Here is a 114260-nt window from a genome sequence, read left to right as displayed (position 1 = left end):
GACGAGTTCAAACCGCTGTACGGGACGAGCCTGGTCACCGGCTGGGCGGCCCTGCACGGCTATCCGGTCGGCATCCTCGCCAACGCCCGGGGCGTGCTGTTCAGCGAGGAGTCGCAGAAGGCCGCCCAGTTCATCCAGCTCGCCGACCAGCGTGACATCCCGCTGCTGTTCCTGCACAACACCACCGGCTACATGGTGGGCCGCGAGTACGAGCAGGGCGGCATCATCAAGCACGGCGCCATGATGATCAACGCCGTCTCCAACTCCCGTGTCCCGCACCTGTCCGTGCTCATGGGGGCGTCCTACGGCGCCGGGCACTACGGCATGTGCGGGCGGGCCTACGACCCGCGCTTCCTGTTCGCCTGGCCCAGCGCCAAGTCGGCGGTCATGGGACCGCAGCAGCTCGCGGGCGTCCTGTCGATCGTGGCGCGGCAGTCGGCGGCGGCCAAGGGGCAGCCCTACGACGACGAGGCGGACGCGGCGCTGCGCGCGATGGTCGAGCAGCAGATCGAGTCCGAGTCGCTGCCGATGTTCCTGTCCGGGCGGCTGTACGACGACGGGGTCATCGACCCGCGCGACACCCGCACCGTTCTCGGCCTGTGCCTGTCGGCCGTCCACACCGCCCCCTACGAGGGCGCGCGCGGTGGCTTCGGCGTCTTCCGGATGTGAGGGACCCCGTGATTTCGAACCTGCTCGTCGCCAACCGGGGCGAGATCGCCTGCCGTGTCTTCCGCACCTGCCGTGAGCTGGGCATCGGCACGGTCGCCGTGCACTCGGACGCCGACGCGGGCGCCCTCCACGCGCGCGTGGCCGACGCCGCCGTACGCCTGCCGGGGGACACACCGGCCGAGACGTACCTGCGCGGCGACCTGATCGTGAAGGCCGCCGTCGCGGCGGGAGCGGACGCCGTGCACCCCGGCTACGGCTTCCTGTCGGAGAACGCCGGCTTCGCCCGTGCCGTCCTGGACGCGGGCCTGGTGTGGATCGGCCCGCCGCCCGGGGCGATCGAGGCGATGGCGTCCAAGACCCGCGCCAAGGAACTCATGGGCATCGCGCCCCTGGGGGACGTCACCGAGGCCGACCTGCCCGTCCTGGTGAAGGCGGCGGCGGGCGGCGGCGGGCGCGGGATGCGGATCGTACGGCGCCTGGAGGACCTGGACGCCGAACTGGCCGCCGCGTGCGCGGAGGCGGCGGGCGCGTTCGGTGACGGGGAGGTGTTCGTCGAGCCGTACCTGGAGAACGGCCGCCACGTCGAGGTGCAGGTCCTCGCCGACTCTCACGGCACCGTGTGGGCGCTCGGCACCCGGGACTGCTCGCTCCAGCGGCGCCACCAGAAGGTCGTCGAGGAGGCCCCCGCGCCCGGACTCCCGGCCGAGCTGGAGCGCGAGCTGTACGAGCTGGCCGTGCGCGCGGCGCGGGCCGTGGACTACGTCGGCGCCGGAACCGTCGAGTTCCTGGTGGCCGGCGGCCGGGCGCACTTCCTGGAGATGAACACCCGCCTCCAGGTCGAACACCCGGTGACCGAGGCCGTGTTCGGCATCGATCTCGTCGCGGAACAGATCCGGGTCGCCGAGGGCCACGCGCTGCCCAGCGATCCTCCACGCGCGCGTGGGCACGCGGTCGAGGCCCGCCTCTACGCCGAGGACCCGGCCCGCGAGTGGGCCCCGCAGACCGGCACCCTGCACCGCCTGGCCGTCCCGGACGGTGTCCGCCTGGACACCGGTTACACCGACGGCGACACCATCGGCGTCCACTACGACCCGATGCTCGCCAAGGTCGTCGCCCACGCCCCCACGCGCGCGGAGGCCGTCCGCAAGCTGGCCGGCGCGCTGGAACGGGCCGCCGTCCACGGCCCGGTCACCAACCGGGACCTGCTGGTCCGCTCGCTGCGGCACGAGGAGTTCGCGCGCGCCCGTATGGACACCGGCTTCTACGACCGCCACCTCGCCGCGCTGACCGAGCCCGCCCGCGATCCGTACGCGCCGCTGGCCGCCGCGCTCGCCGACGCCTGCGGCCGCTCCCGGTTCGGCGGCTGGCGCAACGTTCCCTCGCAGCCGCACGTCAAGCGGTACCTGATGGCGGGCGAGGAGCACGAAGCGCGCTACCGGCACACCCGCGCGGGGCTCGCCGCCGACGAGGACGGGGTGCGGGTCGTGCACGTGGACGCGTGCCGGGTCGTCCTGGAGGTGGACGGAGTGCGGCGCGGGTTCGAGGTCGCCCGCCACGGCGACCAGGTGCACGTCGGCGGCACCGTGCTGACCGCCCTGCCCCGCTTCCCCGACCCGGCCGCCGAGCGAGCCCCCGGGTCCCTGCTCGCGCCCATGCCCGGCACCGTCGTCCGCCTCGCCGACGGCCTTTCCGAGGGAGCCGCCGTACAGGCCGGTCAGCCCCTGCTGTGGCTGGAGGCGATGAAGATGGAACACAAGATCACCGCGCCCGTCACCGGGGCGCTCACGGCCCTGCACGCCGTGCCCGGCCGCCGGGTGGAGGTCGGCGCCCTGCTCGCCGTCGTCGAGGAAACCGTCGTACAGGCACCCCAGGAGGATCAGTGAGCGTCATGCTGGAAACCGACGAGCACAAGGCCCTGCGCGCCGCGGTCGCCGCCCTCGGCAAGCGCTACGGCCGCCCCTACATCACCCGCACCGTCGCCGAGGGCCGCCACCCCACCGAACTGTGGTCGGAGGCCGGCAAGCTCGGCTACCTCGGCGTCAACCTGCCGCAGGCGTACGGCGGCGGGGGCGGCGGCGTCGCCGAACTGTCCATCGTGCTGGAGGAACTGGGCGCGGCCGGGGCGCCCCTGCTGATGCTCGTCGTCTCGCCCGCCATCTGCGGCACCGTCATCGCCCGCTTCGGCACCGAGGAGCAGAAGCGGACCTGGCTGCCGGGGCTCGCCGACGGCACCCGCACGATGGCCTTCGGCATCACCGAACCCGACGCCGGTTCCAACTCCCACCGCATCACCACCACCGCCCGCCGCGACGGCGGGGGAGGCTGGCTGCTCACCGGCCGCAAGGTGTTCATCTCCGGCGTCGACATCGCGGACGCGGTCCTGATCGTCGGCCGCACCGAAGACGCCCGCACCGGACGCCTCAAGCCCTGCCTGTTCATCGTCCCGCCGGACGCCGAGGGCTTTCGGCGCCACCTCATCGACATGGAACTCAACGCGGCCGAGAAGCAGTTCGAGCTGGTCCTGGACGACGTACGGCTGCCCGCCGACGCGCTCGTCGGCGACGAGGACGCCGGCCTGCTGCAACTGTTCGCCGGACTCAACCCCGAACGCATCATGACGGCCGCCTTCGCGATCGGCATGGGCCGCTACGCGCTGGAGCGGGCCCTGGAGTACGCGCGCGAACGCTCCGTGTGGAAGACGCCCATCGGCGCCCACCAGGCCATCGCCCACCCGCTCGCCCAGGCCCACATCGACCTCGAACTCGCCCGCCTCATGATGCAGAAGGCCGCCCACCTCTACGACGCCGGCGACGACGTCGGCGCGGGGGAGGCCGCCAACATGGCCAAGTACGCGGCCGGGGAGGCCTGTGTGCGGGCCGTCGACCAGGCCGTGCACACCCTCGGCGGCAACGGCCTCACCCGCGAGTTCGGACTCGCCTCCCTGATCACGGCCGCCCGCGTGGCGCGTATCGCCCCGGTGAGCCGGGAGATGATTCTCAACTACGTCTCCCACCAGAGCCTGGGCCTGCCCAAGTCGTACTGAGCCGCACCGAGCCGCTACGACCCCGCGCCCGCGGGGCGAGGAGGAACCGTGTTCCGCAGCGAGTACGCAGACGTTCCCCCCGTGGAAGTGCCCATCCACGACGCCGTGCTGGGGCACGCCGCCGACTTCGGCGACACGCCCGCCCTGATCGACGGCACGGACGGCACCACCCTCACGTACGCGCAGGTGGACCGGCTCCACCGGCGGCTCGCCGCCGCGCTCGCCGAGGCCGGCGTGCGCAAGGGTGACGTCCTCGCCCTGCACAGCCCGAACACCATCGCCTTCCCGCTCGCCTTCTACGCCGCCACGCGCGCGGGTGCCACGGTCACCACCGTGCACCCGCTCGCCACACCCGAGGAGTTCGCCAGGCAACTGCGGGATTCGGCGGCCCGCTGGGTCGTCACCGTCTCACCCCTGCTCGGCACGGCGCGCCGGGCCGCCGAACTCGCGGGCGGTGTCCGGGAGATCCTGGTCTGCGACAGCGCGCCGGGACACCGTTCGCTGCTCGACATGACGGCCTCCACCGCACCCGAACCGGCCGTCGCCGTCGACCCCGTGGCGGACGTCGCCGTCCTGCCGTACTCCTCGGGCACCACCGGCACCCCCAAGGGCGTCATGCTCACCCACCGGCAGATCGCCACCAACCTCACCCAGCTCGAACCGGCGATCTCCGTCGGCCCCGGCGACCGCATCCTCGCCGTCCTGCCGTTCTTCCACATCTACGGGCTCACCGCCCTGATGAACGCGCCGCTGCGCAACGGTGCCACCGTCGTCGTCCTGCCCCGCTTCGAGCTGGACACCTTCCTCGCCGCCGTCCAGGACCACCGCATCGGCATCCTGTACGTCGCCCCGCCGATCGTGCTCGCCCTCGCCAAGCACCCGGTGGTCGACCGGTACGACCTGTCGTCGCTGAAGTACGTCATCAGCGCGGCGGCGCCCCTGGACGCGCACCTGGCGCGGGCCTGCTCCCGGCGCCTGGGCCTGCCGCCGGTCGGCCAGGCCTACGGCATGACCGAACTGTCCCCCGGCACCCACGTCGTCCCGCCCGCCGCCCTGCACGACGCACCCCCCGGCACCGTCGGCAAGCTCATCGCGGGCACCGAGATGCGGATCGTCTCCCTCGACGGCGCCGGCACGGACACCGGCAAGGACCTCGGCAAGGACCTCGGCCCCGGCGAGGCGGGCGAGATCCTCATCCGCGGACCCCAGGTCATGAAGGGCTACCTGGGGCGCCCCGACGCCACCGCCGCCCTGATCGACGCCGACGGCTGGCTGCACACCGGGGACGTCGGACACGTCGACGGCGACGGCTGGCTGTTCGTCGTCGACCGGGTCAAGGAACTGATCAAGTACAAGGGCTTCCAGGTGGCCCCCGCCGAGCTGGAGGCCCTGCTGCTCACCCACCCGGACATCGCGGACGCCGCCGTCATCGGCGCGCGCGACGGCGACGGCAACGAGGTCCCGCACGCCCACGTGGTGCGCCGGCCGTCCGCGAGCGGCCTCTCCGAAGGGGAGGTCATGGCGTACGTCGCCGAGCGCGTCGCCCCCTACAAGCGCGTCCGTCGCGTCACCTTCATCGACACCGTGCCGCGGGCCGCCTCCGGCAAGATCCTGCGGCGACAGCTCAGGGACTGCCCATGACCGCCACCGCCCCGCTGATCGGCCGAACCCGCGCCCGCGGCATCGAGACCCTCAGCCTCGACTCCCCGGACACCCGCAACGCCCTGTCCGCGGCCCTCGTCGCCGAACTCGCCGACGCGCTCGCCGACTGCGGTGAGGACCCCGGCGTACGCGCCGTCGTCCTCACCCACACCGGCACCACCTTCTGCGCCGGCGCCGACCTGCGCGACCCTCCCCGCCCGGACGCCCTGGTCGCCCTGTTGCGCCAACTCGTCGAACTGCCCAGACCGGTGCTCGCCCGGATCAGCGGGCACGTGCGCGCGGGCGGCCTCGGACTGCTCGCGGCCTGTGACATCTCGGCCGCCGCCACCACGGCCACCTTCGCCTTCACCGAGGTACGCATCGGCGTCGCGCCCGCCGTGATCTCGCTGACGGTGCTGCCGCGCGCCGATCCGCGCACCCTGGCCCGCCACTACCTCACCGGCGAACGCTTCGACGCGGCCGAGGCCGTGCGGACCGGCCTGCTCACGGCGGCGGGCGAGGACGTGGACGCCGTACTGGAACCCGTCCTGGACGGCCTGCGCAGATCCTCGCCGCAGGCCCTGGCCGAGACGAAACGGCTGCTCACGGCTAAGGTGCTGGAGACCTTCGACCGGGACGCGGCCGGCCTGACCGCGCTCTCGGCCCGGCTGTTCGCCTCCGCCCAGGCCAGGGAGGGGATGACGGCCTTCCTCGAACGACGGGACGCCGCATGGGTGCTGTGAGACGGGCGGTGAGCACGCCATGGGCGTGACCGCGGCGGACCGCGCACCCAAACAGGACCGCAGCCGGGCCACCCGGCAACGGCTCCTCCAGGCGGCCGTCGCCTGCCTGGCCGAACACGGCTGGGCCGGCTCCACGGTCTCCGTCGTCGCCGAACGCGCCGGTGTCTCCCGCGGCGCGGCCCAGCACCACTTCCCCACCCGCGAGGACCTGTTCACCGCCGCCGTCGAGTACGTCGCGGAGGAACGCTCCACCGCCCTGCGCGCCCTCTTCCCCGAGGGCGCGCAGGGCGACCGGCGCGCGGTCGTGCACGCCCTCGTCGACCTCTACACCGGCCCCCTCTTCCGCGCCGCCCTCCACCTGTGGGTCGCCGCCTCCAACGAGGACCAGCTCGGCGGCCGCGTCACCGAACTGGAGGCCCGCGTCGGCCGCGAGACCCACCGCATCGCCGTGGACCTGCTCGGCGCCGACGAGAGCCGTCCCGGCACCCGCGAGACCGTGCAGGGCTTCCTCGACATGGCCCGCGGCCTCGGTCTGGCCAACCTCCTCACCGACGACGCGGCCCGCCGCGACCGCGTCGTCGCCCAGTGGGCGGTCATCCTCGACGAGGCGCTCGGCTGACGACCGCGCGGCCTGAGGACGGCCGCCCCGACGCCTCAGTGCGCGATGGCGTCGTACCCCGTCACCTCGCGCGGGCTGCGCGGGCCGGGACCGACGTAGCGGGCGGAGGGACGCACCAGGCGGCCGGTCCGCTTCTGCTCCAGGATGTGCGCCGACCAGCCCGCCGTACGGGCGCACGTGAACATCGACGTGAACATGTGCGCCGGCACCTCGGCGAAGTCCAGCATGATCGCCGCCCAGAACTCCACGTTGGTGGCCAGCACCCGGTCCGGGCGGCGGTTGTGCAGCTCCTCCAGCGCGGCCTTCTCCAGCGCCTCGGCGACCTCGTAGCGGGGTGCGCCCAGCTCCCGGGCGGTGCGGCGCAGCACCCGCGCGCGCGGGTCCTCGGCCCGGTACACCCGGTGGCCGAAGCCCATCAGCCGCTCGCCGCGGTCCAGCGTGCGCTTCACGTACCCGGCCGCGTCCCCGGTCCGCTCGATCTCCTCGATCATCCCGAGCACCCGGGACGGGGCGCCGCCGTGCAGCGGGCCGGACATCGCGCCCACCGCGCCCGACAGGGCGGCGGCCACGTCGGCGCCGGTGGAGGCGATGACGCGGGCGGTGAACGTGGAGGCGTTCATGCCGTGCTCGGCGGCGGAGGACCAGTAGGCGTCCACGGCCGCCACGTGCCGCGGGTCGGGCTCGCCCCGCCAGCGGATCATGAAGCGTTCGGTGATGGAGGCCGCCTTGTCGATCTCGCTCTGCGGCACCATCGGCAGGCCCTGCCCGCGCGCCGACTGGGCGACGTAGGACAGCGCCATGACGGCGGCCCGCGCCAGGTCCTCACGGGCCTGCTCGGCGTCGATGTCCAGCAGCGGTTTCAGACCCCACACCGGCGCGAGCATGGCCAGCGCCGACTGCACGTCCACCCGGATGTCACCCGAGTGCACCGGGATGGGGAACGGCTCGGCGGGCGGCAGGCCGGGGTTGAAGGCGCCGTCGACGAGCAGCCCCCACACGTTGCCGAAGGAGACGTGACCGACGAGGTCCTCGATGTCGACGCCCCGGTACCGCAGGGCGCCGCCCTCCTTGTCGGGTTCGGCGATCTCCGTCTCGAACGCGACGACTCCCTCGAGTCCGGGTACGAAGTCGGACATCAGGCGGCTCCTCGTGGTCTGTGCGACAGATGGTGCGACGGAGACGACGACCAGGTGTCGGAGGTCGGAAGTGGGGCGCCGTACGGATCCGCGGTCGCGCAGGTGATGACTCGCGGTCCGAGGGCGGTCATCCCTGTCATGCCCCGTGCGGTCCGCGGTCACCCCACCGGGTCGGCAACAGCACGATATCCCTGAGTGCCACCTTTGGGGAGAGAGCGCGGCACTCAGTGCCACTCAGTGACGAAGGACACTTCGCCGGTGCCGGGCACCCATACGGCAAGATGACCGCGTGACCGACCGAGAAGCCGGAGAAACCGCGCCGTTCGACCTCGCCTCCATGCGCAAGCACTACCGCGCCGAGGGCCTGACCGAGGCCGGCCTGGCCGACACGCCCGTGGCGCAGTTCGCCCGCTGGTTCCAGCAGGCCGCGGCCGAAGGACACCTCTTCGAACCCAACGCCATGATCGTCTCCACGGCGGACGCCGAGGGCCGCCCCAGCTCCCGCACGGTCCTGCTCAAGGGCTTCGGCGAACAGGGCTTCGTCTTCTACACCAACTACGACTCCCGCAAGGCCCGCGACCTCGCCGCCAATCCCTACGTCTCCCTGCTGTTCCCCTGGCACCCCATGGCCCGGCAGGTCATCGTCCAGGGCATCGCCCGCCGCACCGGCCGCGACGAGACCGCCGCCTACTTCCGCACCCGCCCGCACGGCTCCCAGCTCGGCGCCTGGGCCAGCGCCCAGTCCACGGTCATCGCCACCCGCGGCGCCCTCGACGCCTCCTACGCCGAACTGGCCGCCCGCTACCCGGAGGGCGAACAGGTCCCCGTCCCGCCCCACTGGGGCGGCTTCCGCGTCGCCCCGCAGTCCGTCGAGTTCTGGCAGGGCCGCGAGAACCGCCTCCACGACCGCCTGCGCTACGTGGCCGAGGCGGACGGCGGGTGGCGCGTGGAGCGGCTGAGCCCCTGATGCCTGGGGTCGTGAGGCCTGAGTCCCTGACCCTGGGTCCCTGAGCCCTGAGCCCTTGAGACCTGGGCCCCTGAGTCCTGAGGCCGTGCGCCTTCGGGCGGCTGTGTTCCCGGACTCCTGAGCGGCCGATCCGCCGCGCCCCGGGGCCCGGTGGGCCCGCGACGTGCGCGGCGGTGCCGTATTGACACGGCTGTGGTTTAGACCTCACCGTGATCCGCGACACGCAGCCACCCCGAAGGGACGGACCTCGCATGAGCGACCGCACGCTGGCCGGCCAGTACTTCGACGCCGCCATCGGCCTCCTCCAGCGGGTCCGCGACGAGGAGGCCGACGCCATCACGGCCGCCGGAACCCTCCTCGCCGACACCGTGGCCGCCGGCGGACGCCTGTTCGCCTTCGGAGCCGGCCACTCGTCCCTCGCCGCCCAGGACCTCGTCTACCGCGCCGGCGGCCTCGCCCTGGTCAACCTGCTGACCGTGCCCGGCGCCGTCGGCGTCGACGTCGTGCCCGCCACGCTCGGCTCCGCCCTCGAACGCGTCGACGGCCTCGCCGCCGCCGTCCTCGACACCTCGCCCCTGCGCGCGGGCGACACCCTGGTCATCGTCTCGCTGTCCGGCCGCAACGCCCTCCCCGTCGAGATGGCGATGAACGCCCGCGCGCGCGGCGTCCGCGTCGTCGGCGTCACCTCGGTCGCCTACGCCACCGAGACCAGCTCACGGCACGCCTCCGGCACCTTCCTGAAGGACCACTGCGACCTCGTCCTCGACTCCAAGATCGCCGTCGGCGACGCCGAACTCACCCTCGACACCGTCCCGGCACCCTTCGCCCCGGCCTCCACCGTCGTCACCTCCGCCCTCCTCCAGGCGGTCGTCGCCACCGCCGCCGGCGTCCTCGCCGACCGCGGCATCGAACCCCCGCTGCTGCGCTCCGGCAACGTCGACGGCGGCCACGAATGGAACGGACGGGTCTTCGAGCGGTACGCGGACCGCATCTTCTACCGGCGCTGAGTGCGGCGTCCCGCGCTGTCACGGCCGGCGGCGCCGGGGCCGAATGCGGTTGACCGCGCGCGGAAGGTGCGGTTCGCTGCACCCGTGTCCGATGGTGATCTTCGTATCGAACCCGTGTCCGGTGGAACCACGCTCCGCGACTGGCGCCACGTCCACAACGTGATCGTGCCGCCCGCCGCCATGACCCTCGACGAGGTGCGCGAGCGAGCCGGCCGCAACCGCCTGGAGAACGCCTACCTCGGCGACACCCTCGTGGGCTGCTCCACCGTGCGCCCGCCCACGGGCGACGACGCGGTCGCCACCGTCATCGCGCGCGTGCTCCCCGCCCACCGGTACACCGGCATCGGCACCGCGCTCTACGAGAACGGCCTGGCACGCGCGCGCGTGCTCGGCGCCCGGAACATCGAGACCGTCGTCCTGGCGGCCGACGAGGACGGCGTGCGCTTCGCCGCCGCCCACGGCTTCACCGAGACCGAACGGTACGTGCTGCCCGGTGAGACCGACGAATGGCTGACCCTGCGGCTGACGCCCGCACCGACGCCGTAGCCGCGGACGCCGCGCACAGAGGTCCCCGGACGATTCCCGGAGCCTCCCGAACGTCTCCGCGTACAACGATTCCTCCCAATCTTGGGGAACTCGATGTGTGCTGCATCACGTTCAAGTTGAATGATGGCCAGTGAGTGAACCGACGCGCCGTACGTGCGGACGCAGCCTGCAGGGGGTTCAGGTGAGTGCTTCCCGGCGTAGAGGAACCACCGACGAGCTGGGGCCGGACGAGCCCGAGCCCCGCCGGGACGGTCCCGGGGGACAGCACGTCCCCGACGGGCCCGACGGCTCCGACCTGCTCGCCGCCCTGCTCGACGGCATGGACGCGGCCCTGTGCGCCTTCGACGCGGCCGGCGTCGTCACCCACTGGAACCGCGAGGCCGAACGCATCCTCGGCTGGAGCGCCGCCGAAGCCGTCGGACGGCACGGCTTCGCCGGATGGGCCGTGCGCAGCGCGGACGCCGAGGAGGTCGAACGGCGGCTCATGGCCGCCATGCACGCCCCCGGACGGCAGGTCCACGAGTTCGCCCTGGTCACCAAGGACGGCGGGCGCGTCCTGGTGCGCACCCAGTCCGCCGCCGTCCGCGGACCCGACGGCACGCCCGCGGGCCTGTACTGCGCCTTCAGCGAGGTGCACGCGCAGATCGACCTGGAACGGTCCATCGCGCTGAGCGAGGCACTCTTCGAGGACGCCTCCTGGGGCGTCGTCCTCATCGACGCCGACCTGCGCCCCGCCATCGTCAACGCGCACGCCGCCCACGCCCTCGGCACCGGCCGCACCGCCCCCCTCGGCCGCCCCCTGGGCGAACTCCTCTCCCAGGGCGTGGAGGAACTGGAGGGCGTGCTCACCCACGTCCTGGCCGAGGGCGCACCGCCCGCGCCCGCCGAGATCTGGGTGGGCGTGCGCACCCCCGAGGGCGAGCGGCGGCGCTGCTGGCGCAGCGGCTTCGTGCGGCTCGCCTCGCCCCTCGCCGAGGAGCCCGTCCCCCTCGGCGTCGCCTGGCTCTTCGTCGACGTCACCGACTCCCGGCACACCGAGCAGGAGGCCTCCCTGCTGCGGTTCCGCACCAACCAGCTGCACCGCGCCGCCCGCGCCGCCGCCGAGTGCGACGACCCCCTGGAAGCCGCCACCGTCCACCTCGACTTCGCCCTCGCCGGCTTCGCCGACCACGCCCTGGTCGACCGGGTGCGGCCCCCCTCGGGCACCGGGGCGGGCACCCCGCCCGACGACGCCCCCGCGGCACCGGTACGCCTGGTCCGCGCCGCCGCCACCCCCACCACCGGCCAGGGCCCCAGCCTGCCCACCGGCGGCGCCGGCCTCCCCGTCCGCTACGCCGCCGGGCACCCCGCCCTGCAGTGTGTCGAACGGAACGGTTCGGTGCGGGCCACCGCCGGACCCGCACCGGCCGACCAGGCACGCGAATGGGCCCTGGCCCGGCAGTGGCCGGCGGACACCGTGCACGCCCTGTGCGCGGTGCTGCGCAGCCGCGGCCGCACCCTGGGCGTCGTCACCTTCCTGCGCACCGCCGGCCGCGCCCCCTTCGAACGCACCGACGCGGCCCACGCCGAGGACGTCGCCGTACGCATCGCGACCGCCCTGGACCTGGCGGCACTGCTGGAGCCCGGGCGCCGGGGGAGGTGACGGGGGCAGGCCGCGCATTCGGTCCCTGATGAAAAAACAGTTGAGCGGCGGCCGCGCGGTTCCTAGTGTGGGGCTCACACCGAAAGGAGGTGATCCGGAGAATGTATGAATCCCGGACGCGTGAGGTGGCTGCGGGCTAGCGGCCCGTCACCACATCCAGTGCGGTGCCGGACCAGCACGTGAGACGCGTGTGCGGCCGGCCCAATCCCAAGCAGTCACCCGACCCGCGAGCTGCCGGTACGTCCGGCCGGCTTCTCCGCCGTCAGGCGGAGGGACCCAGCTCGCGGGTCGTCTGCGTCCGCACGGAACGCGGCGCCCGCCCGTGCCCCGGCCCGGCGTTCGCGCGGAGCGCTCCGGTTGTCAGTGGTATGCGTCAGAATTGAGTCCAGGGCCAGCGCACGCGCCGCGGAGTCGCACGGCTTCCGGCAGAGGTAATCGAGGGGCACGTATGTCCGGACTGATCGACACCACGGAGATGTATCTCCGCACCATCCTCGAGCTGGAGGAGGAAGGCGTCGTCCCCATGCGCGCCCGGATCGCGGAGCGCCTGGACCAGAGTGGGCCGACGGTGAGCCAGACGGTCGCGCGGATGGAGCGCGACGGCCTGGTCTCGGTGGCCGCGGACCGGCACCTGGAGCTGACCGACGAGGGCCGCAGGCTGGCCACGCGCGTGATGCGCAAGCACCGGCTGGCGGAGTGTCTGCTGGTCGACGTGATCGGCCTGGAGTGGGAGCAGGTGCACGCCGAGGCGTGCCGCTGGGAGCACGTGATGAGCGAGGCGGTGGAGCGGCGGGTGCTGGAGCTGCTGCGGCACCCGACCGAGTCGCCGTACGGCAACCCCATCCCGGGCCTGGAGGAGCTGGGCGAGAAGGACGGCGCGGACCCGTTCCTGGACGCGGGGCTCGTGTCGCTGGCCGAGCTGGACCCGGGGGCCGACGGGAAGACGGTCGTGGTGCGCCGGATCGGCGAGCCGATCCAGACGGACGCGCAGCTGATGTACACGCTGCGCCGGGCGGGCGTGCAGCCCGGTTCGGTGGTGAGCGTGACGGAGTCGGCGGGCGGGGTGCTGGTGGGCAGTGGCGGTGAGGCGGCGGAGCTGGAGGCGGAGGTCGCCTCGCATGTCTTCGTCGCCAAGCGCTGATCCGGTGGCGGACCCGGGGGCGGCGGCCCGGTGGCTTCCGCGGTCGGTCTCCGGAGGCATATGACGCTCAGGGGTGGGGGAGGATGTGCCGCAGACAGGGGTAGGGCCCCGGCGCCGTGTGGCGCCGGGGCCTGTCCTCCCCTGTACGACCCGGAGCCCCGAGCTCTCAGGGTCGTCCCCCTCGGACCGCTTTTCCCCGAGTGGTCCGCCTCCCGTTGAAGATCTCCCCTCGGCGGCGGCGATCATTCCTTGTGGGGGGTCACTCGAACGAGGGGAGTTCGTGGCGCAAGCGGCTTTTTCGAATGAGCATTCGATAATCTGGCCGGCGGAACCGGCGGGTGGAACCGCGGCTTCCGGGAGCCGGGACAGAGCTGGGTCAGGGCTGGGTCAGAGGTAGGGGGTGCCGGACCACATGGCGAGACGCATCGATGTGACCGGGGCGGGCGGCGTACGGCTGGCCGCCTGGGAGTTCGCCGAACCCCCCAAGGGCCCGCCGTTCGTACCGGCCCGGAACGGGGCGCACCGGCACGACGTGCCGCAGCAGCTGCCGGGTCCGCCCGAACCGACCGGCCCCGCGGAGGTCGCCCCGGCCGGGCGGAGCGGCGGGGTGCTCTTACTCCACGGACTGATGGGCCGGGCCTCGCACTGGGCGCCGACGGCCCGCTGGCTCGCCGAACGGCACCGGGCCGTCGCCCTCGACCAGCGGGGCCACGGCCAGAGCGAGAAGCCCCCGCCGGCCGCCCACACCCGCCAGGCCTACGTCGAGGACGCCGCGGCGGCCGTGGAGCAGCTCGGTCTCGGTCCCGTCGTCCTCGTCGGTCACGCGATGGGGGCACTGACGGCCTGGCAGCTCGCCGCCCAGCGCCCCGACCTGGTGCGCGGGCTGGTCGTCTGCGACATGCGGGCCTCCGCGCTCGGCGCCTCCTCCCAGCGTGAGTGGGAGGACTGGTTCAAGACCTGGCCGACGCCCTTCGCCACGCTCGCCGACGTCCGCAAGTGGTTCGGCGAGGACGACCCGTGGGTGGAACGGCCGAATCCGGCCCGTGGCGCCTTCTACGCCGAGATCATGCACGAGTGCGCGGACGGCTGGCGTCCCGTGTTCGAACCCGAGCACATGCTCGCCTCCCGGGAGACATGGGTCTACGACGCGCACTGGGAGGAGCTGGCCCAGGTGCGGTGCCCGGCCCTCGTCGTGCGCGGCCTCGACGGTGAACTCGGCCGCGCCGAGGCGCAGGAGATGGTCCGTGTCCTGCCGCGCGGCGAGTACGCGGAGGTCGCCGACGCCGGCCACCTCATCCACTACGACCAGCCCGATGCCTGGCGGGCGGCCGTCATGCCCTTCCTGGAGGCGGTCCTCACCCCATGAGCGCGACACCCTCCGCGGTTGCCTTCGTGCCGTCGGCCGTCCAGGAGGAGTTCCTGAGGGCCTTCCACGCCGAGCACCCGGCGGTCACGGGCAACGCCCTCGGCGGCGGCCGGGCACCGGACGGGCGCTCCAGCTACGAGCTCCTCGCCGACCGGGTGGCCGGCCGCCGGCGGATCCTGGACCTCGGCTGCGGCGATGGCGTGCTGCTCGACCTGCTGGCCCGGGAGCCGGAGCGCCGGCTGGCGGGCGTGGACCTCTCGCCCGCCTCGCTGACACTGGCCCGCGGCCGGCCGGCCCTGGCGGGGGCGGCGGTCGTGCAGGCGCGGGCGCAGGAGCTGCCGTTCCCGGACACCGCCTTCGACGCGTGCGTCAGCCATCTGGCGCTCATGCTGATGAGCGACGCCGATCGGGTCGTCGCCGAGACCGCCCGGGTGCTGTCGCCGGGCGGGGTGCTGGCCTGCGTGGTCGGCGGCGGAGCGGTCGGCGGGGAGGCGTACGAGCTGTTCGGGAAGCTGCTGCGCTCCGCCGTGGAGCGGGCCCCCGCCGAGCAGCGTGTCCCGGCGCTCGGGGACCGCAGGACCCGCAGCCGTGCCGGGCTCGCCGAGCTGCTGGCACCCGCCGGGTTCGGGCCACTGGAGTGGGAGACCGTGGCGATCGACCTCGGCGGCCCGGTGGAGCGGGTCTGGGCGGCCGTGTCCGGCCTGTACGACGTGGGCCCGCTCGCCCCGGCCGCCGTCGCCCGCCTGCGTACGGACTTCCTGGCGGCGGCGAAGGAACTGACGGATGCGGACGGCCGGGTGCCGTGCGGCTTCCGCGTCCATGTGGCGACGACGTACCGCGGCTGAGGTGTGCGCCGGGCACCGGCCGCCCGGCCCGGCCGACCGGTACAGGCTCCCCGGCCGTACGGGGCCCGCCACCCCGTCTCAGCCCTTGCTCACCGCGGTGAGGATTTCCGGGAGGTGGGTCGCGGTGCGGGGGGCGGAGAGGCGCAGGCCCAGGAGGGTGATCGTGGCTCCGTAGGCCGCGCCCACGGGCAGCAGGAGCCAGCCGAGGCCTTCGCCGGTCGTGCTGACGTTCGTCCAGATGGCCAGGGCGATGACGGGGGCGCACAGCAGGGCCGCCCCGAGCATGCCGCCGAAGATGGCGATCCAGGCCAGGCCGGCCTGCCCGGGGACGACGTTCTTGTAGCCCTCCTGCGGGATGGAGTACGGGAAATGCGCCGACGCCCACGCGCCCGTCGCCAGCATCGCGCCGAGCAGCGCGAGGGAGAGGCCGAGCACCTCGGGCAGCTGTGCCCAGTCGCCGACCAGCGCCGCCGTCAGCACGGTGACGAGGACGGCGTAGGGCAGGGTGACGGCCAGGAGGGCCAGGGCCCGGCCGCGCAGTTCCAGGTAGGCGTCGCGTGGGGAGGAGATCGTCAGCGCGACGATCCAGAACGCGGAGGTGTCCTGGCCGAACTGGTTGTACATCTGGACGCCGAGCATGCCGGCGGCGAAGCAGGCCAGATAGACGGAGCCGGTGCCCTGGAGGGCGTTGAAGACGGGGACGATCAGGCCGATGGCCAGCGAGGTCACCCAGGACGCCTTCGTCTTCGGGTCGCGCAGGACGTAGCGCAGCGAGCGTTCCATCACGGTGCCGGTGCGGCCGGCCGGGAGCAGCCGGGGACGGCTGCCGTCGGGGGAGCGTTTGCGGGCGGTGGCGTCGGGGGCCTGGACGGTGGAGGAGTCGGGGGAGGTCATCAGCCGGGTCAGGCTGCGGGACCACAGGCCCAGCAGCGCGGCCAGCGCGACGGCGGTCAGGGCGAGCTGCGCCACGGCGACCGCGTACGAGCCCTCGCTCGCCGAGTTGATCGCGTCCACGGCCGACGCGGGCGGCACCCAGCGCAGGACGGAGGTCACCGGGTCGAGCTTGCCGAGCCCCGAGGACCCCAGGTGCTGCGCGCCGAAGTTGACCAGCTGGGCCCCGACCGCGACGACAAGTCCGCTGAGCACGGCCAGGTCGCGGCCCTTGCGGCTGGACAGCAGCCGCGTGTTGGCGGCGGCCACGGCCCGGGCGAGCGCCACGCACACCAGCAGCGCCAGGGCGACGCCGAGGACGGCGACGGCGTACGCCGCCGCGCCGTGCGCCACCGAGATCGCGCAGCCCACCAGCAGCAGTGCCGTGAACAGCGGTCCGATGCCGACCAGCGAGGCCGCGAGCAGTGCCCGGACGAGCGGCTGCGGACGCAGCGGCAGCATCACGAGGCGGGTCGGGTCCAGGGTCTCGTCGCCGCTGGGGAAGAACAGGGGCATCACCGCCCAGCCGAGGGTGAGCACGGCCGCGCTCGGCACGGCCACGGAGACGGCGTGCGCGTGGCCGCGCAGGAAGGCGAACCCGAGCAGTTGGAGGGCGGCGAAGAGCAGCGCGAACACGGCCGAGGTGAGGTAGGCGGCGCGCCGGCCGCCGGACTGGCGCAGCCCGTTGCGCAGCAGGGACAGTTTCAACCGCACCAGGACGGGCGTGATGCCCTCCGGTGCACGCCCCGCGCTCATCGGGTCTGTGCCCATGGGGTCCGCGTTCATCGGGCCCGCGTTCATCGGGTCCGGGCTCATCGGGTCCGGGCTCATCGGGTCCGTGTTCATCGGGTGCCGCCGCCGAGCCAGTCGAGGTCGGAGCCGGCGTCGCGGCCCTGGGCGCCGACGAGTTCGAGGAAGGCCTGCTGGAGGGTGGGTGCCTCGCCGCGCACCTCGGCGAGCGGGCCCTGGGCGCGGATCCGGCCCGCGGCGAGTACGGCCACCCAGTCGCACAGGGACTCGACCAGTTCCATGACGTGCGAGGAGAACACGACGGTCGCGCCGGAGGCGGTGTACCGCTCCAGGACGCCCCGGATGGTCTGCGCGGACACCGGGTCGACGCCCTCGAACGGCTCGTCGAGGAAGAGCACTTCGGGGTTGTGCAGGAGCGCCGCGGCGAGACCGATCTTCTTGCGCATGCCGGTCGAGTAGTCGACGACCAGCTTGTGCTGGGCGCCGGCCAGGTCGAGCACGTCGAGCAGTTGCGTCGCCCGGCGCTCCACCTCGGCGGCGGGCAGGCCGCGCAACCGGCCGGAGTACGAGAGCAGTTCGCGGCCCGACAGCCGTTCGAAGAGCCGCAGGCCCTCGGGCAGGACGCCGATCCTGGCCTTCACGGCGACCGGGTCGCGCCACACGTCGTGCCCGACGACCTCGACGCTGCCGGCGTCGGGCCGCAGCAGCCCGGTCACCATGGAGAGCGTGGTGGTCTTCCCCGCTCCGTTCGGCCCGACCAGCCCGATGAACCTGCCGGCCGGCAGTTCCAGATCGATCCCGGCCACGGCGACCTGTTGCCCGAACCGCTTCCACAGTCCCTGGATCCGTACGGCGCTGGTGTCCACCACTGCGTGCTCCCTCCGTCAGGAAGAACCCTACGGGGGAGCGGCCGGAGCGCCCGCGGGCGTCGTGGTCCCGTGACGTTCCGCTACGTATCCCTCGTACGGCTATTTGTCCCTGCCGCACGCGTACGCCAGTGCCGACACCAGCTCCTCGGCGTCCGGCAGCCATCGGTTGGCGGCGGTGGGGCGGCAGGCCCACTGCACGGCTCCCCGCGAGCCGTACCGGGTGGGCGGTGCGGCGATGTACGCGCCCTCACCGAGCGCGGCCAGGTCGAGGGAGCCCGGCGACCAGCCCAGCTTGCGCACGAGGTCGGGGAGTTTCGCGCACGCGCCGGGCAGTACGAGGAACTGCATCCGGCGCTCGGGGGTGAGGGTGACCGGTCCGAGGGTCAGCTCCATCCGCTCCAGCCGGGCCAGCGCGAGAAACCCGGCGGTCTCGGGGACGCAGAGCGCGTCGAAGGAGCGGCCGGTGGGCAGCAGGATGGAGGCGGCCGGCTGCTTCTGCCACATCCTGCGCGCCACGGTGGCGCTGCCGGTGGCCTGGGTCGCCCAGTCGTCGCGCGCGGCGTGCGCGCCGGGCGCGGCGCAGGCGGGGTCGGCACAGGAGCAGCGCTGGGTGCCGTCGACGACTTCCAGCCAGGTGCCGGGGAACACGTCCCAGTGGCGCTCCTCGGCGTAGCGAACGGCGGTCTCCAGCAGCGAGTCTCCGCGCTGCTTGGGGATCTGGCCGGCAATCTGTGCGGCTTCGGTGCCCGGGATCGTCTCTTCCACGTTCCTCTCAACTTCCGTGCCCACCTGGAGTTACGGGCGGAGGGCACCGGTCCGTGACGGGCCCGCGCGCGGGGAGGGGCACCCGGTCGGCGCCCGGGGCGCACGGGTGCATCCGCGGGGGCGCGCGGGAGGGGCACCGCGGGGTGCTGGGTAGTGCTGTGGGGGGACGTCCGCGTGGGTGCGGGAGGGCGTGGAGGCCTAGGGGGACGGGCCTTTGGGGGCCTGCGGGGGGAGGGCCGCCGGGGGAGGCCGCGAGGGGACGTGAGGGGGGATCCGCTGCACTTTCCGTTCCGGCACTCCGGCAATCTTCGCATGTCCCGCATTTTCGTTATGTCCGTGGGGCATTGATCTTCACGAACGGACAACTCCGCCGGAACACGGCGGGATCCGGTCGCGCAAGACACGTCAACGTCGGTGCGTGGGCAGGGCACCGCAGCCACGCGAGCCGCCAGAAAGCAGGGGGTTTACGCCATGGCCGCCAGGCCTCTCGTCGCGCGGCAGCCGAACGAACGGCTGCAGGCGCTCATTCAGGAAGCGGGCTGTTCCAACGCCGGGCTGGCCCGCCGGGTCAACATGTGCGGCGCCGAGCACGGCCTCGACCTGCGGTACGACAAGACGTCCGTGGCGCGCTGGCTGCGCGGGCAGCAGCCGCGCGGGCGGGCCCCGGCGGTCATCGCCGAGGCGCTGGGCCGCAAACTGGGCCGTACGGTCACGATCGACGAGATCGGCATGGCCAACGGCAAGAACCTCGCCTCGGGCGTGGGCCTCCAGTTCTCACCGACGGTCCTGGGGGCCATCGAGCAGGTCTGCGAGCTGTGGCGCAGTGACGTGGGCCGCCGGGACTTCCTGTCCGGCTCCTCCGTCGCCGCCTCGGCGCTGGTGGAGCCCAGCCGCGACTGGCTGATCACCGCGCCGGACGGGCAGGTCGCGCGCTCGGCCGGCCCGCGCGTGGGGCAGTCCGACGTGGCGGCCGTACGGGCCATGACGCAGGCGCTGGTCGACCTGGACCACAGTTACGGCAGCGGGCACGTGCGCCCGGTGGTCGTGCACTACCTCAACAGCGTCGTCTCCGGGCTGCTGGCCGGGTCGTACCGGGAGGCGGTGGGCCGCGATCTCTTCGCCGCCGTGGCGCGCTTGACGGAACTGGCCGGTTACATGGCCGTGGACACCGGGCAACCGGGGCTCGCCCAGCGCTACTACATCCAGGCGCTGCGGCTGGCCCAGGCGGCCGGGGACCGCGGGTACGGCGGCTATGTGCTGGCCGCCTCCATGAGCCACCTCGCCGCCCAGCTCGGGAACCCGCGGGAGATCGCCCAGTTGGCGCGTGCGGCGCAGGAGGGGGCGCGCGGTCGTGTGACGCCGCGCGCGGAGGCGATGTTCCACGCGGCGGAGGCGCGCGGGCACGCGCTGCTGGCGGACGCGCGGGCGGCCCAGGTGTCGTGCGGGCGCGCGGTCGCCGCGCTGGAGCGGGCCGAGCCGGACACCGGGGACGACCCGGCCTGGATCGCGCACTTCGACGAGGCCTACCTCGCGGACGAGTTGGCGCACTGCCACCGCGACCTGGGGCAGGCGGAGGCGGCGGCGCGCCACGCGGAGCAGGCGCTGAGCGGGCATCCGGCGTCGCGGGCCAGGCGCCGGGCCATCGGGTACGTGCTCCTCGCCACGGCGCAGGTGCAGCAGCGGGAGGTCGAGCAGGCCTGCAACACCGGTCTGAAGGCGGTCGAGTTGCTGGAGACGCTGCGGTCCAACCGGGGTGCGGAGTACCTGGAGGACTTCCAGCAGCGCCTCGATCCGTACCGGGACGAGGCGGTGGTACGGGAGTTCGGCGCCCGGCTGGAGGTGCAGATGGCGGCGTGAGAGCGGCGCCGTGACCCATATAACAGCGTGCCGACCGCGGGTTTTGTTACTGGGGAGGTGGGGAAGGAGGTCGAGCCCTGTGCTGCGTAGCACCGGGCTCGGGGGACCCGGTAGCGTGAGCCGACGATTCCGCAAGTCCCCCATTCGTAGGAGTCCCGGTGACGCAGAGTGGACAGGGCGGGGAGCCCTCGGAGCGGCCCGCGCGCGAAGGCATCGTGCTGCCTTCCGACGGTGGGCAGCCCCTGCTGCCGGGCACGACGGGCGGACCTGGCGGACCGGGCGGACTGGCACCCGCGCAGCCCCTGGGGCAGGGCCCGGCCCAGGCCCCGGCCGGCGGCCAGACCTGGGGCCAGCCGTGGGGCCCGGAGGCGGGGCAGGCGCCGCCGCAGCAGTCCGCGCAGGGCTGGCCGACGCCGCCCGCCCAGCACTGGGACTCCACCCAGCCCCACCCGCAGACTCCACCGGCCCAGTGGGACGCCCACGGCCGGACCGGCGGCCCCGGCGGGCACACCGGCGCGGGCCCGCTCCCTCCGGAGGGCGCCCCGGCCCCGGCCCACGGCACGCACGGCGGCGGCGCCCAGCCGCCGTACCAGCAGAACCAGGGGTTCCCGGGGGCGGACCAAGGGTTCCAGCAGCACCAGCCACACCAGCAGCACCAGCAGTATCAAGGTGCTCCCGGGCAGGCGGCGCCCCTGCCTCCGGCGGGCCCGGCCCCCTCGTACGGCGCTCCGCAGGCCCCCGGCGCCCCGCAGCACGGCGCCCCGCAGGGCGGCGTCCCGCTGCCGCCCGCCGGTCCGGCCCCCTACGGTCTGCCGACCGGGCAGGGCGGCGGCCCCGGCGTGCCCGGCGACGAGGGTGCGACCCAGTTCCTGCCCCCGGTCGGCGCCGCCCCGGTGAACGAGGGCGCCACCCAGTACCTGCCGCCCGTGGCCGCCGCACCGGCGGACGAGGGCGCGACGCAGTTCATACCGCCGGTCACGGCGGGCGCCATGCCCCCGGCGGCCGGCGACCCGTCGACCCGGTTCCTCGGGCACGTACCGCGGGACGGCGGCACGCCGGCGCCCGGCGCGCCCGGCACCGGCCCGGACGCCGAGGCCACCCAGTTCATCGCCCCGGTGGACGCCCGGACCGGCGGGGCGGCGGCGCCGTACGGCGCGGTGCCCGGCGCCGAGGGCGGCCGGCAGACCCCGGCCGAGTTCGACAACCTCTTCCGCGACGGCGCGGGCGGCGGCGCCCCGGCCACGCAGCACCTCCCGCGTTTCCAGCAGCCGCACGACGGCAGGCCGGGCCCCGGCGCCCGCCCCGGGCCGGGCGTCCCGCCCGGTCAGTACGGTCAGCCCGGTCCTGGCGGCCCGGGCGGGACGCCGTACGCCGGGCAGGCGGAGGGCGGCGGGGACGGCGGCGGCCGGCGGACCCGGTCGCGGGTGCCGTTGATCGCGGCCGTCGGGGCCGGCATCGTCGTGCTCGGCGTCGGCGCCGGTGCGCTGCTCAGCGGTGGCGGCGGTGACGGCGGCGGGCACACCGACAAGACCGCCGGCGTCTCCGCGACCGCTCCCGCCACCGACGGTTCCGCCTCGGCCCCCGCCCCGGACCCGGCCCGGCAGCAGGCCATCGCGCTGGACAAGCTGCTGGCCGACAGCGGCAGCAGCCGCGCCTCCGTCATCAAGGCGGTGGCCGACGTCAAGGGGTGCGACAACCTCGGCCAGGCCGCCTCCGACCTGCGCGGCGCCGCCAAGCAGCGGGGTTCGCTGGTGACGCGGCTGGGGTCGCTGCCCGTGGACAAGCTGCCCGACCACGCGGCGCTGACCAGCGCGCTCACCAGCGCCTGGAAGGCGTCCCAGTCGGCCGACCAGCACTACGCGGCCTGGGCCGACCAGGCGCACGGCAAGAAGGGGTGCGACAAGGGCCACGCCCGCAACACCAGCCACGCCCAGGCGGGCAACCGCCAGAGCGGGGTGGCCAGCGCACAGAAGAACAAGGCCGCGCGGCTGTGGAACGCCATCGCGAAGAAGTACGGCCTGACGGAACGCCAGCCGACCCAGCTCTGAGCCCGGACCGAGGCGGTTCCGCCCCTGCCGCGGTGCACCCCGTGCCGCGGTTCAGCCCGTGCCGCGGTTCAGCCCGTGCCGCGGTTCCGCCCGTGCCGCGGTTCCGCCCCTGCCGCGGTTCAGCCCGTGCCGCGGTTCAGCCCGTGGCGGGGTCTCCGGTGCGCGGCAGGGGCCCAGGGTCCCCGGTCCGTGCCGCGGTTCACTCCGTGTCGGCGGCCTGGAGCGACGCCGTCACGTCGACGAAGCCGTTGGTGGCCGACACCAGGCGGCCCTTTCGGACGACCTGGCGCGTCACGTCGGCGTTGGCCAGGCGGGCGAAGCCGGTCGAGGCGAAGGGGCCCGACAGGGGCCACCGCAGCCGCGGGGTCAGGCCGCCCGTGTCGACGGCCAGGCCGGCGTCGAGGGTGCGCCGCACGGTGTCGGCGTTCACCGGCCCGGAGCCGATCTTCTCCAGGACGGCCCGCAGGACGGTGTAGGCGATCCACGTGGTCTGCACCCCGGCGTCCGTGGGGTCCACGCGGTTGTCGCCGAAGGCCTGCTCGTTGATCACCTTCTTCATCGCGTCCCAGCGCGGATCGTCCGCCACCGGGTACCAGCCGGTGATGGACGCCCCTTCGTACGGCCCCGACCGCCCGCCGCTCGCGTCGATCACGGTCTGGTCGACGCTGCCGAGCACGGCGGCGGTGCGCACCGCCGGGTACTCCTGCCGGGCCCGGCGGAAGGAGTCCATGAAGATGTTGGTGCGCTCCCCCAGGGCCGGGATCACACAGCCCTTCTTCCCCGGGGCGGAGGTCGCCCGTGCCAGTGCCGTGGCCGCCTGCCCGGTGTACTCGGTGGCGTCGTCGGCGGCGAGCAGGTCGTGGGCCGGGGCGTGGCCGCCGGCCTTGAGCCCGGCGTCGAGCAGGCCGGGCAGTTCGTCGCCCGCGATGCTGTCGGGCCGCACGAGGGCGACCGGGCCGCAGCGTGCGGCGAGTTCCCGGCCGAGTCCGGCCAGCAGGGCGGGCTGCCCGCCGTTGACGGGGTAGGACAGGGCACGGGTGAACTCGGCGGTGGTGACGCCGTATCCGCCGATGTAGGGGATGCCGGCGCTCTCCAGCGGAGGGAAGAAGGAGTCGCTGTACTGGCTGTACGAGCCGACGACGGCGGCGACGCCCTCCTTGACGGCGAGCCGGGCGCACTTCGCAGCGGCCACGCTGTCGTTGCTCTCGTTGCAGGTCACGACCTGTAGCTTGTGCCCGGCGATGCCGCCCGCCGCGTTGACCCAGCGGGCGTAGGCGCGGGCCAGGGCGGGCATGCCGGGCTTGTTGGTCGCCGGGGTGGCGTCCGGCGCCCAGGTCATCACGGTGACGGTGTCGTTCCCGGAGCCCCCCGTGGCACCGGGAACGACACCGCATCCGGCGGACAGCGACGCGCACGCCGCCAGCGCGCCCGCGGTCAGCAGGCGCCTTCCTCTTCCGGCGGCCCGTGCGGGGGCGGGGAGGAGTGCGGTGCGCCTGTGTCGCCTGCCGGTCATGTTCCGCACGATTCCGGCACATCGCCAACCCCGGAGTGACTCGTGGTCGACAATGGGTGACGTGCGGGTGAATTGCGGGGGGCGGCGGGGACGCCGGTAAGGAGAACGTACGATCGATGACCGTGCAAGGTTCGGAGAACTCTTCCCGTCGCGGCCGTCGCTCCTCCACCATGGGCGGCATGCCACTCAACGACATGCCGTGGTGGCGCTGGCGCAGCAATGTGCGCTCCGCGCTGCACATGCTCTCCGACCCGGTGTTCCAGCGGGACGTCTGGCTGGCGGGGATCGAGGGGTACGGCGACGTGACCGACGCCGTCTACCGCCTGGTCGAGGACACCTGGCTGGACAACTGGTCCGCCGAGAAGTACGTCGGCACCATCTTCCGGGACTCGCAGGAGGCGGCACTCGTCGACACGGCCGTGCTGCGGGTGCTGCGCATCATGCACCAGGTCGGTCCGGACGCCCCGGTGGCCGCGTACCTCGACCACCACGGCTGGCCCGAGGCGGTGCGGGCGGCGCGCGACGCGCACCTGCGCCTGGCGGCCGGCGACGGTGACGACCCGCAGGCCGCGCCGCGCAGCCTGGAGGCGCTGCGCCTCATGACCCACGCCGCGTAGGGGAGCGGCGTCCGCGCGCCGCGCGGCCGTCCCGCCGTGCCGTCGCGCCCGTCCCGTCCTGCGGACGGGCGTCCGCGGCGGGCCGCCCGTGTGGGAACCTGTCCTGCATGACTGAGCAGTCCCCCCGATCCGAGGCGGCCCCGGCCGACCAGTACGTCCTGACTCTCTCCTGCCCGGACAAAAAGGGCATCGTGCACGCCGTGTCGAGCTATCTGTTCATGACCGGCTGCAACATCGTGGACAGCCAGCAGTTCGGCGACCAGGACACGGGACTGTTCTTCATGCGCGTCCACTTCTCCGCCGATTCCCCGGTGACCGTGGACAAGCTGCGCGCCAGCTTCGCCGCGGTCGGCGACTCCTTCGGCATGGACTGGCAGCTCCACCGGGCCGAGACGAAGATGCGGATCGTCCTGATGGTCAGCAAGTACGGGCACTGCCTGAACGACCTGCTCTTCCGCGCGCGGATCGGCGCGCTGCCGGTGGAGATCGCGGCGGTGGTGTCCAACCACACGGACTTCGCCGAGCTGGTGGGCTCGTACAACGTCCCGTTCCACCACATCCCGGTGACCCGGGACACCAAGGCCGAGGCCGAGGCGCGGCTGCTGGAGATCGTGCGCGAGGAGAACGTCGAACTGGTCGTCCTCGCCCGCTACATGCAGGTCCTCTCCGACGACCTGTGCAAGCAGCTCAGCGGCCGGATCATCAACATCCACCACTCCTTCCTGCCGAGCTTCAAGGGCGCCAAGCCGTACCACCAGGCGCACGCCCGGGGCGTGAAGCTGATCGGCGCGACGGCGCACTACGTCACCGCCGACCTCGACGAAGGCCCGATCATCGAGCAGGAGGTCGAGCGGGTCGGGCACGGCGTCGACCCGGACCAGCTCGTCGCGATCGGCCGGGACGTGGAGTGCCAGGCCCTCGCCCGCGCGGTGAAGTGGCACGCCGAGCACCGCATCCTGCTGAACGGCCGGCGCACGGTGGTCTTCGCCTGAGGCCCTTCCGATGGATCTCCGAAGGGAGAAGCAGCGGCGCCCGGCGCGGCACCTCGCCGCGCTGTCGCACCACCCGAGTGCATCCGGTACGCGGGCATGCTCCGCCTCGCGATCCTCCCCCCACCGCCTGAACGGCGTAGGCGATGCCCCCGGTACCGGACGCCGCGAGCTTCCCGGCAGACCTTTCCGGCCACAGCCCTGGCACCTGGCTCCAGGGCAGCCTTATCCGGCTCTCCCGGGGGGCGTCACATCCGGCTCAGGGACGCGGCCGCGTACAGCACGTCGCTGATCGCGTCGGGGTCGCCGACCCGGCCGGCCGCCGCCTCGCCCGGAGCGACGTGCCCGGCGGCCAGCCGGCAGAACTCCACCCCGTCCAGCGCCACATGGGCCACCTGGTGCTCCGCGGAGCCCACCGCGCCCGGCGCGTCGAGCGGGATCAGCCACTCGCCGCCGCCTCTGCCCTCGATCTCCAGCCGCAGGCTGCGCCCCGGTGCGCCCGCGGGGACGAGGTGCCGGGCGCGGGCGGGCGCCGCGAGGGCCGCCCGGCGCCGCGTGGCCAGCGCGCCCGGCAGCATCCGGGCGGCGAGGTCGATCATCTCGTGCAGGTGGCGCGGGGCGGGCGGGTCGTAGGGGTAGTCCACCGCCTCCGCGATGTCCTCCGCGTGCACCCAGCACTCGAAGGCCCGGTCGAGCAGCGCGTCCCGCAGCGGCAGCGCGAAGCCGCCGTAGGGCACCGGCGGCGGCCCCCAGGCCCCGGCGGTGGCCCCGGCCGCACCGATGGCCCCCGCCATGCCGGTCGCCCCCGCCCCGCCGGCGGCCCCGGTGGCGCCTGCTGCCCCGGTGGCCCCGGCCGCCCCGCGCCACCGGACGCCCCGTCAGCCGCGGCCCCGGTCGTACGCGCTCCGCCGTCCCCTCCGGTGAAGGACACCGTCCGTACGATCGCGTGCGTCTGGTCCCGCCACGGGCCGCGTACGGAGCGGGTCGGCGGGAAGTGCGAGGCCCGCCGGCAGGCCTCGGTGCGGGCCGCGGGCGTCGGGCCGTCCGCGGGCGCCTCGCCGAGCGGGTCCTCCAGACCGAGCGAGAGCGCGACGAGCCCGTCGACGCTCAGCAGGTGCGCGATGACCCCCGCGACCGTCGTACGGCGGCTCTCCGCCTGCCCGTCCTCGAACCACCGCAGCCGCACCGGCGCGTGCCACTCCGCGTCCCCGAAGTCCTGGAGAAGCGCGTCGAGCCGCGCGGTCTCCGTGTCGTAGGGCGCCGCCCAGCCGGGCACCGGGATGTGCGCGGGGCGCCGCTCCAGGCAGGCGTCCAGGACCCGGGTGCGCAGGCCCGGGTCCAGGTCGAGGCTGTCGGGCCGGTGCAGCAGGCCGACCGCGTCGCGCAGCCGCAGCGCCTCGTCCGCGCAGTCGCCGCACCCGCCCAGGTGCTCCTCGACGGCCGTCGCCTCCTCGGCGGAGCAGGCGGCCAGCGCCCAGGCTCCGAGGAGCGACTTCAGGACGTGATGCTCCAGCACGGTCCGGTCCTTCCGCTCTGTCGGTCCTCCCCGGGCGGGCGGCGGCTGCGCACCGGTCCAGGGCGCCCGCGCGCCGCTCATGCCGCACCCCCGTACCCGGGCGGCGCGCCGAGGCCGCCGGCGTCGTGGGCGGTGGACAGCAGTTGCAGGCCGAGGCGGAGGCGCCGGCGGGCCTCGTCCTCGTCGACCCCGAGGTCGGCGGCGGTCTGGCGGTAGTCGCGCCGCTGAAAGTAGGCCAGTTCGAGGGCGGCGCGCAGCGGGGCCGGCATGGAGTGGACGATGTAGTCGGCGCGGGCGGCCACGGAGGCGCGGCGCACCTTGCGCTCCAGTTCCTCGGGGGAGCCCGGCCCGCCGTCGGCGAGCGCGGCGGTCCCGGTGGTGCGCAGGCGCTGCACGGCGAGCCGGTGGGTGAGCGTGGCCACCCAGGAGCGCAGCGGGCCCTGTGCGGGGTCATAGGCGTCGGGGTGCTGCCAGACGTGGACGAAGACCTCGCGGGTGACGCTGTCGGCAGCCCGTTCGTCCCCGAGCACGCGGTGGGCGAGGTTGTGCACGAGCGAGGCGAACCGGTCGTACAGCTCGCCGAGGGCGGCCGCCTCCCCGCGCGCCAGCCGCTGCTGCATCCTGCGGTCCCAGCGGGGCGGTGCGTCCTTCTTCGCCATGCGGCCCCCTCCACGCCCGGCCGTGCCGTGCGGCTGCTCGGCCGGTTCCTGGTCCAGCGTGTCTGTCCGGTCTCCTCGAATGTAGTCGGCACGGTCGCCCGCGCACGCCCCTTTATGGTGATGTGCGCCCCCTGAAGAGCCCCAGGTGGTAGAGGGGCGCACGGATAGGCGGTTACCCCTTCGTTTTAGATCAAGTCTGATCGAACACGATGGAAGGTGACCGAAACAAGACCCGTGGAGGATCATGGTCGTTTGCAGCACGGTGTTTGGGGGAACGGCCGCTGGGCAGCCGCGCGGAAAGAAGCGTAGGAACTGCTTCCGTTTCCGGGCGGTTCCGGGGAAGATCCGGCGAGCGGAGGGCAGGCCGTGGCGTTGAACGTGACCGGCGACGAGCAGGGCGGGTGGAGCGTCCTGCGGGTCGCGGGCGAACTGGACCTGGTGACCTCTCCGATGCTGCGCCAGCACATCCACGAGGTGGTGGCCGACGGCCGGCACGACCTCGTGCTGGACCTCTCGGACGTCTTCTTCTGCGACTCCAGCGGCGTCGGCGTGCTCATCGCCGCCCGCCGCCTGATCCGTTCCTGCCAGGGCCGGCTGCGGCTGATCCTGCCGGCCGGCGGCGCCGTCGAGGGGTCCCACGTCAACCGCGTGCTCGGCGCGCTCGGCGTCCGCCGCCTCTTCGACGTCTACCCCGATCTCGCGGCGGCCGTCGACGAGGAACCCCAGGAACCCCTGTCCGCCTGAGGCAACCACAGCCCCCGCGACCCCACCACCCCTGCGCCCCACGGCCCTGTTCCGGCTCCCGGAATTCACCCGGTCCTGGCACAACCGTGGCTTTCCCGTCCCCGGGCGGCCCCCCGCGTCGTACGCTCCCTGCCAATTGCACCCCCACACGTGAGGCGGCCCCAGAAGACATGGTCAGCAGCGAGTACGAGCGCAGGATCGCGGCCCGGTTCGCCACCTTCGACCAGGACGGCAACGGCTACATCGACCGCGGGGACTTCAGCGTGGCGGCCAAGGCGCTGCTCACCGAGTTCCACATCGCCGCCCGCTCCGACAAGGGCCAGGCCCTCTACGCCGGTGCGGAGGCCTTCTGGCAGGGCATGGCCGGGATCGCCGACCGCGACGGCGACCAGCGCATCACCCGGCAGGAGTTCGTGACCGGCGCGGTCAAGCGGCTGCGCGACAACCCGGGCCGGTTCGCGGAGATCGCCCGCCCCTTCCTGCACGCGGCCCTGGCCGTCGCGGACGCCGACGGCGACGGCGCCGCGACTGTCGAGGACACCGTGCGGGTGCTGAGGGTGCTCGGGGTGCCCGAGGAGGTCGCGCGGGCGACCGCCGCCGCGCTCGACACCGATGCCGACGGCCGGGTGGGCGAAGAGGAGATCGTGCCCGCCTTCGCCCGCTACTTCACCGTCCCCGAGTAACGGCAGCCCGGGGCCCCGCCCCGGACCTCCCCTCACGCCCGCCCGGTCGTACGGCCGAACCGGCGCCGCCTGCCGCGCGCGTGTGCGAGGAGCCGGGGCAACACGCCCGGCCGTGCGAGGAGTTCGGGCGGCCCGCGGCCGGCGCTCCGGCGGTGCCGCACGGGTACGCGGGCACGCGCGCCGGAGGCGGGCCCGGTCCCGGGCCTTCCGGGCGGGCGCGGGCCGCCGCGGCGCGTGCGGCGGGCCGCGGAGCGCTCCCGCGCCGGCCCGCGCGCCCACCCGGCCGCTCCGTCCACGACCGCCGGCGGACGCCTCGCGGCACGGTCCTCACCAGGCAGTCCTCGCCGCCCCGCCGCTCCCGGACGGGCGGAGCGGGGCGGGTGCCGCCCCGGCGCCGCCGTCACGGAGAGTGAGCGGGGGTTCCGGTGGAGGGCGGACGCCGGGACGCCGTACGGGCCCGCGCGGCCGTGCTGCCCCCGGCCCGGATCCGGCTCGCGCGGACCGCGCCGCACCTTGATCACGGAGAGTCGCCCCGGGTGGGTGGTCCAGGCCGGGTCTCGTCACGTCCCGGAGTCGCCGCCCCGCTCGGGTACCTTGTGTGAGATGCGAGTGGTTCCGAGGACCAGCCGTCCCGGTGTTGCCCGAGCGGCGGCCCTGGATCCGGCGGTGCGCGCCGCTGTTCACGAGGTCGGGCGGCCTGCGTCGCCCGCTCGTTCGATTCCCCGCGGCGGGCGTCGCACAGTATGCCGCACGAGTACTCCTTCGCGCGGGAATATGCCCGAAGCGCTTGTTGCGGTGACGGTACGTCAACCATGCTGTCTGGCAACGGAGTCACAGTCCGTGACCCTTGCTCTGGCCGTTGTTCTGGCCATGCAGAGAATGGCTGTGGTCGTGGCCCCCGGGTGGCGCGGGGTCGTCGGTCCGCCGGTTCGGATGGTGTGAGCGGTGCAGGTGCTTCAGGTGCAGTTGGAGATCCGGCCCGACCCCGCGGAGGTGGGACGGGCCCGCAAGTGGGCCAGGTCGCGCCTCGCCCGGTCGGGGATAGCGGCCGACGAGTCGCTTGCCGAGACCTTGGTCCTGCTCGTCTCCGAACTGGTCACCAACGCGGTGGTGCACACCGGTTGCCCGGCCGTGCTGCGGCTCTCCCTGCCCGGTGCGGCGGTCGGGGCGGCCACCGTACGCCTGGAGGTGGCCGACGCCAGCACGTGCGCGCCTCTGCCGCGCCGTGCGGGCGACGAGGCCACGAACGGCCGTGGTCTCGCCCTCGTCGACGGCCTGGCCGACCGCTGGGGCTGGAGCGCCGAGGGCGCCGGCAAGCGCATCTGGTGCGAACTGGACCGCTGTGCGGCGCCGCCGCCCGCGGCGACGGCGACGCCCGCGGCCCGCGGCGGCCAGCCGCCGGTGTGCGGCGGAACCGGACTGGAGGCGGCGGCCTACCGGGGCACTGCCTACCCGGGCACGACCTTCCAGGACCTGGCCCCTCAGGGCGCGGCCGCCCAGGGCGCCCCCTCTCGGGGCGCGGGTTACCGGGGCGTGGGCTGGGAGCGGTTGCGGTACGAAGTGGTGTAGGCCCGGGCTGGGAATGGCCGAGGTGTGAGGTGGTGCAGGCCCCGCCTGGGAGCGGTTGCGGTACGAAGTGGTGTAGGCCCGGGCTGGGAACGCTTGAGTTGCGAGGTGGTGCAGGCCCCGCCTGGGAGCGGTCGAGGTGCGGGGTGGTGCAGGCGGCGCCGGGTGGAGTCGAGTGGGCCCTCGGGTGGGGCCGGGCGGGCGCCGGGCGGTGCCGAGCGGGCGTCGGCAGACGCAAGGTGACGTCGGCGGCGCCGGGAGGGCCGGGGCCGGCACCCGCCCCCGGCCGGCGCGAGGCCGTGCGCCGGGGGTGCTTCAGTGCGCGCCCGTTGCGATCCCGGCAGAACGGGCAAATCTCCGGGCGGCTGTTGACGCACCGTGTCCGTTTGATCACGCTTGGGGCAGCGATTCGCCGCGAGGGGACGCCAAGGGTGCCCGGAGGGGCCGGGGCCCTCGGCGAGTGTGAGTCGTGAGGTCGGCGTGGGCCGGCCCCTTCAGGGGTGAGGGGGGCGGGGCCGGTGCGCCGGAACCGGATGGCGGCGCGCGGTGCCGTGCTCGGGGCGGGCATGGGCGCGCCGCCACCCGGATCTTGTCCACAGCCTGTGGACAGGCCTCGTCAGTGCCCGGACGCCGCCGACGAGACGGCGGCGCGCGCGGTCCGCTGGACCAGCGAGACGCCCTCGCTCATGGAGGCGTTGCCGTCGGACAGGACGGCGACCAGGTAGCGGTGCCCGTCCACCGTGATCCGGCCGACGCTGTTGACGTCCCAGAGCCCGGAGGTGCTGCGTTGCAGCCACCCGTTCTTCAGCGCCGTCGCCGACGGGGTCCCGGCCGCCGAGACGCCCCAGGCCTGGTCGGCCGAGACCTGGTTCATCAGGGACCGGATGTAGGCACGGGACGCGGCGTTCAGTGCACTCCCGGTGCCGTCGCCGCTCCCGCCGACGGTGCTGCCGCTCGTGTCGAACACCGCGCGCAGCAGCCGGATCTGGTCGCTCGCCGTCGTCTGGGTCAGGCCCCACTTGGCCCCGGGCCCGCCCTTCGTCGCCGTCAGCCCGAGCCGCTTGTTGGCCGCCTCCAGGCCGGGTGCCCGCCCGATCTGGCGCCACAGGGCGTTCGCCGCCGCGTTGTCGCTGTGCCGGATCATGGGCTCCGCGTAGGCGCGTTCCTGTGCGGTCAGGGTCCTTCCGGCGTCCTGTGCCTGCAGCAGCGCCGTGGCGAGGATGTCGACCTTGATGATGCTGGCGGTGTCGTAGGGGGCGTCCTCGCCGTACACGGTCGGCTCGTGCCCGGCCCCCGCGGCCCCTCCGGGCCGGCCGGGGTCGTCCAGGGGGAGCACGGCGGCGGTCACGCGGCCTCCGCTCTGCGCCTGCGCCGGCGCGGCGGCGCCCAGGGCGCCGGCGGACAGCAGCGTCGCGGCACAGGCGAGGAGGGCCCCGGCCCTGTGGGGGCTCGGCAAGGAGCGCAGACGTTTCAGCATGGGCGAAACATAGACAGAACACCTGCGCGCGGTCGGTGACTCCCGTCACCGAAATCCCCTTTTCACCCGGATTGTGAGAAGCGCCATAGGGGAGGGCCATAGGACAGAGGGACAGGGCCATAGGACAGAGGACAGGGCCATAGGACAGAGGACAGGGCCATAGGGCAGGGCCGTAGGGCGCGGAGGGGGCCGGGGAGGCTATGCGGACCGGCCGGCGCCCGCGACCCGGAAGGTGCGCCGGTAGGCGGTGGGGGTCACCCCGAGGGCCGCCTGGAGGTGCTGCCGCATCGACTGCGCCGTACCGAACCCGGCGTGCTCGGCCACCTGGTCGACCGACAGGTCCGTGGACTCCAGCAGGTGCCGGGCGCGTTCCACGCGCTGCTGGGTGAGCCACTGCCCCGGGCTGATCCCGGCCTCCTCGCGGAAGCGCCGGGTGAAGGTCCGTACGGACATGGCCTCCTGTTCGGCCATGTCGCGCAGCTGGATCGGCTCGTGCAGCCGCCCCAGCGCCCAGGCGCGGGCGGCGGTCGTCGTGGCCAGCTGCGGGTCCGGCAGCGGCCGGTGGATGTACTGGGCCTGGCCGCCGTCGCGGTGCGGCGGTACGACCGTGCGGCGGGCCACGTCGTTGGCGACGGCGGTGCCGTGGTCGCGGCGCACCATGTGCAGGCAGAGGTCGATGCCCGCGGCGACCCCCGCCGAGGTCAGCACGTCGCCGTCGTCGATGAACAGGACGTCCGCGTCGACGTCGATGCGCGGGAACAGCCGCTGGAAGCGCTCGGCGTCGGCCCAGTGGGTGGTCGCGGGGCGGCCGTCCAGGTAGCCGGCGGCGGCCAGCACGTACACGCCGGTGCAGATGGAGGCGAGGCGGGTGCCGGGGCGGATGTGCGCGAGCGCGGCGGCCAGGTCCTCGGGCAGCACGCCCTCCTCGTAGAGCGGGCCGACTTCGTACGACGCCGGGACGATCACCGTGTCGGCGGTGGCCAGGGTCCCCGGGCCGTGCGGTACGACGATCGAGAAGTCGGCGTCCGTCCGCACCGGGCCCGGCGGCCGGACGGAGCAGGTGACGACCTCGTACAGCAGCCGGCCCGCGGCGTCCTTGGGCCGTCCGAAGATCCGGTGCGGGATGCCCAGTTCGAAGGGGAGCAGTCCGTCGAGGGCCAGGACGACGACGCGGTGCGGCCGGAACCGCGCGGTGGAGGAGGCGGCGGTGCCCGTGGCGGAGTCCATGGCCCGATCCTAGCGAATACTGTCCTTCCGGCCACTCGATGGGCGGAGCCCCGCCCGCGAAGCTGAATGACGTGACCCAGACAACGGAATCCGCCATCGACACCGAGGCGCAGCGGCCGCCCCGGCGCCGTCCGCGCGTGCACCGCGCGTGGTTCGTCGCCGCCGTCACCTTCGTCACCATCATCGGAGCGGCGGCGTTCCGGTCGCTTCCCGGCCTGCTCATCGACCCGCTGCACCAGGAGTTCGGCTGGTCGCGCGGCACCATCGGCGCCGCCGTCTCGCTCAACCTGGCGCTGTACGGGCTCACCGCGCCCTTCGCCGCCGCCCTGATGGACCGTTTCGGCATCCGCAAGGTGGTCGCGATCGCGCTGACCGTGATCGCGGTCGGCTCGGGCCTGACCGTGTGGATGACCGCCGCCTGGCAGCTGTGGCTGTGCTGGGGCCTGCTGGTCGGCCTCGGTTCCGGCTCGATGGCGCTGGCCTTCGCGGCCACGGTCACCAACCGCTGGTTCACCGAGCGGCGCGGTCTGGTCAGCGGCATCCTCACCGCCGCTTCCGCCTCCGGCCAGCTCATCTTCCTGCCCGTCCTGTCCTGGACGGTCCAGTCGCACGGCTGGCGCCCGGCGGCCGTGACCGTGGCGCTGGCGGCGCTCGCCGTCGTGCCGTTCGTCTGGCTGCTGCTGCGCGACCACCCGGCCGACGTGGGCGTACGCCCGTACGGCGCACCGGAGTTCACACCGAAGCCGCCCCCGGTCCCGGGAGCCGCGCGCCGCACCCTGGGCGTGCTGGCCCGGGCGGTGCGCACCGGTCCCTTCTGGCTGCTCGCCGGTTCCTTCGCGATCTGCGGGGCCTCCACCAACGGGCTGATCCAGACGCACTTCGTGCCCGCCGCCCACGACCACGGGATGCCGGTCACGACGGCGGCGTCGCTGCTCGCGGTCGTCGGTGTGTTCGACGTGGCCGGAACCATCGCCTCGGGCTGGTTCACCGACCGCCTCGAGCCGCGCCGCCTGCTCGCCGTCTACTACGCCCTGCGCGGTGTCGCCCTGCTCTTCCTGCCCATGCTGCTCGCACCGGGCGTGCACCCGCCGATGATCTTCTTCATCGTCTTCTACGGCCTCGACTGGGTCGCCACGGTGCCGCCCACCCTGGCCCTGTGCCGGGAGCACTACGGCGACGACAGCGCGATCGTCTTCGGCTGGGTCCTCGCCTCCCACCAGGTCGGCGCCGCTGTCGTCGCCTACCTCGGCGGGGTCGCCCGGGACGTCTTCGGCTCGTACGACGTCGTCTGGTACGCCGCCGGGGCGCTGTGCGCGGCGGCGGCGCTGATGGCCCTGGTGATCCGGCGCCGGCCGCGCGCGCTCACCCCGGCGATCGCGTAGGGCGGGCCGGGCGGTCGGGGGCGGGGTGGCCGAGCCGGGCGGTCAGCGGTGGGTGCGGGCGATCGCCTTGGCGATCCTCCCGGCGTCCCGGGCCAGTTCGCGGAGCATGCCGCTGATGGGATTGGTGAAGCCGGTGAAGTACAGGCCGGGCGCGCCGGCCGGGGTACGCGGGCCGCGGACGGCCGGCCTGCCGTCGGGGGCCAGCACGCCGAGGTGCCCCACCAGGGGCTCCAGGCCCCGGGAGTAGCCGGTGGCGGCGATGACGGCGTCCGGTTGGACGCGCTCGCCGTCGGCGAGGACGACCTCGCCGTCCTCGAAGCCCTCGACGGCCGCCACGATCTCGACCCGGCCGGCCCGTACGGCGTCGATCAGGCCGACGTCCTGGACCGGGATCGAGCCCTCCCTGACCCGGGAGTACAGGCCGGTGTCCGGGCGGGGCAGGCCGTGGGCCGACAGATCGGGCACGCTCAGCCGCGTGAGCGGCCCGGCGAGCCGGTCGACGAGTGCGACGGGCAGCCGGCGGCACAGGACGCCCGTGTACTGCGCGGGCCACCCGGCGGTCGACCGGCGCAGGATGTGCGGGGCGGTGCGCACGGCCAGCCGTACCCGCGCGGCGCCGCCCTCGACCAGGTCGACGGCGATCTCGGCGCCCGTGTTGCCGACGCCGACGACGAGCACGTCCCGGCCGGCGTACGGGCCGGGCGAGCGGTACTCGCAGGCGTGCCGCAACTCGCGCGGGTACGCATCGAGGCCGGGCCAGTCCGGCAGGCGGGGCGTGTGGTTGTAGCCCGTGGCGACGACGACGGCGGCGCCCGTCAGCTCCCGGCCGCCGGTGGCGTGCAGCAGCCAGCCGGTGCCGTCGGCGGTGCGCTCGACGCGGGAGACCTCGACGCCGGTCACGATCTCCAGTTCGTGGTGTTCGGCGTACTTCTCCAGGTACCGCACCACGTCGTCGCGCGCCACCCACCGGCCGAACCGGCGCGGCATCGGCAGGCCGGGCAGCGCGGAGAGCCGCCGTGTGGTGTGCAGGCGCAGCCGGTCGTAGTGCCCCCGCCAGGAGGCTCCGACGTGGTCGGCCCGCTCCAGGACGACGGCGCGTACGCCCCGCGCGCGCAGCGCGTGCGCGACGGCCAGGCCGCCCGGACCGCCGCCGACGACGTAGACGGGGCGGTCGGTGCGCTCCGGCGTGGTGGTGGGGGCGGAGGCGGCGGCGGTGGACGGGGAGTCGGCCATGAGCGCGAGCGTAACCACGCCCCCGCTTGATGGGTCTCGGTCAAGACCGGAATTGGTTGCGGATTGATCACGCGTGGACGCGGTGCGTACTTGATTGCGACGCGGAACTCCCGGACCGTTGCGAGCTGGAACTCCCGGACTGTTGCGAGCTGGAACTCCCGGACTGTTGCGAGCTGGAACTCCCGGACTGTTGCGAGCTGGAACTCCCGGACTGTTGCGACGCGGAACTCCCGGACTGCCGCGAGGCGGGACCCCGGCCGTGACGGCGCGGAAGTCGGATGTGGTGACCCCGCTCATTCGGCCACAATGGCCGGATGGCCGAGATACGTGAGAGGTTCCTAGCCGATCCCGCCCCCGAACTGCGCGGTCACGGCCTCCGGCTGCGTGTCTGGGACCCGGCGTCCGAGGCCGACCTGGAGCACTGGCTGCGCGGGCGGTCCGATTCGGAGTTCCGGCGCTGGAACACACCGCTGATCCTGGAACGGGACCTGGCCGACGCCCGCGAGTCCCTCACCGCTCACCTCCAGGGCGTCAGCGACGGCACGGGCGTGCCGTTCTGCGTCACGGACGAGGCGACCGGCGCGACGCTCGGGCACGTCAGCGTCGCCGTCATCAGCCGCCCCATGCGTTCCGGGCGGGTCGGCTACTGGGTGCTGCCCGAGGCGCGCGGGCGCGGCGTCGCCACGCTGGCGCTGCTCCTGGCCGGGCGCTGGGCGTTCACGGAGTTCGGCCTCCACCGCCTGGAGCTGGACCACGCCGTCGGCCACGAGGCGTCCTGCCGCGTCGCCGAGCGGTGCGGCTACCTGTACGAGGGGACCGCGCGGGGCGCGATGTGGGAGGCGGGGCGCTACGACGCCTTCCGGGACTGCCACTTGCACGCCCGCCTGGCCACGGACCCCGAGCCCGAGCCGCCCGCGCCGCGCTGACCCATCGGGCCCGGCGGCCTGACACCCCCTGGCCGTCCCGGCCGCCCCGGCGAAATCCGGAGGCGGCCCCGGCGGCCGGGCGGAATCATGAAGCATGGCTTGCGACGACTGGTACCTCACCCCCGATCTCGACGAATTCCTCGCACGGGCGGGGGAGTTCCTGCGCTCCCGGCCCGCACAGCACACCGTGCACCTGACCGTCACGGAGAACCTGCGCGCCCGCGGCGGACGCACTTACGGAGACGGCGCCCCCGAGTTCGGCGTGCTGGAAGGGGAACCGGAGGGGGCGGGCGCGCGCGGCGTGCGGGCCTCCTTCTTCCGTACGCCCCCGCACCCGCTCGTCCTCACCCCGCTGACCGAGGCGGAGGCCGACGCGCTGGCGGCCCTGCTGGCCGGGCGGGAGCGGGAGCGGGACGGCGCCGGGGGACTCACGGGCGTCAACGCCGATCACGACACGGCCGCCGCCTTCGCCGCCGCCTGGCACCGGCACACCGGTGCCCGCACCACCGTCCGGCGTCGGCTGCGGCTCTACCGGCTGGGCGGGCTGACCGTGCCGCGGCCCGTCCCGCCGGGGCGGGCACGGGTGGCCGGCACGGCGGACCGGGAACTGCTCGCCCGGTGGTACACGGACTTCTGCGCCGCCGTCGGCGAGACGGCCGTGCGGGATCCGCGGGACTGGGCGGACGAGCACGCGCGGTCCGGCGCCGTGACGTTCTGGCAGACCCCGGACGGGGCGCCCGTCGCCATGGCCGGGACCTCGCCGGTGGTCGCCGGACAGGTGCGGATCAACGCCGTCTACACGCCCGCGCGCCTGCGGGGCCGGGGGTACGCGGGCGCCGTCACGGCGGAGGTCAGCCGGGTCGCCGTGGCGTCGGGCGCGGCGGAGGTGCTGCTCTTCACCGACCTCGCCAACCCGACCAGCAACGGCCTCTACCAGCGGATCGGCTACCGGCCGGTGTCCGACTTCGCGGTGCACGGCTTCGAGGCGGGCGACGCCAGCGGGTGACGTGTGTGCGGGTGTGCGGGTGGCGGTGCCGTCACGGCCACAGCAGCTCCCGCACCCAGCCCCCCGGGCCCGCCTGCTCCTCCTGCCCGGCCTGCTTCTCCCGACCCTCCTGCTCCCCCCGACCCTCCTGCTCGCCCTGCTTCCCCGGCTTCTCCTCGGCGCGGCGGTAGCGCAGGCGTACGTGGCGGCGCCGGGCGTCGCCCTGGAAGAACTCGACCTCGGTGGGGCGCAGCCGGTAGAGGGTCCAGGAGGGGGCGTCCGTGTCCGGCGCGCGCCCCGCGACGGCCCAGGCCGCCTCCGACGCCCGGGCCAGCTCGTCGAGGGAGTCCAGGACGTGGCTCTGCGCGCCGGTGAGGGCGGCGGCCAGGGCCCCGGTCGACCGGGCGTGCAGGTCAGCCCGTGCCTGCTCGTGGGGTGCGGCGGTGACCGGGCCCCGTACCCGGACCTGGCGGCCCAGCACGGGCCAGTAGAAGACGAGGGCGGCGGCGGGGCGGCGGGCCAGGTGGCGGCCCTTGCGGCTGTCGGCGTGGGTGGCGAAGGCCCAGCCCTCCGCGTCGGCACCGTGCAGCATCACGATCCGGACGTCCGGGTCGCCCGCCTCGTCGGCCGTGGCCAGGGACATGGTGTGCGGCTCCCGCTCACCGGCCGCCACCGCCCGCGCGAACCAGCGGGTGAACAGGGCGACGGGGTCGGCGGGCGCCTCCCGCGGGTCGAACGCGGGCAGCTCGGTGACCTCCGGGTCCCACACGCGAAGCGACCTGAGCAGGGCGTCGAGTTCCGTGTTCATGTCCCGAGTATCGCCCGGTGCCGTTCCTCGGCGGCGTGCGAGGCGCCCCGCACGAAGTGCCCCGCAACGCGACAGGCGGCGGTCCACCCGGGTGAACCGCCGCCTGCCTGACAGGACTTGTGGCCTGGAGGTGCCGTAAAAGGGCCCGGGGCCGAGGGGCCGGCTATCTCGTCGGCTTCTTCCCGGTGACGCCGAGGTACACCAACAGGGCGAGGTTCGGTTTGAGTTCGGCCTGCTTGACGCCCCAGGAGGTGAAACCCTTCTGGTGCGAGGCGACCGCGGCGAGCATCGCGACCAGCGAACCGGCGACCGCCGCCGGGTTCACGTCCTTGTCGACCTTGCCCTTGGACTGGAGTTCGGCAACCGAATCCGTGAGGGAGCCGTTCACCGCGTTGAGGATCTTCATACGGAGCTTGTAGAAGCGCTTGTCGCCCTCGGCTGCCCCGAGGTCGACCACGCGCAGGATCGCGTCGTTGCGGCGCCAGAAGTCCAGGAACCCGTCGACGAGTTCCTGCGCCGTCTGCCAGCCGGCCTTGCCGACCCAGGACCGGCCTTCGAGCAACCCGGTCAAATCAGCGCTCTCGGCGGCCATTTGCTCGGCGATCTCCAGGACGGCGCCCTCGACGTCCGGGAAGTACTGGTAGAAGGTCGCGGGCGAAGTGCCCGCCTTCCGGGCGACATCGATGACCTTGACATCCCGGTAGGGGGAGGAGCTGAGCATCTCGCTGAGGCAGTCGAGCAGCTTCTGCCGGGTCGCCTGCCCTCGCCGGCCGGCCACGCGGCCGTCGACGGTACGCACTTGTCCTGTCATGTCGTCAGCTTACCGAGGGGTGATGGGAGCGCGATTCGGCCGACTGCAAATGGGGTGCGCGGGCGCCGGGAGGCTGGTGTGCCTGGTCTGCGGGGTGCGGGAGACCCAGCTACTTTGACGGCATGGCCGAAAACAGGGCATCCGCGTACACGGAGGGCGTCCCCTGCTGGGTGGACGCGCAGCTCCCCGACACCGCCGCGGGCCGGCGGTTCTACGGTGCGCTTTTCGGGTGGACCTTCGAGGAGAAGGAGGCGTACGGCGGCTCCGTCCTGGCCCTGCTGGAGGGGCAGCCCGTCGCCGCGCTCACCCCGAAGTCGGACGGCCGGATGCCCACCGTCTGGACGGTGTACTTCGCCGCCCCGGACCTCGGTGCGCTGGCCGCGCGGATCCGGGCGGGCGGCGGGCAGATCGTGGGGGAGGCCCGGCAGGTCGGCCGCTACGGCACGGCCGTGCCGGCCGCCGACCCCGAGGGCGCCGTCTTCGGCCTGTGGCAGCCGGGCCGGCACGCGGGCTTCGGCGTGCGCCGCCGGCCGGGCGGCTTCGGCTGGGCCCAGCTCTACACCCGTGACACCGAGGCGGCCGACACCTTCTACGGCGGCCTCTTCCACGAGGCGCTGTTCGGCCGGGACGCCCGTCCCGAGTTCGGCCGGGCCCCGGTCGCGGACGTCTTCCCGGCCGAGATGCCGCCGCACTTCGTCGTCCACTTCCTGGTCGAGGGGGTCGGCGCCGCCCTCGACACGGTCGTCCGGCTCGGCGGCCGGGTCCAGGTGCCGCCCTTCGAGACGTCGTACGCAACGGTCGCGGTCGTCGTCGACGATCAGGGGGCGTCCTTCGCCGTCATGGAGCGGTGAAAGCGGTGAAAGGGGCAGCGGGAGGTGCACTGAAGGGGCACCGGAGCTGCACCGGAAGATGCACCGGAGCCGCACCGGGGATGCGCCGGAAGGAGCGGTGAAAGTCGTGAAGGAGAGGTGAAAACGCGCTCCGGACACCGTCTCGGCGGCGGGAATCCGTCGTTTTGCGCCGGAAACACACCAGGACATCCCGATTCGTCGGCGGGTTCGCAACCAGTGCCGCGGCCAGGAAGAATCGGAGTGCGTGCCGCCACGGCGGTGCGGTGGTGAGACGCTGCACGGGGGCCGCGTACACACGGAGGTGACGCGGCTCGTACGGGGAGGTGGCAGGCAAGTGGTGGATCAGCTGACGCAGCACGATCCGCGGCGGATCGGTCCGTTCGAGGTGCTGGGGCGGCTGGGCGCCGGCGGCATGGGGCTGGTCTATCTCGCGCGCTCGGCGTCCGGCCGGCGGGTGGCGATCAAGACGGTCCGCACCGAGCTGGCCGAGGACCAGCTCTTCCGGGTCCGCTTCACGCGCGAGGTCGAGGCCGCGCGGGCGGTCTCCGGCTTCTACACGGCCGCGGTGGTCGACGCCGACCCGCGCGCCGCCGTGCCCTGGCTCGCCACCGCCTACGTCCCCGCCCCCTCCCTGGAAGAGATAGTGACCGAGTGCGGTCCGCTCCCGGTGCAGGCGGTGCGCTGGCTGGCGGCGGGCGTCGCGGAGGCGCTCCAGTCCATCCACGGGGCCGGGCTCGTCCACCGCGACCTGAAGCCGTCCAACGTGCTCGTCGTCGAGGACGGCCCGCGCGTGATCGACTTCGGTATCGCCTCCGGCGTTTCGAACACCCGTCTGACCATGACGAACGTCGCCGTCGGCACCCCTGCCTACATGTCGCCCGAGCAGGCCAAGGACTCGCGCAGCGTCACGGGCGCGAGCGACGTGTTCTCCCTCGGTTCGATGCTCGTCTTCGCCGCCACCGGGCACCCGCCCTTCCACGGCGCCAACCCGGTCGAGACGGTCTTCATGCTGCTGCGCGAGGGCCCCGACCTCGAAGGCATGCCGGACGAGCTGCGCCCGCTGATCGAGTCCTGCATGCAGATGGAGATCGCGAGCCGCCCCACCCCCGCCGACCTCCAGGCCCAGCTCGCCCCCCACCTCTTCGGCTCCGGCTCCGACGACAGCGGAACCGCCTCGGCCTGGCTGCCCGAGCAGGCGGTGGGCCTCATCGAGTCCCGTCGCGGCGGACGCCTCACCGCGCCGCCCACCTCGGGCGGCCCGGCGAACGGCGCCCGGCCCGCCGTACCGCCGCCGCCCCCGCCCTCCTACGACCCCGTCGTCCCGGCCCCGGCCCAGGTCCAGGCCGCCCCGCCGCTGCCCGCGATGCCCGCGCCGGTCGGCGCTCCCGACACCGGCCCCGTGCGGCTGGCCGGCGCCCAGGTCCCCATCGGTCCCGGCCCGCGCGTCGCCGACGCCCGCGCCGCCGCCGTCAAAGCGCCCCCGCCGGAGGCGGGCCTCACCGCCACCTGGTCCAGGCCGCGCCCCGGCGCCGCACCCGTCGTCCAGGCGGCGCCGATGGTGCCGCCGGAGACCGCGCCCGGCTGGCGCCCCTGGCGCTTCCGCATGTCCAACGACGTCTGGGGCACCCCCGCCGTCGCCGGCGACCTCGTCTACGTCACCTCCTTCGAGGTGCACGCCCTCGACGTGGCCACCGGCCGGCGCCGCTTCAAGACCCGGGACGTCGCCTGGTCCATGGCGGTCGCCGACGGCCGCGTGCACGCCTCCGACGGCCCCACCCTGTTCGCCCTGGACGCCCGGGACGGCGCCGACCTGTGGCGGCAGCAGACCGACGCCTGGGTCTACTCGATCAAGGCCGAACGGGGCACCGTCGTCACCGGCACCCGCGGCGGCGGCGTCCAGGCCCGGGAGGCCGCCGGCGGCCAGAAACTGTGGGAGATCACCGGCTGCCAGAGCGACTTCGAGTCCCCCGAGGCCGGCCCCGCCCTCCACGACGGCACCGTCTACGTCTGGCAGGACGCCCGCCTGCGCGCCCTGGAGGCCCGCACCGGGGACGAGCGCTGGTCCTACCCCATCGGGGACGCGGCCTCCTGCGGCGGCGTACCGGTGCGCATCACGGCCGCCCCCGACGGCTACGTCTACGTCTCGGCCGGCACCCGTGTCCTCGCCCTGGACGTGGCGAGCGGCCACGTCCGCTGGCACTTCGAGGCCCCCGCCGTCTTCCTCTCCCCGCCCGCCTTCGCCCCCGGCCCGGCGGTCACCGGCGGCGGCGTCTACCTGGCCGACTACCTGGGCACCGTCTACGCCCTGGACGCCACCGACGGCCGCGACCGCTGGCGCATCGCCACCGAGGCCCGCTCCTCCGTCGACCCGGTCCTGGTCGCCGCCGGACACGTGCACGTCGGCAGCGGCAAGGGCCTGTACACCCTGGACGCGGTGACCGGGACGCCCAAGTGGCGCTTCCAGTCCGGCGGCGAGATCGTCGGCTCCCCGGCGGTCGCCGAGGGCCGCATCCACTTCGGCTCCACCGACCACCTCCTCTACACGCTCAAGGCCGACGACGGCCGCCTGCGCTGGAAACTGGCGACCGGCGGCGAGATCACCGGCTCCCCGGTCGTCCGCGACGGCGTCGTGTACGCGTGCAGCAAGGACCGCTGCGTGTACGCCCTGGACGCGGAGAAGGGCACGGGCACGGCACGCACCACCGGGTAGGGTGCCGCGCCTTTCGAACCCGGGGGCGCGGACGCAGGCTTACGGCGGCGCCGGCGGTCGTGGTGCCCGCCCTGACGGGCTTCTCCCGCGGCCACGGACCGACCCCGACGACAGGTCCGGAACACGCGTCGGCCGCGACGGCTCCCCCTCCGCGCCGCCGCGGCCGATCCCCCGTGCCCCCCCGTGTCCCCCGTGTCCCCCGAGTCCCCCCCCCGGGTGTCCCCCCCAGGTGTCCCCCGTGTGGCTCCGGTCGGTCAGGCCTTCTCGTCCGTGATGTGCGTGTTGAGCGGCTTGACCTCGGTGCCGGCCTCGGCGTCGGTGATGTGCGTGTTCAGCGGCTTGATCTCCGAACCGGCCGCGGCGTCGGTGATGTGGGTGTTGTCCGGCTTGACGACCGGCTCGTCCTTGGTGGCGTCGCTCATGGTGGTGGTGCCTCCCCTTGAAGGTCGCGTACAAGCTGTGGGAGGCCCATCCGGTCACTCCCCCGAGTGTGCCCGGATGGGCCGTTGGAGCCGCCCACTCTAGATCGCGAGTGAGCCGGTCTCCCCGCCGGTCCGCCTGCCCCCCGACGCGACGGCCCGGCAACGACGAGCATGCCGTGCGGCGATAAACGTTCGATGAACGCGCCGGACGCGGATCAGGACGCGTGCGCGGGCGCCAGCAGGGTCCGCACGTCCGCGGCCTCGGGCGAGTTCGACCGCTCGTAGATCTCCAGCGCTTCCTGCCAGCAGACCCGGGCCCGGCCCGCCTGGCCGATTCCGTCGAGTGCCTTGCCGAGCAGGGTCAGCACGTTCCCGCGGCGCCACTCGCCCCCGATCTCCCGCAGCGGGGTCAGGGCCATCTCGGCGTTGGCCGCCGCCTGTGCGGGGCGCTGGGCGAGCAGGTCCACCTCGGCGAGCCGGAAGAGGGTCATGCCTTCCCACAGCCGCTGCCTGCTGGTGCGGAAGACGTGCAGGGCCTGGCGCAGGTGCGCGGTGGCGTCGGCCGGCTGGCCGTTCTTGCCGAGCGCCATGCCGAGCGCGTAATGGCCGTTGGCGGCCTTGAGCAGATGGCCCAGCCCCTCGTACATCTCCGTGCCCTGCCGGGCCAGGTCCACCGCGCTGTCCGCCCGCCCGGTCTGCAGGTGCAGGCGCGAGAGGTTGCACAGTGCCGCCGCCGCGCCGGAGAGGTCGCCGCAGGCCCGGAAGTCCGCGATGGCCCGCTCCAGGTGCTCCTCGGCCTCCGCGTACCGGCTCTGGTAGAAGGCGAAGGCGCCGAGGATGTTCGCCGCCCAGCAGCACGGCAGCGGATCGGCGGCGGCCTCCGAGAGGGCGAGCGCCTGCCGTGCCTCCAGGTCGGCCTGGCCGAACTGGCCCGACCAGTGGCGGGCGTTGGCCAGCACGAGGCAGGCCCGCCCCTCGGCGCGGCTGTCGCGGGCCGCCCGCGCCGCGTCGCGCAGGGCCGCCCCGGCCGCTTCGTACTCCTTGGAGTTCGCCCCCGACTCGGCGAGGTCGACCGCCGCCCACAGCAGGTCGACGGCCCGGCGCAGCGTCGTACCGCCCGACGACTGGCGTACGGAGGCCAGAAGCGGTACCGCCTCGGCGTAGAGCCAGTCCTGCGCGGCGCGGCGATCGGGGAAGACCAGCCCGGGGACGGCCGTCTCCTCCAGGTGGTCCACCAGCCGGTCCCCCGGCCGCTCGATCGCGTACACCCCCGCCGCCGTGGCCAGGTAGAAGTCCAGCAGGCGCGACATCGCCGCGTCCCGTTCGCCCGGGGGGCGTTCGTCGCGTTCGGCGCAGGCCCGGGCGTAGAGGCGGACCAGGTCGTGGAAGCGGTAGCGGCCGGGGGCGGCGGACTCCAGGAGGGAGGTGTCGACCAGGGACTCCAGCAGGTCCTCGGTGTCCTCGACGGGCAGGTCGAGGACGGCCGCTGCCGCCGCCAGGGAGATGTCGGGGCCGTCGGCGAGGCCCAGCAGGCGGAAGGCGCGGGCCTGGGCCGGTTCCAGTTGGCCGTAACCCAGTTCGAAGGTGGCCTTCACCGCCAGGTCGCCCGCCTGGAGTTCGTCCAGGCGGCGCCGTTCGTCGGCCAGCTTGGCGGCGAGGACGGAGACCGTCCAGGTGCGGCGGGCCGCGAGGCGGGAGGCGGCGATGCGGATGGCGAGGGGCAGGAAGCCGCAGGCGGCCACCACGTCCAGGGCGGCCTCGCGTTCGCTCGCCACCCGCTCCTCGCCGACGATGCGGGTGAAGAGCTGCAGGGCCTCCTCCGGGCTCATCACGTCCAGGTCGACCAGGTGCGCGCCCGCCAGGTCGACCATCCGCACCCGGGAGGTGACCAGCGCGGCGCAGCCCTCCGTGCCCGGCAGCAGGGGTCTGATCTGCGCGGCGTCGCGCGCGTTGTCCAGCAGGACCAGGACCCGGCGGCCGTCCAGGACGGAGCGGTACAGGGCCGCCCGCTCCTCCAGGGAGTCGGGGATCGCCGAGTCCGCGGTGCCGAGGGCGCGCAGGAAGGAGCCGAGGACCGTCTCCGGTTCGGCGGCGCGCTGCCCGGCGCCCTGGAGATCGGCGTACAACTGGCCGTCGGGGAAGGCCGTCCGGGCGTGGTGCGCCACGTGGACGGCCAGGGTCGTCTTGCCGACGCCGCCGATCCCGGCCAGCGCCGACACGGCCATCACCCGGCCGTCGGCCGAGGCCAGCATGGCGCCCAGTTCGGCGACGAAAGCCGCGCGTCCGGTGAAGTCGGGAACGGTCGCCGGGAGTTGGGCGGGCCGCACGGGGGTGACGGAGGGTTCCGGGGCGGGTGCGGAGGGCTCGGCGAGGGCAGGGTCGGCGCGCAGGATCCGCTGCTGCAACTCGCGCAGTTCCGGGCGCGGGTCCACGCCCAGTTCGTCGGCGAGCAGCCGGCGGGTGTCCGCGTAGACCGCCAGCGCCTCCGCCTGCCGGCCGCTGCGGTACAGCGCGAGCATCAGCAGTTCGCGCAGCCGCTCCCGCAGCGGGTGGGCCGCGGTCAGGGCGGTGAGTTCGGAGACGGCCTCGCTGTGGCAGCCCTGTTCCAGGTCCATGTCGAGGCGGGACTCCAGCAGTTGGAGCCGCCACTCGTGCAGGCGCACCCGCTGGGCCTCGGCGTACGGGCCGGGCACCCCGGCCAGCGGCTCGCCGTCCCACAGGTGCAGCGCGCGGTCGAGCAGCGTCCGCGCCCGGTGCAGGTCCCCTGCCGCCCGGGCCTTCTCCGCCTCCGTGGCGAGGTCCTGCGCCGCCCCGAGGTCCAGCGCGCCCTCGCCCAGGCCGCGTACGGCGTATCCGCCGGACTCGCTGACCAGAAGCCCGGCATCGAGGACCTTGCGCAGCCGGGACGCGTACGTGCGCAGCGCGGCCAGTGCCTGCGACGGCGGTTCCTCGCCCCACAGGGCGTCGATCAGCTCGGACGCCGTGGCCGTACGCCCCTCGCGCAGCAGCAGCGCGGCGAGCAGGGCCCGCTGCTGCGGTGAGCCGGTGGGCAGCGGTTCCTCGCCGCGCCAGGCGCGCACCGGCCCGAGTACGCAGAAGCGCAGCGCCGCCGACCGCTCGGCACGCCGCTGCTCCGGTACTCGCGGTACACCGTCCATCGCTGCTCCCTGGCCGCTGCCGAACTTTCCATCACCGAGAGGCCAGTTTGCCTTGTTCATGGCAGATGCGTCAGCTCCGGGAGACAGCGATCACAGGCCGTGATGCCCGGTCTCACAAGGCCCACACACGCTCTCCGCTTGCGGAGGCGCCTCAGTCGGTCAGATCCACCCGGACGGTCAGCAGATCCGTGCCGAAGGCGCGTACCGCCGCGCTGTTGAACCGGGGCAGGCGGCGCAGCCGGGCCCGGGCGTCGTCGTCGGGCAGGAGGTGGGCGGTGCCGTGGTGCCAGCGGCCCCGGATGCGGACGCGGACGGCCGGGTCGGCCTGGATGTTGCGGACGTACTGGGACCGGTGGCCGAACTCGGAGACGATCCAGAAGGATCCGTCCGTCAGGCGTCCGCCCACGGGGGTGCGGCGGGGCAGCCGGGAGACCCGGCCGGTGGTCTCCAGCAGGGTCTGCGAGGGCAGGCGCCGGTTGACCGGGTTGGCGACGTACCGCTGGAAGCGGGTGACCACCCGGTGCTTCAGCTCGCTGTGGCGGGTCATGGGCGGTCAGCCTAGGGCCTCGGCCCGGCCCTGGGAGCGGTGCCGGGCCGAGACCTTCGCCGGGCCGGTGCCGGGAAACGGATCGCGGTGCGGCCGGACCGGACCAGGGGTACGGCCCGCACGGCAACGCCATGGGCCGGGAGCGCGCCGAGGGGAGCGGCGCGGCAGATCACGCGGCCCCCGCCGCGCGGCCGAGCGGGACCGTGCGGGTCCCCGCCGCCGGCCGAGCGGATCCGTGCGAGTCCCGCCGCCCCTGCGCCGCGCGCTCGCCGCGCGCCTGCCCCCACACCGCGTGCCTGCCCCCACACCGCGTGCCTGCCCCCACACCGCGTGCCTGCCCCCACACCGCGTGCCTGCCCCCACACCGCGCGCCCACCCCCGCGCCGCGTGCTCCCCGCGCGCCCACCCCCGCCGCCCCTGGTCAACGCGATCGTATGCTCGGAGGATGACGACTTCCGCGACCTCCGGAACCGGCCCCACCGAGAACTCCATGCGTCGCGCCCTCAAACGTGCGCGGGACGGCGTCGCCCTCGACGTCGCCGAGGCGGCGGTGCTGCTCCAGGCCCGCGGCGAGCGGTTGCAGGACCTCGTCGCCTCCGCCGCCCGGGTGCGGGACGCCGGCCTGGAGGCCGCCGGCCGCCCCGGTGTCATCACCTACTCCAAGAGCGTCTTCGTCCCGCTGACCCGGCTGTGCCGGGACAAGTGCCACTACTGCACCTTCGTCACCGTCCCCGGCAAGCTGCGCCGCGCCGGACACGGGATGTTCATGTCCCCCGACGAGGTCCTGGACATCGCCCGCCGCGGCGCGGAACTCGGCTGCAAGGAAGCCCTCATCACCCTCGGCGACAAGCCCGAGGACCGCTGGCCCGAGGCGCGCGAATGGCTCGACGCGCACGGCTACGACGACACCATCGCCTACGTCCGCGCCATCTCCGTCCGCATCCTGGAGGAGACCGGCCTCCTGCCGCACCTCAACCCGGGCGTCATGTCCTGGACGGACTTCCAGCGTCTCAAGCCCGTCGCGCCGTCCATGGGCATGATGCTGGAGACCACGGCGAGGCGCCTGTGGTCCGAGCCCGGCGGCCCGCACCACGGCTCCCCGGACAAGGAGCCCGCCGTACGGCTGCGCGTCCTGGAGGACGCCGGCCGCTCCTCCGTCCCGTTCACCTCCGGGATCCTGATCGGCATCGGCGAGACCTACGAGGAGCGCGCGGAGTCCCTGTTCGCGCTGCGCAAGGTCGCCCGCGCCCACCACGGCATCCAGGAGCTGATCATCCAGAACTTCCGCGCCAAGCCGGACACGGCGATGCGCGGCATGCCGGACGCCGAACTGGACGACCTGGTCGCCACGGTCGCCGTCGCCCGGCACATCATGGGCCCCTCCGCCTGCCTCCAGGCCCCGCCCAACCTCGTGGACGGCGAGTACGAACGGCTCATCGCGGCCGGTATCGACGACTGGGGCGGCGTCTCCCCGCTCACCATCGACCACGTCAACCCCGAGCGTCCCTGGCCGCAGATCGACCAGTTGCGCGAGCGCTCCGCCGCCGCGGGGTTCGAACTGCGCGAACGGCTCTGCGTCTACCCGGAGTTCGTCACCCGGGGCGAGCCCTGGCTCGACCCCCGCCTCCTCCCGCACGTGAGCGCCCTCGCCGACCCCGCCACCGGTCTGGCCCGCGAGGACGCGACCGTCGAGGGCCGCCCCTGGCAGGAACCGGACGAGGCGTTCACCGCGTCCGGCCGTACCGACCTGCACACCTCCATCGACTCCGAGGGGCGCACCGCCGACCGCCGTGCCGACTTCGACGAGGTCTACGGCGACTGGGACGCCCTGCGCGAGGCGGCGGCGCCCGGCATGGCACCCGAGCGCATCGACACGGACGTCCGCGAGGCCCTGCGCACCGCCGCCGCCGACCCGACGCGGCTGACCGACGCCGAGGCCCTGGCCCTGCTGCACGCGGACGGTCCGGCGCTGGACGCTCTCACGCGGATCGCGGACGACGTCCGCAGGGCGGCGGTCGGCGACGACGTGACGTACATCGTCACCCGCAACATCAACTTCACCAACGTCTGCTACACCGGCTGCCGCTTCTGCGCCTTCGCCCAGCGCCGCACGGACGCCGACGCCTACACCCTCTCCCTGGACCAGGTCGCCGACCGCGCCCAGCAGGCCTGGGACGTGGGCGCGGTGGAGGTCTGCATGCAGGGCGGCATCCACCCCGACCTGCCCGGCACGGCCTACTTCGACATCGCCAGGGCGGTCAAGGAGCGCGTCCCGGGCATGCACGTGCACGCCTTCTCGCCCATGGAGGTGGTCAACGGCGCGTCCCGCACCGGCCTGTCGATCCGCGAATGGCTGACGGCGGCGAGGGAAGCGGGCCTGGACACCATCCCCGGGACGGCCGCGGAGATCCTGGACGACGAGGTCCGCTGGGTCCTGACCAAGGGCAAGCTGCCCACCGCGACCTGGATCGAGGTCGTGAAGACGGCGCACGAACTGGGCATCCGCTCCTCCTCGACCATGATGTACGGCCACGTCGACCAGCCCCGCCACTGGCTCGGCCACTTCCGCACTCTGGCCCGCGTCCAGCAGGAGACGGGCGGCTTCACGGAGTTCGTCACCCTCCCCTTCATCCACACCAACGCGCCGGTCTACCTGGCCGGGATCGCCCGCCCCGGCCCCACGGTCCGCGACAACCGGGCGGTCACCGCGATGGCCCGCCTGCTGCTGCACCCCTGGATCCCCAACATTCAGACAAGCTGGGTCAAACTGGGCACGGAGGGCGCCGCCGAGATGCTCCGCTCCGGCGCCAACGACCTGGGCGGCACCCTCATGGAGGAGACCATCTCCCGCATGGCGGGCTCCTCCTACGGCTCCTACAAGTCGGTCAAGGACCTCATCGCGGTCGCGGAAGCGGCGGGCCGCCCCGCGAGGCCCCGCACCACGCTCTACGGCGAGGTCCCCGAGGAGCGGCAGCGAGCGGCGGCGGCCTCCGACGGCCACCTGCCCGAGCTGCTGCCCGTCCTGGACTGAACCGCGCGGGAGGCGGCCCACAGTACGATGAGCCGACGGTTCCCGGGGCCGAACAGCTGAGTAGCCGAGGAGATGCGTGCCCATGCCTGCCCGAATACCTTCGTGGGCCTGGGTCAGCGGCCTGACCGCCGCGGCGGTCGTCGCGGTCGGGGTGCTGGCGGCCCAGGCGGACCAGGGCGAGCACCCCGTCGCGGCGCCCGCCCGCCCGAGCGCGTCGGCCTCGGCGGGCAAGCACCCCGGGGCCGGTTCCCCCAAGCACACGGCACCGCCCGCGCCCCCGTCCGACTCCGGCACGGGCCGCCGTGTCGTCTACTCCCTCGGCCAGAAACGCGTCTGGCTGATGGACGAGCGCGGCATGCCGTCCCGCACCTTCCCCGTCTGGCCCGGCACGGTCAGCCCCGACCCGGGCGCCTACGCGATCTCCCAGCGGGTCGCCGACCCGACGAAGGGCTCGGACGGGGTGGAGATCGAGCACATCATGTACTTCGCGGGCAAGTCGGGCGTCTTCGTCGCCTTCAGCAACGCCGTCGACGGCTCCTCGCCGCCGCCGGTCGCCGAGGGCATCAAGACGGGCGGCGTCCGCACCGGCAAGCAGGACGGCGCGGCCCTGTGGGGGTTCGCGGAGAAGGGGACGCGGGTGGTGGTCGTCGACTAGCTGTAGCTAGCGACGCGCCGCGAAGCCCAGGAACTCCGCCCAGGCGCTCCCGGCGAACGCGAGCTGGTCGCCGTCCCTGGCCTTGGAGTCACGGACGTGGACGGCGGCCGGGGCGGCGGCTATGGCGACCTCGACGCAGTCGGGGCCCTCGTTGCTGCTGTAGCTGCTCTTGAACCAGTCCAGGGCCACTTCGACGCAGTCGGGGCCGTCGTTGCCGCTGTAGCTGCTCTTGAACCAGTGGAGGGCAGTCATGCCAGGTCTCCCAGTCGTTTCTCGATGAAGGCCAGTGACTCGCCGGGCGAGAGGGCCTGCGCCCGGATCATTCCATAGCGCATCTCCAGGATCTGGACGTCCCGCGGGTCACTGATCACACGGTCGTACAACTGCCCCTCTGAGTGGCCCAGTGTTTTGCCGTCCCGGAGCTTCAGTACCCGCAACGAACCCATCATGCCCGCATGATCCTCCCGATCCGTCGGCATCACCTGGATCGATACGTGCCTCAACTTGCTGATCTCAAGCAGGTGTTGGAGCTGGCGGCGCAACACCATTCTGCCCCCGATGGGCCGCAGCAGGGTCACCTCTTCCTGGACGAAGGTGATCAGCGGCCTGGGCACGCGCTCGAAGACGGCCTTCCGGGCCATGCGCGCCGCGACGAGGCGCTCGACCTCGTCCTCCGTGTAGGCGGGCCGTCGCATCGCGTACAGCGCCTGGGCGTACTCCGGGGACTGGAGCAGCCCGTGGATGTGGAGGCCGGCGTACGCCCCCAACTCCACCGCGTCCTCCTCCAGCTTCTTCAGGTCCCGTACCTTCTTCGGGTAGCGCGCCTCCTCCACGTCCTTCTTCATGGCGGAGAGCTTGCCGCCCGCGCCGAGTGCCTGGTCGGCATTGTCGAGGAAGTCGGGCTTGGGGACGCGCCGTCCGCGTTCCACCGACGAGACCATCTCCTCGCCGTAGCCGATGGCGGCGCCGAGTTCCGCCTGCTTGAGCCCGGCGGTCTCGCGCCACATCTTGATCTGCCGGCCGACCGTCCTGAGTACGGCCTCGGCCTCCTCGTCCTCCATGGCCTTCCCCTCCTGGCGTACGAGCCGTACGACCCCGGTGAGCGTCCGGACGGTAACTCCGCGTACCGGGTTCGTGACTGTTCAGCGTAGGGTCGGGCGGCCACGCTGGGTGACATGAGTCAGGAATTGCTCCCCGGGGTCACTCCCGCCACGCACCATTTCGTCGTGCAGTTGTCCGCCACTCGAAGAGGTGCGCGACTGGCCCGGCTGCTGGCCGAGCGGCAACTCGACGACTGGGGACAGCCGTTCGAAAATGCCGTGCAGGTCGTGGCGGAGCTGGCGTCGAACGCGGTGTTCCACGGGCGGGTCGCGGGCCGGGACTTCCGGCTGACGCTGAGGCGGTACTCCGGCGGCATGCTGCGGATCGAGGTGACCGACGCGCGTGGTGACCGGTTCCCGCAGGTCGCGGAGGCGTCGGCGGGGGAGGCGGAGGCGGAGTCCGGGCGGGGTCTGCGGATCGTCGCGGCGTACGCGGACCGCTGGGGTGTGGAGGAAGCGCCGGCCCGTGCGAAGACGGTGTGGGCCGAACTCGACCGACCCTGAACACACGGTTCCCCTTCGACTACAGTGCCGAGCGTCGTACGTACGGACGGTGCCGTGAGGAGGTCTGGGTGGGTACGACGTCCGGGGCCGTCTGGGGGCGTGCCGAGCAGCAGGACTTCCGGGGCCGGGTGCGCGGCACGCTGCTCGGGGGCGCGCTGGGTGACGCGCTCGGGGCGCCGGTGGACGGGCTCGGGCTCCAGGAGATCCGGGCGGCGCACGGGCCCGAGGGTGTCGTCGACCTCGTCCCGGCGCACGGGCGGCGCGGGGCCGTCACGCACCTCACCCAGCTCACCTTGTTCTCCGTGGACGGGCTGATCCGGGCGCAGGTGCGGCGGGACGCCGGGGCCTGGCACCCGCCGACCGACGTGCACCGGGCGTACCTGCGGTGGGCGGCGACCCAGCGGGACTGGGGGCCCGACGAGCGGCGCGAGGACGACGGGTGGCTGGCCCGCGAGGAGTGGCTGTACGCGCGGCGGGAGCCGACGCGGGCGCTGCTCGGCGGGTTCGGGGACGAGACGATGGGGACGCTCCAGGCGCCGAAGAACCCCGGCGAGGCGGGACCGGAGGCCGCCGCGCGGTCCGCGCCGTTCGGGCTGCTGGTCGGGTGGGAGCCGCAGCTGGTCGTGCAGCTCGCCGTGGAGTGCGCCGCGCAGAGCCACGGGCACCCCTCGGCCTGGCTCGCGGCAGGCGCGTACGCCGTGATCGTGCACGCGCTCGCCCGCGGTGACGGGCTCGACGCCGCCGTGCAGAAGGCGCTGGCGCTGCTGGCCGTACGGCCCGGCCACGAGCCGGTGTCGGACGCGTTGCAGCACGCGCTGGGCGCGGTGCGCCAGGGCATGCCGGGCCCCGCGCGGGTGGAGGAACTGGCCGGTGAGGGCACCGCGCAGGGACTGCTGGCCGTGGCGGTGTACTGCGCGCTCGTCGGCGAGGACGTACGGCACGGCCTGTGCCTGGCGGTGAACCAGAGCGGTCCCTCGGGCGCGGCCGGGGCCCTCACCGGCGGCCTGCTCGGGGCCCTGCACGGCGAGACGGCCCTCCCGCCGGCCTGGCTGGTCGAGCTGGAGGGCCGTCCCACCCTGCTGGTCCTGGCGGACGACTTCGCGATGGAGATGACCCAGGGCGCCGCGCTGCACGGGCCGGCCGGGTCGGCTCCGGGCTGGCTGGCCCGGTATCCGCGGGGTACCTAGAGGGATCGGTCAGGACGGCCGGGGGCCGATCACGTCGTCGCCCGCGCCCGCCGGGGCCGGTACCGCGGCAGCCCCCGCCGAGCCGCCGTCCCCGTCGGTGTTGACCCGCTCGATGACCGCGAGCCGCTCGGGGGTGTCCTCCGGCCGGACGTAGCCGACGACGATGTACAGGACCAGGGAGACGGCGAGGGGGATCGACACCTGGTACTGGAGCGGTACGCCGCCCTCGACGTTCCAGTTGACCGGGTAGTTCACCAGCCAGAAGGCCAGCAGGCCCAGGCCCCAGCTGGTCAGCGCGGCCGTGGGGCCGGAGCGGCGGAACGGGCGGAGCAGGCCGAGCATCATCGGGATCGCGATCGGCCCCATGAGCCCGGCGACCCACTTGATGACGACCGTGATGATGTCCTTGAACGCGGGGGAGTCGACCTGCGTGGCCACCGCCATGGACAGGCCGAGGAAGACGACGGTCGTCACACGGGCGGCGACCAGGCCGCTGCGCGCGCCCCACCCCCGTGCCCGCCGCGACAGCACGGGTGCCACGTCCCGGGTGAAGACGGCGGCGATGGCGTTGGCGTCGGAGGAGCACATGGCCATCGTGTGGGAGAAGAAGCCGACGATGACCAGGCCCAGCAGCCCGTGCGGCAGGAGCTGTTCGGTCATCAGGGCGTAGGAGTCGGAGCCGTCGGGCTTGTTCGCGTGGACCAGCAGCGGCGACATCCACATGGGGAAGAAGAGGACGACCGGCCAGACGAGCCACAGGAGGGCCGACAGCCGCGCCGAGCGTTCGGCCTGGCGGGCGCTGCCCGTGGCCATGTAGCGCTGGGCCTGGTTGAGCATGCCGCCGTTGTACTCGAAGAGTTTGATGAAGAGGAAGGCCAGCAGGAACACGGTGCCGTACGGGCCGACCAGCGGCTTGCCGTGGCCGTGCAGGGCGGGCTCGTCCCAGGCGCCGAGGAAGCCGATGCCCTTGTCGTTCAGCTTCAGGACGACGGCCACGAACATCGACACGCCCGCCAGCAACTGGATGACGAACTGCCCCAGTTCGGTGAGCGCGTCCGCCCACAGGCCGCCGATCGTGCAGTAGACCGCGGTGATCGCGCCGGTGATGAGGATGCCCTGGTTCAGGCTCATCCCGGTGAAGACGGAGAGCAGGGTCGCGATCGCCGCCCACTTGGCGCCGACATCCACGATCTTCAGCAGCATCCCGGACCAGGCGAGGGCCTGCTGGGTGGAGAGGTTGTAGCGGTTCTTCAGGTACTCCAGCGGTGAGGCCACGTGCAGGCGGGAGCGCAGCCGGTTGATGCGCGGCGCGAACAGCCTCGACCCGATGGCGATGCCCAGCGCGATGGGGAACGACCAGGTGACGAAGGAGGTGACGCCGTAGGTGTAGGAGATGCCCGCGTATCCGGTGAACAGCACCGCGCTGTAGCCCGACATGTGGTGCGAGATGCCGGACAGCCACCAGGGCATCTTGCCGCCGGCGGTGAAGAAGTCGCTGACGTCGCCCACCCGCTTGTGCGACCAGACGCCGATCGCGACCATCACTCCGAAGTAGCCGATGAGCACGGCCCAGTCGAGACTGTTCATGTGCCCCCTTCCAGGGTCCGCCTTGTGAACGCCGCTCAGCTGGTTGGCACTTCGCCTGAGCGGGGTAGGGGCGAGGAAGGCCGCGAAGTGCCCGCTCATCGTGGGATCGGTTACGCGGGCACGACAAGAAAGCGGAAGGTCAAGAGCGAGTAAAGATGTTCGGGCTGCTGACCTTGGTTCACCTACATGAACGCCAGGGGATGTGAAAGAGACACGGGACGAAGCGGGGAAGGGGTGCGAAAAGGGTACGAAAAAGCCCTCTCGGCAAGGACGGCGAACCGGCCGGGGGGCTTTTCCGTGCGGCGCTCGCGGTGCTGCTCGCGCCTGCTGTGCTCTTCAGTTGTCTGTCACGACGCGGGAGGAAGGCCGGAAGGGGCCTCCCTCACGCCCTGACCGATGCCACGAACGAGTTCCACGCGTCGGCGGGGAAGCCGAGCACCGGGCCCTCGGGGACCTTGGAGTCCCGGACCGCCATGGCGGCGACGACCGGTGACTTGACCTCGACGCACGCGCCGTTGCCCGTGGAGTACGAGGACTTGGTCCACGTCTCCGTGGCGCCCTGACGAATTGCCATTTCTGCTCCGGATTGCGAGTGAGGGGTTGAGTTGCTGTCACCGCACGACGCGTTCGGGGAACCCACAGCGCGGTTTGGGCCAACGGTGTTGCTCGATGGCGTGATCGACGCTACTCGCCGGCCTCGACAGGTGAAGTGATCGTTCACTCGACCGGATGGCATATTCCAACGGCTCTTCCGAAAAAGAGCGTTGGCGGTGTACTGTGCGCCGTCCTCAGCGCGCGTAGTCCTTCGCGGCCTTCTCGATGAACTCGCGCGACTGCTCCACGTTCAGCGCCTGCGCCCTCAGGTGCTCGTACATCACGCTGTACTTCTGCACGTCGTTGGCCTTCTCCAGGTACAGGTCGCTGGTGACGCCCTCGATGTAGACGACGCTGGAGTCGGCCGTGTCCGGGAACTCCAGGATGGCGTACTGTCCGTTCAGCCCGGGGTGCGCGCCCATCTCGAACGGGATCACCTGGACCGTCACGTGCGGCAGTTGCGACTGCTCGACCAGGTGCTCCAGCTGCTCCCGCATCAGCGAGCGGTTGCCGACGACCCGGCGCAGCGCGGCCTCGTCGAGGACCGTCCACAGGCGCAACGGGTTCTCGGCGGCGGAGATTCGTTCCTGCCGCCGCATCCGCACCTGGACGCGCTTCTCGATGTCCGCGGGCGCCGTCTCGGGCAGCGCCCCGGCGATCAGCGCCTCCGCGTACTGCCGGGTCTGGAGCAGGCCGGGGACGACCTGAGGGTCGTACACCCGCAGGCTCGCCGCGTCCGTCTCCAGGCCGATGTAGACGCTGTACGGGATGTCGCCGAAGGAGTGCCACCAGCCCTGCTGGCGCGAGTCCTTGGCCATCTGCATCAGCGAATCGACGACCCGGTGGTCCGCCACCTCGTAGACCCCGCACAGGTCGCGGACGTCGCGCTGGCTGATGCTGCGCCGGCCGTTCTCCAGGCGGCTGATCTTCGACTGCGACACCAGCAGCCGCTCCGCCACCTCCTCGGCCGTCATGCCCTTGAGCTCGCGGAGCCTGCGCAGCTCCTGGCCCAGCCGGCGCCGCCTGACGGTGGGATTGACATTGGACGCCACGGGACGTGCACCTCCGGCTGCATGCCTCTACTTTGCGTATCTGCTGCTGAGCAGACTGCCACCAAGGTGCTTCTCGCCGCTGGGAAACGCCGGATGTGCGGCGCCTGCGCGCCGGTTCGGGGCCGTGGTGAACGGCCGGGCGGGGTGGAGGGACCGGTGATCCCTCCACCCCGCCCGGACCAGCGGCTCCCGAACCGGGTCCGGGGACTGCGGTGCGGCGCTCAGGTCGGTCGTTCCGCCACTTCGTGTCGCGTGACGTTTCTGCTGCCGCGGCGGCTCAGTGCGCCACCGCACGGGCCATGGAGCCGATGCCACCGCGCTGCGGCTGCATCGGAACGCCATGGGCCGGTTCCGGCGCGGGCCTGCCGCCCGCCGTGGCCTGCCGCCCGCCGGCCGAGGCCGGACCGCGGCGCGGCTGGGCCCCCACGCCGTTCTGCACGTCCATCACGGCGTGCGCCACGAGACCGCCCATCGGGTCGTGGCGGATCAGGTCCCGCAGCCGGGAACGCGACGAGCGTCCCTCGTTGCCCGGATACAGGTGCTTGCCGAGTCCGACCGCGTGGGCCAGCGCGGCGAGCGCCGCGGTCCGCGGGTCCGGCGGGACGCCGGTGCGGATCGCGGAATCGAGCCGGGACCGGATCTCCCGGCTGATCGCGTTGTCCGTGGCCTGATAGCGAGTCGTCGGCAGCACCCCGCACATCTGGCCGGCCACGGCGTGCACCATGCCGCACCGTTCCAGGTGCGAGAGGTAGGTCTGGCGGAGCCCGAGACGGGGCCCGCCGATCCAGTGGACGGCCCGTACCGGAGCGCCGCGCCTTCGCAGCAACTCCAACGCGCAGTCCAGAGTCGGATCTCCTGTCGGCCGTGGTACCACCACGGCGATACGATCCCCGTCTGGGGCTATCCGTCCGGCCAGCGCCAGCTCCACTAGCTGTGCTCCGGCCAGACCCAGGTCGAGCGACTGCGGCTGTGCGGTGGTACCCGTGGTCGGGTCCAGCGCCAGCAGCAGAAGCTCCTCCGGAAGTGTTCTGCGGTTCCTGCCCATCCATGCCTCCCCGCGTGGATGAATGACAGGGTGACCCCTCTCACATTGGTCTGTCGAGGGTGCGTGACCGGTTCGTAGTGGAACCAGTAGGTATGTCGTTCTCGTCTTCCGCTTTGGGTTTGGCCCGCGCACAGGACACTGGTACATGGTTCGGACAGTGGTACGACCGAGTGGTACAGGCGGTGGTACGGCCACTGGTCCGGCCGGACGGTACGGCTGTCGTGCGGGCGGCGGTTCACGGTTCGTAGCGGCACGCGGGGCGTGCGGCACAGAGGAGGCATCGGTGGCGGGCGAGTCCCCCGACAGGTCGAAGCAGCACGAGTCGTCGGCAGAACCGACGTCGGGGAGCGCGGGTCCGGTTCCCGGGGCCAGGAGCGAGGCACGCGATGCCCGCGACCCTCGCCTCACGGTGGCGGGGGAGCCCGGGGATTCCGGTACGTCGTCCGGTACGTCGTCCGGTACGCCCTCCGGCAGGTCGTCCGGCACGTCGGAGAGCCGGGGTGGCGTGGACACGGCCACGCGGGTGCTCTCGGTGCGGGGCGTGGTGACGGAGTCCGACGAGCCGGGGAAGTCCGACGGCTCGGGGAAGCCCCGGGGCGGGGCCGACGGCGGGGCTGAGGACAAGAGCGAGGACGAGGGCAAGGGCAACGGCAACGGCTCGGAGCCGGCCGAAGAGGTCGAGGAGAGCGCGGGCGCCGGTGCGGCGGACTCCGGCGCGGAGGACGGCGAGGAGGGCGCGGGCGAAGGCGAGCAGGAGGCCGCAGGCGAGCGCGCCGCCACCTCGGGTGACACACGCCTGCGGGCGGCAGTGGCCGCGTGGGTGGATGCCGAGGACGCCGCGGACGCCAAGGACGCCGACGAGGGCGTGGAGGCGGCCGAGGCGGCGGGCGACGCCGAGCCCGAGGGCAAGACCGGCAAGGACACTCCGGACAACCAGGACGGGGAGGACGGCAAGCGCTCCGAGCCCGAAGCGGACGGCGAAGTCGCGAAGGCGCCCGAGGCCGGGGATCCCAAGGCGCCCGAGGCCGAGCCCGACGACGGGTCGAAGCCGGAGTCCGAGCCGGAGGCCGAGGCACCCGGGGCCAGGACCCCGGCCGGGCCCCCCGTCGACCAGCCCACCGCCGTCTTCAAGACGCCCAGGCCCGCCGTCGACCAGCCCACCACCCTGCTGAAGCTGGGCGGCGCACCGAAGACCGGGACGAAGAGCGACGCCAAGGGCGGGACGAAGGGCGCCGCGAAGAGCGACGCGAAGAGCGACGCGAAGGACGGACCGAAGGGCGACGCCAAGTCCACCCCGAAGCCCGCGCCCGGGTCCCGCGCGGCCGAGTCCGAGGCCGAGCGCACCAGCAAGTTCGTCGCGCTCAAGCCCCTCGACGACGCCCCGAAGGCGGCGCCCACCGCGCCCACCGCGTCCACCGCGTCCACCGCGCAGGCGGCGCCCACCGCGCCCGCGGTGACCCCCACCCCCACCGCCCGCAACCACCGGCCCGGCTTCGAACCCACCACCCAGCAGCCGCTGCCCCCCAAGCCCCCGCTGGACCTGCTGGCGGAGCTGACGAACACGCCGCCGCCGCCTCAGACCCCGCTGCGCACCACCGTGCGCCGGGTGAAGATCTGGACCCCGCTGGTCCTGCTCCTCGTGGTGATCTTTGCGGTCGTGCAGGCGCTGCGCCCGCTGCCCTCGCCCGCCCTCGCCCTCACCGCGAAGGACACCTTCACCTTCGACGGCACCAAGCTGACCCTGCCGTGGCCGAACGAGGGCCAGGGCTGGATGGACGTCGACGGCGTCGACACGATGGACCACTTCGGCGAGCAGAAGCCGGTGGCCATCGGGTCGGTGGCCAAGACCATGACGGCGTACATCATCCTGCGCGACCACCCGCTGAAGGTGGGCCAGGAGGGGCCGAAGATCACGATCGACCCGCAGGCGGAGAAGGAGGGCGGCTACGACAAGACCGGTGACGAGTCCACCCTCAACACGGTCAAGGCCGGCCAGACCCTCACCGAGAAGCAGGCGCTGTCCGCCGTCATGATCCCGTCCGCGAACAACATCGCGCGGCTGCTCGCTCGCTGGGACGCGGGTTCCGAGGCGGCGTTCGTCAAGAAGATGAACGCCACCGCCAAGGAACTGGGGATGGCCAACACGACGTACACCGACCCCTCCGGCCTGACGAAGACCACCGTCTCCACCGCCGAGGACCAGGTGAAGCTCGGCGACCAGGTCGTGAAGAACCCGGCGCTGGTGGCCATCACCAGCGCGGCCAGCTGGACGGACCCCTCCGGCAAGAACTGGCCGAACTGGAACGAGCTGCCGTACCGGATGGGCGCCATCGGCATCAAGACCGGCAGCACCACCGCGGCCGGCGGCAACCTGCTCTTCGCCGCCCGCAAGAAGGTCGGCGGCCAGACGGTCACCGTCGTCGGCGCGATCCTGGGGCAGCGCAAGAGCCCCATCCTGACGACCGTCAACAACGTCAGCAAGACCGCCCTCCAGGCCGCCAAGGAGGCGCTGGCCTCGGCGAAGATCCTCAAGAAGGGCGACGTCGTCGGGTACGTGGACGACCAGCTCGGCGGTCACACCCCGGTCGTGGTCACCGAGGACGTCACCGCGGTCGGCTGGGCCGGTTCCAAGGTGAAGGTGTCCTTCGCCCCGGACCAGGTGCCGCACTCGGCGAAGGCCGGTGCCAAGGTCGGCACGCTCACCGTCGGCGACGGCGGCGCGAGCGGCGCGGTCAAGGTCCCGGTCGCCCTGCAGAAGGACCTCAGCGAGCCCGGCTTCACGGACAAGCTGACCCGCCTCGGCTGACGGGCACCCGGCACCCCGGGTGCCGGGAGATCCGCGAGCCTTGGCGCACCCCGTCGGGGAGCCCCACCCGGGCGCTCCCCGGCGGGGTGCGTGCTAGCGTCACGAATCGGGCACGTCACCGGTCGTGGGACGAGGCCGCGAACAGAGGACGGGACACGGGGAGTGCCTTCAGGTGGCCACTGCGGAGCCGACACGCGCCGACGACGCCGATCCGGGCCCGGGAGCCGGCCCGCGAATAGGTTCGCGCACGACCGACACGGAACGTGATTCCCCGGCCGCGCGCGGTGATGACGCCCCCGGCCGCTCCGAGGACGACGCGGCCGTCCCCGCTTCCCGGTGGCCGCGCGGGCGGGCCGCCGTCATGGCGCTGCGGGAGCGGATGCTCCAGCACCCCGTCCTCTCGATCACCGGCCTGGCCGGTGTGCTGCACATCGTCTGGTTCTTCACCTTCGCCAACAGCGGCGGTGACCTCGCCGCGCAGGACGCGTGGGCCGAGTTCGTCGGCCGGCACCCGGACTCGGCGTACAACCTCGCCTGGTACGGCGGCATGCACGCCGTCTCGTACAGCATGGTGTCGCCGTACCTGATGTCCGTGCTCGGCGTCCGGACCACGATGATGATCGCGGGCACGGTGTCCGCGGGCCTGCTCACCCTGATCCTCATCCGCAGCCGCGTGGTGAGGAACCCCCTGTGGGCGGCGCTGGCCGGCGTGTTCGGGCTGCTGTGCAACGCGATATCGGGCCGGGTGACGTTCGGCCTGGGCACGATGTTCGCGCTCGGCGCGGTCGCCGCCGTCTTCTGCTGGCCGCACCGCTGGCGCCACAAACGCGGGGCGAAGGCACTGGTCGCGGCCCCGCTGGCCGCGCTCGCCACCATGGGCTCGCCCGTGGCGGGCCTGTTCGTGGGCCTGGTCGCGGTCGCCCTGTTCCTCCAGAAGCGCCGCCCCGGCGCCTGGGCGCTCGGCGTGGCGCCGAGCGTGGTGGTGGCCGTCTCCGCGCTGCTGTTCCCCTTCTCCGGCACCCAGCCCATGGGCTTCGGCTCGGCGTCCCTGCCGCTGCTGTACGCCGTCCTCGCCGCCGTTCTCGTCCCCCGGCAGTGGAAGACGGTCCGGATCACCGCCTGGGTGTACGCGCTGGCGGTGGTCGGGGTCTGGGTGATCAGCTCCCAGATCGGCTCCAACATCACCCGGCTGGCGATGCTGTTCGCGGGGACGGTGCTGGTGGCGGCGCTGCCGTTCACGGTGCCGCGCTCGCGCAGGTGGTACGCGGCCGTACTGGCCCTGGTCGGCTTCGGCGTCTGGATCGGCGTCAAGACGGTGGACGACATCGTGCACACCGCGCCCGCCGCCTCCTGGTCGCGCGAGCTGGCACCGCTGGTGCACCAGTTGCAGAAGGTCGGCGCGGCGAAGGGCCGGGTCGAGGTGGTCCCGGCCAGCTCGCACCGCGAGGCGTCCGCGCTGGCGCCGTACGTCAACCTCGCCCGCGGCTGGAACCGCCAGGCCGACATGGAGCGCAACCCGCTCTTCTACGACGACACCCTCAACTCGGCCAACTACCACGAGTGGCTCCAGCGCTGGGCGGTCCACTACGTGGTGCTGCCCAAGGGCGAACCGGACGGCGACGGCGGGCAGCGCGAGCGGGCGCTGGTGCAGCGCGGCATGCCGTACCTCAGCCAGGTGTGGGGCGACGCCAACTGGCAGCTGTTCAAGGTCACCGACTCCACGCCGCTGGCCGAGCCGAACGCGGTCGTCGACCGCGCCGAGCAGGGCGAGCTGACCATCGAGGTGCGCAAGCCGGGCCGCGTGCTGATCCGCATCCCGTACTCGCCCTGGCTGAGCCTCGTCGACGACCACGGCAAGAGCCTCAAGGCCCCCCAGGAGACCGAGGCGTCCAAGCACCGGCTCAAGGGCACGCCGAAGACGTTCGACAACGTCAACGGGTGCCTGGCGGAGACACCGCAGGACGCCAAGGGCGACAGGTGGACGATGCTGCTCGCGCCGGAGACGGGCACGTACCGGCTGGCGGCGCCCTACCGGCTGCCGCGCGGCACCCCGTGCCCGGACGAGCTGAAGCCGGCGAAGTGAGGAGCGGGCCGCGGAGCAGGCACCGCGGCCCGCCCCGGCTCACCTCGTCTCACTTGAGGGGAAAGGCCACGTCGCACACGGGGTCCTGCGGCCCCGCCGCGTCCCAGTCGGCGACGTACACCTCGCGGCACGGCCCGGCCTGCGTGAGCCCCCGCGCGGCGATCCACTGCTCCACCGCCTCGAAGGCGGCCATGATCTGCGGATGGGCCACCTGCGCCTTGGTGATCCGGGTGTACGCCAGCCGCCGGGCGGGCTCGACGCGCACCGCCGTCTGCCAGGACCGCCCCCCGGCCGCCGCCCAGGCGCGTGCGGCCCGCTCGTCGGCGACCGGCACGCAGGACTCCGCGGGACCGTCGCTCTCCATGGACACCTCGGCGTGGTAGACGACGTACGGCGCCGCCGTGACACCCCCGCACGTCCGCGCCGCGCCCTCCAGCCGGGTCAGCGACGCCCCGATCCACGCGGGCAGCTCGCCCGCCAGCGTGTGCCGGGTCTCGGTGATCACCACCCGCTCGGGCACGTCGACCGTCTCGACCACGAACTTCCCGTACATATCGGAACTCCTCCCCGACAGCCGTACACGGAGGTATTCGGCGAGGGTCCGCTGCCCGGCCACCCGGCTCTCGACGCCGGCCCAGTACGCGGCGAGCCGGCCGGCCGCCTCGGCGCCGTCCACCTCCACCGCCGCGACCACCTCCGCCACCCGGGCCAGCGGCATGTCCAGCCGGCGCAGCAGCGCCACGAGCCGGGCTCGCTCGGTCTGCGAGGCACGGTAGTAGCGGTAGCCGCTGGCCTCGTCGACGTGCGCGGGCGCCAGCAGCCCGAGGCGGTCGTAGAGCCGCAGCGCCTTCGCCGACAGCCGGGACCGCGCCGCGAACGCGCCGATGGTGAGCAGTTCCGCGTCCCCGTCGTTCCCGTCCACCCTGCCATCCTCCGTCACCGGGCGGTCTGTTCCGCCCGGTGACCGGAAGACTCGGCCCTGCCCCAGGGGCAAGGTCAAACGGCGCGGCCGAGCTGGGCCTCGACGGCCGCGACCAGTTCGGGCGCGTCGGGCTCGGTCTGCGGTGAGAACCGGGCGACGACGGTGCCGTCCCGCCCGACGAGGAACTTCTCGAAGTTCCAGCGGATGTCACCGCTGTGCCCGCCGGCGTCGGCGAAGCCCGCCAGACGCTCGTAGAGCGGATGCCGGCCCTCCCCGTTGACCTCGGCCTTCTCGGTCATCGGGAAGGTGACGCCGTACGTCGCCGAGCAGAACTCGGCGATCTCCCCCGCGCTGCCTGGCTCCTGCCCCATGAACTGGTTGCAGGGCACGCCGAGCACGGTGAAGCCCTGGCCGGCGTAGCGCTCGTGGAGCTTCTCGAGTCCGGCGTACTGCGGGGTGAGCCCGCACTTGGACGCCACGTTCACGATGAGTACGGCCTGCCCCGCGTACTGCCCGAGGTCCGCGGGACCGCCCTGGAGGGCGCCGATCTCCACATCGAGGGGAGAGCCCTGGGGGGCGGCGCCGCCGTTGCTGTGTTCAGTGGTCATGCCGGGATGCTAGGCCCTGTCACCGGCTTCCCCTCCGTCCCGGTGCCCGAGGCGGCCGTGACGAGGACCTGGCCCGCGCCCGTGCGGGAGTACAGCACCGACCGCCCGGCCCGGCGCCGCTCCACCAGCCCCGCGTCCAGCAGCACCCGCAGGTGCCGGCCGACCGACCCCAGCGCCTGCCCGGTCACGGCGGTCAGCTGGGTGGTGCTCAGCGGCGAGTCGAGCAGGGCGAGCACCTGGGCCCGGGACCCGCCCAGCAGCGCCCCGAGCGCGGCGGGGACGGTGGAGCGCCGCCGCTGCCCGCCGGCACCGGCGGCCAGGACACCCGCGCACGGGTAGACGACGGCGTACCGGCGCTCGGACTCGTCCCACGACACCCAGCCGTGCTGCGGTGTCACCGGCACGAACAGGAGCTGGGCGCCGGAGATCTCACGCGGCGGGTACTCGTGCAGATTGACCTGGAACCGGTTCTCGCCGAGCCAGCGCGTCCCCGGCCGCAGGGCGTCCAGCACGGCCGCCCAGCCGCCCCGGCCCATCTGCGCGGTCCGCGCCACGACGTCCGCCTCCAGGACGCGCCGCCGCCGGTCCCAGGAGGGCCGTACGGTCTGCGTCCAGACGCACTCCAGCAGTGCGGCCGCGCGGTCGGGCAGGTCGTTCCGCTCCAGTTCCGCCGGGACGGCTCCCGCGAGCGAGGTCCGCAGGTGCGCGCGGGCGGCGGCCGGGTCGGCGGCCCGCACCCGCGCGACCCCCTCGGCGAAGGACTCCCCGTCCCGGGGCGTGGGCGTGAGGAAGTCGGCGATCCACTCCCGGCCGAGCCCCGCCCGAACGAGCAGCGCGGTGACCGGGTCCCGGGCCAGCCGCGCACGGTAGGCGGGCAGGTGGGCGCGGAGCCAGGCCCGCTCGCCGGGGTGCCCGCCGCCGTAGCCGCCCGCCCCCTTGTGCAGCAGGATCAGGCTCGCGAAGGTCTCGGCGAGCGGCGAGAGCACGAACCGGCTCCCGGCGAGCGTGTCCGCGTTGACCTGCCACCAGCCCATGTCCGCCCCTGCCGCCCCGTCGTTTCGCGTCGGCGCGAAACAATAACGAGCGCCCGCGGCCCCGGCCCAGACTCCGGCGCATGCGCAGCTACCAGGACCTGTTCCGCACCCCCGAGTTCACCCCGCTCTTCCTCTCCGCCGCCGCCCAGACCGCCGCCCAGACGATGAGCGGCCTGGCGCTGGGCACCCTCGTCTACCGGGCCACCGACTCACCGCTGCTGTCCGCGGTGAGCATGTTCGGGTCCTCCCTCGCGCAGGTACTGGGCGCCACCCTGTTCCTGTCGGGCTCCGACCGGCTGCCGCCGCGCAGCGCCCTGACGGGCCTCTCGCTCGCCTTCGCGGCCGGCACGGCGGTGCTCGCGCTGCCCGGCCTGCCGCTCTGGGCCGTCTTCGCGGTCGTCCTCGTCCAGGGCCTCGTCGCCTCGCTCGGCGGCGGCGTCCGCTGGGGCCTGCTGAACGAGATCCTCGCGTCCGGCGGCAACGACGGCTACCTGCTGGGGCGTTCGCTGTTCAACATGATGAGCGGCGTCATGCAGATCACCGGGTACGGGGTCGGTGGCGCCCTGGTCGCGCTGGTCTCCCCGCGCCCGTCGCTGCTGCTGTCGGCCGCGCTGTACGCGCTGGCGGCCGCGGCCGCCCGCCTCGGCCTGAGCCGGCGCCCGCCCCGCGCTGCGGGCCGCCCGTCCGTCGCGGCGACCTGGCGCACCAACGGCCGGCTGTGGTCGGACCGCCCGCGCCGCCTGACCTACCTGGGCCTGTGGCTGCCCAACGGCCTGGTGGTCGGCTGCGAGGCGCTGTACGTGTCCTACGCCCCCGGCGCGGCGGGCACCCTCTTCGCCTGCGCGGCCCTCGGCATGCTCGCCGGTGACCTCACGGTGGGCCGCCTGCTGCCGCCGGTCCCGCGCCGCCGGGCCGCCACGCCCCTGCTGCTGCTCCTGGCCGCGCCGTACCTGCTCTTCGCCCTGCACCCGCCCGTACCGGTCGCCGCCTGCCTGGTGGCGCTCGCCTCGGTCGGGTTCGGCGCGAGCCTGGTCCAGCAGGAGCGGCTGATGGCCCTGACCCCGGCCGAACTGAGCGGCCACGCCCTCGGCCTGCACTCGGCGGGCATGCTGACCCTCCAGGGGGTGAGCGCGTCCCTGGCGGGCGCGGTCGCCCAGGTCACCTCACCGGCGGCGGCGATGACGGCACTGGCGGCGGCGTCGGCCGCCGTGACCCTCGCCCTGGCGGCGGCCGCCCGGCGCACCCGCACGGTGGCGGGGGCGGGTGCGGGGGAGACGGGAGAGGCGGGAGAGGTGGGGGACGCGGGGGAGCGGTCCCGCCCGGCCCCGGCCCCCTGACCGCGGCAGAAGGACTCCCCGTACCGCGGGATGGCTCGCCCTGCCGCGGGATAGAGTCGCCTGGTGAACCGGCCGTGGGGGCGGCCGGTGACGCTTGGCGGTGCCGGGTCGGGCGCCGGGGAGGGGGCCTTCGGGCATGAGTCGTCGCTCTACTGGTCTGGCCGGTGTCTGGGCCGAGGCGCAGCGGCAGCAGCAGCGCCAGCGGGAGGCCGACGACAGGCGGCGCCGCGAACAGACCCGGCAGGCGCAGGCCTACCAGCGCCGGGCCGCCCAGGACCACCGGCAGTACCGGCAGGCGGAGGCCCGGCGGCGTACCGACGAACTGGACGCACAGGTCGCGGCGTTGCAGGGCCTGCTGGGCGCGGGCTGCCGCGGGCCCGCCTTCACGGCCGCCTCGCTGCTGCGCGCCGAGGAGGTGGCGCCCTTCGCCCCGGGCCCGCTCGCGCAGCCCGTACCCATGCCGCAACCCCACCAGTACCAGGCGCAGGGCGGCTGGACCGCGGGCCGGCGCGCCCAGGCGGAGGCCGAGGCGCGTGCCAGGTTCGAGCAGGACTGGTACGCCGCCCAGGCCGCGGAGGCCCGGCGGCAGCAGCAACTGGAGGCCTACCGGCGGGAGTACGAGCAGTGGGCCGAATCCCAGCTCGCCCGGGTGCGCCGGCACAACGCGGGCGTCGCCGAGATCACGGAGGGCGTACGGCGCCGTGACCCGGACTCCGTGGTCGAGTACTTCTCCGCCGCGCTCTACGCGTCGACGGCCTGGCCGGAAGGCTTCCCCCGGCAGCTCTCGGCGGCCTACGACGCACCGGCGGGCCAACTGGTCCTGGACTGGGAGCTGCCCGGTTACGACGTCGTCCCCGCGGTGAAGTCCGTCCGCTACGTCGCCGCCTCGGACGAGGACAAGGAGAGCGCGCGCCCCGTGACCCAGTGCCGGGCGCTGTACCGGGAGGTCGTCGCCCAGTGCGTGCTGCTGGTGCTGCACGAACTCTTCGCGGCGGACGCGTTCGGCGCGCTGGAGTCCGTGGCGCTGAACGGCTTTGTGGACGCCCACGACCCGGCGACGGGCCGGCAGGGGCACATCCCCCTGGCGACCGTGATGGCGCCGCGGTCGACGTTCGGCGGGCTGCACCTGGAGCAGGTGGACCCGGTCAGCTGCCTGACCGACGCGCTCAGGGGCCTGCTGACGGCCCGGCCCGACCAGCTCACGGCCGTACGCCCCGGCAGGCGGCCGGAGGACGTCGGCGACGGCGGCCGGGTCGTCACCCACGGCGGCGAGGGCGACGACGAACCGGACCTGTACACGATGGACCCGATCGCCTTCGAGTCGCTGGTCGCCGACCTGTTCCGCGCGATGGGGATGCAGGCCGTGACGACCCAGCGCTCGGGCGACGGCGGGGTGGACGTCGACGCGCTGGACCCCGCCCCGATCAGGGGCGGCAGGATCGTGGTCCAGGTGAAGCGCTACCGCAACACGGTGCCGCCCACGGCCGTGCGCGACCTGTACGGCACCGTCCAGGACCAGGGCGCCAACAAGGGCGTCCTGGTGACGACGTCGAAGTTCGGCCCCGGCTCGCACACGTTCGCGGGCGGCAAGCCGCTCGAACTGGTCTCCGGCACGGAACTCGTCGACCTGCTCCACCGGCACGGCCTGCGCGGCAGACTGGGCGAGCGCCGCCCGTCCCCGGCCCCGGCGCGGCCGTCCCCGGCCCGCACACCCGCCGCCCCGGCGCCCGACGACTACAACATCCTGGGCATGTCCTGGTCCGGAGCCGTCGCGCTGGACGTGTGCGCGCTCGTCTGCCGCGGCGACCGGGTGCTCGACGACGACCACTTCGTCTTCTACAACAACCCGCAGACCCCGGACGGTTCCGTCGGCGCGGTCGCGGCCACGCTCCCGGACAAGGCGGCCCTCCGGGTCTCCTTCGACGCGCTCCCGGCCCACTGCGACCGGCTCGTCCTGGTCGCCGCGATCGACCCGGAGGCGGACCCGGACGCCGACCTCTCCGGCTTCACCGACGCCTGCGTCCGGCTCCTCGACCCGGCCCTGACGGAACTGGGCCGCCTGGAGGTCTCCGACGGCCGCCCCGGCGAAACCGCCCTGGTCCTCGGCTCCTTCCGCCGCCGGGCCAACGACGACTGGGACTTCGTCCTGGGCGGCAAGGGCTACCCGGGGGGCCTGGTGGAACTGGTGGAGGACCACGGCATAGAGGTGGAGTGACACCCCCTCTCCCTCTCCCTCTCCCTGTCCCCCTCCCTCTCCCCGTCCCGGACTCACCCGTACGGCGGCCTCCCGCTGGTGGGACGCCCAGCCGCTGCACACGGTGGACGCATCCGACCGCAGGGAGGACGACATCATGACGCAGCACGCGGAGACTCCGGGCCCCCCTCCCCGGGACCCCGCCGCCGACCAGGGCAGGACGAGCTCCTGGGCGGCGGGCGGAACGGTGTTCGCCGGGGTGGTGCTGCTGGTGAACGGCCTGCTGGACATCCTCAAGGGCATCTCGGCCATCGCGTCCGACGCCATCTACGCGCGCGTGGGCGACTACGTCTACCGCTTCAACCTCACGGCCTGGGGCTGGGTCCTGGTGGTCGTGGGAGTGATCGCCGTGGTCACCGGCCTCGGCCTCCTCACGGACGCGCTGTGGGCCCGCGTGCTGGGCGTCTTCATGGCCTCCATCAGCCTCATCGCCAACTTCCTCTGGCTCCCGTACCAACCCCTGTGGGCGATCATCTCCATCGGCCTGGCCGCATGGGTGATCTGGGCGCTGACGGCCCACCGGGCGTCCCGCGCCGCCGGGTTGTGAGGCGACCGCCCGTCGGAGCCACCGTGGGTCCACATCGCACCGCCTCCGCTCCGGAGCTTCGACGGACGCGGGGGCCTCGGCCAAGGCACAATGTGAACGTATGACCCTGCGGGACCGCGCGGGGTCATGGGGGCCCCATGGGGCGCCAAGGGGGGACAGTGCCGTTCTTCATACCAGTCGTGCTCATCGGTGTCGGAATGGCGACCGGCGGCAGCGGGGTCGCTCTCGGCGGCAAAGGGGCCCACGACCTCAAGCGTTCCAGGGGCCGGCTCAAGGAGGCGGCCCAGGTCCACGAGCGGCGCCTGGCCCGGGCCGAGGACGCACTGGCAGCGACGAACACTGCCCTCAAGGCACTGCGGGAGCAGCAGAAGCAGGCGTTCGCCGATGTCGTCCTGCGCATGGTCGGCTTCCTGCGGCGCCACGAGCGACAGGTGCGCGAGAGCGAGCGACTGCTCGTCGAGGGCATCGACGCCACCATGACCGAGATCCCCGGGCTCCGCGGCCTCGACGTCGACGCGGTGGCATGGATCGGCGGGGCTCTCGGATCCGCGGCGGCGGGCGCGGGTGCGGGCGCGGGGATCACGGCGGCAGCGAGCAGCTTCGGAGTCGCGAGCACCGGAGCGGCGATCTCAGGCTTGTCGGGTGCCGCGGCCGAGAGCGCGACCCTCGCCTTCCTGGGCGGCGGGTCGCTCGCATCGGGCGGCGGTGGGATGGCGCTGGGAGCCACGGTGCTCAACTTCGTCACCGTCGGTCCCGCGCTGCTCGTCGGCGGACTGGTCCTCAAGGGCCAGGGAACGAAGGCGCTCACCCGGGCAAAGGAATTCGAGGCGAGAATCGCCGTGGCGATTGCCGAACTCGACGAAACGGACGCCCGTCTGAAGGGTGTCGACGCCCGCGCGGCGGAGTTGCGTGAGCTCCTGACGGCCCTCACCTCCCGGGCGCTCGAGGCGCTGGAGCTCCTGGAGTCCGAGCCGTTCGACCCACCGAGGCACGCCGTCCGCTTCCAGCGCGCCATGGCACTGGTCATGGCGGTCCGCGACGTGGCGGCGACTTTGATCGTCGACGCCGAGGGCGAGCTGGACGAGCGCAGCGCGAACCTCACCATCAGATACACGCCCTTGACCGAGGAGATCCGAGATGCCTGAACAACCCAAGGTGCGCGTGGGGAAGGTCGTCAGCGCGGCCAAGGGCTCGGTCCGGGCGATGGACGGCTTCGACGCACTGAACCGGCTGGTCGAAGCCACCCGTGAGTGCATCCACATCCACGAGGTGGAGAGCACCAAGCGATCCCGCCTGGAGGCCTACGAAGCCACGGAGACCGCTCGGATCAGGGCCGCCGAAGCCGTCCTCAAGGAGTACTTCGCACAGGCATTCGCGGAACGACGCAGCATCTACGAGGAGATGTTCGCCCGGCTGGACCGGGCACTCGACGAGGGCAACGGCGAAGTGCTGAACACCGTCGTACGGGGAATCGTCGACATCGCCAAGAGCTCGCCGCTCGCGGACATCGGAGACCTCTCTCAGGTCCGGGCGGCACTGGACGACCCCGATCAGGTATGGGAACTCTGACCGCAGTGCGTCCGTGGGCGGCACCGCCGCCGGGACACGAGCCGTTGCGGCGGCGGCACCGGGTGGTACCGGGCGGCGAAGACCCGCAGCGGCGACGCCACCACACCTGAGCGGCACCCGCTGTACCTCGACTGCTCAGCCCCGCGACGAGGGGCCGGTCCGGGCTCGTGGGCGATGGGCGCCGCCGCGGCCACACCGGCCGGACGACGGGCGGCTTCGCAGTCGCGTCGGCGCGGCCATCGGTTTGAGAACCGTGCGGTCTCCCCATCCTCCGGACGTTCGGAAAACCGTCAGCGCCTTCGCCGAGTAACGCATGGTGAGGGCACTGACGGCACGTTCGTCGCGGCTGTGAAGGCGCGTTGATCACGTTCGGTTCCGGTGGGCGGCCGATGACTGCTCGGCTGTGTGTCTGAGCTGTTCGGCGGTGCGTCTCTCGTCCCTTCGTGTGGTCGCCTCGGTGGGTGGTCCGCACGGCGGGGTGACACCGGTCGACGATCAAGGCGCTGGCTTCGAAGGGATCGCAGGAGGAGCCTGCGACCGCTGCGTGAGGGTAGGTCACCGTGATCGACAGGCGGAACGCCGGCGGCTGGAGCAGCACCCCGTGCCGTGACCGAGGCCCTGGGCCACTCCCAGAGCCCCATGGACCACCTGCTCAGGCGGCACCCTGGTCGTCAGCGACCACCGGCGCCGATGCCGGAAGCAGATGTCAAAGGCCCCGGACCATGGTCGGTCCGGGGCCTTTCGCCTGATGCCCCCCGGCAGGATTCGAACCTGCGACACCCGCTTCAGGAGTGGGATCGAATCCTTGCCGGGTGGTACGCGACGCTGCCGAGTGGTGTTGTTCTGCCTGATCAGCGGAACGCGGCCTCGTGTTCGATCCGGCCCGTGCGGCCTCGTGCCGGACAGTCCGCGCACGCATCGCGCACGCATGGAGTCCTTGCCCTGGAGCGTAGCTGCGGGATGTTCGGCTCTTCGCCCGGCAGCTCGCGGGCACATGACTCACGTAGCCCACTGTCGGTCAGTGAGCTCACGCTTCACGGTCCGCGTCGATCTCGGCGATGAGGGCCTCGACGCGGGTCTTGATCTCGTCGCGGATGGGGCGGACGGCCTCGACGCCCTGGCCGGCCGGGTCGTCCAGCTGCCAGTCGAGGTAGCGCTTGCCGGGGAAGACGGGGCAGGTGTCGCCGCAGCCCATGGTGATGCAGACGTCCGATTCGCGGACCGCGTCGACGGTGAGGATCTTCGGCACCTCGGCGGAGATGTCGATACCGGCCTCGGCCATCGCCTCGACGGCGGCCGGGTTGACCTGGTCGCCGGGGTCGGAGCCGGCGGAGCGGACCTCGACGCGGTCTCCGGCGAGGTGGGTCAGCCACGCGGCGGCCATCTGGGAGCGACCGGCGTTGTGGACGCAGACGAACAGGACGGACGGCTTGTCGGCCATGGTGATCGTTCTCTCTCGTCGCATGGCGGAACCCGGCCGCCGATGACTTCAGCCCCCGCTGATGTCAGCAGGCGATGATGTGACAGTATCAGTGCATGCTGACTTCAGTCGATCCTGATGTGATCCGGGTGCTGGGCGATCCGCTCCGCCTGAAGATCGTGACCTTGCTGGCGCGCGAGACGCTGTGTACGACGCACCTGGTCGAGGAGACCGGGGCCAGGCAGACGAACCTGTCCAACCACATGAAGGTGCTGCGCGAGGCCGGGCTGGTGGAGACCGAGCCCTGCGGTCGCTTCACCTACTACAAGCTCAAGCCCGAGGTGCTCGCCGGGCTCTCCGAGCAGTTCGCCGAACTCGCCGCCTTGGCCCGCACCGCCGCCGAGAACAAGAGGGCCTGCCCGTGACCTCCACCGAGCCCACCGCCGCCTCTGCGCAGGGTGCCGGCCCGGCCGGGGACGACTCGATCGTCAGGAAGCTCTCCACCCTCGACCGCTACCTCGCGGTGTGGATCCTGCTCGCCATGGCCGTCGGCCTGGGCCTGGGCCGCCTGATCCCGGGGATGAACGACGCGCTCGCGAAGATCGAGATCGGCGGGATCTCCCTGCCGATCTCGCTCGGCCTGCTGGTCATGATGTACCCGGTCCTGGCCAAGGTCCGCTACGACAGGCTCGACCGCGTGACCGGCGACAAGAAGCTGATGGTCTCCTCGCTGGTCATCAACTGGATCGTCGGACCCGCGGTGATGTTCGCCCTGGCGTGGCTCTTCCTGCCGGACCTGCCCGAGTACCGCACCGGTCTGATCATCGTCGGGCTCGCCCGCTGCATCGCCATGGTCATCATCTGGAACGACCTCGCCTGCGGCGACCGCGAAGCGGCGGCGGTCCTGGTCGCCCTCAACAGCGTCTTCCAGGTCCTGGCGTTCGGCCTGCTGGGCTGGTTCTACCTCGACCTGCTCCCGCGCTGGTTGAACCTCGGCGACGGCCAGGGCCTGGACGTGTCCGTGTGGCACATCGCGCTGAACGTCGTCATCTTCCTCGGCATCCCGCTGCTCGCAGGCTTCCTCACCCGTCGCATCGGCGAGCAGAAGATGGGCCGCACCGACTACGAGGCGAAGCTCCTGCCGAAGATCGGCCCGTGGGCGCTGTACGGGCTGCTGTTCACGATCGTCATCCTCTTCGCCCTGCAAGGGAAGACCATCACCTCACAGCCGCTGGACGTGGCCCGGATCGCGCTGCCGCTGCTGGTCTACTTCGCGGTCATGTTCTTCGGCACCTTCCTGCTCGGCAAGGCCCTGGGCCTGGCCTACGACCGCACCGCGACCCTCGCGTTCACCGCGGCGGGCAACAACTTCGAGCTGGCCATCGCGGTCGCCATCGCCACCTTCGGCGTCACCTCCGGCCAGGCCCTGTCCGGCGTCGTCGGACCGCTCATCGAAGTCCCGGTCCTGATCGGCCTGGTCTACGTCGCGCTGGCCTGGCGCCGGAAGTTCACGCCCGCAACACTCACCACCCCGGGAAGGGACAGCTGATGCACTGCCTCGACTGCAGCACCGCACGGACCAACAGCCCCGCCGTCGGGGTCTGCCAGGGCTGCGGCGCCGGGGTCTGCGCGGAGCATGCCCGCGTTGCGGCCCGGAACGTGCGCCGGGGCAGCCTGATCGGGGCCCCCGTCGAGTCCGGGGCGCGGACGGTGCTGTGCCGGGTCTGCGCTGCAGCTGAGGCACCCGCCGCGGCGGCTCTTGCCCCGTGACGCAGCACACGGATGTGGTGGTGGTCGGCGGCGGCCAGGCAGGACTCGCCGCCGGCTACCACCTCCGACGCCAGCGCCTCGACTTCTTGATCCTGGACGCTGATGCGGCGCCGGGAGGGTCCTGGCAGCACATGTGGGACTCGCTGCACCTGTTCTCCCCAGCGGAGCACTCCTCGCTGCCCGGCCGCCTCATGCCCACCCAGGCGGGCGAGACGTACCCGGGCGCCGAGCACGTGGTGGGCTACCTCGCCGACTACGAGAAGCGCTACGACCTGCCCGTCCAGCGCGGCACCCGCGTGGACGCCGTACGCCGCGACGCAGACCGGCTCCTGGTCGAAGCGGACTCCGGCAGCTGGCGGGCCCGTGCGGTCATCAGTGCCACCGGCACGTGGTCGCGGCCGTTTCTGCCCGCAGTCCCGGGCCGATCCCTCTTCACCGGGCGGCAGCTGCACACCGTGAACTACCGCTCGCCAGCCGACTTCGCCGGGCAGCGCGTGATCGTGGTCGGCGGCGGCAACTCCGGCGCCCAGATCGCCGCCGACCTTGCCCTGGACGGCAGCGTCGAGGTGACGTGGGTGACCCAGCGCCCGCCGCGGTTCCTCCCCGACGACATCGACGGCCGCGCCCTGTTCGACGTCGCCACCGCCCGCCGCCGCGCACTCGACACCGGCGGCGTCGCCTCGCTGGGCGACATCGTGGCCGTACCGCCCGTCCGTGCCGCCCGTGACGCCGGACTCCTGACCGCGAAGCCGATGTTCTCCCAGCTCACCGCCGACGGCGTCCGATGGGCCGACGGCAGCCGCACGGGTGCGGACGCGGTCTTCTGGTGCACCGGTTTCCGTCCTGCCCTGTCCCACCTGGCCCCCCTCCGGCTACGAGGCGTGCGCGGGCGCATCGCGACCGAAGGCACTCGTGCGGTCGACGAACCGCGGCTGCACCTGCTGGGTTACGGCGACTGGACCGGCCCGGCGTCCGCGACACTGATCGGGGTGGGGCGCCCAGCGCGGGACGCCGCCCGCGAGATCGCGGCGCTGTGCGCGCACAACTGACAAGGCGGCTCTACGTGTTTCGTGGCTTTCCCCAGTGTCGCGTCGCGGCTTGATCATCGCAACTGCCGGACGTGACCTCGCCGCTGGCCGCCGTTCCTCCCCAACCGGTGAGCCGGACCGGCTCCGTGCCCGTGGTGTTCAGCGCGGGCGCGGCCATCGGCGCCCTCGGCGGGATGATCGGCCTCGGCGGTGCGGAGTTCCGGCATCCCCTGCTGATCGGCCTGTTCGGGTTCGCGGCCTGCGCTACATGACGACGGCCGCCGTGGTGCCGCCCGCACAGCGGGGAGCGGTGTTCGGCTTCGTCGCCGCGACCGCTTTCCGCGGTCATCCTGGACAAGGCCATGAGCCTCGTCGTGGTCGTCGTGGCGCTGCCCGCCCGGCTGGCCGCGGTGTCCGCGACCCAGCTGGCCGATCACTGGCCTGTCGCCGTCAACCTGCCGGCCGGGAGCCTGCTGGGCGCATGGGCCGGAGCGAGCCGGGCGGTACGGATGCGCAGCGGCACCCTGTACAAGGTGCCGGCGGCACTGATGGTGTTCATGGCCGCAGCTCTCCTGGTCACGCACCTCACCACCGTGGGAACGCCGGCGCTGCCGCTGTGGGCGCAGGTGCCCTGCGGCGTCGTGGCCGGCTTCGGAATCGGCGTGGTCGCCGCGATCACGGGCGTGGCCGGGGGTGAGCTTTTGATCCCGACGATCGTGCTGCTGTCCGGCCTGGACATCAGGACGGCCGGAAGCCTGTCCCTGCTGGTGTCGCTGCCGACCATGCTGGTGGCCTTCGCCCGCTACCGCCGCGACGGCAGCTTCGCGGTCTTGGCTGCCAACCTTCGCTTCACCGGAGTGATGGCCGCGGGCTCGATCGCCGGCGCGCTGCTGGTCGGCGTCTTCTCCGACCTGATGCTCGTTCCCGTGCCGGCGGTGATCCTGCTCGTCTCCTCGGTCAAGTTCGTGCGCCACGACTGAGACGGCTTCCGAGCGCCTGAGCCCGGCTGCGCTGCTGCCCGCTCGGCTGGGTGACTGATCCCCTGCTGGGCTGGGGCGCAGGTCAGACGCGCAGGTCGAGCATGGCGGCCATGGCCGCCACCACGGACGGGGCGATCTGGTAGTAGACCCAGGTGCCGCGTCGCTCGGAGGTCAGCAGGCCGGCCTCGCGCAGCTTCTTCAAGTGGTGGGAGACGGTGGGCTGGGAGACGCCGACGTCGGCGATGTCGCAGACGCATGCCTCGCCGCCCGCATGGGAGGCGACCTTGGAGAACAGCCGAAGCCGCACCGGGTCCGACAGCGCCTTGAACATGGCGGCCATCTTCTCCGCGTCCGCTTGGGACAGTTCCCCGGCGGTGATCGGTGGGCAGCAGGGCACGACGTCGCCGTCCTGCACGACGGGCAGCTCTACGACCTCTGATTTCGACATGCGTCTATGTTGACACTCGTCGATACCGGTGACAAGCTCCGGTGTATCGACAGACGTCGAAGCAAGGAGTCGTCGTGACCACCACTCTTCGTACTGTGCTCACCGCGGCCCGGGCCCGCCGCACCGCACGCCACCTGGCCGGCGTCAGCTTCTGCGACAGCTGCGCGCAGGTCAGCGACAGCGCCACCCGGGCGGCCGAACGCCGACAGCACACCCAGCTGACCGCTTTCACCCACGCGCGCTGACCACCCTTCGCCCCTCAAGGAGACCGAGCATCATGAGCACCCAGCAGCTCCCTGTCGTCGTCATCGGAGCCGGCCCCGTCGGACTCGCGGCCGCCGCTCACCTCGTCGAGCGCGCCATCGAGCCCCTCGTCCTGGAAGCAGGCAGCCGTGCCGGTGCAGCCGTGCGTGAGTGGAGCCACGTGCGCCTGTTCTCCACCTGGGGCGAGGTCGTCGACCCGGCCGCCGAGAAGCTCCTCGCCCCCGCGGGTTGGACGCGCCCCGACCCGGCGACGTACCCGTCCGGTGGTGACTGGGCGGAGCAGTACCTTCAGCCGCTCGCCGATGTCCTCGGCGACAAGGTCCGCACCGGCGCCGCGGTCACCGGTGTCTCCCGGGCCGGCCGTGACCGGATCGTCGACGCCGACCGCGAGACCCAGCCCTTCGTCGTTCACGTCGAGTACGCCGACGGCCGCGAGGAGCGGATCCTCGCCCGCTCCGTGATCGACGCCTCCGGCACCTGGACCGTCCCGTCCCCGGCCGGCGGCAGCGGCCTGCCCGCGCTCGGCGAGAAGGCGGCGGCCGACCGCATCACATACCGCGTCCCGGACCTGAAGGGCCCGGCTGCGCGCGCTCGTTACGCGGGCAGGCGCACCGCGGTGATCGGCTCCGGCGCCTCCGCCTTCACCGCTCTCGCCTACCTTGCCGAGCTGGCCAAGTCCGAGGGCGGCACGGGGACGCACGCGGTGTGGATCCTGCGCCGGGGCATCTCCGGCTCCTCCTTCGGCGGCGGCACCGCCGACCAGCTGCCCGCCCGCGGTGCCCTCGGCCTCGCGGCCAAGGCCGCGGTCGACGACGGACACGCGGACGCGGTGACCGGCTTCCGCACCGAGGCGTTCGAACGCGACGCTGACGGACGCCTCGTCCTGGTGGGCGAGGACGGCCGCCGCCTCGACCCGGTGGACGAGGTGATCGTGCTGACCGGATTCCGCCCCGATCTGTCCTTCCTCTCCGAGATCCGCCTGCGTCTCGACGAGCGCCTTGAGGCCCCAGTGGAACTCGCCCCCCTGATCGACCCCAACCAGCACTCCTGCGGCACGGTCTACCCGCACGGCCACCGCGAGCTCTCCCACCCCGAACAGGGCGTCTACCTGGTCGGCATGAAGTCCTACGGCCGCGCCCCGACCTTCCTGGCCATGACCGGGTACGAGCAGGTCCGTTCCGTCGTCGCCGCGATCGCCGGCGACCTCGACTCCGCCGACCGCGTCGAGCTCACCCTCCCGGAGACCGGGGTCTGCGGCGGCGCGGGCCTGTTCGACGCTCCCGACCCCCAGCAGGCCGATGGCGGCGGCTGCTGCGCCGCGCCCGAACCGCAGCTCGTCCAGCTCGCCGCGCCTTCGGCAGCAGGCCCGGCGGCAGAGGAGTCTCCCTCGGGCGGCTGCTGCGGCTCGTGACCGGCCTCAACACCCACGACAGCGGGAATGCGACTGGAACAGTGATGCCGTATTCGGCGATGCCCTGACGGGCCATCTGTTCGGTGGGCGCGCAGTGTGCGGCGAGGTTGGCGGGCAGGGGGCCGAAGCGGGTGGAGGTCATGCCCAGTGGGAGCCAGGTGCGGGTGGTGGCCAGTTGGTCCAGGGGCTGGCCGGAAAGATATTCGGCGAGGTAGCCCAGGATGAGGGCGGCTCGGTCGGTGTACTCGACTGCCTCACCTGGAGATTGATGGAGCCGCTCGCGGAGGACGCCTTGGCGGATCTCCTCCCGGTCGGTGCCGTAGAGGTTCTTCAGCTGGGCGCGCAGCGGGACACCGGCGGTGTGCGTCAGCAACTGTCGGGCGGTGACGGCGCCGAGTTGGTGGCCGGTGACCTCGGGCCAAGGTGCCGAGCGGCTGGTCGAGGTCGAGGGTGCCGTCCTCCCACAGGGCCCCGATGGAGGACCAGACGGCCAGGATCTTGGTGAGGCTGGCGGCGTCGAAGACGGTGTCGGTGCGCATGGGCACGTGCGGCTCGTCGGGGTCGAGGACGCCGGTGGTGCCCTGGGCGAGAGTGCCGGTGGCGTCGCCGAGGGCCCACACAGCGCCTGGGTACACTTTGTCGCGGACTCCTTCGTCGAGTAGGGCTTCGATGCGGTCGCGGTCGGACGTCATGGTCTCCCTCTTCGCCGGGGTATCCCGTCGGTCAGCGTAGTTACGTTCGTGGGGCGGTTCGGGTAGTGACCGTGTCGGGTCGTCCGGCGGTCGCTTCAGGTGAGCTGTCGGCCGAGGTCGGTCAGGGACCGTGCGGTCGCCGAGAGGGGATGGCGAGCCGCGTTGGCGTAGCCCGCCTGTCGCAGGGCGGTCAGCAGTCCGGGTGTCTTTCTCAGCCGGTCGAGGTCGCGCGCGAGCGCGGCGGAGTGCGTGAAGTCGGTGGCCATGCCGGAGGCAGCGAGCGCTTCACTGAGGCCGGGTACGGGCTGGTAGAGGACGGGGAGTCCGCACGCTTGGGCTTCCAGCGCGACCAGTCCCATGGCTTCCAGGGTGGTGGACGGCATGACCAATACGTCGTGTTCGGTGAAGGCTTTCCACAGCTGTGCGCGGCGGAGCCAGCCGAGGTAGCGCGCTCGTACGCCTGCTCGTTGCAGCAGCGGGGCGAGTGCGTGGAACTGGGCTCTGGGCGCCGCGACGCTCAGCTCGACGCCGGTTACCGGAGCCAGGCTCTTGATCAGGTTCTCGGCGCCCTTTTCGGCGGTTAGGCGTCCTGCGTACAGGAGCCGCAGGTGGCTGGTGGAGGTGCGCGCCGGCCGGGCAGGCGGGGCGGTGAGCAGGTGGTCGGGGATGACCCAGGGGATGTGGGTGATCTTGCGGCGCTCGATCTGCGGGGCGAGCTTGAGGAGGCGGTCGGCCATTGCATTGGTGGGGACCACGATGGCGTCGGCGGCCCTGGCTGTTTCGTGCAGCACTTGGAGCTGGTCTCGGTGTGTCTCGGCGAAGGGCAGGTCCGTGCCGTGGACGAGGGCGATCCGGGGATGTGTGGGCAGCGCGCGGATGACGGCGGGTGTGGCGCCGAACGCGAGGTGCTGCAAATGGAGGACGTCGATCTGTGTGGCGTCGACCGCGGCTGTGAGTGCTCTGCGAAGGGTGGCGACGTAGCGGCTGAAGGCCGTTCCTTCCAGGCATTTGCCTGCCACGGGGAGCAGGTTGACTCCGACGGGCGGTCGGGGACCGTGACCAGGTGGCGTGAGCATGAAGGCGCGGGCCGGGATGAGGGGCTGCTGGCCGGTGTAGAGGTCGAGGAAAAGTTCGACGCTGCCGCCGGGGCTTCCGACGGGGAGATCCAGGAAGGTGGCGGCCATCGGGACGGTGGTCGAGCGAGCGTTCACCGCGTGCCTCCGTCGATCTCCTCGTAGAGGCGCGAGATGTCGATGCCTTCCGTGGACGCGTACTTGGCGGGCTGCTGCTGGTAGCTGGCCGGGGTGCCGGAGGTGGTGAGGAAGACGAGCTTGCCGAAGGTCATACCCGGATACACGCGCACCGGTCGTGTGGCGCGGATCTCTAGAGTCCAGCGGATCGCATGGCCCTGGTGTCCGAGCGGAGCCGAGACGTGTACCCAGATGCCCAGGGATCCGGTGGTGCGGTTGCCGTTCAGTAGCTGCGCGTACGTCTCCGAACCGGTCCGCTCCAGCGTGATGCCGAGGTAGAGCCTGCGGGCGATGGGTGTCCTGATCGGCTCGTGCGAACCACACCGGCCGAAGGCCGGCGGTGCGGCGGATCGTTTCCGATGGGAGGAAGCCCTGGAACTGCTGGCACCCGAAATGAGGTAGGACGGCACGTGTGGACGGACGAGCGCATCCTCCACCGGAAGCGCACTGGCGAGAAGCCGTCGCCGGTGATGGTCCGGACACCGGGAGCACACGGGCCTGTTCCTCGACCACGTTGCGGAGGACCGCCTGTACGCGCTGTTCCGTCTGATCGTGTTCCGTGGGCTGCGACGGGGTGAGGCGTGTGGCCAGAAGTGGACCGACACCAACGTGGACGCCGGCCTCATCACCGTCTCCAAGCAACTCGTCGTAGACGGCTGGGAGGTGTACGAGGACGACCCCAAGACAGACGCCGGCGCACGCACCATCGCGCTCGACTCCGACACGGTCCAGGCCCTCAAGCAGCACCGCGCCCAGCAGGACAAGGGCCGCACGGAATGGGGGAGCGCCTGGGTGGAGACCGGTCGCGTCTTCACCAAGGAGAACGGCGAGATGCTCCACCCCGCCGACGTCACACGCCGCTTCATCGAGCTGTACGAGGAGATCGGCCTCCCGCCGGTCCGGCTCCACGACCTCCGTCACGGTGCCGCGACGCTGGCCCACGCGGCCGGGGCCGACCTGAAGGGCATCCAGGGGATGCTCGGCCACTCCTCGATCACCATCACGGCCGACACGTACACGAGCCTGCTCCCCGAGGCGGACCTGGCGATCGCCGAGGCCGCAGCCAGGCTCGTACCGCGCGCCCGCGCCGCCTCCAAGAGCGTCGCTCGGCAAGCCCCGGCCGAGGCCGGGCCTGCGGAGGCGAACGTGCCGGACGGTGCTGATCCGTCCGGAGAGATCGCGGGGCCTGGCGCCCCGTCCGCTCACGCACCGCTCACGCAAACGGCCCCGGACGAGACGTCCGAGGCCGAATAGAGCGCCTCCCTGGGAAGAAGCTCCAGGTCAGCGGCTTAATGCGTTGTGCCCCCGGCAGGATTCGAACCTGCGACACCCGCTTTAGGAGAGCGGTGCTCTATCCCCTGAGCTACGAAGGCGGATCGTGGCGGTGTGGGCCACTGGCGTCAGCGTACCGGATCAGGGCGGGGGCGGGTGGGGTCAGGTCAGGGGGACGCGGGTGAAGTGGGAGGCCATGTGGAGGTCCGCTTCGATGCGGGTCGCGGTGTGGCGGAGGGCGGCAAGGAGGGTGTCGGTGCACTCCTCGCGGGTGTGGCGGGCCGCATGCATGGCGATGTTCACCGCCGCGACGCGGCGGCCCGTGCGGTCGAGTAGGGGGACCGCGATCGGGCGCAGGCCCTCTTCGAGTTCCTCGTCGGCCAGGGCGGAGCCGAGGGGGTCGGCGGCCGTCGGGGCGCGGCCCAGGGCCGTGGCGTGGGCCGGTAGGCGGGTGCCGACGAGAAGGGTGGTGCGCAGATCCTCCGCCGAGTGGCGGCTGGTGTGGCTCACCACGCTCGCCACGCAGGCGATCGTGCCGTCGGCCGGGTACCGTACCGGCACCGAGACGGCCACCAGGCCCGGCTCGATCAACTGGTCGTCCGACGCCCAGCCCTCCCGGGCCGCCCTGGGCGTGCGTTCCTCGAAGTCGCCGGCCGGTGCGGGCGGTGCCGGCGGGACCGCCGGGAAGGATCGGTTCTCCGGATCGGCCGGCCGGCGCTCGTGCCAGTGGCGCCAGTCCTCGTCCGTCCACTCGGTGGCGAACAGCGGTCCGGGCGCGGTGCGTTCGGCCGGGAGCAGCTCCCCGATGCGGAAACCCAGGGACATGGCGCGGCGCCGGGTCGCCTGGTGGACGAAGTGGATGCCGTCCCGGTCGCGGACCGCCAGTGACACCGACTCGTCCAGCGCGTCGGCGAGGGCGTCGGCCCGCGCGTTCAGCAGGGCGGGCCGACGCAGGGCGGCCAGGTAGGCGTTGCCGAGTTCCATGAGACGGAGGGTGAGGACGGCGTCCCGGCCGTCGAGGCGTACGTACCCCATGCGGGCGAGGGTCGCGGTGACGCGGTCCACGGTGGAGCGGGCGAGGCCCGTGGTGCGTTCCAGGGTGCTCGGGCTCAGGGTGCCGCCCGCCGCAGGTCTGCCTAGGAGGAGGCGTAGGCGTGCGGTTGCAGGGCCACGGTAGTCCGGGCCGTGCGGGAGGGTTACGGGGCCGGGTGCGCGTTCCGATACGGGTAGGGGCAGGGGTACGGATACAGGGGTACGGATACGGGCGCGGGTGTGCCCGGAGAGGCACTCGTCACTGGCGTGTCACCCGTACCCGGTAGTTCCCGGCCAGGTCCGCCGCCGCCACGTCGATGCGGATCTTCGCCTGCGGGTCCTTGAAGGTCTCGCCGGGGGCGAAGGGGGCGTCGGAGAGTTCGGCCTGCACGTTGGGGCTGCGGGTGCAGCCGCCGGAGTTGCGGTGGGCGTCGTAGACGGTGATGGGGCCGTGGCCCGTGTCGACGTCGGCGTTCACCTTGTAGATGAGGACGCCGGGCCGGCACACCGTCTCGTCGTTGCCCTCGTGGGTGCGCAGTTCGAGGGCGTAACCCGTGCTGCCGTCGAGGGGGACGAAGATCAGCTTCGGGCCGCCCGCCCGCTCCAGCGGGGTCAGGGTGTACTCCGTCGAGCCGTGCCGGCTCGCGCAGCTCACCTGGCCGGCGTCCAGCCAGCCCAGCTTCCACTTGTGCCAGCCGAGCAGGTCGTTTCCGGCGCCCCAGTCCTCGCTCATGATGTCCCAGTGGCCGACCGCGCCGCCGCCGTTCTGGGTATAGAGGTCGGGCAGGCCGAAGACGTGGCCGTTCTCGTGGGGGAGGACCCGGTAGCCGGTGCGGTCGTAGGAGCCGGAGCCGTCGTCCTGGCGGGAGTAGACGAAGGAGGCGTTCGCGATGGGGACGCCGTCGGCGACCGGGGCGTCCGGGTTGCCCGCGAAGGTGACGGACAGGACCGTGTCCAGGGCGGACGGGCCCGCGTTCGGGGTCATCAGCACGTTCAGCAGGTCGTACTCGCGGAAGTCCACCGCCGGGTCGGCCGCCGTCACGAGGTCCTGGACGAGCTTGCGGTAGCCCGGGTCGAAGGGGGCGCCGCGTTCTATCCCGTACTCCTTGAACGGCTTCGGCATGCGCAGCCAGTGGGTGATCGGGGCTTCGGGACGGTAGTCGAGGCGTCCGTAGGAGGCGGTGCGGAACCAGTCCTGGGTCTGCGGGAAGAACTCGTGGTAGCGGTCGAGCGCGGTGCCCTCGCCGGGTGCGTCGGAGAAGTCGATCATCAGGGTCAGGGCGTGCACGGTGCCGGTGGAGTGGGCGTAGCCGCCCGCCGTGGGCACGCCCTCCGTCATCTGTACGGTGCGGGCGCCGGTGATCAGACAGGGGGCGAGGGCGGGGGAACGGGCGAGGGCGCCGGCCCCGGCCCCGGGCGCCGTGGCACTGATGGTGAGATGCGCGGCCCCCGCGGTGCTGACGGCGAGGGTCAGCGCGGTGACGGAGGCGAAGGCGGTGGTACGGCGGGGGCGGATGCGGCGGGTCCGTATGAGACGGGTCCGTATCAGGCGGGCACGTATGAGACGGGCGGGTATGAGGCGGGTGCGTATGAGACGGGCGGGTATGGGGCGAGTACGTATGCGGCGAGGGTCCGTGCGGGGCGCGGGTGTGGGGCCGCCGGATACGGGGCCGGTCGCGTGCGTGGGGTGGGGGTGGGTTTCGTCCTTGCCGCCCGCTGTGGCGTCCGGGGCGGGGGGCGCAGGCGCGCGGTCCACACGGTTCGTTCCATCTGCCCTGCCGACGGTCGCCTCGCCACCGGCGGCCGTTCCCACGCCTGCTGCCCTGCCGACGGCCGTCCCGTCCGTGTGCGTTCCGTCGGGGTCCGTTCTGGCGACGGTCGTCCCGTCCGTGTGCGTCCTGCCGGGGTCCGTTCTGGCGACGGCTTCCCCGCCCATGTCCGCCCCGCCGAGATCCGTTCCGCGGGTCCGGTGCGTCCGGGGTGTCCGGTCTGTCCGGCGGCGGGGCGGCTGCGGCTGCATGCGTGGACCTCTCGCTCCAGGCAGCCGCCGGTCTCGCGCCGCGCGGCACCGGTCCGCACCGGTTCGCGCCAGGCGGTCACCGGTCTCGTCTCCGGCTGCACCCTTTCGATCACCCTGTGTCGAGGGCGCGGTGGGCGCGCGCTGGAGCGGGCCGGTCGTGGGACGCGCGGTCCCGTCGTGGGAAAGAGCAGGGCCAGTTGGGTGTGACCCAATGTGACCCAGGTCACGAGAAAACACCTCGGTGGCGGGAAATATCCGGGGACCTCTTCCCCGTTTAGCCCTGTGTACGAGCGAAACGGGGACTCGATCCCCGGATCGCCCCACCGACCTCCTGGTCGTCCTGACCGACCGATCGGGGCGACCGGATCGCCAGACCCAGACCTCCAGATTCACCAGACGACCAGAGGAGCAAGCCGTGTCGGCCGCGACGATCGCGAACCCCGCAGCGCGCAAGGCGTCCAGGCCCCGCGCCGACGCCCTGCGCAACCGGGAGCGGATCGTCACCGCGGCCCGCGAGATGTTCGTCGAGCACGGCGCCGAGGTGCCGCTGGACGAGATCGCCCGTCGGGCCGGTGTCGGCAACGCCACGCTGTACCGGAACTTCCCGGACCGCGACGCCCTCGTCCGCGAGGTCGTCTGCGCCGTGATGGACCGTACGGCCGAGGCGGCCGAGCAGGCGCTCGCGGAGACCGGCGATGCCTTCGAGGCGCTGTCGCGCTTCGTGCACGCCGCCGCCGACGAGCGGATCAGCGCACTCTGTCCGATGGCCTCCAGCACTTTCGACAAGCACCACCCCGACCTGGAGGCCGCGCGCCACCGGGTCGAGCACCTCGTCGAGGAGGTCATGGACCGCGCCAAGGAGGCCGGCCAGTTGCGTGCTGATGTGGGCGTGGGTGACCTGATGGTCGCCGCCGCCCAGCTCAGCCGCCCGCCGGCCGGCACCGGCTGCCTCAGCCACGACCGCTTCGTCCACCGTCATCTACAGCTGTTCCTGGACGGGTTGCGGGCACCGGCCCGTTCTGCCCTGCCGGGTACAACCTTGACCATGGAGGCTCTCCGATGCCAGGCCTGATGCCGGGCCTGCCCGACCGGTAGCGACCGGTCCAGGGCCGAGGCCGGAGTCCTGCTCCTTCCCTCCGTCCCTCCCTCCTTCTCTCCTTCTCTCCTTCTCTCCCTCTGTCCCTTCCTTCCGCCTGCCTGCTCGCCCGCCTGACTTTCCGTTCTGCCTCCTCCGTCTTCCTCCGAGGGCCTTCGAACCGAACCTCGAAGACCGTCGGTGCAGCTTTCGACACCCTTTTTCCGTCACGAAGTCCTGAAGTGGGTACACCCATGTCCGAAACAGCCGCAAAGGCTCCCGGCGTCCTGGAGAAGTCCGGCGACGCCAACCGCTGGAAGGCGCTCGTCTTCATAGCGCTCGCCCAGCTGATGGTCGTCCTCGACGCCACCATCGTGAACATCGCCCTGCCCTCGGCCCAGAAGGACCTGGGCATCTCCGACGGCAACCGGCAGTGGGTCGTCACGGCCTACGCCCTCGCCTTCGGCGGGCTCCTCCTCTTCGGTGGCCGCATCGCCGACCTGTGGGGCCGCAAGCGCGCCTTCGTGGTCGGTCTCACCGGTTTCGCCGCGGCTTCCGCGCTCGGCGGCGCGGCCACGAGCGGCGCGCTGCTGTTCGGTTCCCGTGCGCTGCAGGGTGCGTTCGGCGCGCTGCTCGCGCCCGCCGCGCTCTCCCTGCTCGCGGTGATGTTCACCGACGCCAAGGAGCGCGCCAAGGCGTTCGGCATCTACGGTGCGATCGCCGGCGGTGGCGGCGCCGTCGGTCTGATCCTCGGCGGTTTCCTCACCGAGTACCTGGACTGGCGCTGGACGTTCTTCGTGAACATCCCCTTCGCCGTGGTCGCCGCGGCCGGTGCCTACTTCGTCATCCGCGAGCCGGCCGGCGCCCGCAACCGCTCGCCGCTCGACATCCCCGGCGTCATCCTGTCGACCCTCGGCCTGGTCGCACTGGTCTACGGGTTCACCCGCGCCGAGTCCGCCGGCTGGAGCGACGCGCTGACCATCTCCATGTTCGTGGGTTCGGCCGTGCTGCTCGTGGCCTTCGTGCTCGTCGAGTCGCGGATGCGGGCCCCGCTGCTGCCGCTGCGCGTGGTCACCGAGCGCAACCGCGGCGGTGTCTACCTCTCGCTGGGCCTGGCTATCATCGGCATGTTCGGCCTGTTCCTCTTCCTGACCTACTACCTGCAGATCGTGAAGGGCTACTCGCCGGTCAAGACCGGTTTCGCCTTCCTCCCGATGATCGCGGGCATGATCACCGGCTCCACCCAGATCGGTGCCCGGCTGATGACCCGGGTCCCGGCCCGGCTCCTGATGGGCCCCGGCTTCCTGGTCGCCTCCGTCGGCATGCTGCTGCTGACCCAGCTGAAGACCGACACCTCCTACCCGGCCCTGCTGCTGCCCGCGATGCTGCTGCTCGGTCTCGGCATGGGTACGGCGTTCATGCCGGCCATGTCGCTGTCCGCCCAGGGCGTGCAGCCGCGTGACGCCGGTGTCGCCTCCGCGATGGTCAACACCTCGCAGCAGGTGGGCGGCGCCATCGGTACGGCGCTGCTGAACACGATCGCCTCCTCCGCGACCGCGTCCTACATCAAGGACCACATGGCGGCCGCGGGCACCACCCGGCCGGGGCAGCAGCTGGTGCAGGTGCAGGGTCTGGTGCACGGGTACACCAGCGCCATCTGGTTCGCCGTCGGCATCCTCGTGCTGGCCGCCGTGATCGCGCTGACCTTCGTCAACGCGGGGCGCCCGGGCACGACCATGGTGACCGGCTCCGGGGCCGCCTCCGGTGAGGGCGCCGAGGAGCAGGTGGCGGTGCCGGTCATCGCCCACTGACGTACCACCGCGGACGGGTACCTGCCCGGCGGCTCAGCGCAGCCAGGGCAGGTCCGCGCCCGCTTCGTTCGGCTGGAGTCCCTCGGCGACGATCTGCATGATCTCGCCGAGGGACTTCTGCTGTTCGGGGCTGAGCCGCTCGAACAGGGCCTGCCGTACGGCGACCACGTGGCCGGGAGCGGTGCGCCGCAGGACGTCGGCGCCCTCGTCGGTGAGGACCGCGAACTGGCCCCGTTTGTCCGAGGGACAGTCCTCGCGGCGGACCCAGCCGTTCTTCTCCAGGCGGGCGACGGCGTGCGAGAGGCGGGAACGGGTGATCTTGGCGCTCATGGCCAGCTCGGTCATGCGCAGCCGCCGGCGCGGGGCCTCGGCGAGCTGGACGAGGAGACCGTAGTAGATGTGCGGCATGCCCGCGTCGCGCTGCAGCTGACGGTCGAGGTGGTCCTCCAGGAGGGTGGTGGCGTGGAGATACGCGCGCCAGACACGCTGTTCCTCGGCGGTGAGCCAGCGCTGGGCGTCGGCGGGGCGGTCCTGGGGGGAGCCGGACGCGGAAACGGGTGCCGTGTTCATGTACTCCACTCTACGAGGCCGCTCATTGAACGTTAAACAAAGTTGCGCGTAGAGTGGACCGAGGTGGAGCTTTAAAGTTCAAGTTCAAGGTCAAGTTCAAGGTCCAGGGTTCCAGGGTTCCAGGGTTCCAGGGTTCCAGGGTTCCAGGGTTCCAGGGTTCCAGGGCCTCGGGGCCCTGCCCACTTCGGCTGCGAAGCTCACCGCCCGGCCCCCCGCCGTCCGCGTCCGCCGCCACGAGAAAGCCGCCGCCATGACCACCGCTCCAGAGCGCATGCCCGCCCTCTACCTCAGCCACGGCGCCCCGCCGCTCGCCGACGACCCCGTCTGGCCCGGACAGCTCGCCGCCTGGTCCGCCGCCCTGCCCCGGCCCCGCGCGATCCTGGTCGTCTCCGCGCACTGGGAGGAGGCCCCGCTCGCCCTCGGCGCCGTGGAGACGGTCCCCCTGGTCTACGACTTCTGGGGCTTCCCCGAGCACTACTACCGGGTGCGGTACGCGGCTCCCGGCGCCCCCGGCCTCGCCGAGCGGGTGCGGGGGCTGCTGCGCGGCCCCGGCCTGCCCGTACAGGACGTGCCCGACCGGGGCCTGGACCACGGCGCCTACGTCCCGCTCGTCGAGATGTTCCCCGACGCCGACATCCCCGTCCTCCAGGTGTCCATGCCGACCCTCGACCCCGTGAAGCTCATGGACATCGGCCGCAGGCTCGCCCCGCTGCGCGACGAGGGCGTGCTGATCGTCGGCTCCGGCTTCTTCACCCACAACCTCGCCGCCCTGCGGTACACGGGCGCCGGGGTGCCGAGCTGGTCCTCCGAGTTCGACGACTGGGGGCGGCGCGCCCTGGAGGCCCGCGACTGGGACGCCCTGCTGGACTTCCTCGACAAGGCCCCGGCGGGGCGGTACGCCCACCCGCGCACCGAGCACTTCGCCCCGCTGTTCGTGACCATGGGCGCGGCGGAGGCCGCCGGGGAGCTGGACGCGCAGCGGTCGGTGATCGACGGCTTCTGGATGGGAATGGCGAAGCGGTCGGTGCAGTTCGGCTGAGGGTCGGCTCGGGGGCGACCGAGGGCAGAGTCGAGAGTCGGGGACGGCTGAGGGCCGAGTCGTGGGCGGTCGAGGGCGGGGCCGGGGACGGCTGAGGGCCGAGTCGTGGGCGGCTGAGGGCCGGGGCAGCCGGGGCAGCCGGGGTGGCTGAGGGCCGGCTCGGGGTCGACCCCGGCCCGGCCCTGGGGTGGTGTCCGGGAATCTCCCGAGATCCCGGCTTTGCGGCAACCTTCGGGCGGCGCCGCCCGTCCATGAGAATGGAGGGGCGGTCGAGGATGACGCTCTTCCGCCGTGGGGACTGCGGTATCCGTGTGACCGGTGTCTCACGAAGAGGCGGTCGGCGGGGGCCGGGTCCGCCCGGAGGGTCCTCGGCCGCCCTCCTGACCTGCGGCTCCGTGCCCGCTGCCACGGCGTGCGACACGCCGCGGCGGCACAGGGTACTGCATGATCAGAAAAATTGGGGGGCGGGTTGGGAATTCTGTCCGGTTTCAAGTCGTTGTTCCCATCGGATGCGGGGCACCCGAGGAGAGTCCCCCAGAGAGTGCCGAGCGTCCTGTGGACCACCCGCTGACACACCATCGCAAGGGAGCACGCATGGCAACCCGTGCCGTCGCCCGTCGACAGTCCGCCACCGGCGAGACGGCCGACGCGGCACGCAGTGTTCGCGCCCATGGCGGCGAGATCGCCGACCGCGACCTGGTCGGCATGTACCTCGACGAGATCGCGCGTACACCGCTGCTCGATGCCGCCAAGGAGGTCGAGCTGTCCCAGGTCATCGAGGCGGGTGTGTTCGCGCGGCAGATCCTCGACGGGTACGAGGAGTCCCCGGCCGAGGCCACTCGCGAGGAGCTGGAGGCCCTGGTCGCCGACAGTGAGCGGGCCAAGGACGTGTTCATCCGCTCCAACCTGCGCCTGGTCGTCGCGGTCGCCCGCCGATACCCGCGCAGCGGCCTGCCCCTGCTGGACCTGATCCAGGAGGGCAACGCCGGCCTGGTGCGCGCGGTGGAGAAGTTCGACTACCGCAAGGGCTTCAAGTTCTCGACGTACGCCACCTGGTGGATCCGCCAGGCGATCACGCGCTCGATAGCGGACCAGTCGCGCACCATCCGGCTCCCCGTCCACCTGGTGGAGGAGCTGGGCCGCATCCGCCGCGTCCAGCGCGAGTTCAACCGGGAGAACGGCCGCGACCCGGAGCCCGCGGAGATCGCCGCGGAGCTGGGCTCGACGCCGGAGCGCGTCTCCGACGTGCTCGACTGGGCCCGTGACCCGGTCTCGCTGAACATGTCGGTGGACGACGAGGGCGAGACCCAGTTCGGCGACCTGCTGGAGGACACCTCCGCGGTCTCGCCCGAGCAGTCGGTCCTGACCCTGCTGCGCAGCGAGGAGCTGGACGACCTGATCGGCCGCCTCGACCAGCGCACGGCCTCCATCATCAAGATGCGCTACGGCATCGACGACGGCCGCGAGCGGACGCTGACCGAGGTCGGCAAGGAGCACGGCCTGACGCGTGAGCGCATCCGCCAGATCGAGAAGCACGCGCTGCTGGAGCTGAAGAAGCTGGCCCGCGACACGGGGTTCGACGCCGCGGCGTGAGGGTCCGCCCCGGGGAGCCGCTCTCCCCGGGCCTTCGCGGCAGGGCGCGGCCAGGCGGGCCTCCGCGGCGCGTGGACGGCGCGGCGCGTGTGGGGTTCGGTACGCGGGCGGCGCAGTGCGTGTACGGTGCGGCATGTGTTCGGTGCGGCGTGTGCGCGGTGCGTGCATCGCGCGGGAGCGGTAGCGGACACGGCAGGCCGACTCCCACCGCGTACGCCCGGTGGCCAAAGCCCGCGCAAACATGGCTGTGGAGCGTCGCTTCAACCGGCGGCGCGCCGGGAACAACCCTTCCGGGCCCGGAAGTTCGGTACCTGTCCGGACGCCGGTCCGCCAGAGTAGTACCACCCGACCGACCTACGTCGTCCGACACACCCACGTCGTCCGGCAGGGCCGCACCGACCGTGCTGCCGTACTGATCGACCGTACCGATCGCCCGTACTGATCGACCGTGCCGCCGTACGTGCCGGGCCGCCGTACGAACTGATCGCAGCCACCGACCCGAGCCGGTCCGACTTGAGCCGATCCACGCGGCCGGCCGACGGCCGGTGAGGGCCGGGCGGCGCACACAGAGCCACGTCCCGACGCACTCCCCCCGGCGCCGGGACCTTCCCAGAGCCGGGCTTCGGCGCCTTCCCCCGGGCGTCGGAGCCCGGCTCCATGCCCATCGGGGGCGCGGCGTGGCCCGGCGGGGCCCCTGCGCGTGGTTGCCGGTGCCGGGCGGGCCGGAGAGACGGGGCACCCCGGACCTGAACCCCGGGGTGGCCCGCCAGATGGCAGATTCTGCCACACCGGCATAGCCTGCCGGTGTGACGAGCTCCATCCCCGCCGACCGCAAGGCCCCTTCCCTGACCGAGCGCCGCAAGGCCGCCACCCGGATGGAGATCGCGTCGGCGGCGGCCCGCCTCTTCACGACCCGGGGACTGCGTGCCACGCGTGCCGAGGACATCGCCCAGGCGGCGGGTGTCGCCCCGCGCACCTTCTACCGCTATTTCGCCACGAAGGAAGAGGCCGTGGCCCCCTGCTACGCGGCGGGCGCCGAGCGGTGGAGGGAGGCGGTCGGGGCCGCCCCGGCCGGGCTCTCGGTCCCGGAGGCCCTGGCCCACGCGGTGCGGCACACCTTCACCCCGGGCTCGGGCGTCTCCGCGGTCTCCTGGCAGTGGGCGCGCACGCTCATCCGCCTGGCGGCGAGCAGTCCGGCGGTGCGCAAGGTGTGGGCCGAGGTCTGCCTGGAGTCGGAACGCGACCTCGCCCGGGTGCTCGCGGCCCGGTCGGCCGGGTCGGCCGGGTCGGCCGAGGAACCCGGGCCCGGGACGGGGAGCGGGAACATCACGAGCGCCGGGAGCGCCGTAAGCACCGACGGCATCGCACCGGAACTGCGCTTCTCGGCGGCCGTGGCGAGCGCCGCCGTGCGGGTGGCCGTAGAAGCCTGGGCCACCGGCGAGGCACCGGCCACCGGCCCGGACGGACCGGCCGCCCTGGCCCTGCGCAACCTGGCGGCACTACGGGACTTCCCCTGGACCACCCACAGACCCCACGACCCGACAGGGCCGGGCTAGCCCTGCGTCCCGACCGCCCGCCCTCCGGCGGCCCGCGCCATGCGTTCCCCCAACTCCCGTACGCACTCGACGAGTTCCAGCGGTTCCTGCACTGTGAACTCGCACCCCAGCATCGCCAGTCGTAGCGCGAGCCACTCCACCCGGTCGCCGACCGTCGCGCGGAGCCGGTAGCCGCCGTCCGGCAGGGGCTCCGGGGTACCGAGCCAGGCGGGCAGCCGCGCCGCGACCGCCTCGGCGGGTTCGGGGAAGGTGACCGTGAACGCGTACGTCTCCTGCCGTCGCTGCATCGAGTGGCGCAGGTACTCCGCCGCGCTCCCGGTGGGCAGCTCGCGCGGAGTGAAGCGCGCGCCGGTCGGAAACGGTTCGCTGACCCGGTCGACGCGGAACGTCCGCCAGTCCGCCCGATCCAGGTCGTAGGCGACGAGGTACCAGCGGCGCCCGGTCGACACCAGCCGGTACGGCTCCGTCAGGCGCCGTGTGCCGGTGCCGTCCCCGGCCCGGTAGGCGAAGCGCAGCCGTTCCCGCCCCGCCACCGCGGACGCCATCACGGTCAGTGTCTCGGGGGCGACGGACGCCGCGTCCCCGCTGGTCAGCGGCGTGGTGGCGGCCTGGAGGGTGGAGACGCGGTGGCGCAGCCTGGCCGGCAGCACCTGCTCCAGCTTCGCCAGTGCCCGCACCGCCGCCTCGTCCATGCCCTCGATCGCGTGCCCGGCCCCGGCCCGCAGCCCGACCGCGATGGCCACGGCCTCCTCGTCGTCGAGTACGAGCGGTGGCATCGCCTTGCCCGCGACCAGCCGGTACCCGCCGTCGGAGCCCATGCTCGCCTGAACCGGGTAGCCCAGTTCGCGCAGCCGGTCGATGTCCCGCCGGACGGTCCGCCGGGACACCCCGAGCCGCTCGGCCAGCTCGCCACCGGGCCATTCGCGGGGTGTCTGGAGCAGGGACAGGAGCTGGAGGAGCCGTGCCGGAGTGTCCGTCGTCATAGGTCCGAGGATGCCGCACATCTAGGACACGATCTGGCCTATTTCCTGGCTAGCTTGTCCGTATGACCTCCAGCGAAACCCTTGTCAGCAGCTCACCACAGGTGGCCGACCGCCGCCGCTGGTTCGCGCTGGCGATCGTGATGACCGCGGCCTTCATGGACCTCGTGGACGTCACGATCGTCAACATCGCGATACCGTCCATCCAGAAGGACACCGGCGCGTCCTTCGGCCAGATCCAGTGGATCACCGCCGGTTACGCCCTCGCCTTCGCGGCCGGACTGATCACCGGCGGGCGGCTCGGCGACATCCACGGCCGCAAGCGGCTGTTCCTCCTGGGCATCGGGGGCTTCACCCTCGCCTCCGCGCTGTGCGGCTTCGCCGTGAACCCCGAGATGCTGGTCGCCTCCCGCATCCTGCAAGGCGCCATGGCCGCGATGATGGTGCCGCAGGTCCTGTCGATCGTGCACGCCACCTTCCCGGCGCGCGAACGCGGCAAGGTCTTCGGCCTGTTCGGCGCGATCGTGGGACTGGGCGCGGTCTCCGGGCCGCTGCTCGGCGCGCTGTTGACTCAGTGGAACCTGTTCGGCCTCCAGTGGCGGCCGATCTTCCTGATCAACCTTCCGGTGGGCGTGGTGGCCCTGCTGCTCGGCAGCCGTTTCATCGCCGAGTCCAAGGCGCCGCGGGCGCTGAAACTGGACCTGGTCGGCGTCGCCCTCGTCACGCTCGGTCTGCTGATGCTGCTCTACCCGCTGACCCGGGGCCGCGAGCTGGGCTGGCCGCTGTGGGGGTACGGGTCGATGGCGGGCGCGGTGGCGGTGTTCGCGCTGCTGGTGGCGTACGAGCGGCGCAAGGCGGCGCGCGACGGCTCCCCGCTGGTCGAACTGTCGCTGTTCCGCGTGAAGAGCTTCGCGGCGGGCATCGCCGTACAGACGGTCTTCGGTGTCGCGCTGGGCGTCTTCTTCCTGGTCTGGACGCTGTACATGCAGATCGGCCTGGGCTGGAGCCCGCTGCGGGCGGGACTGACGGGGGTCCCGTTCTCCCTCGCCGTGTCCGTGGCGGCGGGCCTGTCCGTGCAGAAGCTGGTCCCGCGCTTCGGCCGCAAGGTGCTCCAGGCGGGTGCCCTGCTCATGGCGGCCGGTGTGCTGCTCTACATCTGGGAGTCCGGCCGCTACGGCCTGCACATCGCCCCCTGGCAGATGGCGCTTCCGCTGGTCGTCATGGGCGTGGGCATGGGCCTGATCGTCGCTCCGCTGACGGACGCGGTGCTCTCCGAGGTGCCGCGTGAGCACGCGGGCTCGGCGTCCGGTCTGATCAACACCGTCCAGCAGATGGGCAACGCGCTGGGCCTCGGCCTGGTGTCGGTCGTGTTCTTCGGAGTGATCGGTGACCGGCTCACCCCGGCTCAGGTGGGCCCGGCCTTCGTCGACGCCTTCCAGCACGCGCTGTGGTGGGTGGCCGCGGTCCTGGGTGCGATCTTCGTCCTGATGTCCGCGCTGCCCCGGCGGCCGGCCCAGCACGAGGAAGGCGCCGAGGGTGCGCAGGGCGCGGGTGACACGGAGGGGGCGGACGGCGAGGGGCTCGCGGCTGCCGGGCCCCGGGAGCCGGAACTCGTCGGCTGAGCGGGGCGGGGACGCTGAGGGGGCCCGGCGCCGGGGGAGGCGCCGGGCCCTTCGCCGTGCCGATGGAGGTGCCGGGCCCTTTGCGTCACCCGGGGCGGGTCCGATGCTTGCCTCCAGCGCCCGGGGCGGGAGGGGAGGGGGAACCCTCAGGCCCAGGGCGGGTCCGAGGGTCCCCCTCCCAGCCCCGAAAGTCCATTCGTACCCGCTTGAGCCCGAACCTGTTTACTTTCCGGATATCCCAGCGTAGCCTCCGAGTGAAACCACAAGTTCGGGCATCAGCCGGAGGCAAACGGACATGTATGCAGCGGAGCGGCAGCAGGAGATCCTCCGGCTCGCCCGTGACGGCGGCCGGGTGGACGTCGTGTCGCTCGCCGAGGAGTTCCAGGTGACGGCGGAGACGATCCGCCGCGACCTGAAGACCCTCGACCGGGCCGGCCTGCTGCGCCGGGTGCACGGCGGGGCCATCCCGGCCGGCCGCCTCGACTTCGAGCCGGACCTGACCGAGCGCGAGGCCACGGCGGCCGACGAGAAGGACCGCATCGCCAAGGCGGCCCTGGCCGAACTCCCCGCCGAGGGCACACTGATCCTCGACGCCGGTACGACGGTGGCCCGCCTGGCCGCCGCCCTGCCCCTGGAGGCCGACCTCACCGTCGTCACGCACTCCCTGCCCATAGCCGCCCGCCTCGCCGACCACCCCGGTCTGCAACTCCACCTCGTCGGCGGGCGCGTACGGCACCGTACGCGCGCCGCCGTGGACGCCTGGGCGCTGCGGGCCTACGGCGAGATCCGCGCCGACGTCCTGTTCGTCGCCGCCAACGGCTTCTCCGCAGAACACGGCCTGACCACCCCGGACCTCGCCGAGGCGGCGGTCAAGCGCGCGGCGATCGCCGCGGCCCGCCGCGTGGTGCTGCTCGCCGACTCCGCCAAGCACGGCCAGGAGCACTTCGCGCGCTTCGGCGGCCTGAGCGACGTGGACCTGCTGATCACCGACAGCGGGTTGAGCCCCGAGGACGCCGCCGCCATCGAGCGCGGCGGCACGGAAGTGGTACGCGCATGATCGTCACCGTCACCCCCAACCCGTCCCTGGACCGCACCTACGAGGTCCCCTCCCTGGACCGCGGCGAGGTCGTCCGGGCCACCGGCGAGCGGGTGGACCCGGGCGGCAAGGGCGTGAACGTCTCGCGCGCGGTCGCCGCCGCCGGACGGCGCACGATCGCCGTACTGCCCCTTGGTGGTGCGCCCGGCGCACTGGTCGCCGAACTGCTCGACGCGCAGGGCATCGAGGTCGCGCCGGTCCCCGTCGCCGGTGCGACCCGTTCCAACATCGCCCTCGCGGAGGCGGACGGCGTCCTGACGAAGATCAACGCGCCCGGCCCTGAACTCACCCGCGAGGAGCAGGAGTCGCTGCTGGAGGCGGTTCGGGGCAGCTCGCGCGGCGCCGACTGGATCGCCTGCTGCGGCAGCCTGCCGCGCGGCCTCGCGCCCTCCTGGTACGCCGACCTGGTCGCGCGGGCGCACGCCGCCGGCGTACGCATCGCGCTGGACACCTCGGGACCCGCTCTCCTGGCGGCGCTGCGCGAGGGGCCGGACGTGGTCAAGCCCAACGCCGAGGAACTGGCGCAGGCCGTCGGGCGCCCGCTGGCGACGGTGGGCGACGCGGTCAAGGCGGCGGAGGAACTGCGCGGCCTGGGCGCACGCGCCGTCCTGGCGAGCCTGGGCGCCGACGGGCAACTGCTCGTGGACGGCGCGGGCGCCTGGTACGGCAGCGCGCGCGTCGAGACCGTACGCAGCAACGTCGGCGCGGGCGACTCCTCCCTGGCCGGCTTCCTCATCGCCGGCGGCTCCGGACCGCGGGCCCTGGCCTCGGCCGTCGCGCACGGCGCCGCCGCGGTCAGGCTGCCCGGCAGCGTGATGCCGGCCCCGGGCGACCTGGACCCCGAGTCGGTCACGGTCACCGCCGAGGTGCCCGTGGACCGCGCGCTCACGGAGCCGGTGTCATGACCGCCGCCGGCGCCTCCGCCACCCCGCTGACCTCCGCTCGTTCCGCCTTCCCCGCTCCTTTCCACACGAGCGCCACCGTCCCCACTCCCGTCCCCAGCCCCGCCGCCCGGGCGATACGCGCGCTAAGGAGCCCGCGATGAGTGACATGATCACCGCGGACCTGGTCGACCTCGACCTGTCCGCCGACACCAAGGAGGCGGCGGCGCGCGCCCTCGCCGAACGGATGGTGGCCCAGGGCCGGGTGACCGACCTGGACGGCTTCCTCGCCGACGTGGCCGCCCGCGAGGCGCAGATGCCGACCGGCCTCGACGGCGGCATCGGCATCCCGCACTGCCGCAGCGCGCACGTCACCGAGCCGACGCTCGCCTTCGGGCGCAGCGCCGCCGGGATCGACTTCGGCGCGCCGGACGGCCCCGCCGACCTGATCTTCCTGATCGCCGCTCCGTCGGGCGCCGACGACGCCCACCTGACGATCCTGTCCTCGCTGGCCCGGCAGCTGATGAACGCCGAGTTCACCGCCGCCCTGCGCACCGCGGGCGACGCGGCGACGGCGGCGGCGCTGATCCGCGGCGACGCGAGCCCGGCGGGCAGGGCGGAGGGCACCGAGGCGGCCGGGAGCAGAGATGCCGCCGGGAGCAGTGAGGCCGCAGAGGGTGCTGAGGCCGCAGGGAGCACTGAGACCGCCGGGGGTGCCGAGGCAGCCGGGCGCGCGGAGGGCCCCGCGGCCCACGCGAACCGGGCCGCCGACTCGGAGAACCCCGAGGCCCCTGAGGCCTTCGAGGACTCCGTCGCGGCGCCGGGGGCGGCCTCCGCCGGCGCCGCGACGGGCACCGCCGCCCCACCGGCCGCCGCGGCGGAGCCCACGCCCCCGCCCGCCTCCCCGTTCCGGATCGTCGCCGTCACCTCCTGCCCCACCGGCATCGCGCACACCTACATGGCGGCCGAGTCACTGGAGAACGCGGGCCGCGAGGCGGGCGTCGAGCTGGTCGTCGAGACGCAGGGCTCGGCCGGATTCACCCGGCTCGACCCGGCCGTGATCGCGGCGGCCGACGGCGTGATCTTCGCCCATGACGTCCCCGTACGGGACAAGGACCGCTTCGCCGGGAAGCCGACCGTCGACGTCGGCGTCAAGGCGGGCATCAACCGGCCCGGCGAACTGATCGGCGAGGTCCGTGGCAAGGCCGCACGCGGTGAGGTGAGCGCGGCGGCGGCGCCCGGTGGCACGCCGGTCGAGCGGGCCGGAGAGGCGGGCGAGGGCTACGGCACCAAGCTGCGCAAGTGGCTGATGTCGGGCGTCAGTTACATGGTCCCGTTCGTCGCCGCGGGCGGGCTGCTGATCGCCCTCGGTTTCGCGATCGGCGGCTACAAGATCAACAAGGCGCCGTCGGTCATGGACCACTTCCTCTGGACCCAGTCCGACAGCTGGGCGGCGCTGCTGTTCCAGATCGGCGGCGTGGCCTTCGCCTTCCTCGTGCCGGTGCTGGCCGGTTACATCGCCTACGGCATGGCCGACCGGCCCGGACTCGTCCCCGGTTTCGTCGGCGGCTCGATCGCCCTCACCATCAACGCGGGCTTCCTGGGCGGTCTCGCGGCCGGTCTGATCTCGGGCGGCGTGGTGATCGCGGTCCAGAAGATCCGCATCCCGGCGGCGTTGCGCGGCATCATGCCGGTGGTGGTGATCCCGCTGATCTCCTCGGCGGTCGTCGGGTTCCTGATGTTCGTGGTCATCGGCAAACCCATCGCCGCCGCCCAGAAGGGCATGACCGACTGGCTCAACGGCCTGACCGGCACCAACGCCGTCCTGCTCGGGGCGCTGCTCGGCCTGATGATGTGCTTCGACCTGGGCGGCCCGGTCAACAAGGTCGCCTACACCTTCGCCACCGCCGGGATCGCCGTCTCCGACCCGAGCGACTCCGCGATGAAGATCATGGCCGCGGTGATGGCCGCCGGCATGGTGCCGCCGCTGTCGATGGCCCTGGCCACGACCGTGCGCGGCAGGCTCTTCACCCACACCGAGCGGGAGAACGGCAAGGCCGCCTGGGTGCTGGGAGCCTCGTTCATCTCCGAGGGCGCCATCCCGTTCGCGGCGGCCGACCCGCTGCGCGTCATCCCCGCCTCGATGGTCGGCGGCGCGCTCACCGGCGCCCTGTCGATGACCTTCGGCGCCACACTGCGCGCCCCGCACGGCGGCATCTTCGTGGTCCCGCTGATCGGCAACCCGTTCTTCTACCTGATCGCCGTCGCGGCGGGCGTCTGCGCGACGACGGCCCTGGTGGTCGCCCTGAAGACCCTGCGTGCGTCCGCGCCGGGCGGTGCGGGCCGGGGCGGGGCGGACGGCGACGACGAGGGCGCGCAGCGCACGTCGGCGGACCGCAAGCAGGCGGTGGCGGCCTGAAGCCCCGGCAGCGGCCTCAGCGGCCGGCCGTGGCCTCCATGGCCGGTCATGGCCCCTTTGGGGTGCTGTGAGTAGTTCACGTCACCTGCGAGATACGTCACGATCCGGGGCCAAAGTCCCGGACCGTGGTGTTCACTTGCAGACATGCCTGAGCACGTCCCGTTCCTGGTCTGGTTCGGTGTGGTCCTGCCCGCCGTGCTGATCCTCGCCTGCGCCGTCGGCCTCGCCGGTTACCGATTCGGCCTCCGGTTCGAGATCCGCCGCCGACCGCACGCGGCCGCCCTGCGGGCACTCCCGGCCCAGCGCGGCTCCGGACCCCACCGGGAGTACGTCGAACTGACCCCGGCGGAGCGGGCCGCCTTCGCCGGCCTGGTGCGTCAGCTCGGCGACGGCCACTGACCGGCCGACGGCGCGGCGCTCAAGGCAGTCGCGCCGCCCGCCGCTCCATCGCGTCGCGGGCCGCGTCCTCGGTGGCGTAGACCTCGCACATGTGGCGGCCGTCGGGCGTCGCCGTGTGCTCCACCTCCCACAGGGAGACCTCCACGCCGTCGCGCAGCAGGAAGGCGTGCTCGTAGAGCGTGAAGCCCAGCCCGGCGCGTCCCGCGCGGCAGGGACGGCCGAAGGCCTGCGTGATCTGGTGTCCGGACGCCGTCTGGAGCAGCGCGGCGACCTCCGTGCCGGGGCGGTCCGTGTTCTCCGCCCGCCGCAGCAGCCGCCGGGCGTGGTCGGCGGCGTCGCCGGGGGCGTACGCGTGCCGGGCCTCGGGCAGTACGGAGAACTGCACGAGCACCGGCGGCTCGAACTCCGGCGCGTCCGGCGGCAACGGCAAGCGTCCGGTGGCGGTGCCCAGCTCCTCCTCGTCGAGGTAGACCTCGTGCTGCGACTCGCCGCCCGGGGCGGTGTTGTGCACCAGCTCCCACAGGGTGAGCGCCGATCCGTCGGCGAGCAGCCAGGTGTGCCGGTACGTCTCGCGGTGCAGGCCCGCGCTGTGGTGCGCGGAGTGCAGCGAACCGTCGTACGCCAGCGCGCAGTCGAGCCGGCGTATCGTCTCGTCGGGCAGTTCGAAGGAGTTCAGCGCGCGACCGAGCAGCCGCGCGAGCTGCTCCTCCGGAGACTCGGGCGAGCGGCGTGGTTCGTACGCGGTCGTCTCGTACGGAACGCTCAAGGTTTCTCCCGGCGTTGCTGCATGTCACCTGGTGGGTGCATACCGTAGCCCCTCGGTGGGACATCGTGTCCGGGAACCGAGAAAACGTACGGCGGAAAAACGGCCGGGCCGCACGAGAAGTTCCCGTGCGGCCCGGCGGTTCGTCAAAATCCGCTGGTCAGCGGCGCGTTGTGACTCAGGGGGTCAGGCGCTGCTTCCGGCGGTCCACTCGCTCCACGGCATGTTCCAGCCGTTGAGGCCGTTGTCCGGGGCGACCGTCTTGTCGGGGGAGTGCTTCACGATCACGACGTCGCCGATGAGCGAGCTGTCGAAGAACGACTTGGCGGGGGTGTCGCCCTGCGCGCCTCGCGCGTCCTGCATGCCGACACAGCCGTGGCTGGTGCCGGAGTTGCCGAAGGGCGGGTTGCCCGGGTTGTACCAGTAGTTGCCGTGGATGAAGGTGCCGGAGGTCGTCAGGCGCATGGCGTGCGGCACGTCCGGGATGTCGTACTCGCCGCCCAGGCCGACCGTCTGGCTGTTCATGCGCGTCTGCGTGAACTTCTCCGAGATCACCATCTGCCCGTTGTACGTGGTGTGCTCGGGGCTGCCCGTGGAGACGGGGATCGTCTTGACGGTCCGGCCGTCGCGGACGACCGTCATGGTCTGCGTGTTGACGTCGACCGTGGAGACCTGCGAGCGGCCGATCGTGAAGGTCACGGTCTTCTTCTGCACGCCGTAGACGCCGTTCGCGCCCTGCACGCCGTCCAGGTCTATGTTCATCGTGACCTTGGAGCCGGCCTTCCAGTACTCCTGGGGCCGGAAGTCGAGGCGCTGGGCGCCGAACCAGTGGCCGACCACCTGCTGGCCACTGCTGGAGGTCACCGTGATGTGCGACTGCACGGCCTTCTTGTCGCTGATGACCTTGTCGAAGTTGAACGACACCGGCATGCCGACGCCCACCGTCGTGCCGTTGTCCGGTGTGTACGTGCCGATGAAGCTGTTCTTCGTGGTGACGGTCGTGAAGATGGAGTTGGCGGCGGCGACGCGGCCCGCGTCGTCCTTGGCCGTCGCCGAGAGCTGGTACTTCGTGCCGCGGTCCAGCTGCTCCTTCGGCTTCCAGGTGGCGCCGTCGGCCGAGATCGTGCCGGGTATGTCCTTGCCGGATCCTGCGACGGTCATCTTCACGTCGGTCAGCTTTCCGTCGCTGACCTTCACGCCGGTCGCGTTGATCGACGCACTGGTGGAACCGTCCTTGGCCGAGATGTCGATCTTGGCCGTGGAGGTCTTGACGCTGTCCTTGCCGCCGCCCTTGCCGTCGTCGTTGGCCTTGGCGTCGCCGCCGCATCCGGTGAGGGTGAGGGTGCCGACCATCAGGGCGGCACAGGCCCCCAGTATGCGCCGCGCTGCTATGTCCGGCGTTGTCACGGGCTGCTCCAGGTTCGTGGAAGTGAGAAGTGCTGAGCGGAAAGTGCGAAGTGAGCGAGTGGTGAGTGGCTGTAATGCGTGGATAGAGAGGCGGACGGCCCCGCGCGAGGTTCCCGCGGTTCGGCTGAAAACCTTTCACGTGACAGAACCGGGACAATCGTCGCCCCCATGAGACCTGCCAGGGGTCCGACGTCGCCCTCGGCGGGGGCAGTTGGCCCCAGATGCCCGCACTGTCCGCCCCCTCCTGCCGCCCACCCGGATCATCGCCTCCCGTACAACTCCCGGTAGGCCGGCCATGTTCCGCCGGGCCCGTCCACCGACTCGGCGGCCCGCACGGCGCGGACGATCGCGCGGGTCACCACGTCCGCTCCGGCGGCGAGCACCTCGTTCAGGGCGAGGGCCCCACCGGAGACGGGCGGACCCGCAGCGGCCGCACCGGAACCCGCAGCGGGCGCACCGGAACCGGGAGCGGACAAGCCGGAGCGGGGAGCGGGTGAGCCGGTACCGGGAGCGGGAGGGCCGGGGTCGGGGGCGAGCGGACGGGCGCCGGTGGCCAGGGCGAACACCGTGTCCCCGTCGTTGAGCAGGTGCACCGGCCGGACGGCGCGTGCGATGCCGTCGTGTGCCGTCCCGGCGAGTTTCTGCGCCTGGGCCTTGGACAGGTCGGCGTCGGTGGCGACCACCGCGAGCGTGGTGTTCAGCGGGGGCGGCCCGTTGCGCGCGGCGGCTTCGGCGAGCCGTCTGAGCGCGGTCTCGTGCACCCGCGCGTCGGGATACTCGGCCCGCCCCTGGAACAACTCGCCGTACAGCACCCCCGTTTCGGGGTCCACGGCCGACCCGGCCGCGTTGGCCACGACGAGCGCCGCCACCGTGACCCCCGAGGCGAGCACCGTGCTCGCGCTGCCGATGCCGCCCTTGACCGGCCCCACCGCCGCCCCCGTGCCGGCCCCGACGCAGCCCTGGGGGACGGGCGCACCCGGCTCGCTCGCGGCGGCGGCCTCGACCGCCTCGCGCCCGGTCGCCGCGTCCGGCCGGGCCCGGAAGTCACCGCCCCGGCCCAGGTCGAACACGCAGGCCGCCGGCACCACCGGCACCACGTGCGAGGGCTCGGGGCCCACGCGCACGCCCCGCCCGCGCTCCTCCAGCCAGGCCATCACTCCCGAGGCGGCGTCCAGCCCGTACGCGCTGCCGCCGGTCAGGACGACCGCCTCCACCGTCCGCACGAGGTTGCGCGGATCGAGCGCGTCGGTCTCCTTGGTGCCGGGTCCGCCGCCGCGCACGTCCACGGCGGCGACCGCGCCGCCCTCCGGGGCCAGCACGACCGTCGTCCCGGTGAGCCACCCGCCACCCGTGCGGGTCGCATGGCCCACCCGCACCCCGGCGACATCCGTCAAAGCGTCCACAGTCATGCGGGTCAGTCTCCCCGGCGGCCGGGCCGGAAGTGCGGTGCTCAGGCCGCCTGTCGCGCCGTCCGGTCCCGGCCCGGACCCGCGGACACGCGCGCCGTCAGGATGACGCCCGTCGCCACGGCCAGCGCCGAGACGAGACCCGCCGCGAGGACCGCCCAGTCGCCGAGGAAGGTGCAGCAGATCACCAGGAGGGCGCTGGTGGGCAGCACCAGCTGCTGGGCGATGCCCACCTTGAAGTGGCGAGCGTGCAGGGCCCAGACGGTGATCAGGTACAACGCCGTCGGCAGGGTCACGGCGGCCGACGCCTCCAGGGCCGACAGACGGCTCTTGCCGACGGCGTGCTCCACCGCCACCTCCAGCCCCGCGCCGATCGCCGCCGCCGAGGCGAAGATCAGGTAGTGGCCGTAGCCCCACAGGAAGGACTCGCGGCTGGAGCGCAGATAACCGTGGATCGGCACCACGAAGTAGATCCACCAGGCCGAGAAGACGATCAGCAGGCCGCCCGCCGCGATCGGCAGCAACTCGGCCAGTGCGAAGTGCTCGTCGGAGGCCGACTTCACCGCGACCGTGGCCGCCGAGACCGTCTCGCCCAGCACGATGATCGTGAACAGCCCGTACCGTTCGGCGATGTGGTGCGGATGCCAGGAGGTCGGCTGCGTCCTCTCCGCGTACACCGGCACCGACAGTTCCGCGAGCACCATCACCAGGAACACCCACGGCCGGGCCCGCTCCGGCAGGAGCACCAGCCCCAACCAGCCGATCTGGCACAGCAGCACACCCGCCGCGTAGCGCGACGCCGTGCGGCGCTCCGAGCCCTCGGCGCCCCGTGCCGCACGCAGCCACTGTGCGGCCATCGCCACCCGCATGATCACGTAGCCGAGCCACACCAGGAAGAAGTCGCGGTCGGTGAAGGCCCGGGAGACACCCGCGGCCAGCACCAGCACACCGGCGATCTGCACCAGCGTGACGACCCGGTAGAGCACGTCGTCGTTGTCGTAGGCCGAGGCGAACCACGAGAAGTTCATCCAGGCCCACCAGATGGCGAAGAACGCCATCGCGTAGTTCAGGATGCCCTGTCCCGCGTGGCCCTCCGCCACGGCGTGGACCAGCTCCGCGCCCGCCTGCGCGATCGCCACGACGAAGCACAGGTCGAAGAAGAGCTCGAGCGGTGAGGACACGCGGTGCGACTCGTGCCGGCCGCGCGCGGTGAGGGGGCGCAGTGGCCGGGAGGGGCGGGAGGGCTCCGGAGAACCGGACCCCGCGGCGGAAGCGGAACTGGACGTCATGGCCCCCAGCACAGCAGAAAGCCGCCGGAAAATCCCGCCGCGGGCAGGCCTGCCGCAGACCGTACCCTGGAGACATGAGCACTGCCCCCGAGCCGCGTCGCCCGAAGAACGCGCTGATCTTCGACGACCCGCTGAACCAGCAGTCCACCGACGACACCGACCGGGGCTGGGGCGAGCGCCCGGACGGCGACGCCGCCGCCGACCTCAAGCGCTTCCTCGACGAGAAGCCGCCGCACCACCTGTGATCCCGGCGGCCGCGGGCCGCCCTGACGGTTACGCCCGCTCGTGCTCGCCGCCGCGCCGCGCGACCAGTTCGTCGCGGATCTCCTCGAGGACCTGCAGCTCGGTCACCTCGATGACCTCGTGCGGCTCCCGCATGCCGTCCTTGGCCTTCTTCCGGGCCTCCTGGCGGGCCAGGAACTTCGCCATGGGCAGCACCATCAGGAAGTAGACCACCGCGGCGGTGATCAGGAACTGCAGGGTCGCGCCGAGGACCGAGCCCCACATGATCTGGATGCCGTCGTCGCCCTTGCAGCTGGAGCTGAGGCACGAGCTGTAGTGGTCGAGGTTCTTGGTGCCGATCGCCCCGACGACCGGGTTGATCACGCCTTTGACCACTGAGTTGACGATGTTGCTGAAAGCGGCGCCGACGACCACCGCGACCGCCAGCTCGACGACGTTCCCGCGCATCAGGAAGGCCTTGAAGCCATGCCAGACGCTCGGGTCCTTCTCCGTACTCACCTCGGGACACTCCTCGGGCATGCAGGTTGTACAACAAACAGCTCAGCAACCTAAGCCTCACCAGAGGGTCACCGCCAATCGGGCGGTCGCGCTCGCTCCGGCCAGCTCCGCCCCCGCGGAACGCGGCACGGCCAGGGTGACCAGGGCGTCGTCCATGTCGCTTCCCGCCGCCGGCGCCACGTCGGGCGCCACAACGGTGTCCCTGCCCGAACCCGTGTGCGCCGCCGCGCCGGAGCTGCCGAGGGGCTCGGGGACCTTCTTCACCCGTGCTCCGCGCGCCACGACCCTGGCCCGGCCGTCCGCCGCCTGATCCGTGACGGCGATCACGTCCACCCGGTCGCCCGGGCGCAGCAGTCGGACCGTCGCCGCGTCGGCGATGCGCACGGGCACGGTCACCGTCCGGTCCGCGTCCGAGGCGCGGGCGTCGCGCGAAGCGGCGGCGGTGCCGGCCGCCGGTCCCGGGTGCCCGCGGGCGGGGGCGCCGCGAGGGGCGTCCTGGGTCGGCCGGGGGCCCGCGGCCACCAGCGCGGCGGCCGTGACCGCCAGCCCGGCGACCACGGCCCGCCCGCGGTGGCGCAGCAGCCGGCGCAGCAGGTACCGCCCGCCCCGCACGCGTACGGGAGCGAAGTGCGGCACCTCGCAGGGGGCCGGGGTCTCCGTGGCGAGCGGGCCTGGAAAGAGGCGGTCTGCGGCCGGAGAAGGGGAAGACAGGGACATGGGAGCCACCACCTGCGCTCGGGGACCGGTGTGGAACCGGCTTGCGATGCCACGATGAGGCCTCGCGCCGAACGCCGCTGGAGCCCGTGCGCTACTCGCGGGTTGTGGACAACTCGGTCACCCGAAGGAGAGGTTCCGCCGCGAGACGGGCGGCGGCACGCCGGACGGCGCCAGGGGAACGGCCGGACGGCCCCAGGTGAACGGCCGGACGGGCCCAGGGGAACGGATGGTGGCGCACGAAAGGGCCCGGACAGCGCGGGCCAGGCAGTCCCGGTCCGCTACGGCAGTGCGAAGCCCGGGTCCATCCCGCCCAGCGCGTTCGCGCACAGGCAGTCCCGCTCCCCGGTGGCGGGCAGCGCGGCGACCGCGTCGAACAGCACGCCGCGCAGCCGCTCCACGTTGGCGGCGAACACCCGCAGCACCTCCTCGTGCGAGACGCCCTCGCCGCTCTCCGCACCCGCGTCGAGGTCGGTGACCAGGTTCAGGGACGTGTAGCACAGCTCCAGTTCGCGGGCGAGCGCAGCCTCGGGGTGCCCGGTCATGCCCACCACCGACCAGCCCTGCGCCTGGTGCCACAGCGATTCGGCGCGGGTCGAGAAGCGCGGTCCTTCCACCACGACGAGGGTGCCGCCGTCGACGGCAGCCCAGTCCCGCCCGTGTGCCGCCTTCAGCGCGGCGGCCCGGCCGGTGGGGCAGTAGGGGTCGGCGAGCGAGACGTGCACCACGTTCGGCAGGGTGCCGTCGGGCAGCGGCAGCCCGTCGAAGTAGGTCTGCTCCCGGGACTTCGTACGGTCGACGAACTGGTCCGGCACGAGCAGCGTGCCCGGCCCGTACTCCGGGCGCAGACCGCCCACCGCGCAGGGGCCGAGGACCTGGCGCGCACCGACGGAGCGCAGCGCCCACAGGTTGGCCCGGTAGTTGATGCGGTGCGGCGGGAGGTGGTGGCCGCGGCCGTGGCGGGGCAGGAAGGCGACCCGCCGGCCGGCGACCTCGCCGAGGAAGAGCGAGTCGCTGGGCGCCCCGTACGGCGTGTCGACCCGGATCTCGGTCACGTCGTCCAGGAACGAGTAGAAGCCGGACCCGCCGATGACACCGATCTCTGCGTTCGCCATGCCCCGCACACTAGTCGCCCCGGCGCACGCGGAGCAGCCTGCCGGGGACGAGCGCGCAAGGACGCCTAGAACCCCGCCGTCCTACGACGGCAGGGTCCGGCAAGCGCGATGTCAGGCGGCGGAGCTGCCGGCCGAACTCGTGGACGTCGAGGCCGTCGAGGACGTCGAGGACGACGAACCGGAACCGGACGACGACGAGTCCGACGACGAAGAGGACGACGTGGTCGCCTGCTTCGACGACGACGCCGGGCTGCTGCTCGACGAGGAGCCGCGGCTGTCGTTGCGGTAGAAGCCGGATCCCTTGAAGACAATGCCGACCGCGGAGAACACCTTCTTCAGGCGGCCACCGCAGTTGGGGCACTCGGTGAGCGCGTCGTCGGTGAACTTCTGCACCGCCTCGAGGCCCTCGCCGCACTCGGTGCACTGGTACTGATAGGTGGGCACTGTCTTCCTCCTGGCACTCTCACTCGATGAGTGCTAACGACGGTCCATAGTGACGTATTCCTCGGCGTCAGTCCACTGCGACAGGTGAGCGGTGACCGACGCCACGTGCCACCAGGCGGCTGTCGGCCCGTGCGCTGAGCCGCGACCGCAGGGCGAGCAGGGTCAGCAGGGCGAGCACCGTACCGGCCATCGGGACCAGGAAACCGGCACCGCCCCACAGGCGGTCCTCCAGCTGTCCGGCCACGGTGACCGCCGCGGCCTGGCCGAGCGCGACCGCGCCGGTGAGCCAGGTGAACGCCTCGGTCCTGGCGCCCGCCGGGACCAGGCCCTCGACCAGCGTGTAGCCGGTGATCAGCGCGGGCGCGATGCACATGCCGACCAGGAGGCCGAGCGCGGCGAGCAGCAGCACCGAGTGCGCGGTCCACAGGGCGGAGGCGGCCAGCGCCAGGGCGGTGTAGCCGACGAGCAGGCGGCGCTGCGGGGCCACCTTCCAGGCGATCGCGCCGCAGACGATGCCGGAGAGCATGTTGCCGGCGGCGAAGGTCCCGTACAGGACGCCGTTGAGGCCGGGCTCGCCGATCGACTCGGTGAACGCGGCCAGCGAGACCTGCATGCCGCCGAAGACCGAGCCGATGCCCAGGAAGGTCACGATCAGCACGCGCACGCCCGGGATGCGCAGGGCCGAGGCGTGCTCCACGCGCGCGTGCCCGTCGCCGGAGACGGACGGCTGGGTGCGCTTCTGCGCGGCGAACAGGAGACCGCCGACCAGGGTCAGCGCGGACTCGGTGAACAGCCCGGCCGCCGGGGCGACGGCCGTGCACAGGGCGGTGGCGAGCAGCGGTCCGAAGACGAAGGTCAGCTCGTCGGTGACCGACTCGAAGGCCGCCGCGGTGGTCATCAGCGGCGAGTCCTTCAGCGTCACGCCCCAGCGGGCGCGCACCATGGGCCCGACCTGCGGCACCGAGGCGCCGGTCGGCACGGCCGCCACGAACAGCGCCCACAGGGGCGCGTGCGCCAGCGCGAGCGCGGTCAGCGTCAGGCTCGCCAGGGCGTGCACGAGGACGCCGGGGAGCAGGACGGCCCGCTGCCCGTAGCGGTCGGCGAGCCGTCCGCTGTAGGGCGCGAAGAGCGCCATGGAGACGCCGGTGACGGCCGCGGTGGCGCCCGCCGCGCCGTAGGAGCCGGTGGTGTGCTGCACGAGCAGCACGATGGAGATGGTGAGCATCGCGAACGGCTGGCGCGCGGCGAAACCGGGGAGCAGGAACGTCCAGGCTCCGCGGGTACGCAGCAACTGCCCGTATCCGGGGCGGGAGGATGCCGTCGAGGTCTTCGCGGGGTCGGTGGGGGTGACCGCGGATCCCACGGCCCGTGCCTTTCTGCCGCCTGGTAGCGCGTGCCCTTGGGTGTGGGCGCGCCGAGAGCTGTCCTCTTGCGCGGACTGCGGTAGATGCCGGCGCCTCCAGGGGCGTCCCGACCGCCATACGGTCGCGCCAGCTCTGCGTCAGGCAGAGTTGGTTCGATCAGGGTGCGCCTTCATCGTACAGGCGCGGAGGGCTTGTGCGCCTGTGAAAGCGAGCACCATGGGCGGCTTCCCCTTGCGTTCGCCTTGTGTTCGGCGCAGGAGGGAACCGGGGCTGGGACGCCCGGGCCGCGAGGCCCGAGGCCGCCGGGGAAACGGAGGAAGGTCCTCCTCAAGCCCCCCTTGGGTGCCCCTCACGGCCCCCCGCTCGCCGTGGCGCCGTTGGTGCCCAGCCAGCTCGCCAGCTTGCCGCCCCGGCCGACCGCGCGCAGCCGTCGTTCGGCCGCCTCGCGGACCGGGTCGGTGGCGACCACGAGGAGTTCGTCGCCGCGCCGCAGGACGGTCGTCGGCAACGGGACAAACGATTTTCCCTCACGGACGACCAGGGTGACCGCGGACCCGGCGGGCAGCCGCAGCTCGGCCACCTCCACGCCGTGCATCAGCGAGCCCTCCGGAATGGCGACGGACAGCAGATGGCCGCGCAGCCGCTCCAGGGGCGCCGACTCGATGCCGAGGTCGGCGGCCTCCTGGCTGTCGCCCAGCCGGAGCTTGCGGGCCAGCCAGGGCAGGGTCGGTCCCTGGACCAGCGTGTAGACCACCACGAGCACGAAGACGATGTTGAAGATCCGGCCGCTGGAGTCGACGCCGTTCACCATGGGGATGGTGGCGAGGATGATGGGGACGGCGCCGCGCAGCCCGGCCCAGGACATCAGGGCCTGCTCCGGCCAGGGCACCCGGAACGGCAGCAGGCTGACCAGCACGCTCAGCGGTCGCGCGACCATGGTCAGGACCAGGCCGATGAGCAGGGCGGGCACGAAGTCGTCGAGGAGTTCGTGTGGGGTGACCAGCAGGCCGAGCAGGACGAACATGCCGATCTGGGCGATCCAGCCGAGCCCCTCGGCGAAGCCGCGGGTGGCGGGCCAGTGCGGCAGCTTGGCGTTGCCGAGGATCATCGAGGCCAGGTAGACGGCCAGGAAGCCGCTGCCGTGGGCGAGCGCTCCGGCTGCGTAGGCGGCGACCGCGATCGCCATCACGGCGATCGGATAGAGGCCGGAGGCCGGCAGGGCGACGCGCTTGAGCCCCCAGGAGCCGAGCCAGCCCACCGCGAGGCCGATGGCGGCGCCGATCGCCAGTTCCAGCGCTATCTCGCCCACCAGGACGTACCAGTGCTCGACCGGGCCCGCCGTGGAGAAGGCGACGACCAGGATGACCACCGGGGCGTCGTTGAAGCCTGACTCGGCCTCCAGCGTGCCCGTCACGCGCGCGGGCAGTGGGATCCGCCGCAGCACCGAGAAGACGGCCGCCGCGTCCGTCGAGGAGACCACCGCGCCGATGATGAGGGCCTGGCGCCATTCCAGGCCGGTCAGGTAGTGGGCGCCGGCCGCCGTGACGCCGACGCTGACCGCGACCCCGGCCAGCGCCAGCACGGAGGCGGACGGCAGGACTGGCCCGATCTCCTTCCACTTCGTACCGAGACCGCCCTCGGCGAGGATCACGACGAGGGCCGCGTATCCGATGACCTGGGTCATCTCGGCGTTGCTGAAGTGGATGTGGCCGAGGCCGTCCTGACCCATGACGATGCCGATCCCCAGGTACACGAGCAGGCTGGGGAGCCCGCTGCGGGAGGAGATGCGCACCGCCGCGACCGCGACGAGCAGGACGAGGGAGCAGGCGAGCAGGAGCTGGTTGAGGTGGTGGACAGTCAGTGGCGGTTCCTTCCGCGAGTTCTCCGCGTTCTCCGGTTACTTCGTTACCTTACCTAACTCTTGACGCTTTCTTGACGCTTCCCGCGTCCGGATCGAACGCCCGTGCGCGCCTGGACCCGACTCCGAGTCAAGTGGCACAGGGTCCTGCGCCTATGGTTGCTCCAGCACTCCAGTACCGCCTGCCGCTCGCGTTAGGACAGCAAGGACAGCGATGCCCCCCAACACCACCGCCACAACGGGTGACAAACCCGGCAAGTCCGGCAGGAAGAAGGGGCGAAAAGCCCGACTGATCGTGCTTGTCCTGGTGCTGGCCATCATCGGAGGCATCGCCTACGGGGCCTACTGGTCCGTCAGCACCGTCCGTGCCTCCTTCCCGCAGACCAAGGGTTCGATCACGCTCCAGGGCCTGTCGGGCCCCGTCGACGTGAAGCGGGACGGCTACGGCATCCCGCAGATCTACGCCTCCTCCCCGCAGGACCTGTTCATGGCGCAGGGCTTCGTCCAGGCGCAGGACCGGTTCTACGAGATGGACGTGCGCCGGCACATGACGTCCGGGCGCCTGTCGGAGATGTTCGGCAAGGGACAGGTCCAGAACGACGAGTTCCTGCGCACGATGGGCTGGGACCGGGTCGCGAAGCAGGAGTACGACAAGAAGCTGTCGTCCTCCACCAAGCAGTACCTCCAGGCGTACGCCCAGGGCGTCAACGCCTACCTCAAGGGGCGCGACGCCAAGGACATCTCCCTGGAGTACGCGGCGCTGGGCTTCACCAACGACTACAGGCCCGCCCCGTGGACCCCGGTCGACTCGGTCTCCTGGCTGAAGGCGATGGCCTGGGACCTGCGCGGCAACATGCAGGACGAGATCGACCGCGCCCTGATGACCAGCCGCCTGGGCCCCAAGCAGATCAAGGACCTGTATCCGGACTATCCGTACAGCCGGAACAAGCCGGTCGTCACGCAGGGCCAGTACGACGAACTCGCGCAGGCGTTCGAAGGTGGCGCGAGCGGGTCCAGCGGCTCCGGCTTCAGCGGGACCGGCGGGGAGGGCAGCTCCCTCGGCTCCTCCGACACCTCCGGGATCAGCGGCAGCGGCACGGGCGGCGCGGGTGGTCTCCCGGCCGGCTCCACCGCGGGCGGCGGGTCCGGCAACTCCAGCGGTTCGGGCGTGCAGAGCCAGCTCATGGGCCTGCGCGACGTCATGCAGAACCTGCCCGCGGCCGTCGGCGTGAACGGCGACGGCATCGGCTCCAACTCCTGGGTGGTCGCCGGCAAGTACACGATCACCGGCAAGCCGCTGCTCGCCAACGACCCGCACCTGGGCGCCGCGCTGCCGTCCGTCTGGTACCAGATGGGCCTGCACTGCCGCGCCGTGTCCGGCAAATGCCCCTACGACGTCACCGGCTACACCTTCGCGGGCATGCCCGGCGTCGTCATCGGACACAACCAGGACATCGCCTGGGGCATGACCAACTCCGGCGTCGACGTCACCGACCTCTACCTGGAGAAGCTCAGCGGCGACGGCTACCTGCGCGACGACAGGACGGTGCCGTTCCGGACCCGCCAGGAGACCATCAAGGTCGCAGGCGGCAGCTCCAAGACGATCGTCGTGCGCGAGACCGAGAACGGCCCGCTGCTGTCCGACCGCGACGACGAACTGGTCCAGGTCGGCAGGAAGGCGCAGGTCACCACCGCCGCACCGGACCGCGGCGACGGGTACGCCATCTCCCTGAAGTGGACCGCGCTCCAGGCGGGCACCACCATGGACGCCGTCTTCGCCCTCGACAAGGCCAAGAACTGGAGCGACTTCCGCTCGGCCGCCGCGAAGTTCGACGTTCCCTCGCAGAACCTGGTCTACGCCGACACCGACAACAACATCGGCTACACCCTGCCGGGCCGCATCCCCGAGCGCGCCAAGAACGACGACGGCTCCGTCCCGGCGCCCGGCTGGGACTCGAAGTACGACTGGAAGGGCTACATCAAGCAGTCCGAGCTGCCCTACGAGTACAACCCCAAGCGCGGCTACATCGTCACCGCCAACCAGGCCGTGGTCGCCCAGGACAAGTACCCGTACACGCTCACCACGGACTGGGGCTACGGCACGCGCAGCCAGCGCATCGCCGACCTGATCCAGTCGAAGATCGACGGCGGCGGCAAGATCTCCACCGACGACATGCGCCAGATGCAGATGGACAACAGCAGCGAGATCGCCAAGCTGCTCGTGCCCATGCTGCTGAAGATCGACATCCGCGACAAGGACGTCCGCCAGGCGCAGAAGCTGCTGGAGGGCTGGGACTACACCCAGGACGCCGACTCGGCGGCGGCCGCGTACTTCAACGCGGTGTGGCGCAACATCCTCAAGCTGGCCTTCGGCAACAAGCTGCCCAAGGAGCTGCGGGTCAAGGGTCAGTGCCTGTGGGTGGAGCCGACCGGCAACACCGGTCCGGTCGACGAGAACACCAAGGTCCGCGAGTGCGGCGAGCGCTCGGCCGACCAGGCGCAGCCGGACGGCGGCGACCGCTGGTTCGAGGTGGTCCGCAACCTGGTGAACCAGCCGAACAGCGACTGGTGGAAGGCACCGGCCTCCGGCACCCGCCCCAAGGCCGACAACCGCGACCAGCTCTTCGAGCGCGCCCTGATCGACGCCCGCTGGGAGCTGACCTCGAAGCTCGGCAAGGACATCGACACCTGGAACTGGGGCCGGCTGCACCGCCTGTTCCTGAAGAACCAGACCCTGGGCACCGACGGACCCGGCTTCCTGAAGTACATCCTGAACCGGGGCCCCTGGAAGCTCAGCGGCGGCGAGGCCGCGGTCAACGCCTCCGGGTGGAACGCGGCCGGCGGCTACGGCGTCGTCTGGGTGCCGTCGATGCGGATGGTGGTCAACCTCGCCGACCTCGACAAGTCCAAGTGGATCAACCTCACCGGCGCCTCCGGGCACGCCTTCAGCGCCCACTACACCGACCAGACGGACAAGTGGGCCAAGGGCGAGCTGCTGCCGTGGTCCTACTCGGCCGGCGCCGTCGACAAGAGCACGAGCGACACCCTGGTGCTCAAGCCGTGAGCCGCTGACCGGCGGCCACGGCACCGCACCGGGCGACGGCCCTCCACGCGCGCGCGGGGGGGGGGGGGGGCGGGGCCCGGCTGCCCGGGGGGGGGGGTGGCGGCCGGCCCCCCCCCGCGGGGGGCCCCCCGCCCCCCCGCGGGG

98 protein-coding genes, 1 tRNA gene and 2 pseudogenes (1 of these 101 running past the window's edge) are annotated in these 114260 nt (G+C 72.9%); 57 read left to right on the top strand and 44 right to left on the bottom strand.

All coding sequences use genetic code 11. The features are described 5' to 3' along the window. The 6 genes in view from AB0G56_RS11325 to AB0G56_RS11300 are tightly spaced (at most 48 nt apart) and all read left to right on the top strand, a layout consistent with a single transcriptional unit that may run on beyond the window. On the top strand, positions 1-669 hold the final stretch of the coding sequence (locus tag AB0G56_RS11325) for a carboxyl transferase domain-containing protein (RefSeq protein ID WP_360967110.1). Its footprint begins 930 nt before the window's first position; 669 of the gene's 1599 nt are visible here — the last part of the coding sequence; the start codon falls outside the window, past its left edge; it ends in the stop codon at positions 667-669. A gap of 8 nt (positions 670-677) precedes the next feature. Further along, positions 678-2552, top strand: coding sequence for a biotin carboxylase N-terminal domain-containing protein (locus tag AB0G56_RS11320; RefSeq protein WP_360967107.1), 1875 nt, complete (start codon positions 678-680; stop codon positions 2550-2552). Between the two features lie 5 nt (positions 2553-2557). Next, positions 2558-3712: an acyl-CoA dehydrogenase family protein gene (locus AB0G56_RS11315; RefSeq protein WP_360967104.1), complete on the top strand. Its 1155-nt coding sequence runs from the start codon at positions 2558-2560 to the stop codon at positions 3710-3712. Between the two features lie 48 nt (positions 3713-3760). Then, a complete protein-coding gene (locus tag AB0G56_RS11310; RefSeq protein ID WP_360967102.1) occupies positions 3761-5353 on the top strand; it encodes a 4-coumarate--CoA ligase family protein in 1593 nt (530 codons plus the stop codon). Beyond that, positions 5350-6096, top strand: a complete 747-nt coding sequence (locus tag AB0G56_RS11305) for an enoyl-CoA hydratase family protein (RefSeq protein ID WP_360967099.1) — start codon at positions 5350-5352, stop codon at positions 6094-6096. The genes AB0G56_RS11310 and AB0G56_RS11305 overlap by 4 nt, the downstream gene beginning before the upstream one ends. A gap of 19 nt (positions 6097-6115) precedes the next feature. Further along, on the top strand, positions 6116-6715 hold the full coding sequence (locus AB0G56_RS11300) for a TetR/AcrR family transcriptional regulator (RefSeq protein ID WP_360967096.1): 600 nt from the start codon (positions 6116-6118) through the stop codon (positions 6713-6715). 35 nt (positions 6716-6750) lie between these two features. On the opposite strand, the gene AB0G56_RS11295 is transcribed toward AB0G56_RS11300, so the two are convergent. Beyond that, on the bottom strand, positions 6751-7851 hold the full coding sequence (locus tag AB0G56_RS11295) for a citrate synthase 2 (RefSeq protein ID WP_360967094.1): 1101 nt from the start codon (positions 7849-7851) through the stop codon (positions 6751-6753). 289 nt (positions 7852-8140) lie between these two features. Between AB0G56_RS11295 and pdxH the strand changes: the two genes are divergently transcribed. The 7 genes from pdxH to AB0G56_RS11260 all read left to right on the top strand — a co-directional run bounded on the left by pdxH (position 8141) and on the right by AB0G56_RS11260 (position 15365). Next, the gene (gene pdxH / locus AB0G56_RS11290; RefSeq protein WP_360967091.1) at positions 8141-8818 is read left to right on the top strand and encodes a pyridoxamine 5'-phosphate oxidase; all 678 of its coding nucleotides are present in this window, start codon (positions 8141-8143) and stop codon (positions 8816-8818) included. Positions 8819-9069: 251 nt separating this feature from the next. Beyond that, positions 9070-9825 (top strand): SIS domain-containing protein, encoded by a 756-nt coding sequence (locus AB0G56_RS11285; RefSeq protein WP_360967089.1) that lies wholly within the window; start codon positions 9070-9072, stop codon positions 9823-9825. Between the two features lie 114 nt (positions 9826-9939). Further along, on the top strand, positions 9940-10371 hold the full coding sequence (locus AB0G56_RS11280; RefSeq protein WP_360967086.1) for a GNAT family N-acetyltransferase: 432 nt from the start codon (positions 9940-9942) through the stop codon (positions 10369-10371). A 181-nt stretch (positions 10372-10552) separates the two neighbouring features. After that, positions 10553-12013, top strand: coding sequence for a PAS domain-containing protein (locus tag AB0G56_RS11275; RefSeq protein ID WP_360967083.1), 1461 nt, complete (start codon positions 10553-10555; stop codon positions 12011-12013). 448 nt (positions 12014-12461) lie between these two features. Further along, the gene (locus AB0G56_RS11270) at positions 12462-13154 is read left to right on the top strand and encodes a metal-dependent transcriptional regulator (protein WP_360967081.1); all 693 of its coding nucleotides are present in this window, start codon (positions 12462-12464) and stop codon (positions 13152-13154) included. 412 nt (positions 13155-13566) lie between these two features. Further along, positions 13567-14520, top strand: coding sequence for an alpha/beta hydrolase (locus tag AB0G56_RS11265; protein WP_360967078.1), 954 nt, complete (start codon positions 13567-13569; stop codon positions 14518-14520). Then, positions 14517-15365 (top strand): methyltransferase domain-containing protein, encoded by an 849-nt coding sequence (locus AB0G56_RS11260; protein WP_360967075.1) that lies wholly within the window; start codon positions 14517-14519, stop codon positions 15363-15365. The genes AB0G56_RS11265 and AB0G56_RS11260 overlap by 4 nt, the downstream gene beginning before the upstream one ends. A 78-nt stretch (positions 15366-15443) precedes the next feature. Here AB0G56_RS11260 and AB0G56_RS11255 read toward each other — a convergent pair whose 3' ends face one another. The 3 genes from AB0G56_RS11255 to AB0G56_RS11245 all read right to left on the bottom strand — a co-directional run bounded on the left by AB0G56_RS11255 (position 15444) and on the right by AB0G56_RS11245 (position 18679). Further along, positions 15444-17051 carry a transporter gene (locus AB0G56_RS11255; protein WP_360967648.1) on the bottom strand — a complete coding sequence of 536 codons (1608 nt, stop codon included), beginning with the start codon at positions 17049-17051 and terminating at the stop codon, positions 15444-15446. 86 nt (positions 17052-17137) lie between these two features. Beyond that, a complete protein-coding gene (locus tag AB0G56_RS11250) occupies positions 17138-17914 on the bottom strand; it encodes an ABC transporter ATP-binding protein (protein WP_360967072.1) in 777 nt (258 codons plus the stop codon). Between the two features lie 99 nt (positions 17915-18013). Then, positions 18014-18679 carry a bifunctional DNA primase/polymerase gene (locus AB0G56_RS11245; protein WP_360967069.1) on the bottom strand — a complete coding sequence of 222 codons (666 nt, stop codon included), beginning with the start codon at positions 18677-18679 and terminating at the stop codon, positions 18014-18016. Positions 18680-19150: 471 nt separating this feature from the next. On the opposite strand from AB0G56_RS11245, the gene AB0G56_RS11240 reads away from it, so the two are divergent. Both AB0G56_RS11240 and AB0G56_RS11235 read left to right on the top strand, forming a co-directional pair. Beyond that, positions 19151-20536, top strand: a complete 1386-nt coding sequence (locus tag AB0G56_RS11240; protein ID WP_360967067.1) for a transcriptional regulator — start codon at positions 19151-19153, stop codon at positions 20534-20536. Positions 20537-20694: 158 nt separating this feature from the next. Then, complete coding sequence (locus AB0G56_RS11235) at positions 20695-22584, top strand: hypothetical protein (protein WP_360967065.1); 1890 nt, start codon at positions 20695-20697, stop codon at positions 22582-22584. Between the two features lie 199 nt (positions 22585-22783). Here the strand turns inward: AB0G56_RS11235 and AB0G56_RS11230 are convergent, their stop codons facing one another. Next, positions 22784-24097, bottom strand: a complete 1314-nt coding sequence (locus AB0G56_RS11230; protein WP_360967063.1) for an ABC transporter substrate-binding protein — start codon at positions 24095-24097, stop codon at positions 22784-22786. A 116-nt stretch (positions 24098-24213) separates the two neighbouring features. Here AB0G56_RS11230 and AB0G56_RS11225 point away from each other — a divergent pair, with 116 nt between their 5' ends. Both AB0G56_RS11225 and purU read left to right on the top strand, forming a co-directional pair. Then, positions 24214-24714: a hypothetical protein gene (locus AB0G56_RS11225; RefSeq protein ID WP_360967060.1), complete on the top strand. Its 501-nt coding sequence runs from the start codon at positions 24214-24216 to the stop codon at positions 24712-24714. A gap of 107 nt (positions 24715-24821) precedes the next feature. Next, positions 24822-25706 (top strand): formyltetrahydrofolate deformylase, encoded by an 885-nt coding sequence (purU, locus tag AB0G56_RS11220; RefSeq protein WP_360967057.1) that lies wholly within the window; start codon positions 24822-24824, stop codon positions 25704-25706. 245 nt (positions 25707-25951) lie between these two features. Here purU and AB0G56_RS11215 read toward each other — a convergent pair. Further along, a pseudogene (locus AB0G56_RS11215) lies at positions 25952-27300 on the bottom strand (zf-HC2 domain-containing protein). Next, positions 27297-27878: a sigma-70 family RNA polymerase sigma factor gene (locus AB0G56_RS11210; RefSeq protein WP_360967054.1), complete on the bottom strand. Its 582-nt coding sequence runs from the start codon at positions 27876-27878 to the stop codon at positions 27297-27299. The pseudogene AB0G56_RS11215 and the gene AB0G56_RS11210 overlap by 4 nt, the downstream one beginning before the upstream one ends. A gap of 366 nt (positions 27879-28244) precedes the next feature. On the opposite strand from AB0G56_RS11210, the gene AB0G56_RS11205 reads away from it, so the two are divergent. The 3 genes from AB0G56_RS11205 to AB0G56_RS11195 all read left to right on the top strand — a co-directional run bounded on the left by AB0G56_RS11205 (position 28245) and on the right by AB0G56_RS11195 (position 30874). Then, positions 28245-28622, top strand: a complete 378-nt coding sequence (locus tag AB0G56_RS11205) for an STAS domain-containing protein (RefSeq protein WP_360967051.1) — start codon at positions 28245-28247, stop codon at positions 28620-28622. A gap of 170 nt (positions 28623-28792) precedes the next feature. Continuing rightward, complete coding sequence (locus AB0G56_RS11200) at positions 28793-29305, top strand: EF-hand domain-containing protein (RefSeq protein ID WP_360967049.1); 513 nt, start codon at positions 28793-28795, stop codon at positions 29303-29305. Positions 29306-30265: 960 nt separating this feature from the next. Continuing rightward, positions 30266-30874 (top strand): ATP-binding protein, encoded by a 609-nt coding sequence (locus tag AB0G56_RS11195; RefSeq protein WP_360967645.1) that lies wholly within the window; start codon positions 30266-30268, stop codon positions 30872-30874. 613 nt (positions 30875-31487) lie between these two features. Here the strand turns inward: AB0G56_RS11195 and AB0G56_RS11190 are convergent. Further along, complete coding sequence (locus tag AB0G56_RS11190; RefSeq protein ID WP_360967047.1) at positions 31488-32348, bottom strand: serine hydrolase; 861 nt, start codon at positions 32346-32348, stop codon at positions 31488-31490. 198 nt (positions 32349-32546) lie between these two features. Further along, the gene (locus AB0G56_RS11185) at positions 32547-33575 is read right to left on the bottom strand and encodes a helix-turn-helix domain-containing protein (protein ID WP_360967045.1); all 1029 of its coding nucleotides are present in this window, start codon (positions 33573-33575) and stop codon (positions 32547-32549) included. Positions 33576-33646: 71 nt separating this feature from the next. On the opposite strand from AB0G56_RS11185, the gene AB0G56_RS11180 reads away from it, so the two are divergent. Then, complete coding sequence (locus AB0G56_RS11180; protein WP_360967042.1) at positions 33647-34957, top strand: MFS transporter; 1311 nt, start codon at positions 33647-33649, stop codon at positions 34955-34957. Between the two features lie 42 nt (positions 34958-34999). On the opposite strand, the gene AB0G56_RS11175 is transcribed toward AB0G56_RS11180, so the two are convergent. Continuing rightward, a complete protein-coding gene (locus tag AB0G56_RS11175; RefSeq protein ID WP_360967039.1) occupies positions 35000-36190 on the bottom strand; it encodes an NAD(P)/FAD-dependent oxidoreductase in 1191 nt (396 codons plus the stop codon). A 314-nt stretch (positions 36191-36504) separates the two neighbouring features. Between AB0G56_RS11175 and AB0G56_RS11170 the strand changes: the two genes are divergently transcribed. Both AB0G56_RS11170 and AB0G56_RS11165 read left to right on the top strand, forming a co-directional pair. Next, the gene (locus AB0G56_RS11170) at positions 36505-37116 is read left to right on the top strand and encodes a GNAT family N-acetyltransferase (protein WP_360967037.1); all 612 of its coding nucleotides are present in this window, start codon (positions 36505-36507) and stop codon (positions 37114-37116) included. Positions 37117-37210: 94 nt separating this feature from the next. Then, positions 37211-38122 (top strand): GNAT family N-acetyltransferase, encoded by a 912-nt coding sequence (locus AB0G56_RS11165; protein WP_360967034.1) that lies wholly within the window; start codon positions 37211-37213, stop codon positions 38120-38122. 31 nt (positions 38123-38153) lie between these two features. On the opposite strand, the gene AB0G56_RS11160 is transcribed toward AB0G56_RS11165, so the two are convergent. Together AB0G56_RS11160 and AB0G56_RS11155 are read right to left on the bottom strand one after the other, a co-directional pair. Further along, positions 38154-38909, bottom strand: a complete 756-nt coding sequence (locus AB0G56_RS11160; protein WP_360967031.1) for a pyridoxal 5'-phosphate synthase — start codon at positions 38907-38909, stop codon at positions 38154-38156. 163 nt (positions 38910-39072) lie between these two features. Then, entirely contained in the window at positions 39073-39708 is a 636-nt protein-coding gene (locus AB0G56_RS11155; RefSeq protein WP_360967642.1) for a TetR family transcriptional regulator, read from the bottom strand. A 134-nt stretch (positions 39709-39842) separates the two neighbouring features. Between AB0G56_RS11155 and AB0G56_RS11150 the strand changes: the two genes are divergently transcribed. Together AB0G56_RS11150 and AB0G56_RS11145 are read left to right on the top strand one after the other, a co-directional pair. Further along, on the top strand, positions 39843-40571 hold the full coding sequence (locus AB0G56_RS11150) for a VOC family protein (protein ID WP_360967028.1): 729 nt from the start codon (positions 39843-39845) through the stop codon (positions 40569-40571). A gap of 334 nt (positions 40572-40905) precedes the next feature. Continuing rightward, positions 40906-43281 carry a serine/threonine-protein kinase gene (locus tag AB0G56_RS11145; protein WP_360967025.1) on the top strand — a complete coding sequence of 792 codons (2376 nt, stop codon included), beginning with the start codon at positions 40906-40908 and terminating at the stop codon, positions 43279-43281. A gap of 254 nt (positions 43282-43535) precedes the next feature. On the opposite strand, the gene AB0G56_RS11140 is transcribed toward AB0G56_RS11145, so the two are convergent. The 3 genes from AB0G56_RS11140 to AB0G56_RS11130 all read right to left on the bottom strand — a co-directional run bounded on the left by AB0G56_RS11140 (position 43536) and on the right by AB0G56_RS11130 (position 47408). Continuing rightward, positions 43536-43703 carry a hypothetical protein gene (locus AB0G56_RS11140; protein ID WP_360967022.1) on the bottom strand — a complete coding sequence of 56 codons (168 nt, stop codon included), beginning with the start codon at positions 43701-43703 and terminating at the stop codon, positions 43536-43538. 215 nt (positions 43704-43918) lie between these two features. Beyond that, a complete protein-coding gene (locus tag AB0G56_RS11135; protein ID WP_360967019.1) occupies positions 43919-46861 on the bottom strand; it encodes a BTAD domain-containing putative transcriptional regulator in 2943 nt (980 codons plus the stop codon). A gap of 151 nt (positions 46862-47012) precedes the next feature. Beyond that, positions 47013-47408 (bottom strand): nitroreductase/quinone reductase family protein, encoded by a 396-nt coding sequence (locus AB0G56_RS11130; protein ID WP_360967016.1) that lies wholly within the window; start codon positions 47406-47408, stop codon positions 47013-47015. A gap of 445 nt (positions 47409-47853) precedes the next feature. On the opposite strand from AB0G56_RS11130, the gene AB0G56_RS11125 reads away from it, so the two are divergent. Next, positions 47854-50439: a bifunctional FO biosynthesis protein CofGH gene (locus tag AB0G56_RS11125; RefSeq protein WP_360967014.1), complete on the top strand. Its 2586-nt coding sequence runs from the start codon at positions 47854-47856 to the stop codon at positions 50437-50439. 82 nt (positions 50440-50521) lie between these two features. Further along, positions 50522-51094: a hypothetical protein gene (locus AB0G56_RS11120; RefSeq protein WP_360967012.1), complete on the top strand. Its 573-nt coding sequence runs from the start codon at positions 50522-50524 to the stop codon at positions 51092-51094. 6 nt (positions 51095-51100) lie between these two features. On the opposite strand, the gene AB0G56_RS11115 is transcribed toward AB0G56_RS11120, so the two are convergent. Then, positions 51101-51346 carry a DUF397 domain-containing protein gene (locus tag AB0G56_RS11115; protein ID WP_360967009.1) on the bottom strand — a complete coding sequence of 82 codons (246 nt, stop codon included), beginning with the start codon at positions 51344-51346 and terminating at the stop codon, positions 51101-51103. After that, positions 51343-52155 carry a helix-turn-helix transcriptional regulator gene (locus AB0G56_RS11110; RefSeq protein ID WP_360967006.1) on the bottom strand — a complete coding sequence of 271 codons (813 nt, stop codon included), beginning with the start codon at positions 52153-52155 and terminating at the stop codon, positions 51343-51345. Before AB0G56_RS11110 ends, AB0G56_RS11115 begins: the two co-directional genes overlap by 4 nt. Before the next feature lie 114 nt (positions 52156-52269). On the opposite strand from AB0G56_RS11110, the gene AB0G56_RS11105 reads away from it, so the two are divergent. Both AB0G56_RS11105 and AB0G56_RS11100 read left to right on the top strand, forming a co-directional pair. Then, positions 52270-52698, top strand: a complete 429-nt coding sequence (locus tag AB0G56_RS11105; RefSeq protein ID WP_360967003.1) for an ATP-binding protein — start codon at positions 52270-52272, stop codon at positions 52696-52698. Between the two features lie 68 nt (positions 52699-52766). After that, on the top strand, positions 52767-53885 hold the full coding sequence (locus AB0G56_RS11100; RefSeq protein WP_360967001.1) for an ADP-ribosylglycohydrolase family protein: 1119 nt from the start codon (positions 52767-52769) through the stop codon (positions 53883-53885). Between the two features lie 9 nt (positions 53886-53894). Here AB0G56_RS11100 and AB0G56_RS11095 read toward each other — a convergent pair whose 3' ends face one another. From AB0G56_RS11095 to AB0G56_RS11080, 4 genes are all read right to left on the bottom strand, one after another. Continuing rightward, complete coding sequence (locus tag AB0G56_RS11095; protein WP_360966998.1) at positions 53895-55472, bottom strand: sodium:solute symporter family protein; 1578 nt, start codon at positions 55470-55472, stop codon at positions 53895-53897. 382 nt (positions 55473-55854) lie between these two features. Then, entirely contained in the window at positions 55855-56046 is a 192-nt protein-coding gene (locus tag AB0G56_RS11090) for a DUF397 domain-containing protein (RefSeq protein ID WP_360966995.1), read from the bottom strand. Between the two features lie 214 nt (positions 56047-56260). Continuing rightward, complete coding sequence (locus tag AB0G56_RS11085; protein ID WP_360966992.1) at positions 56261-57118, bottom strand: helix-turn-helix transcriptional regulator; 858 nt, start codon at positions 57116-57118, stop codon at positions 56261-56263. 277 nt (positions 57119-57395) lie between these two features. Continuing rightward, entirely contained in the window at positions 57396-58163 is a 768-nt protein-coding gene (locus AB0G56_RS11080; protein WP_360966989.1) for a GPP34 family phosphoprotein, read from the bottom strand. Positions 58164-58446: 283 nt separating this feature from the next. Between AB0G56_RS11080 and AB0G56_RS11075 the strand changes: the two genes are divergently transcribed. Beyond that, positions 58447-60969, top strand: coding sequence for a D-alanyl-D-alanine carboxypeptidase (locus AB0G56_RS11075; protein WP_360966987.1), 2523 nt, complete (start codon positions 58447-58449; stop codon positions 60967-60969). Between the two features lie 172 nt (positions 60970-61141). Next, a complete protein-coding gene (locus AB0G56_RS11070) occupies positions 61142-63052 on the top strand; it encodes an MFS transporter (RefSeq protein ID WP_360966984.1) in 1911 nt (636 codons plus the stop codon). Positions 63053-63101: 49 nt separating this feature from the next. Here the strand turns inward: AB0G56_RS11070 and AB0G56_RS11065 are convergent, their stop codons facing one another. Genes AB0G56_RS11065 through AB0G56_RS11055 form a run of 3 tightly spaced genes read right to left on the bottom strand, consistent with a single transcriptional unit; the run spans position 63102 to position 65616 of the window. Further along, positions 63102-63992 carry a MerR family transcriptional regulator gene (locus AB0G56_RS11065; protein ID WP_360966981.1) on the bottom strand — a complete coding sequence of 297 codons (891 nt, stop codon included), beginning with the start codon at positions 63990-63992 and terminating at the stop codon, positions 63102-63104. Between the two features lie 56 nt (positions 63993-64048). Further along, positions 64049-64582: a glutathione peroxidase gene (locus AB0G56_RS11060; protein WP_360966978.1), complete on the bottom strand. Its 534-nt coding sequence runs from the start codon at positions 64580-64582 to the stop codon at positions 64049-64051. Next, on the bottom strand, positions 64579-65616 hold the full coding sequence (locus tag AB0G56_RS11055; protein WP_360966975.1) for a winged helix-turn-helix domain-containing protein: 1038 nt from the start codon (positions 65614-65616) through the stop codon (positions 64579-64581). Before AB0G56_RS11055 ends, AB0G56_RS11060 begins: the two co-directional genes overlap by 4 nt. 80 nt (positions 65617-65696) lie before the next feature. On the opposite strand from AB0G56_RS11055, the gene AB0G56_RS11050 reads away from it, so the two are divergent. The 5 genes from AB0G56_RS11050 to AB0G56_RS11030 all read left to right on the top strand — a co-directional run bounded on the left by AB0G56_RS11050 (position 65697) and on the right by AB0G56_RS11030 (position 71323). Continuing rightward, positions 65697-66953: an MFS transporter gene (locus AB0G56_RS11050; RefSeq protein WP_360966972.1), complete on the top strand. Its 1257-nt coding sequence runs from the start codon at positions 65697-65699 to the stop codon at positions 66951-66953. Between the two features lie 136 nt (positions 66954-67089). Further along, positions 67090-69168: a restriction endonuclease gene (locus AB0G56_RS11045; protein WP_360966969.1), complete on the top strand. Its 2079-nt coding sequence runs from the start codon at positions 67090-67092 to the stop codon at positions 69166-69168. A 136-nt stretch (positions 69169-69304) separates the two neighbouring features. Continuing rightward, entirely contained in the window at positions 69305-69754 is a 450-nt protein-coding gene (locus AB0G56_RS11040; RefSeq protein ID WP_360966966.1) for a hypothetical protein, read from the top strand. Between the two features lie 179 nt (positions 69755-69933). After that, entirely contained in the window at positions 69934-70899 is a 966-nt protein-coding gene (locus tag AB0G56_RS11035; protein ID WP_360966963.1) for a hypothetical protein, read from the top strand. Continuing rightward, entirely contained in the window at positions 70892-71323 is a 432-nt protein-coding gene (locus AB0G56_RS11030; protein WP_360966960.1) for a hypothetical protein, read from the top strand. The genes AB0G56_RS11035 and AB0G56_RS11030 overlap by 8 nt, the downstream gene beginning before the upstream one ends. A 1027-nt stretch (positions 71324-72350) precedes the next feature. On the opposite strand, the gene AB0G56_RS11025 is transcribed toward AB0G56_RS11030, so the two are convergent. After that, positions 72351-72764, bottom strand: coding sequence for an arsenate reductase ArsC (locus tag AB0G56_RS11025; protein ID WP_360967639.1), 414 nt, complete (start codon positions 72762-72764; stop codon positions 72351-72353). A gap of 95 nt (positions 72765-72859) precedes the next feature. Between AB0G56_RS11025 and AB0G56_RS11020 the strand changes: the two genes are divergently transcribed. The 6 genes from AB0G56_RS11020 (at position 72860) to AB0G56_RS10995 (ending at position 76521) form a co-directional block, all read left to right on the top strand. Then, complete coding sequence (locus tag AB0G56_RS11020; protein ID WP_360966958.1) at positions 72860-73168, top strand: metalloregulator ArsR/SmtB family transcription factor; 309 nt, start codon at positions 72860-72862, stop codon at positions 73166-73168. Continuing rightward, positions 73165-74292 (top strand): ACR3 family arsenite efflux transporter, encoded by a 1128-nt coding sequence (gene arsB, locus AB0G56_RS11015; protein ID WP_360966955.1) that lies wholly within the window; start codon positions 73165-73167, stop codon positions 74290-74292. Before AB0G56_RS11020 ends, arsB begins: the two co-directional genes overlap by 4 nt. Then, the gene (locus AB0G56_RS11010) at positions 74292-74513 is read left to right on the top strand and encodes a DUF2180 family protein (protein WP_360966952.1); all 222 of its coding nucleotides are present in this window, start codon (positions 74292-74294) and stop codon (positions 74511-74513) included. Before arsB ends, AB0G56_RS11010 begins: the two co-directional genes overlap by 1 nt. Further along, a complete protein-coding gene (locus tag AB0G56_RS11005) occupies positions 74510-75562 on the top strand; it encodes an ArsO family NAD(P)H-dependent flavin-containing monooxygenase (RefSeq protein ID WP_360966950.1) in 1053 nt (350 codons plus the stop codon). Before AB0G56_RS11010 ends, AB0G56_RS11005 begins: the two co-directional genes overlap by 4 nt. Positions 75563-75633: 71 nt before the next feature. Further along, positions 75634-75813, top strand: a complete 180-nt coding sequence (locus AB0G56_RS11000) for a hypothetical protein (protein WP_360966947.1) — start codon at positions 75634-75636, stop codon at positions 75811-75813. 90 nt (positions 75814-75903) lie between these two features. Continuing rightward, positions 75904-76521 carry a sulfite exporter TauE/SafE family protein gene (locus AB0G56_RS10995; RefSeq protein ID WP_360966944.1) on the top strand — a complete coding sequence of 206 codons (618 nt, stop codon included), beginning with the start codon at positions 75904-75906 and terminating at the stop codon, positions 76519-76521. Positions 76522-76603: 82 nt separating this feature from the next. On the opposite strand, the gene AB0G56_RS10990 is transcribed toward AB0G56_RS10995, so the two are convergent. After that, positions 76604-76969 (bottom strand): metalloregulator ArsR/SmtB family transcription factor, encoded by a 366-nt coding sequence (locus AB0G56_RS10990; protein WP_360966941.1) that lies wholly within the window; start codon positions 76967-76969, stop codon positions 76604-76606. A 74-nt stretch (positions 76970-77043) separates the two neighbouring features. On the opposite strand from AB0G56_RS10990, the gene AB0G56_RS10985 reads away from it, so the two are divergent. Together AB0G56_RS10985 and AB0G56_RS10980 are read left to right on the top strand one after the other, a co-directional pair. Then, a complete protein-coding gene (locus AB0G56_RS10985) occupies positions 77044-77214 on the top strand; it encodes a hypothetical protein (protein WP_360966939.1) in 171 nt (56 codons plus the stop codon). A gap of 32 nt (positions 77215-77246) precedes the next feature. Beyond that, on the top strand, positions 77247-78644 hold the full coding sequence (locus tag AB0G56_RS10980) for an NAD(P)-binding domain-containing protein (RefSeq protein WP_360966936.1): 1398 nt from the start codon (positions 77247-77249) through the stop codon (positions 78642-78644). Positions 78645-78723: 79 nt separating this feature from the next. On the opposite strand, the pseudogene AB0G56_RS10975 reads toward AB0G56_RS10980, so the two are convergent. From AB0G56_RS10975 to AB0G56_RS10965, 3 genes and pseudogenes are all read right to left on the bottom strand, one after another. Then, positions 78724-79336 (bottom strand): annotated as a pseudogene (locus AB0G56_RS10975) (serine hydrolase domain-containing protein); the annotation flags it as partial. A 95-nt stretch (positions 79337-79431) separates the two neighbouring features. Beyond that, a complete protein-coding gene (locus AB0G56_RS10970; RefSeq protein WP_360967637.1) occupies positions 79432-80520 on the bottom strand; it encodes a glycosyltransferase family 4 protein in 1089 nt (362 codons plus the stop codon). Between the two features lie 23 nt (positions 80521-80543). Beyond that, positions 80544-80996: a deoxycytidine triphosphate deaminase gene (locus AB0G56_RS10965; protein WP_360966933.1), complete on the bottom strand. Its 453-nt coding sequence runs from the start codon at positions 80994-80996 to the stop codon at positions 80544-80546. Between the two features lie 142 nt (positions 80997-81138). Between AB0G56_RS10965 and AB0G56_RS10960 the strand changes: the two genes are divergently transcribed. Then, positions 81139-81840, top strand: coding sequence for a site-specific integrase (locus AB0G56_RS10960; RefSeq protein ID WP_360966930.1), 702 nt, complete (start codon positions 81139-81141; stop codon positions 81838-81840). 46 nt (positions 81841-81886) lie between these two features. Here AB0G56_RS10960 and AB0G56_RS10955 read toward each other — a convergent pair. From AB0G56_RS10955 to AB0G56_RS10945, 3 genes are all read right to left on the bottom strand, one after another. Then, positions 81887-81959, bottom strand: a tRNA-Arg gene (locus AB0G56_RS10955). Between the two features lie 61 nt (positions 81960-82020). Then, positions 82021-82971 (bottom strand): IclR family transcriptional regulator C-terminal domain-containing protein, encoded by a 951-nt coding sequence (locus AB0G56_RS10950; protein ID WP_360967635.1) that lies wholly within the window; start codon positions 82969-82971, stop codon positions 82021-82023. A 178-nt stretch (positions 82972-83149) separates the two neighbouring features. Continuing rightward, positions 83150-84436, bottom strand: coding sequence for a M6 family metalloprotease domain-containing protein (locus AB0G56_RS10945; RefSeq protein WP_360967632.1), 1287 nt, complete (start codon positions 84434-84436; stop codon positions 83150-83152). Positions 84437-85325: 889 nt separating this feature from the next. Here AB0G56_RS10945 and AB0G56_RS10940 point away from each other — a divergent pair. Together AB0G56_RS10940 and AB0G56_RS10935 are read left to right on the top strand one after the other, a co-directional pair. Then, the gene (locus AB0G56_RS10940; protein WP_360966927.1) at positions 85326-85982 is read left to right on the top strand and encodes a helix-turn-helix domain-containing protein; all 657 of its coding nucleotides are present in this window, start codon (positions 85326-85328) and stop codon (positions 85980-85982) included. Between the two features lie 257 nt (positions 85983-86239). Next, positions 86240-87796: an MFS transporter gene (locus AB0G56_RS10935; protein WP_360966924.1), complete on the top strand. Its 1557-nt coding sequence runs from the start codon at positions 86240-86242 to the stop codon at positions 87794-87796. Positions 87797-87829: 33 nt separating this feature from the next. Here the strand turns inward: AB0G56_RS10935 and AB0G56_RS10930 are convergent, their stop codons facing one another. Continuing rightward, positions 87830-88366 (bottom strand): MarR family transcriptional regulator, encoded by a 537-nt coding sequence (locus AB0G56_RS10930; protein ID WP_360966921.1) that lies wholly within the window; start codon positions 88364-88366, stop codon positions 87830-87832. 250 nt (positions 88367-88616) lie between these two features. Here AB0G56_RS10930 and AB0G56_RS10925 point away from each other — a divergent pair, with 250 nt between their 5' ends. The 3 genes from AB0G56_RS10925 (at position 88617) to AB0G56_RS10915 (ending at position 92554) form a co-directional block, all read left to right on the top strand. After that, positions 88617-89405 (top strand): class III extradiol ring-cleavage dioxygenase, encoded by a 789-nt coding sequence (locus AB0G56_RS10925; RefSeq protein ID WP_360966918.1) that lies wholly within the window; start codon positions 88617-88619, stop codon positions 89403-89405. 594 nt (positions 89406-89999) lie between these two features. Beyond that, a complete protein-coding gene (locus AB0G56_RS10920) occupies positions 90000-90998 on the top strand; it encodes a sigma-70 family RNA polymerase sigma factor (RefSeq protein WP_360966915.1) in 999 nt (332 codons plus the stop codon). Between the two features lie 875 nt (positions 90999-91873). Then, a complete protein-coding gene (locus AB0G56_RS10915; protein ID WP_360967629.1) occupies positions 91874-92554 on the top strand; it encodes a TetR family transcriptional regulator in 681 nt (226 codons plus the stop codon). Here AB0G56_RS10915 and AB0G56_RS10910 read toward each other — a convergent pair. Next, positions 92551-93537 (bottom strand): YafY family protein, encoded by a 987-nt coding sequence (locus tag AB0G56_RS10910; RefSeq protein WP_360966912.1) that lies wholly within the window; start codon positions 93535-93537, stop codon positions 92551-92553. The genes AB0G56_RS10915 and AB0G56_RS10910 overlap by 4 nt on opposite strands. Positions 93538-93599: 62 nt before the next feature. On the opposite strand from AB0G56_RS10910, the gene AB0G56_RS10905 reads away from it, so the two are divergent. The 5 genes from AB0G56_RS10905 (at position 93600) to AB0G56_RS10885 (ending at position 99951) form a co-directional block, all read left to right on the top strand. Next, entirely contained in the window at positions 93600-95156 is a 1557-nt protein-coding gene (locus tag AB0G56_RS10905; RefSeq protein WP_360966909.1) for an MFS transporter, read from the top strand. Positions 95157-95451: 295 nt separating this feature from the next. Next, complete coding sequence (locus AB0G56_RS10900; RefSeq protein WP_360966906.1) at positions 95452-96213, top strand: DeoR/GlpR family DNA-binding transcription regulator; 762 nt, start codon at positions 95452-95454, stop codon at positions 96211-96213. Further along, positions 96210-97157 (top strand): 1-phosphofructokinase, encoded by a 948-nt coding sequence (gene pfkB, locus AB0G56_RS10895; protein WP_360966903.1) that lies wholly within the window; start codon positions 96210-96212, stop codon positions 97155-97157. The genes AB0G56_RS10900 and pfkB overlap by 4 nt, the downstream gene beginning before the upstream one ends. Positions 97158-97293: 136 nt before the next feature. Further along, positions 97294-99552, top strand: coding sequence for a fructose-specific PTS transporter subunit EIIC (locus tag AB0G56_RS10890; RefSeq protein WP_360966900.1), 2259 nt, complete (start codon positions 97294-97296; stop codon positions 99550-99552). A 144-nt stretch (positions 99553-99696) separates the two neighbouring features. Continuing rightward, positions 99697-99951, top strand: coding sequence for a hypothetical protein (locus AB0G56_RS10885; RefSeq protein WP_360966897.1), 255 nt, complete (start codon positions 99697-99699; stop codon positions 99949-99951). Positions 99952-99970: 19 nt separating this feature from the next. Here AB0G56_RS10885 and AB0G56_RS10880 read toward each other — a convergent pair whose 3' ends face one another. The 4 genes from AB0G56_RS10880 to AB0G56_RS10865 all read right to left on the bottom strand — a co-directional run bounded on the left by AB0G56_RS10880 (position 99971) and on the right by AB0G56_RS10865 (position 104816). Further along, the gene (locus AB0G56_RS10880) at positions 99971-100717 is read right to left on the bottom strand and encodes a DUF6227 family protein (protein WP_360966894.1); all 747 of its coding nucleotides are present in this window, start codon (positions 100715-100717) and stop codon (positions 99971-99973) included. Between the two features lie 183 nt (positions 100718-100900). Then, positions 100901-102121: an Ig-like domain-containing protein gene (locus AB0G56_RS10875; RefSeq protein ID WP_360966892.1), complete on the bottom strand. Its 1221-nt coding sequence runs from the start codon at positions 102119-102121 to the stop codon at positions 100901-100903. 260 nt (positions 102122-102381) lie between these two features. After that, complete coding sequence (locus AB0G56_RS10870) at positions 102382-103530, bottom strand: P1 family peptidase (protein ID WP_360966889.1); 1149 nt, start codon at positions 103528-103530, stop codon at positions 102382-102384. Positions 103531-103571: 41 nt separating this feature from the next. Continuing rightward, positions 103572-104816, bottom strand: coding sequence for a low temperature requirement protein A (locus AB0G56_RS10865; protein WP_360966886.1), 1245 nt, complete (start codon positions 104814-104816; stop codon positions 103572-103574). A 74-nt stretch (positions 104817-104890) separates the two neighbouring features. Between AB0G56_RS10865 and AB0G56_RS10860 the strand changes: the two genes are divergently transcribed. Next, positions 104891-105061 carry a hypothetical protein gene (locus tag AB0G56_RS10860; RefSeq protein WP_360966883.1) on the top strand — a complete coding sequence of 57 codons (171 nt, stop codon included), beginning with the start codon at positions 104891-104893 and terminating at the stop codon, positions 105059-105061. 28 nt (positions 105062-105089) lie between these two features. Here the strand turns inward: AB0G56_RS10860 and mscL are convergent, their stop codons facing one another. From mscL to AB0G56_RS10830, 6 genes are all read right to left on the bottom strand, one after another. Next, a complete protein-coding gene (gene mscL / locus AB0G56_RS10855; protein ID WP_360966880.1) occupies positions 105090-105557 on the bottom strand; it encodes a large conductance mechanosensitive channel protein MscL in 468 nt (155 codons plus the stop codon). A gap of 57 nt (positions 105558-105614) precedes the next feature. Then, entirely contained in the window at positions 105615-106274 is a 660-nt protein-coding gene (locus AB0G56_RS10850; protein ID WP_360966878.1) for an RcpC/CpaB family pilus assembly protein, read from the bottom strand. Positions 106275-106552: 278 nt separating this feature from the next. Then, the gene (locus AB0G56_RS10845) at positions 106553-107386 is read right to left on the bottom strand and encodes an S-methyl-5'-thioadenosine phosphorylase (RefSeq protein WP_360966875.1); all 834 of its coding nucleotides are present in this window, start codon (positions 107384-107386) and stop codon (positions 106553-106555) included. A 111-nt stretch (positions 107387-107497) separates the two neighbouring features. Continuing rightward, positions 107498-107830, bottom strand: coding sequence for an FmdB family zinc ribbon protein (locus AB0G56_RS10840; protein ID WP_360966872.1), 333 nt, complete (start codon positions 107828-107830; stop codon positions 107498-107500). 67 nt (positions 107831-107897) lie between these two features. Further along, complete coding sequence (locus tag AB0G56_RS10835) at positions 107898-109193, bottom strand: MFS transporter (protein WP_360966869.1); 1296 nt, start codon at positions 109191-109193, stop codon at positions 107898-107900. Positions 109194-109543: 350 nt separating this feature from the next. Next, positions 109544-111055 (bottom strand): potassium/proton antiporter, encoded by a 1512-nt coding sequence (locus tag AB0G56_RS10830; protein ID WP_360967626.1) that lies wholly within the window; start codon positions 111053-111055, stop codon positions 109544-109546. Between the two features lie 211 nt (positions 111056-111266). On the opposite strand from AB0G56_RS10830, the gene AB0G56_RS10825 reads away from it, so the two are divergent. Further along, positions 111267-114116, top strand: a complete 2850-nt coding sequence (locus AB0G56_RS10825) for a penicillin acylase family protein (RefSeq protein WP_360966866.1) — start codon at positions 111267-111269, stop codon at positions 114114-114116. Positions 114117-114260: the final 144 nt, after the last annotated feature.

The sequence above is a fragment of the Streptomyces sp. NPDC021356 genome, assembly GCF_040641015.1.
GTDB lineage: Bacteria > Actinomycetota > Actinomycetes > Streptomycetales > Streptomycetaceae > Streptomyces.
This window is presented reverse-complemented; position numbering and strand designations above follow the sequence as displayed.

Bases quoted from the DNA above. Each gene is read 5' to 3' on its own strand.
- AB0G56_RS10980 (WP_360966936.1), top strand. From the start codon at position 77,247: ATGAGCACCCAGCAGCTCCCTGTCGTCGTCATCGGAGCCGGCCCCGTC.
- AB0G56_RS11120 (WP_360967012.1), top strand. From the start codon at position 50,522: ATGCCTGCCCGAATACCTTCGTGGGCCTGGGTCAGCGGCCTGACCGCC.
- AB0G56_RS11240 (WP_360967067.1), top strand. From the start codon at position 19,151: ATGGCCGCCAGGCCTCTCGTCGCGCGGCAGCCGAACGAACGGCTGCAG.
- AB0G56_RS11255 (WP_360967648.1), bottom strand. From the start codon at position 17,051: ATGAGCGCGGGGCGTGCACCGGAGGGCATCACGCCCGTCCTGGTGCGG.
- AB0G56_RS11050 (WP_360966972.1), top strand. From the start codon at position 65,697: ATGCGCAGCTACCAGGACCTGTTCCGCACCCCCGAGTTCACCCCGCTC.
- AB0G56_RS10935 (WP_360966924.1), top strand. From the start codon at position 86,240: ATGTCCGAAACAGCCGCAAAGGCTCCCGGCGTCCTGGAGAAGTCCGGC.
- AB0G56_RS10860 (WP_360966883.1), top strand. From the start codon at position 104,891: ATGAGCACTGCCCCCGAGCCGCGTCGCCCGAAGAACGCGCTGATCTTC.
- AB0G56_RS11135 (WP_360967019.1), bottom strand. From the start codon at position 46,861: ATGGACGGTGTACCGCGAGTACCGGAGCAGCGGCGTGCCGAGCGGTCG.
- AB0G56_RS10890 (WP_360966900.1), top strand. From the start codon at position 97,294: ATGAGTGACATGATCACCGCGGACCTGGTCGACCTCGACCTGTCCGCC.
- AB0G56_RS11110 (WP_360967006.1), bottom strand. From the start codon at position 52,155: ATGGAGGACGAGGAGGCCGAGGCCGTACTCAGGACGGTCGGCCGGCAG.
- AB0G56_RS11080 (WP_360966989.1), bottom strand. From the start codon at position 58,163: ATGGGCAGGAACCGCAGAACACTTCCGGAGGAGCTTCTGCTGCTGGCG.
- AB0G56_RS10850 (WP_360966878.1), bottom strand. From the start codon at position 106,274: ATGTCCCTGTCTTCCCCTTCTCCGGCCGCAGACCGCCTCTTTCCAGGC.
- AB0G56_RS11045 (WP_360966969.1), top strand. From the start codon at position 67,090: ATGAGTCGTCGCTCTACTGGTCTGGCCGGTGTCTGGGCCGAGGCGCAG.
- AB0G56_RS11295 (WP_360967094.1), bottom strand. From the start codon at position 7,851: ATGTCCGACTTCGTACCCGGACTCGAGGGAGTCGTCGCGTTCGAGACG.
- AB0G56_RS11265 (WP_360967078.1), top strand. From the start codon at position 13,567: ATGGCGAGACGCATCGATGTGACCGGGGCGGGCGGCGTACGGCTGGCC.
- AB0G56_RS10920 (WP_360966915.1), top strand. From the start codon at position 90,000: ATGGCAACCCGTGCCGTCGCCCGTCGACAGTCCGCCACCGGCGAGACG.
- AB0G56_RS11165 (WP_360967034.1), top strand. From the start codon at position 37,211: ATGGCTTGCGACGACTGGTACCTCACCCCCGATCTCGACGAATTCCTC.
- AB0G56_RS11025 (WP_360967639.1), bottom strand. From the start codon at position 72,764: ATGGCCGACAAGCCGTCCGTCCTGTTCGTCTGCGTCCACAACGCCGGT.
- AB0G56_RS11170 (WP_360967037.1), top strand. From the start codon at position 36,505: ATGGCCGAGATACGTGAGAGGTTCCTAGCCGATCCCGCCCCCGAACTG.
- AB0G56_RS11105 (WP_360967003.1), top strand. From the start codon at position 52,270: ATGAGTCAGGAATTGCTCCCCGGGGTCACTCCCGCCACGCACCATTTC.
- AB0G56_RS10970 (WP_360967637.1), bottom strand. From the start codon at position 80,520: ATGGCCGCCACCTTCCTGGATCTCCCCGTCGGAAGCCCCGGCGGCAGC.
- pfkB (WP_360966903.1), top strand. From the start codon at position 96,210: ATGATCGTCACCGTCACCCCCAACCCGTCCCTGGACCGCACCTACGAG.
- AB0G56_RS11200 (WP_360967049.1), top strand. From the start codon at position 28,793: ATGGTCAGCAGCGAGTACGAGCGCAGGATCGCGGCCCGGTTCGCCACC.
- AB0G56_RS11230 (WP_360967063.1), bottom strand. From the start codon at position 24,097: ATGACCGGCAGGCGACACAGGCGCACCGCACTCCTCCCCGCCCCCGCA.
- AB0G56_RS10870 (WP_360966889.1), bottom strand. From the start codon at position 103,530: ATGACTGTGGACGCTTTGACGGATGTCGCCGGGGTGCGGGTGGGCCAT.
- AB0G56_RS10865 (WP_360966886.1), bottom strand. From the start codon at position 104,816: ATGACGTCCAGTTCCGCTTCCGCCGCGGGGTCCGGTTCTCCGGAGCCC.
- AB0G56_RS11090 (WP_360966995.1), bottom strand. From the start codon at position 56,046: ATGGCAATTCGTCAGGGCGCCACGGAGACGTGGACCAAGTCCTCGTAC.
- AB0G56_RS11030 (WP_360966960.1), top strand. From the start codon at position 70,892: ATGCCTGAACAACCCAAGGTGCGCGTGGGGAAGGTCGTCAGCGCGGCC.
- AB0G56_RS11305 (WP_360967099.1), top strand. From the start codon at position 5,350: ATGACCGCCACCGCCCCGCTGATCGGCCGAACCCGCGCCCGCGGCATC.
- AB0G56_RS11060 (WP_360966978.1), bottom strand. From the start codon at position 64,582: ATGACCACTGAACACAGCAACGGCGGCGCCGCCCCCCAGGGCTCTCCC.
- AB0G56_RS10930 (WP_360966921.1), bottom strand. From the start codon at position 88,366: ATGAACACGGCACCCGTTTCCGCGTCCGGCTCCCCCCAGGACCGCCCC.
- purU (WP_360967057.1), top strand. From the start codon at position 24,822: ATGACTGAGCAGTCCCCCCGATCCGAGGCGGCCCCGGCCGACCAGTAC.
- AB0G56_RS10915 (WP_360967629.1), top strand. From the start codon at position 91,874: ATGGAGATCGCGTCGGCGGCGGCCCGCCTCTTCACGACCCGGGGACTG.
- AB0G56_RS10845 (WP_360966875.1), bottom strand. From the start codon at position 107,386: ATGGCGAACGCAGAGATCGGTGTCATCGGCGGGTCCGGCTTCTACTCG.
- AB0G56_RS11095 (WP_360966998.1), bottom strand. From the start codon at position 55,472: ATGAACAGTCTCGACTGGGCCGTGCTCATCGGCTACTTCGGAGTGATG.
- AB0G56_RS11270 (WP_360967081.1), top strand. From the start codon at position 12,462: ATGTCCGGACTGATCGACACCACGGAGATGTATCTCCGCACCATCCTC.
- AB0G56_RS11190 (WP_360967047.1), bottom strand. From the start codon at position 32,348: ATGCTGAAACGTCTGCGCTCCTTGCCGAGCCCCCACAGGGCCGGGGCC.
- AB0G56_RS10910 (WP_360966912.1), bottom strand. From the start codon at position 93,537: ATGACGACGGACACTCCGGCACGGCTCCTCCAGCTCCTGTCCCTGCTC.
- AB0G56_RS10885 (WP_360966897.1), top strand. From the start codon at position 99,697: ATGCCTGAGCACGTCCCGTTCCTGGTCTGGTTCGGTGTGGTCCTGCCC.
- AB0G56_RS11055 (WP_360966975.1), bottom strand. From the start codon at position 65,616: ATGGGCTGGTGGCAGGTCAACGCGGACACGCTCGCCGGGAGCCGGTTC.
- AB0G56_RS11020 (WP_360966958.1), top strand. From the start codon at position 72,860: ATGCTGACTTCAGTCGATCCTGATGTGATCCGGGTGCTGGGCGATCCG.
- AB0G56_RS11150 (WP_360967028.1), top strand. From the start codon at position 39,843: ATGGCCGAAAACAGGGCATCCGCGTACACGGAGGGCGTCCCCTGCTGG.
- AB0G56_RS11130 (WP_360967016.1), bottom strand. From the start codon at position 47,408: ATGACCCGCCACAGCGAGCTGAAGCACCGGGTGGTCACCCGCTTCCAG.
- AB0G56_RS11010 (WP_360966952.1), top strand. From the start codon at position 74,292: ATGCACTGCCTCGACTGCAGCACCGCACGGACCAACAGCCCCGCCGTC.
- AB0G56_RS10900 (WP_360966906.1), top strand. From the start codon at position 95,452: ATGTATGCAGCGGAGCGGCAGCAGGAGATCCTCCGGCTCGCCCGTGAC.
- AB0G56_RS10995 (WP_360966944.1), top strand. From the start codon at position 75,904: ATGAGCCTCGTCGTGGTCGTCGTGGCGCTGCCCGCCCGGCTGGCCGCG.
- AB0G56_RS10825 (WP_360966866.1), top strand. From the start codon at position 111,267: ATGCCCCCCAACACCACCGCCACAACGGGTGACAAACCCGGCAAGTCC.
- AB0G56_RS11040 (WP_360966966.1), top strand. From the start codon at position 69,305: ATGACGCAGCACGCGGAGACTCCGGGCCCCCCTCCCCGGGACCCCGCC.
- AB0G56_RS11185 (WP_360967045.1), bottom strand. From the start codon at position 33,575: ATGGACTCCGCCACGGGCACCGCCGCCTCCTCCACCGCGCGGTTCCGG.
- AB0G56_RS11175 (WP_360967039.1), bottom strand. From the start codon at position 36,190: ATGGCCGACTCCCCGTCCACCGCCGCCGCCTCCGCCCCCACCACCACG.
- AB0G56_RS11300 (WP_360967096.1), top strand. From the start codon at position 6,116: ATGGGCGTGACCGCGGCGGACCGCGCACCCAAACAGGACCGCAGCCGG.
- AB0G56_RS10990 (WP_360966941.1), bottom strand. From the start codon at position 76,969: ATGTCGAAATCAGAGGTCGTAGAGCTGCCCGTCGTGCAGGACGGCGAC.
- AB0G56_RS11315 (WP_360967104.1), top strand. From the start codon at position 2,558: ATGCTGGAAACCGACGAGCACAAGGCCCTGCGCGCCGCGGTCGCCGCC.
- AB0G56_RS11160 (WP_360967031.1), bottom strand. From the start codon at position 38,909: ATGAACACGGAACTCGACGCCCTGCTCAGGTCGCTTCGCGTGTGGGAC.
- AB0G56_RS11210 (WP_360967054.1), bottom strand. From the start codon at position 27,878: ATGGCGAAGAAGGACGCACCGCCCCGCTGGGACCGCAGGATGCAGCAG.
- AB0G56_RS11125 (WP_360967014.1), top strand. From the start codon at position 47,854: ATGACGACTTCCGCGACCTCCGGAACCGGCCCCACCGAGAACTCCATG.
- AB0G56_RS10905 (WP_360966909.1), top strand. From the start codon at position 93,600: ATGACCTCCAGCGAAACCCTTGTCAGCAGCTCACCACAGGTGGCCGAC.
- AB0G56_RS10925 (WP_360966918.1), top strand. From the start codon at position 88,617: ATGACCACCGCTCCAGAGCGCATGCCCGCCCTCTACCTCAGCCACGGC.
- AB0G56_RS11285 (WP_360967089.1), top strand. From the start codon at position 9,070: ATGAGCGACCGCACGCTGGCCGGCCAGTACTTCGACGCCGCCATCGGC.
- AB0G56_RS11115 (WP_360967009.1), bottom strand. From the start codon at position 51,346: ATGACTGCCCTCCACTGGTTCAAGAGCAGCTACAGCGGCAACGACGGC.
- AB0G56_RS11140 (WP_360967022.1), bottom strand. From the start codon at position 43,703: ATGAGCGACGCCACCAAGGACGAGCCGGTCGTCAAGCCGGACAACACC.
- AB0G56_RS11225 (WP_360967060.1), top strand. From the start codon at position 24,214: ATGACCGTGCAAGGTTCGGAGAACTCTTCCCGTCGCGGCCGTCGCTCC.
- AB0G56_RS11260 (WP_360967075.1), top strand. From the start codon at position 14,517: ATGAGCGCGACACCCTCCGCGGTTGCCTTCGTGCCGTCGGCCGTCCAG.